General features: G+C 73.2%; 101 protein-coding genes, 1 tRNA gene, 1 rRNA gene, 2 pseudogenes and 2 riboswitches. Of the genes and pseudogenes, 68 read left to right on the forward strand and 37 right to left on the reverse strand.

What is annotated here, in order from left to right; translation table 11 throughout:
• From rrf to ACIOJE_RS24460, 12 genes are all read left to right on the forward strand, one after another.
• Positions 1 to 91, forward strand: a 5S ribosomal RNA gene (gene rrf / locus ACIOJE_RS24405); the annotation flags it as partial.
• Positions 92 to 189: 98 nt separating this feature from the next.
• Positions 190 to 810, forward strand: a complete 621-nt coding sequence (locus ACIOJE_RS24410; RefSeq protein WP_280684773.1) for a CDP-alcohol phosphatidyltransferase family protein — start codon at positions 190 to 192, stop codon at positions 808 to 810.
• A gap of 124 nt (positions 811 to 934) precedes the next feature.
• Entirely contained in the window at positions 935 to 3,430 is a 2,496-nt protein-coding gene (locus tag ACIOJE_RS24415) for a sugar phosphate nucleotidyltransferase (RefSeq protein WP_400778801.1), read from the forward strand.
• Positions 3,431 to 3,614: 184 nt separating this feature from the next.
• Positions 3,615 to 4,712, forward strand: coding sequence for a DUF881 domain-containing protein (locus tag ACIOJE_RS24420; RefSeq protein ID WP_400778803.1), 1,098 nt, complete (start codon positions 3,615 to 3,617; stop codon positions 4,710 to 4,712).
• Positions 4,709 to 5,041, forward strand: coding sequence for a small basic family protein (locus tag ACIOJE_RS24425; protein WP_280684771.1), 333 nt, complete (start codon positions 4,709 to 4,711; stop codon positions 5,039 to 5,041). The genes ACIOJE_RS24420 and ACIOJE_RS24425 overlap by 4 nt, the downstream gene beginning before the upstream one ends.
• Entirely contained in the window at positions 5,025 to 6,092 is a 1,068-nt protein-coding gene (locus tag ACIOJE_RS24430) for a DUF881 domain-containing protein (RefSeq protein ID WP_400778805.1), read from the forward strand. Before ACIOJE_RS24425 ends, ACIOJE_RS24430 begins: the two co-directional genes overlap by 17 nt.
• A gap of 226 nt (positions 6,093 to 6,318) precedes the next feature.
• A complete protein-coding gene (locus tag ACIOJE_RS24435; protein WP_400778807.1) occupies positions 6,319 to 7,200 on the forward strand; it encodes an FHA domain-containing protein in 882 nt (293 codons plus the stop codon).
• A gap of 179 nt (positions 7,201 to 7,379) precedes the next feature.
• Positions 7,380 to 8,075 (forward strand): MerR family transcriptional regulator, encoded by a 696-nt coding sequence (locus tag ACIOJE_RS24440; RefSeq protein WP_280684776.1) that lies wholly within the window; start codon positions 7,380 to 7,382, stop codon positions 8,073 to 8,075.
• Between the two features lie 109 nt (positions 8,076 to 8,184).
• Positions 8,185 to 8,661, forward strand: a complete 477-nt coding sequence (locus tag ACIOJE_RS24445) for a bifunctional nuclease family protein (RefSeq protein WP_030303568.1) — start codon at positions 8,185 to 8,187, stop codon at positions 8,659 to 8,661.
• Positions 8,662 to 8,897: 236 nt separating this feature from the next.
• Positions 8,898 to 9,542: a MerR family transcriptional regulator gene (locus tag ACIOJE_RS24450; protein WP_400778809.1), complete on the forward strand. Its 645-nt coding sequence runs from the start codon at positions 8,898 to 8,900 to the stop codon at positions 9,540 to 9,542.
• A gap of 92 nt (positions 9,543 to 9,634) precedes the next feature.
• Positions 9,635 to 10,357, forward strand: a complete 723-nt coding sequence (locus tag ACIOJE_RS24455) for a vancomycin high temperature exclusion protein (RefSeq protein WP_280684768.1) — start codon at positions 9,635 to 9,637, stop codon at positions 10,355 to 10,357.
• A gap of 72 nt (positions 10,358 to 10,429) precedes the next feature.
• Entirely contained in the window at positions 10,430 to 11,812 is a 1,383-nt protein-coding gene (locus ACIOJE_RS24460) for a DNA polymerase IV (protein ID WP_400778812.1), read from the forward strand.
• Positions 11,813 to 11,981: 169 nt separating this feature from the next.
• On the opposite strand, the gene ACIOJE_RS24465 is transcribed toward ACIOJE_RS24460, so the two are convergent.
• Together ACIOJE_RS24465 and ACIOJE_RS24470 are read right to left on the reverse strand one after the other, a co-directional pair.
• Positions 11,982 to 13,475, reverse strand: a complete 1,494-nt coding sequence (locus ACIOJE_RS24465; protein ID WP_400778814.1) for an MFS transporter — start codon at positions 13,473 to 13,475, stop codon at positions 11,982 to 11,984.
• 228 nt (positions 13,476 to 13,703) lie between these two features.
• Positions 13,704 to 14,819, reverse strand: a complete 1,116-nt coding sequence (locus tag ACIOJE_RS24470; RefSeq protein ID WP_400778816.1) for a PRC and DUF2382 domain-containing protein — start codon at positions 14,817 to 14,819, stop codon at positions 13,704 to 13,706.
• 234 nt (positions 14,820 to 15,053) lie between these two features.
• Positions 15,054 to 15,157: riboswitch (glycine riboswitch) on the forward strand.
• Positions 15,158 to 15,395: 238 nt separating this feature from the next.
• On the opposite strand from ACIOJE_RS24470, the gene gcvP reads away from it, so the two are divergent.
• Positions 15,396 to 18,296 carry an aminomethyl-transferring glycine dehydrogenase gene (gene gcvP, locus ACIOJE_RS24475; RefSeq protein ID WP_400778818.1) on the forward strand — a complete coding sequence of 967 codons (2,901 nt, stop codon included), beginning with the start codon at positions 15,396 to 15,398 and terminating at the stop codon, positions 18,294 to 18,296.
• Positions 18,297 to 18,387: 91 nt separating this feature from the next.
• Here gcvP and ACIOJE_RS24480 read toward each other — a convergent pair whose 3' ends face one another.
• Entirely contained in the window at positions 18,388 to 18,579 is a 192-nt protein-coding gene (locus tag ACIOJE_RS24480; protein ID WP_280684763.1) for a DUF5999 family protein, read from the reverse strand.
• 409 nt (positions 18,580 to 18,988) lie between these two features.
• Entirely contained in the window at positions 18,989 to 19,561 is a 573-nt protein-coding gene (locus tag ACIOJE_RS24485; protein ID WP_280684762.1) for a hypothetical protein, read from the reverse strand.
• Positions 19,562 to 19,928: 367 nt separating this feature from the next.
• On the opposite strand from ACIOJE_RS24485, the gene ACIOJE_RS24490 reads away from it, so the two are divergent.
• Together ACIOJE_RS24490 and ACIOJE_RS24495 are read left to right on the forward strand one after the other, a co-directional pair.
• Positions 19,929 to 21,434: a glutamate--cysteine ligase gene (locus tag ACIOJE_RS24490; RefSeq protein WP_400778820.1), complete on the forward strand. Its 1,506-nt coding sequence runs from the start codon at positions 19,929 to 19,931 to the stop codon at positions 21,432 to 21,434.
• A 77-nt stretch (positions 21,435 to 21,511) separates the two neighbouring features.
• The gene (locus tag ACIOJE_RS24495; protein ID WP_400778822.1) at positions 21,512 to 22,300 is read left to right on the forward strand and encodes a CPBP family intramembrane glutamic endopeptidase; all 789 of its coding nucleotides are present in this window, start codon (positions 21,512 to 21,514) and stop codon (positions 22,298 to 22,300) included.
• Here the strand turns inward: ACIOJE_RS24495 and ACIOJE_RS24500 are convergent.
• The 5 genes from ACIOJE_RS24500 to ACIOJE_RS24520 all read right to left on the reverse strand — a co-directional run bounded on the left by ACIOJE_RS24500 (position 22,278) and on the right by ACIOJE_RS24520 (position 26,666).
• Entirely contained in the window at positions 22,278 to 22,811 is a 534-nt protein-coding gene (locus tag ACIOJE_RS24500) for an HAD domain-containing protein (RefSeq protein ID WP_400778824.1), read from the reverse strand. The genes ACIOJE_RS24495 and ACIOJE_RS24500 overlap by 23 nt on opposite strands.
• A gap of 177 nt (positions 22,812 to 22,988) precedes the next feature.
• On the reverse strand, positions 22,989 to 23,690 hold the full coding sequence (locus ACIOJE_RS24505) for a dienelactone hydrolase family protein (RefSeq protein WP_400778826.1): 702 nt from the start codon (positions 23,688 to 23,690) through the stop codon (positions 22,989 to 22,991).
• A 56-nt stretch (positions 23,691 to 23,746) separates the two neighbouring features.
• Positions 23,747 to 25,156, reverse strand: a complete 1,410-nt coding sequence (locus ACIOJE_RS24510) for a sugar porter family MFS transporter (protein ID WP_280684757.1) — start codon at positions 25,154 to 25,156, stop codon at positions 23,747 to 23,749.
• Between the two features lie 171 nt (positions 25,157 to 25,327).
• Positions 25,328 to 25,981, reverse strand: a complete 654-nt coding sequence (locus tag ACIOJE_RS24515; protein WP_400778829.1) for an FMN-binding negative transcriptional regulator — start codon at positions 25,979 to 25,981, stop codon at positions 25,328 to 25,330.
• Between the two features lie 13 nt (positions 25,982 to 25,994).
• Positions 25,995 to 26,666 (reverse strand): pyridoxamine 5'-phosphate oxidase family protein, encoded by a 672-nt coding sequence (locus ACIOJE_RS24520; protein ID WP_280684755.1) that lies wholly within the window; start codon positions 26,664 to 26,666, stop codon positions 25,995 to 25,997.
• 34 nt (positions 26,667 to 26,700) lie between these two features.
• Between ACIOJE_RS24520 and ACIOJE_RS24525 the strand changes: the two genes are divergently transcribed.
• Both ACIOJE_RS24525 and ACIOJE_RS24530 read left to right on the forward strand, forming a co-directional pair.
• A complete protein-coding gene (locus ACIOJE_RS24525) occupies positions 26,701 to 28,038 on the forward strand; it encodes an aminotransferase class I/II-fold pyridoxal phosphate-dependent enzyme (RefSeq protein WP_400778831.1) in 1,338 nt (445 codons plus the stop codon).
• Between the two features lie 226 nt (positions 28,039 to 28,264).
• Positions 28,265 to 29,479: a GDSL-type esterase/lipase family protein gene (locus tag ACIOJE_RS24530; RefSeq protein ID WP_280684753.1), complete on the forward strand. Its 1,215-nt coding sequence runs from the start codon at positions 28,265 to 28,267 to the stop codon at positions 29,477 to 29,479.
• 75 nt (positions 29,480 to 29,554) lie between these two features.
• On the opposite strand, the gene ACIOJE_RS24535 is transcribed toward ACIOJE_RS24530, so the two are convergent.
• Positions 29,555 to 30,913 (reverse strand): NAD(P)/FAD-dependent oxidoreductase, encoded by a 1,359-nt coding sequence (locus tag ACIOJE_RS24535; protein ID WP_280684752.1) that lies wholly within the window; start codon positions 30,911 to 30,913, stop codon positions 29,555 to 29,557.
• 170 nt (positions 30,914 to 31,083) lie between these two features.
• On the opposite strand from ACIOJE_RS24535, the gene ACIOJE_RS24540 reads away from it, so the two are divergent.
• The 3 genes from ACIOJE_RS24540 (at position 31,084) to ACIOJE_RS24550 (ending at position 32,844) form a co-directional block, all read left to right on the forward strand.
• Positions 31,084 to 31,839 carry a HipA family kinase gene (locus ACIOJE_RS24540; protein ID WP_280684751.1) on the forward strand — a complete coding sequence of 252 codons (756 nt, stop codon included), beginning with the start codon at positions 31,084 to 31,086 and terminating at the stop codon, positions 31,837 to 31,839.
• Between the two features lie 41 nt (positions 31,840 to 31,880).
• Positions 31,881 to 32,267 carry a DUF3037 domain-containing protein gene (locus tag ACIOJE_RS24545; protein WP_400779046.1) on the forward strand — a complete coding sequence of 129 codons (387 nt, stop codon included), beginning with the start codon at positions 31,881 to 31,883 and terminating at the stop codon, positions 32,265 to 32,267.
• Between the two features lie 121 nt (positions 32,268 to 32,388).
• Positions 32,389 to 32,844, forward strand: coding sequence for a MarR family winged helix-turn-helix transcriptional regulator (locus ACIOJE_RS24550; protein WP_280684750.1), 456 nt, complete (start codon positions 32,389 to 32,391; stop codon positions 32,842 to 32,844).
• A gap of 29 nt (positions 32,845 to 32,873) precedes the next feature.
• On the opposite strand, the gene ACIOJE_RS24555 is transcribed toward ACIOJE_RS24550, so the two are convergent.
• Entirely contained in the window at positions 32,874 to 35,003 is a 2,130-nt protein-coding gene (locus ACIOJE_RS24555; RefSeq protein ID WP_400778834.1) for a HelD family protein, read from the reverse strand.
• Between the two features lie 109 nt (positions 35,004 to 35,112).
• Between ACIOJE_RS24555 and purB the strand changes: the two genes are divergently transcribed.
• Positions 35,113 to 36,552, forward strand: a complete 1,440-nt coding sequence (gene purB / locus ACIOJE_RS24560; RefSeq protein WP_400778836.1) for an adenylosuccinate lyase — start codon at positions 35,113 to 35,115, stop codon at positions 36,550 to 36,552.
• Between the two features lie 31 nt (positions 36,553 to 36,583).
• On the opposite strand, the gene ACIOJE_RS24565 is transcribed toward purB, so the two are convergent.
• Complete coding sequence (locus tag ACIOJE_RS24565) at positions 36,584 to 38,116, reverse strand: MFS transporter (protein ID WP_280684747.1); 1,533 nt, start codon at positions 38,114 to 38,116, stop codon at positions 36,584 to 36,586.
• A gap of 312 nt (positions 38,117 to 38,428) precedes the next feature.
• A riboswitch (cyclic di-AMP (ydaO/yuaA leader) is annotated at positions 38,429 to 38,610 on the forward strand.
• A 2-nt stretch (positions 38,611 to 38,612) separates the two neighbouring features.
• Between ACIOJE_RS24565 and ACIOJE_RS24570 the strand changes: the two genes are divergently transcribed.
• Both ACIOJE_RS24570 and ACIOJE_RS24575 read left to right on the forward strand, forming a co-directional pair.
• Positions 38,613 to 39,578, forward strand: coding sequence for a LysM peptidoglycan-binding domain-containing M23 family metallopeptidase (locus ACIOJE_RS24570; RefSeq protein ID WP_280684746.1), 966 nt, complete (start codon positions 38,613 to 38,615; stop codon positions 39,576 to 39,578).
• 396 nt (positions 39,579 to 39,974) lie between these two features.
• Positions 39,975 to 41,516 carry an APC family permease gene (locus ACIOJE_RS24575; RefSeq protein WP_400778839.1) on the forward strand — a complete coding sequence of 514 codons (1,542 nt, stop codon included), beginning with the start codon at positions 39,975 to 39,977 and terminating at the stop codon, positions 41,514 to 41,516.
• 28 nt (positions 41,517 to 41,544) lie between these two features.
• On the opposite strand, the gene ACIOJE_RS24580 is transcribed toward ACIOJE_RS24575, so the two are convergent.
• Positions 41,545 to 42,264 carry a DUF2470 domain-containing protein gene (locus ACIOJE_RS24580; protein ID WP_400778841.1) on the reverse strand — a complete coding sequence of 240 codons (720 nt, stop codon included), beginning with the start codon at positions 42,262 to 42,264 and terminating at the stop codon, positions 41,545 to 41,547.
• A gap of 189 nt (positions 42,265 to 42,453) precedes the next feature.
• Between ACIOJE_RS24580 and ACIOJE_RS24585 the strand changes: the two genes are divergently transcribed.
• Complete coding sequence (locus ACIOJE_RS24585; RefSeq protein ID WP_280684743.1) at positions 42,454 to 43,671, forward strand: MFS transporter; 1,218 nt, start codon at positions 42,454 to 42,456, stop codon at positions 43,669 to 43,671.
• Positions 43,672 to 43,818: 147 nt separating this feature from the next.
• Here the strand turns inward: ACIOJE_RS24585 and ACIOJE_RS24590 are convergent, their stop codons facing one another.
• Genes ACIOJE_RS24590 through ACIOJE_RS24600 form a run of 3 tightly spaced genes read right to left on the reverse strand, consistent with a single transcriptional unit; the run spans position 43,819 to position 46,083 of the window.
• Complete coding sequence (locus tag ACIOJE_RS24590; RefSeq protein ID WP_280684742.1) at positions 43,819 to 44,226, reverse strand: RidA family protein; 408 nt, start codon at positions 44,224 to 44,226, stop codon at positions 43,819 to 43,821.
• A 26-nt stretch (positions 44,227 to 44,252) separates the two neighbouring features.
• Positions 44,253 to 45,002, reverse strand: a complete 750-nt coding sequence (locus ACIOJE_RS24595) for an IclR family transcriptional regulator (RefSeq protein WP_400778844.1) — start codon at positions 45,000 to 45,002, stop codon at positions 44,253 to 44,255.
• A 37-nt stretch (positions 45,003 to 45,039) separates the two neighbouring features.
• Positions 45,040 to 46,083 carry a sugar kinase gene (locus tag ACIOJE_RS24600; protein ID WP_400778846.1) on the reverse strand — a complete coding sequence of 348 codons (1,044 nt, stop codon included), beginning with the start codon at positions 46,081 to 46,083 and terminating at the stop codon, positions 45,040 to 45,042.
• 185 nt (positions 46,084 to 46,268) lie between these two features.
• Here ACIOJE_RS24600 and ACIOJE_RS24605 point away from each other — a divergent pair, with 185 nt between their 5' ends.
• The 5 genes from ACIOJE_RS24605 (at position 46,269) to ACIOJE_RS24625 (ending at position 52,925) form a co-directional block, all read left to right on the forward strand.
• The gene (locus ACIOJE_RS24605; protein WP_280684739.1) at positions 46,269 to 47,600 is read left to right on the forward strand and encodes an alanine racemase; all 1,332 of its coding nucleotides are present in this window, start codon (positions 46,269 to 46,271) and stop codon (positions 47,598 to 47,600) included.
• Positions 47,600 to 49,264, forward strand: coding sequence for an amidohydrolase family protein (locus tag ACIOJE_RS24610; RefSeq protein WP_400778849.1), 1,665 nt, complete (start codon positions 47,600 to 47,602; stop codon positions 49,262 to 49,264). Before ACIOJE_RS24605 ends, ACIOJE_RS24610 begins: the two co-directional genes overlap by 1 nt.
• Positions 49,261 to 49,917, forward strand: a complete 657-nt coding sequence (locus ACIOJE_RS24615) for a bifunctional 4-hydroxy-2-oxoglutarate aldolase/2-dehydro-3-deoxy-phosphogluconate aldolase (RefSeq protein WP_400778851.1) — start codon at positions 49,261 to 49,263, stop codon at positions 49,915 to 49,917. Before ACIOJE_RS24610 ends, ACIOJE_RS24615 begins: the two co-directional genes overlap by 4 nt.
• A gap of 164 nt (positions 49,918 to 50,081) precedes the next feature.
• Positions 50,082 to 51,662 (forward strand): alpha-amylase family glycosyl hydrolase, encoded by a 1,581-nt coding sequence (locus ACIOJE_RS24620; RefSeq protein WP_400778853.1) that lies wholly within the window; start codon positions 50,082 to 50,084, stop codon positions 51,660 to 51,662.
• A 210-nt stretch (positions 51,663 to 51,872) separates the two neighbouring features.
• Positions 51,873 to 52,925, forward strand: coding sequence for a hypothetical protein (locus ACIOJE_RS24625; RefSeq protein ID WP_400778855.1), 1,053 nt, complete (start codon positions 51,873 to 51,875; stop codon positions 52,923 to 52,925).
• Between the two features lie 193 nt (positions 52,926 to 53,118).
• On the opposite strand, the pseudogene ACIOJE_RS24630 reads toward ACIOJE_RS24625, so the two are convergent.
• The 3 genes and pseudogenes from ACIOJE_RS24630 to ACIOJE_RS24640 all read right to left on the reverse strand — a co-directional run.
• Positions 53,119 to 53,526: pseudogene (locus tag ACIOJE_RS24630) on the reverse strand (acyl-CoA dehydrogenase family protein); the annotation flags it as partial.
• Positions 53,523 to 54,713, reverse strand: a complete 1,191-nt coding sequence (locus tag ACIOJE_RS24635; RefSeq protein WP_400779048.1) for a CaiB/BaiF CoA transferase family protein — start codon at positions 54,711 to 54,713, stop codon at positions 53,523 to 53,525. The gene ACIOJE_RS24635 and the pseudogene ACIOJE_RS24630, both read right to left, overlap by 4 nt.
• A gap of 68 nt (positions 54,714 to 54,781) precedes the next feature.
• Complete coding sequence (locus tag ACIOJE_RS24640; protein WP_400778857.1) at positions 54,782 to 56,314, reverse strand: APC family permease; 1,533 nt, start codon at positions 56,312 to 56,314, stop codon at positions 54,782 to 54,784.
• A 222-nt stretch (positions 56,315 to 56,536) separates the two neighbouring features.
• On the opposite strand from ACIOJE_RS24640, the gene ACIOJE_RS24645 reads away from it, so the two are divergent.
• Together ACIOJE_RS24645 and ACIOJE_RS24650 are read left to right on the forward strand one after the other, a co-directional pair.
• Positions 56,537 to 57,289: a FadR/GntR family transcriptional regulator gene (locus tag ACIOJE_RS24645; protein WP_400778859.1), complete on the forward strand. Its 753-nt coding sequence runs from the start codon at positions 56,537 to 56,539 to the stop codon at positions 57,287 to 57,289.
• A 53-nt stretch (positions 57,290 to 57,342) separates the two neighbouring features.
• Positions 57,343 to 58,068, forward strand: a complete 726-nt coding sequence (locus ACIOJE_RS24650; protein ID WP_400778861.1) for a hypothetical protein — start codon at positions 57,343 to 57,345, stop codon at positions 58,066 to 58,068.
• A gap of 60 nt (positions 58,069 to 58,128) precedes the next feature.
• On the opposite strand, the gene ACIOJE_RS24655 is transcribed toward ACIOJE_RS24650, so the two are convergent.
• Positions 58,129 to 58,935, reverse strand: a complete 807-nt coding sequence (locus ACIOJE_RS24655; RefSeq protein WP_400778863.1) for a (2Fe-2S)-binding protein — start codon at positions 58,933 to 58,935, stop codon at positions 58,129 to 58,131.
• A 164-nt stretch (positions 58,936 to 59,099) separates the two neighbouring features.
• Entirely contained in the window at positions 59,100 to 59,651 is a 552-nt protein-coding gene (locus tag ACIOJE_RS24660; RefSeq protein WP_280684730.1) for a hypothetical protein, read from the reverse strand.
• Between the two features lie 199 nt (positions 59,652 to 59,850).
• Between ACIOJE_RS24660 and ACIOJE_RS24665 the strand changes: the two genes are divergently transcribed.
• Positions 59,851 to 61,050 (forward strand): sensor histidine kinase, encoded by a 1,200-nt coding sequence (locus ACIOJE_RS24665; protein WP_400778866.1) that lies wholly within the window; start codon positions 59,851 to 59,853, stop codon positions 61,048 to 61,050.
• A 76-nt stretch (positions 61,051 to 61,126) separates the two neighbouring features.
• On the opposite strand, the gene ACIOJE_RS24670 is transcribed toward ACIOJE_RS24665, so the two are convergent.
• Complete coding sequence (locus ACIOJE_RS24670) at positions 61,127 to 62,710, reverse strand: purple acid phosphatase family protein (protein ID WP_400778868.1); 1,584 nt, start codon at positions 62,708 to 62,710, stop codon at positions 61,127 to 61,129.
• 160 nt (positions 62,711 to 62,870) lie between these two features.
• Between ACIOJE_RS24670 and ACIOJE_RS24675 the strand changes: the two genes are divergently transcribed.
• Entirely contained in the window at positions 62,871 to 63,557 is a 687-nt protein-coding gene (locus ACIOJE_RS24675; protein WP_400778870.1) for a response regulator, read from the forward strand.
• A 296-nt stretch (positions 63,558 to 63,853) separates the two neighbouring features.
• Here ACIOJE_RS24675 and ACIOJE_RS24680 read toward each other — a convergent pair whose 3' ends face one another.
• Together ACIOJE_RS24680 and ACIOJE_RS24685 are read right to left on the reverse strand one after the other, a co-directional pair.
• Positions 63,854 to 65,518 carry a peptide-N4-asparagine amidase gene (locus ACIOJE_RS24680; RefSeq protein ID WP_400778872.1) on the reverse strand — a complete coding sequence of 555 codons (1,665 nt, stop codon included), beginning with the start codon at positions 65,516 to 65,518 and terminating at the stop codon, positions 63,854 to 63,856.
• Between the two features lie 138 nt (positions 65,519 to 65,656).
• The gene (locus tag ACIOJE_RS24685; RefSeq protein WP_280684725.1) at positions 65,657 to 66,559 is read right to left on the reverse strand and encodes a LysR substrate-binding domain-containing protein; all 903 of its coding nucleotides are present in this window, start codon (positions 66,557 to 66,559) and stop codon (positions 65,657 to 65,659) included.
• Positions 66,560 to 66,696: 137 nt separating this feature from the next.
• Between ACIOJE_RS24685 and ACIOJE_RS24690 the strand changes: the two genes are divergently transcribed.
• Both ACIOJE_RS24690 and ACIOJE_RS24695 read left to right on the forward strand, forming a co-directional pair.
• Positions 66,697 to 67,716 carry a pseudouridine-5'-phosphate glycosidase gene (locus ACIOJE_RS24690; RefSeq protein ID WP_400778875.1) on the forward strand — a complete coding sequence of 340 codons (1,020 nt, stop codon included), beginning with the start codon at positions 66,697 to 66,699 and terminating at the stop codon, positions 67,714 to 67,716.
• A gap of 11 nt (positions 67,717 to 67,727) precedes the next feature.
• A complete protein-coding gene (locus ACIOJE_RS24695) occupies positions 67,728 to 68,597 on the forward strand; it encodes a carbohydrate kinase family protein (protein WP_280684723.1) in 870 nt (289 codons plus the stop codon).
• A 152-nt stretch (positions 68,598 to 68,749) separates the two neighbouring features.
• Here the strand turns inward: ACIOJE_RS24695 and polX are convergent, their stop codons facing one another.
• Positions 68,750 to 70,477 carry a DNA polymerase/3'-5' exonuclease PolX gene (gene polX, locus ACIOJE_RS24700; RefSeq protein WP_400778877.1) on the reverse strand — a complete coding sequence of 576 codons (1,728 nt, stop codon included), beginning with the start codon at positions 70,475 to 70,477 and terminating at the stop codon, positions 68,750 to 68,752.
• A 247-nt stretch (positions 70,478 to 70,724) separates the two neighbouring features.
• Here polX and ACIOJE_RS24705 point away from each other — a divergent pair, with 247 nt between their 5' ends.
• The 3 genes from ACIOJE_RS24705 (at position 70,725) to ACIOJE_RS24715 (ending at position 73,469) form a co-directional block, all read left to right on the forward strand.
• Positions 70,725 to 71,411 carry a hypothetical protein gene (locus tag ACIOJE_RS24705; RefSeq protein ID WP_280684721.1) on the forward strand — a complete coding sequence of 229 codons (687 nt, stop codon included), beginning with the start codon at positions 70,725 to 70,727 and terminating at the stop codon, positions 71,409 to 71,411.
• Positions 71,412 to 71,529: 118 nt separating this feature from the next.
• The gene (locus ACIOJE_RS24710; protein ID WP_280684720.1) at positions 71,530 to 72,147 is read left to right on the forward strand and encodes a helix-turn-helix domain-containing protein; all 618 of its coding nucleotides are present in this window, start codon (positions 71,530 to 71,532) and stop codon (positions 72,145 to 72,147) included.
• Entirely contained in the window at positions 72,144 to 73,469 is a 1,326-nt protein-coding gene (locus ACIOJE_RS24715) for an MFS transporter (protein ID WP_280684719.1), read from the forward strand. The genes ACIOJE_RS24710 and ACIOJE_RS24715 overlap by 4 nt, the downstream gene beginning before the upstream one ends.
• 246 nt (positions 73,470 to 73,715) lie before the next feature.
• On the opposite strand, the gene ACIOJE_RS24720 is transcribed toward ACIOJE_RS24715, so the two are convergent.
• Complete coding sequence (locus ACIOJE_RS24720) at positions 73,716 to 74,693, reverse strand: DMT family transporter (protein WP_280684718.1); 978 nt, start codon at positions 74,691 to 74,693, stop codon at positions 73,716 to 73,718.
• Positions 74,694 to 75,001: 308 nt separating this feature from the next.
• On the opposite strand from ACIOJE_RS24720, the gene ACIOJE_RS24725 reads away from it, so the two are divergent.
• Positions 75,002 to 75,265 (forward strand): dsRBD fold-containing protein, encoded by a 264-nt coding sequence (locus tag ACIOJE_RS24725; RefSeq protein WP_280684717.1) that lies wholly within the window; start codon positions 75,002 to 75,004, stop codon positions 75,263 to 75,265.
• Between the two features lie 513 nt (positions 75,266 to 75,778).
• Here the strand turns inward: ACIOJE_RS24725 and ACIOJE_RS24730 are convergent.
• Complete coding sequence (locus ACIOJE_RS24730) at positions 75,779 to 76,666, reverse strand: alpha/beta fold hydrolase (RefSeq protein WP_400778880.1); 888 nt, start codon at positions 76,664 to 76,666, stop codon at positions 75,779 to 75,781.
• 97 nt (positions 76,667 to 76,763) lie between these two features.
• Here ACIOJE_RS24730 and ACIOJE_RS24735 point away from each other — a divergent pair, with 97 nt between their 5' ends.
• Positions 76,764 to 77,219 carry a MarR family winged helix-turn-helix transcriptional regulator gene (locus ACIOJE_RS24735; protein WP_280684715.1) on the forward strand — a complete coding sequence of 152 codons (456 nt, stop codon included), beginning with the start codon at positions 76,764 to 76,766 and terminating at the stop codon, positions 77,217 to 77,219.
• A 109-nt stretch (positions 77,220 to 77,328) separates the two neighbouring features.
• Here ACIOJE_RS24735 and ACIOJE_RS24740 read toward each other — a convergent pair whose 3' ends face one another.
• Positions 77,329 to 78,318, reverse strand: coding sequence for a YafY family protein (locus ACIOJE_RS24740; protein WP_280684714.1), 990 nt, complete (start codon positions 78,316 to 78,318; stop codon positions 77,329 to 77,331).
• A gap of 92 nt (positions 78,319 to 78,410) precedes the next feature.
• On the opposite strand from ACIOJE_RS24740, the gene ACIOJE_RS24745 reads away from it, so the two are divergent.
• Together ACIOJE_RS24745 and ACIOJE_RS24750 are read left to right on the forward strand one after the other, a co-directional pair.
• The gene (locus ACIOJE_RS24745; protein WP_400778883.1) at positions 78,411 to 78,809 is read left to right on the forward strand and encodes a VOC family protein; all 399 of its coding nucleotides are present in this window, start codon (positions 78,411 to 78,413) and stop codon (positions 78,807 to 78,809) included.
• A gap of 105 nt (positions 78,810 to 78,914) precedes the next feature.
• A pseudogene (locus tag ACIOJE_RS24750) lies at positions 78,915 to 79,022 on the forward strand (IS481 family transposase); the annotation flags it as partial.
• Between the two features lie 75 nt (positions 79,023 to 79,097).
• Here the strand turns inward: ACIOJE_RS24750 and ACIOJE_RS24755 are convergent.
• Positions 79,098 to 80,021: an AEC family transporter gene (locus tag ACIOJE_RS24755; protein WP_400778885.1), complete on the reverse strand. Its 924-nt coding sequence runs from the start codon at positions 80,019 to 80,021 to the stop codon at positions 79,098 to 79,100.
• 196 nt (positions 80,022 to 80,217) lie between these two features.
• Here ACIOJE_RS24755 and ACIOJE_RS24760 point away from each other — a divergent pair, with 196 nt between their 5' ends.
• Positions 80,218 to 80,676 (forward strand): HD domain-containing protein, encoded by a 459-nt coding sequence (locus tag ACIOJE_RS24760; RefSeq protein ID WP_280684711.1) that lies wholly within the window; start codon positions 80,218 to 80,220, stop codon positions 80,674 to 80,676.
• Between the two features lie 226 nt (positions 80,677 to 80,902).
• Here the strand turns inward: ACIOJE_RS24760 and ACIOJE_RS24765 are convergent, their stop codons facing one another.
• Both ACIOJE_RS24765 and ACIOJE_RS24770 read right to left on the reverse strand, forming a co-directional pair.
• A complete protein-coding gene (locus ACIOJE_RS24765) occupies positions 80,903 to 81,277 on the reverse strand; it encodes a transglycosylase SLT domain-containing protein (RefSeq protein WP_280684710.1) in 375 nt (124 codons plus the stop codon).
• A 574-nt stretch (positions 81,278 to 81,851) separates the two neighbouring features.
• Complete coding sequence (locus ACIOJE_RS24770; protein ID WP_400778887.1) at positions 81,852 to 83,441, reverse strand: carboxyl transferase domain-containing protein; 1,590 nt, start codon at positions 83,439 to 83,441, stop codon at positions 81,852 to 81,854.
• 313 nt (positions 83,442 to 83,754) lie between these two features.
• On the opposite strand from ACIOJE_RS24770, the gene ACIOJE_RS24775 reads away from it, so the two are divergent.
• Positions 83,755 to 84,147 (forward strand): ribonuclease, encoded by a 393-nt coding sequence (locus tag ACIOJE_RS24775; RefSeq protein ID WP_400778889.1) that lies wholly within the window; start codon positions 83,755 to 83,757, stop codon positions 84,145 to 84,147.
• 104 nt (positions 84,148 to 84,251) lie between these two features.
• Here ACIOJE_RS24775 and ACIOJE_RS24780 read toward each other — a convergent pair whose 3' ends face one another.
• Positions 84,252 to 85,070, reverse strand: a complete 819-nt coding sequence (locus tag ACIOJE_RS24780) for an MOSC domain-containing protein (RefSeq protein ID WP_280684708.1) — start codon at positions 85,068 to 85,070, stop codon at positions 84,252 to 84,254.
• 139 nt (positions 85,071 to 85,209) lie between these two features.
• On the opposite strand from ACIOJE_RS24780, the gene ACIOJE_RS24785 reads away from it, so the two are divergent.
• A complete protein-coding gene (locus ACIOJE_RS24785) occupies positions 85,210 to 85,881 on the forward strand; it encodes a TetR/AcrR family transcriptional regulator (protein ID WP_400778892.1) in 672 nt (223 codons plus the stop codon).
• Between the two features lie 424 nt (positions 85,882 to 86,305).
• Entirely contained in the window at positions 86,306 to 87,928 is a 1,623-nt protein-coding gene (locus ACIOJE_RS24790) for a carboxylesterase/lipase family protein (protein ID WP_280684706.1), read from the forward strand.
• 73 nt (positions 87,929 to 88,001) lie between these two features.
• On the opposite strand, the gene ACIOJE_RS24795 is transcribed toward ACIOJE_RS24790, so the two are convergent.
• A complete protein-coding gene (locus ACIOJE_RS24795) occupies positions 88,002 to 89,090 on the reverse strand; it encodes a glycosyl hydrolase family 18 protein (RefSeq protein WP_400778894.1) in 1,089 nt (362 codons plus the stop codon).
• A gap of 274 nt (positions 89,091 to 89,364) precedes the next feature.
• On the opposite strand from ACIOJE_RS24795, the gene ACIOJE_RS24800 reads away from it, so the two are divergent.
• On the forward strand, positions 89,365 to 89,907 hold the full coding sequence (locus ACIOJE_RS24800) for a universal stress protein (RefSeq protein ID WP_280684704.1): 543 nt from the start codon (positions 89,365 to 89,367) through the stop codon (positions 89,905 to 89,907).
• Between the two features lie 22 nt (positions 89,908 to 89,929).
• Here ACIOJE_RS24800 and ACIOJE_RS24805 read toward each other — a convergent pair whose 3' ends face one another.
• Positions 89,930 to 90,094, reverse strand: coding sequence for a hypothetical protein (locus tag ACIOJE_RS24805; RefSeq protein ID WP_400778896.1), 165 nt, complete (start codon positions 90,092 to 90,094; stop codon positions 89,930 to 89,932).
• Positions 90,095 to 90,343: 249 nt separating this feature from the next.
• Between ACIOJE_RS24805 and ACIOJE_RS24810 the strand changes: the two genes are divergently transcribed.
• Positions 90,344 to 90,778 (forward strand): GntR family transcriptional regulator, encoded by a 435-nt coding sequence (locus tag ACIOJE_RS24810; protein ID WP_400778898.1) that lies wholly within the window; start codon positions 90,344 to 90,346, stop codon positions 90,776 to 90,778.
• A 28-nt stretch (positions 90,779 to 90,806) separates the two neighbouring features.
• Complete coding sequence (locus ACIOJE_RS24815) at positions 90,807 to 91,352, forward strand: HD domain-containing protein (RefSeq protein ID WP_400778900.1); 546 nt, start codon at positions 90,807 to 90,809, stop codon at positions 91,350 to 91,352.
• On the opposite strand, the gene ACIOJE_RS24820 is transcribed toward ACIOJE_RS24815, so the two are convergent.
• Both ACIOJE_RS24820 and ACIOJE_RS24825 read right to left on the reverse strand, forming a co-directional pair.
• Entirely contained in the window at positions 91,349 to 91,822 is a 474-nt protein-coding gene (locus ACIOJE_RS24820) for an NUDIX domain-containing protein (RefSeq protein WP_400778902.1), read from the reverse strand. The two genes, ACIOJE_RS24815 and ACIOJE_RS24820, sit on opposite strands and share 4 nt — an antisense overlap.
• The gene (locus tag ACIOJE_RS24825; RefSeq protein ID WP_400778904.1) at positions 91,819 to 92,589 is read right to left on the reverse strand and encodes a helix-turn-helix domain-containing protein; all 771 of its coding nucleotides are present in this window, start codon (positions 92,587 to 92,589) and stop codon (positions 91,819 to 91,821) included. The genes ACIOJE_RS24820 and ACIOJE_RS24825 overlap by 4 nt, the downstream gene beginning before the upstream one ends.
• A gap of 703 nt (positions 92,590 to 93,292) precedes the next feature.
• Between ACIOJE_RS24825 and ACIOJE_RS24830 the strand changes: the two genes are divergently transcribed.
• From ACIOJE_RS24830 to xerC, 19 genes are all read left to right on the forward strand, one after another.
• A complete protein-coding gene (locus ACIOJE_RS24830) occupies positions 93,293 to 93,541 on the forward strand; it encodes a hypothetical protein (RefSeq protein ID WP_400778906.1) in 249 nt (82 codons plus the stop codon).
• Positions 93,541 to 93,915 (forward strand): WhiB family transcriptional regulator, encoded by a 375-nt coding sequence (locus tag ACIOJE_RS24835; RefSeq protein WP_400778908.1) that lies wholly within the window; start codon positions 93,541 to 93,543, stop codon positions 93,913 to 93,915. Before ACIOJE_RS24830 ends, ACIOJE_RS24835 begins: the two co-directional genes overlap by 1 nt.
• Complete coding sequence (locus tag ACIOJE_RS24840) at positions 93,912 to 94,952, forward strand: hypothetical protein (protein WP_400778910.1); 1,041 nt, start codon at positions 93,912 to 93,914, stop codon at positions 94,950 to 94,952. Before ACIOJE_RS24835 ends, ACIOJE_RS24840 begins: the two co-directional genes overlap by 4 nt.
• Positions 94,953 to 94,971: 19 nt before the next feature.
• Positions 94,972 to 95,181, forward strand: coding sequence for a hypothetical protein (locus tag ACIOJE_RS24845; RefSeq protein ID WP_400778912.1), 210 nt, complete (start codon positions 94,972 to 94,974; stop codon positions 95,179 to 95,181).
• A gap of 14 nt (positions 95,182 to 95,195) precedes the next feature.
• Entirely contained in the window at positions 95,196 to 95,621 is a 426-nt protein-coding gene (locus tag ACIOJE_RS24850) for an ATPase (RefSeq protein WP_400778914.1), read from the forward strand.
• 14 nt (positions 95,622 to 95,635) lie between these two features.
• On the forward strand, positions 95,636 to 95,875 hold the full coding sequence (locus tag ACIOJE_RS24855; protein WP_400778916.1) for a hypothetical protein: 240 nt from the start codon (positions 95,636 to 95,638) through the stop codon (positions 95,873 to 95,875).
• A gap of 19 nt (positions 95,876 to 95,894) precedes the next feature.
• Positions 95,895 to 96,434: a hypothetical protein gene (locus ACIOJE_RS24860; RefSeq protein WP_400778918.1), complete on the forward strand. Its 540-nt coding sequence runs from the start codon at positions 95,895 to 95,897 to the stop codon at positions 96,432 to 96,434.
• A gap of 22 nt (positions 96,435 to 96,456) precedes the next feature.
• Positions 96,457 to 97,008 (forward strand): plasmid transfer protein TraA, encoded by a 552-nt coding sequence (gene traA / locus ACIOJE_RS24865; RefSeq protein ID WP_400778920.1) that lies wholly within the window; start codon positions 96,457 to 96,459, stop codon positions 97,006 to 97,008.
• A 130-nt stretch (positions 97,009 to 97,138) separates the two neighbouring features.
• The gene (gene traB, locus ACIOJE_RS24870) at positions 97,139 to 99,193 is read left to right on the forward strand and encodes a plasmid transfer protein TraB (protein ID WP_400778922.1); all 2,055 of its coding nucleotides are present in this window, start codon (positions 97,139 to 97,141) and stop codon (positions 99,191 to 99,193) included.
• Between the two features lie 232 nt (positions 99,194 to 99,425).
• Positions 99,426 to 99,617, forward strand: coding sequence for a hypothetical protein (locus ACIOJE_RS24875; protein WP_400778924.1), 192 nt, complete (start codon positions 99,426 to 99,428; stop codon positions 99,615 to 99,617).
• 32 nt (positions 99,618 to 99,649) lie between these two features.
• Positions 99,650 to 100,087 (forward strand): hypothetical protein, encoded by a 438-nt coding sequence (locus ACIOJE_RS24880; RefSeq protein WP_400778926.1) that lies wholly within the window; start codon positions 99,650 to 99,652, stop codon positions 100,085 to 100,087.
• A gap of 165 nt (positions 100,088 to 100,252) precedes the next feature.
• Positions 100,253 to 100,540 (forward strand): hypothetical protein, encoded by a 288-nt coding sequence (locus ACIOJE_RS24885; protein ID WP_400778928.1) that lies wholly within the window; start codon positions 100,253 to 100,255, stop codon positions 100,538 to 100,540.
• A complete protein-coding gene (locus ACIOJE_RS24890) occupies positions 100,537 to 101,367 on the forward strand; it encodes a phosphoadenosine phosphosulfate reductase (RefSeq protein ID WP_400778930.1) in 831 nt (276 codons plus the stop codon). The genes ACIOJE_RS24885 and ACIOJE_RS24890 overlap by 4 nt, the downstream gene beginning before the upstream one ends.
• Positions 101,364 to 101,723 carry a hypothetical protein gene (locus ACIOJE_RS24895; RefSeq protein ID WP_400778932.1) on the forward strand — a complete coding sequence of 120 codons (360 nt, stop codon included), beginning with the start codon at positions 101,364 to 101,366 and terminating at the stop codon, positions 101,721 to 101,723. Before ACIOJE_RS24890 ends, ACIOJE_RS24895 begins: the two co-directional genes overlap by 4 nt.
• 16 nt (positions 101,724 to 101,739) lie before the next feature.
• Positions 101,740 to 102,027: a hypothetical protein gene (locus ACIOJE_RS24900; protein ID WP_400778934.1), complete on the forward strand. Its 288-nt coding sequence runs from the start codon at positions 101,740 to 101,742 to the stop codon at positions 102,025 to 102,027.
• 62 nt (positions 102,028 to 102,089) lie between these two features.
• Positions 102,090 to 103,028 carry a bifunctional DNA primase/polymerase gene (locus ACIOJE_RS24905; protein ID WP_400778936.1) on the forward strand — a complete coding sequence of 313 codons (939 nt, stop codon included), beginning with the start codon at positions 102,090 to 102,092 and terminating at the stop codon, positions 103,026 to 103,028.
• The gene (locus ACIOJE_RS24910) at positions 103,025 to 104,305 is read left to right on the forward strand and encodes a DUF3631 domain-containing protein (protein ID WP_400778938.1); all 1,281 of its coding nucleotides are present in this window, start codon (positions 103,025 to 103,027) and stop codon (positions 104,303 to 104,305) included. Before ACIOJE_RS24905 ends, ACIOJE_RS24910 begins: the two co-directional genes overlap by 4 nt.
• A gap of 193 nt (positions 104,306 to 104,498) precedes the next feature.
• Complete coding sequence (locus ACIOJE_RS24915) at positions 104,499 to 104,687, forward strand: helix-turn-helix domain-containing protein (RefSeq protein WP_400778940.1); 189 nt, start codon at positions 104,499 to 104,501, stop codon at positions 104,685 to 104,687.
• Complete coding sequence (gene xerC, locus ACIOJE_RS24920; protein WP_400778942.1) at positions 104,687 to 105,820, forward strand: tyrosine recombinase XerC; 1,134 nt, start codon at positions 104,687 to 104,689, stop codon at positions 105,818 to 105,820. Before ACIOJE_RS24915 ends, xerC begins: the two co-directional genes overlap by 1 nt.
• Before the next feature lie 55 nt (positions 105,821 to 105,875).
• Here the strand turns inward: xerC and ACIOJE_RS24925 are convergent.
• Positions 105,876 to 105,954, reverse strand: a tRNA-Val gene (locus ACIOJE_RS24925).
• Positions 105,955 to 106,846: the final 892 nt, after the last annotated feature.

Consider the following 106,846-nt stretch of genomic DNA (forward strand, 5'->3'; position numbering starts at 1 on the left):
GCCCGGTTACATTCCGAACCCGGAAGCTAAGCCTTACAGCGCCGATGGTACTGCAGGGGGGACCCTGTGGGAGAGTAGGACGCCGCCGAACAATTCTTCGAGAGAAGCCCCCGCCGGGTGACCCTGGCGGGGGCTTCTCTGTTGTAGGGTCAACGTGCATTGTCATCACACGGGACAGGAGGCCCCCGGGTGGAGGTCCAGGAGACGCGGGTCCAGACCGATCGCGTCCTCACCATCCCCAACCTGCTCAGCATGGGCCGGCTGGTCGGTGTTCCGCTTTTTCTCTGGCTGATTCTCTGGCCGGTTTTCGACGGCCCCAACAACGACGGTTGGGCGCTGCTGATCCTGGCGCTGAGCGGTGTCAGCGACTACCTCGACGGAAAGCTCGCGCGGCGGTGGGGGCAGATCAGCCGGGTGGGGCAGCTGCTCGATCCGCTGGCCGACCGGCTCTATGTGCTGTCCACGCTGGTCGGTCTGACCTGGCGTGAGATTCTGCCGTGGTGGGTCACGGCGATTCTGCTAGCCCGGGAACTTTTTATCGCCGCGCTGCTGCCGATTCTGAACCGGCACGGCTACGGGCCGCTCCAGGTGAGTTTTCTGGGGAAGGCCGCGACCTTCAATCTGATGTACGCGTTCCCGCTTCTGCTGCTCGGCAGTGTGGACAGCTGGATCGCGCGGCCGGCCGAGGTCGTGAGCTGGGCCTTCATCTGGTGGGGGACCACGTTGTACTGGTGGGCCGGTATTCTTTACGCGGTTCAGGCCCGGCGGATCATCAGGGCGGGCTCGGCGGGCTCCGCGTCCGCAGTCTGAGACGTGATCTGAGAGAAGTCCCACGCCGTATCGGTGCGTCGGACGATACCTTCCGGGTAGGGATCCCTCTGGAACGGTTTGATGGACCTGCAGGTCCAACACCGCGAAGGAGGACGCACCCGTAATGAAAGCCGTTGTAATGGCAGGGGGCGAAGGCACCCGACTCCGCCCGATGACCTCCAGCATGCCGAAGCCGCTGCTTCCGGTCGCCAACAGGCCGATCATGGAGCACGTGCTTCGGCTGCTGAAGCGGCACGGCCTCTCCGACACCGTCGTCACCGTCCAGTTCCTGGCGTCTCTGGTCAAGAACTACTTCGGTGACGGCGAGGACCTGGGCATGCATCTGACGTACGCCCACGAGGAGACGCCACTAGGCACCGCGGGGAGTGTCAAGAACGCCGAGGACGCCCTGAAGGACGACTCCTTTCTGGTGATCTCCGGTGACGCGTTGACCGACTTCGATCTCTCGGAATTGATCGACTTTCACCGCAGCAAGAACGCACTGGTCACGGTCTGTCTCACCAGGGTGCCGAATCCCCTGGAGTTCGGAATCACGATCACGGACGACGACGGACGGGTCGAGCGCTTCCTGGAGAAACCGACCTGGGGGCAGGTCTTCTCCGACACTGTGAACACCGGTATCTACGTGATGGAACCCGAGGTCTTCGACTATGTCGCGGCGGGTGAGTCCGTCGACTGGTCGAGTGACGTCTTCCCGCAATTGCTGAAGGAGGGCAAGCGGGTCTACGGCTACGTCGCCGAGGGCTACTGGGAGGACGTGGGCACCCACGAGAGCTATGGCAAGGCCCAGGCGGACGTCCTGGAGGGCAAGGTCGACGTCGAGATCGACGGCTTCGAGATCTCGCCCGGAGTCTGGGTGGCCGAGGGTGCGGAGGTGGACCCGGAGGCGGTGTTGCGCGGGCCGCTGTACATCGGGGACTACGCCAAGGTCGAGGCCGGCGTCGAGATCCGTGAGCACACCGTGCTCGGCAGCAACGTGGTGGTGAAGCGCGGCGCCTTCCTCCACAAGGCCGTCGTGCACGACAACGTCTACATCGGGCCGCAGAGCAACCTGCGCGGCTGCGTGGTCGGCAAGAACACCGACGTGATGCGGGCCGCCCGGATCGAGGACGGCGCGGTGATCGGGGACGAGTGCCTGATCGGCGAGGAGTCGATCATCGGGGCGAACGTCCGGGTCTACCCGTTCAAGACCATCGAGGCCGGCGCCGTGGTCAACACCTCGGTGATCTGGGAGTCCCGCGGTCAGGAGCACCTGTTCGGCCTCCGCGGGGTCTCGGGGATCCTGAACGTCGAGATCACCCCGGAGCTGGCCGTGCGGCTGGCCGGCGCGTACGCCACGACCCTGAAGAAGGGGGCGACCGTCACCATTGCGCGTGACCACTCGCGTGGTGCGCGTGCGCTCAAACGGGCGATGATCTCGGCACTCCAGACGTCCGCCATAGACGTCCGTGACCTGGAGAACGTGCCGATGCCGGTGGCCCGGCAGCACACCGCGCGGGGGAGCGCGGGCGGGATCTTCCTGCGGACCACGCCGGGGGTGCCGGACTCGCTGGACATCCTCTTCTTCGACGAGCGCGGGGCCGACCTCTCGCAGGCCGGGCAGCGCAAGCTGGACCGCGTGTACGCGCGCCAGGAGTACCGGCGCGCCTTCCCCGGCGAGATCGGGGACCTGACCTTCCCGTCCAGCGTCTTCGACTCCTACGCGGGCAACCTGCTGCGGGCCATCGACACCACCGGGGTCCGGGAGGCCGGGCTGAAGGTGGTCGTGGACACCGCGCACGGCAGCGCCGGCCTGGTTCTGCCGAGCATCCTCGGGCGGCTCGGGGTGGAGGCGCTGACCGTCTCCAGCGGGCTGGACGAGGCGCGGCCGACGGAGGACGCGGAGGAGCGGCGGGCCGGGCTGGCCAGGCTCGGCGAGCTGGTGGCCTCCTCCCGGGCGGCCTTCGGCGTCCGCTTCGACCCGGTCGGTGAGCGGGTCGCCTTCGTCGACGAACTGGGCCGGGTGATCGACGACGACCGGGCGCTGCTGGTGCTGCTGGACCTGGTCGCGGCCGAGCGGCGCAGCGGGCAGGTGGCGCTGCCGGTGACCACGACCCGGATCGCCGAGCAGGTCGCCGCGTACCACGGCACCCAGGTCATCTGGACCACGACGACGCCGGACGACCTGGCGAAGGCCGCCGCCGCCGAGGGTACGGTGTTCGGCGGGGACGGGCGCGGCGGGTTCGTGGTGCCGGAGTTCAGCGGGGTGCTGGACGGCGCCGCGGCCTTCGTGCGGCTGGTCGGCCTGGTGGCCCGCACCCAGCTCACGCTGAGCCAGATCGACGCGCGCATCCCGCAGGCGCACATCCGTCGCCGGGACCTCGCGACGCCGTGGGCGGCCAAGGGGATGGTGATGCGCTCGGTGGTGGAGGCGGCCGGCAGCCGGCGGCTGGACACCACGGACGGCGTCCGGGTCGTCGAGGCGGACGGGCGCTGGACGCTGGTGCTGCCGGACCCGGCCGAGGCGACCACCCACCTGTGGGCGGAGGGCCCGGACGACGAGGCGACCGAGGCGCTGCTGGACGAGTGGGCGGCGGTGGTCGACGGGGCCGGACGGTGACGGCACCGGCCTGATCGCCCGACGGTCCTGGCGACAGACGGTCCTGATGGTCGGGGCGCGCGGCATGTTCCGCGCGCCCCACTGTCCGTTTTCGCACCGTTCGGAACGATCCGTCACTTTGTGTCGTGTGTGCAGCTCAGGGGGTGTGCACGGGGCCCTTCGCCGACGTGGGACGATGGTCGGCATGCCAGCGACGCCGACGCCGAGTGCCCCGAACGGACGGTACAACCGCCCGGACGCCTCGATGTCCCTGCTGACCAACGTGATGGACCACAGCCTGGACGAGGGCTACGCGGAGGCGGCGGCCGCACGGGGCGGCGACCACGACAGCCGGATACCCAGGACGGCTCGCGGCCTGCTGACGCTGGGCGCCGGGCTGGCCCTGGCCGCAGCCGTGGTGACGGTCGGCGCGGTGAACGCGCACAAGGCGGAGCCGACGCTGGCCAAGGAACGGGACGCGCTGATCCACCGGATCAACGACAGCAACGGCTCGGCCGACCACCTCCAGCAGCAGGTCCAGGAGCTGCGGCGGAAGGTCGAGAGCACGCAGCAGCAGGCGCTCGCGACGGGCGACGGCGACCAGGGTGGTCTGACCGGTGCGGTGGGCCTGGGGGAGGTCACGGGACCGGGCGTCAAGCTGGTCCTGGAGGACGCGACCGGCACCGGCAGCGGGGGGAACGTCGATCCGCGGGCCGGGCAGGGCTTCTCCAACAGCGGCCGACTGCGGGACCGGGACCTGCAGCTGGTGGTGAACGGCCTGTGGGGATCCGGTGCGGAGGCCCTGGCGATCAACGGCCAGCGGCTGACCGCGCTCTCCGCGATCCGGGCCGCGGGCGAGGCGGTGCTGGTGGACAACCGGCCGCTCGTGCCGCCGTACACCATCCAGGCGATCGGGGACGGGCCGAAGCTCCTTGGGACCTTCGAGAACGCCATGGCCGGGCAGTACCTGCGGCTGCTCCAGGAGAAGTACGGCATCAAGTCGACGATGTCCACGCAGAAGAGCCTGACGCTGCCGGCGGCGGTGGGAGTGACGCTGCGGATCGCCCAGCCGGTCACGCCCGAGGCCTCGCCCTCGGCGTCTCCCTCGGCGGCCCCGACCACCCCCGCCGCGACGTCGTCGTCCACCGCCGGAACCTCCGAGAGCCCGGGAGCGTCCGTCTCACCGTCCGGGAGCACCGGGCGGCGCACGCCGAGCGGATCCGCGAAGCCCTCGACAGCCCACTCGTCCACGACGACCTCGACCAGGTCGTCGTCCGCAGGGACAGGAGCAGCTAGACCGTGATTGCCGTACTGGGTCTCGTGATCGGGGTGGTCGTCGGACTCTTCGTCCAGCCCGAGTTGCCGGACGCCGTCGTGCCGTACCTGCCGATCGCGGTGGTGGCGGCGCTGGACGCCGTGTTCGGCGGTGTCCGGGCGATGCTGGACGGGATCTTCAACGACAAGGTGTTCATCGTCTCGTTCCTGTCGAACGTGGTGGTCGCGGCACTGATCGTCTTCCTCGGTGACCAGCTGGGCGTCGGCTCGCAGCTGTCCACGGGTGTGGTCGTCGTCCTCGGCATCCGCATCTTCTCCAACGCGGCCGCGATTCGGCGCCATGTCTTCCGCGCCTGAGCCCGGCCGCGAGACGGCGGCGGAGAACGTGGACGGCGAGGGGAAGGCGGCCAAGAAGGCTGCCGAGACGGGCCCGGTCGAGCCGGTGGGCGAGGCCGAGCACGGCGAGTCCGTCGAGCACGTCGAGGAGCCCGCGAAGAAGGACGGGGCCGAGGAGCCCGCGGCGGCGCTGGTGAAGTCTGACGCTAAGCCTGAGCTTGAGCCCGCGGCGGCGCCCGAGCCCGTGGTGCGGCTCGCGAAGGCCGTGGAGCCCGAGCCCGAGGCTGCGTCAGGGGTCGAGTCCGTGGTGGAGCCGGCCGACGTGCAGCCGCCCGACGTCGACCGCAACGCCGGGCGGCGGCGCCTCAAGGCGGCTTTGTGGCCGCCGAGGCTGTCGCGCGGGCAGCTGGTGGTGGCGTTGCTGCTGTTCTCGCTCGGCCTGGCGCTGGCGATCCAGGTGCGGTCGACCAACGACCACCACAGCCAGCTGCGTGGGGCCCGCCAGGAGGACCTGGTGCGCATCCTCGACGAACTGGACAGCCGCCAGCAGCGTCTGCAGCAGGAGAAGGCGGAGTTGGAGCAGTCCCTGGCCAAGTTGGAGAACAGCTCCAACCAGGCCAAGGAGGCCCAGGAACAGACCAGGAAGAAGGCGACGGAGCTCGGCGTGCTCGCCGGTACCGTCAAAGCCACTGGTCCGGGCATCGTACTCACGGTCGATGATCCCCAAGGGCAGGTGAAGGCAGATATGCTGCTGGACACCCTGCAGGAACTTCGAGCGGCGGGGGCGGAGGCGATTCAGATCAACGATGTGCGCGTGGTGGTCAACACCTACTTCACCGACGTGTCGGGCGGCGGGGTGCAGATCGACGGGAAGAAGGTCTCGCAGCCCTATCGGTTCACCGTCGTGGGGAACCCGCAGGATCTGACGCCCGCGCTGAACATCCCGGGGGGTGTCGTGCGCACCCTGGAGAGCAACCAGGCGCGGGCGACGATCACCCAGCAGCAGAAGGTGGTCGTCGACGCCCTCGTGGATCTGAAGACGCCGCAGTACGCCAAGCCGGCTTCGAAGTGACGGGGCGCCCGACGAACGGCCCGTCACCTGCGGGCCGCACCCGGTGCGGGACGCAGCCGTCGCGTGGGCGAGACTGGGTCGTACCAGTACGCACCGGAGTAACAACCGCAGTACCAGCCGTCGGAGTACCACTCCAGCAGGCCCGGTCCGCAATCGGGACCGCAGCCTGTCCGAGGTTCTCACCCTGCCCCGCGGGCGGGTCTGTCACACGCAAGGGGATTCGCCCGTGAGTTTCTTCTCGAAGTTGTTCGGTCGTAACAAGGGCCGTGGCGCGGCCTCGGTCGAGGCGCCCACCGCGCGGCACCGCCGGCCCGAGGACGAGCCCTCCGTGCCGGGCATGCGCTCCGCCCCCGAGGCGGCGGCGTACGCCGAGCAGCCGCTGTTCCGGGACGGCGGCGCCGCCCAGTACGTCGGGAATCCGGCGGGTTACGGCGCGTCGGTTGACCCTTCCGGCGACCCGCGCATAGGTTTCCAGTCAGGACCCTCAACCTCTGGTGGAGGGTTTGCCCCCGACCCGTACGCCGGGCACAACCCGTCGGGTGTGCCGCGCCAGGAGGCTGTGAACATGGCTGGCCCCACTCCGTGCCCCAGGTGCGGTAACCAGAACCCGGCGTCGGCCCGGTTCTGCTCGAACTGCGGCACGGCGCTGCGCGGTGGTCTGCTCCCGGAGGGGGCGGCGGAGACCACGTCGACCATCTCGATCTCCGGTCTGGAGTCGTACGACCCCAACACCACGACCGGCACCGGTGCCACGCCGGCCCTGTCGGCCGAGGTGCTGTCGGCGATCGACGCGCTGCCGCCGGGCTCGGCCCTGCTGATTGTCCAGCGCGGCCCGAACTCGGGCAGCCGGTTCCTGCTGGACTCGGACGTCACCACGGCCGGCCGTCACCCGCAGGGTGACATCTTCCTGGACGACGTCACGGTGTCGCGCCGCCACGTGGAGTTCCGCCGCACGCCCTCCGGGTTCAGCGTCGCGGACGTCGGCAGCCTCAACGGCACGTACGTCAACCGGGAGCGGATCGACGAGGTCTCGCTGAACAACGGTGACGAGGTGCAGATCGGGAAGTACCGGCTGGTGTTCTTCGCCGGCCACAACCGGGGGTACTGAACCCAACGTCGGCAGGAGCCCGAGTGAGTACGAATACCCCTTCATCTTCTCTCGGGGCGGCCATCCCCGCATCGTCCGGTCCGCAGGCGGACCGCGTCGGCCGCGGGGTGGTCGCGGGCCCCAGGCAGCCGCTCCGCCCGGATCGGCCGGTCGGGCGGCGACGCGGTGGCGACGAGCTGCTGAGCATCGGTGCGGTGCTGGCCTTCCTGCGCGACGACTTCCCCGAGGTCACCATCTCCAAGATCAGGTTCCTGGAGGCGGAGGGGCTGGTCGAGCCGCAGCGCACGCCCTCGGGGTACCGCAAGTTCAGCCCGGCCGACGTCGAGCGGTTGGCCTACGTCCTGCGGATGCAGCGGGACCACTACCTGCCGCTGCGGGTGATCCGCGAGCACCTGGACGCGATCGAGCGCGGTGAGGCCCCGCCCGCGCTGCCGCCCTCCGCCGACGCCAGGCCCGGGCCGCTGGAGGAGGCGGACCGGGAGCTGGTCGCCTCCGCCGACGTTCCGTCCGGAGTCCGGCTGGGGCGCGCCGAACTGCTGGCCGCCGCCGAGGCCGGGGAGCAGGAGCTGGCCGAGTGGGAGGCCTACGGGCTGGTCGTGTCCGGCCCGGACGGCGGATACGACGGCGAGGCCCTGCAGGTGGCCCGGTTGGTCGCGGAACTCGGCCGGTACGGGCTGGAGCCGCGACACCTGCGGGCCATGAAGGCGGCGGCCGACCGCGAGATCGGGTTGGTGGAGCAGGTGGTGGCGCCACTGCGCCGGCACCGGAACCCGCAGACCAGGGCCCATGCCGAGGCCACCGCCAGGGAGCTCGCGATGCTGTCCGTGCGGCTGCACGCGGCGATGGTCCAGGCCGGTCTGCGGGCCCGCGGGTAGCGTCGGTGCGGGCGTTTGTCCAGGCCCGGGCTGCTGGAGAGCACCGCGCTGACCAGCGGCGTCGGCTCTGCGCTTTCATATCCGGGGTTGGAGCCATAGGGTTGCCTGTGTGAATGAGCTCGACGTCGTGGGTGTCCGAGTGGAGATGCCTTCCAACCAGCCGATCGTGCTGCTTCGGGAGGTCGGGGGCGATCGGTACCTGCCGATCTGGATCGGTCCCGGCGAGGCGACCGCGATCGCCTTCGCCCAGCAGGGCATGACGCCGGTGCGCCCGCTGACGCACGACCTGTTCAAGGACGTCCTGGAGGCGCTCGGACAGCAGCTCACCGAGGTCCGGATCACCGACCTGCGGGAGGGCGTCTTCTACGCCGAGCTGGTCTTCGCCGGCGGGGTCGAGGTGAGCGCCCGGCCGTCCGACGCGATAGCGCTGGCCCTGCGCACCGGCACGCCGATCTACGGGAGCGAGGAGGTGCTCGCCGAGGCGGGCATCGCGATTCCGGACGAGCAGGAGGACGAGGTCGAGAAGTTCCGCGAGTTCCTCGACCAGGTGTCGCCCGAGGACTTCGGGGGCAGCGGTCCGCAGTAGCGCGGACGGGACGGCGTACCGGTTCGGGCGCTGTTTGGCTTGCCGTTTTGCCAAAAACCGTCGACCTACCCACACTAGGGGCACGAAAAACCACTCTCCTGAGTGATGTGGTTTGTCTGGCCCGGCGTGGCGATCGTTGACGGGTCATAGGGGACTGCCTACCGTCAGGAGTGGCTGTCCGGGTGCCCGATGCCCGCAGTTCGGGTTGCCCGCAGCACAAGTGGACGGAGGTAGGCATGAGCAGCACCGGCGATGACACGGCCGTGGGAGGCCTGTGCGCCGTGCACCTGCCGCGCACCGCTCGCACCGTGGCGGACCTGCCCCGGGTGGGCAGGTTCCCGGCCGTGCAGCCGGGTCAGCCCGCCATCGAGCGGCTGGCCCCGACGTCCGAACTGATCGGCTATCGCGGGCCGACGGCCTGCGCGGCGGCCGGCATCACGTACCGCCAGCTGGACTACTGGGCCCGGACCGGACTGCTGGAGCCCAGCGTCCGTTCGGCGTACCCGGCCACCAGCCAGCGGCTCTACAGCTTCCGCGACATCCTGCTGCTCAAGATCGTGAAGCGGCTGCTCGACGCGGGTGTCTCGCTGCAGAACATCCGGGTGGCGGTCGCCCATCTGCAGGCCGCCGAGCAGGGCGACCTGGCCGGGATGACGCTGATGTGCGACGGCGCGACGGTGTACGAGTGCACCACGCCGCAGCAGGTGGTGGACCTGTTGAAGGGTGGTCAGGGGGTGTTCGGCATCGCGGTGGGAGCGGTCTGGCAGGAGCTGGAGCTGGTGCTCGGACGGCTGCACGCCGAGCGGACCGACACCGGCGAGACGCTGGTCGGCCACGACCCGGCGGACGAACTGGCCCAGCGGCGCATCCGGGCGGTCTGAGCGCGGAACTGACGAGGCCGCGGGCCCGGACGGGGAACCGTCCGGGCCCGCGGCCTCGTCTTGCGCCCGGTGGAGCGATCGAGGGAGGGCATGTGAGGCTCGGCACCGGGATAACGGACCTGCTGCGGCGTCGGGGCGGGCTGCTGAAGGTGCGGCTGCGGCAGCGGGCCACGCAGCGCCGGATCTTCCAAGTGGGGACGGTGCTCTGCTCGCTGGCGCTGGCGCCGAGCGCCTGGCTGTGGGTCTCGGCGGGGGACCGGGTCGGCACGGTGGCCAGCGTGCCGTCCGCGCCGGTCGCGGTGGTCTTCGGCGCCGGGCTGGACCAGGGCAAGCCGTCGCCGTACCTGGAGCACCGGCTGGTCGCGGCGCTGGACCTGTACCGGGAGGGGAAGGTGCAGGCGATCCTCGTCACCGGCGACAACGGGCGGGACGACTACGACGAGCCGGACGCGATGCGGCGCTACCTGATCGAGCACGGGGTGCCGGAGGTCCGGGTGGTGGGCGACTACGCGGGCTTCGACACCTGGGACTCCTGCACCCGGGCGCGCCGGGTCTTCGGGGTGGAGCGGGCGGTGCTGGTCAGCCAGGACTTCCACGTGCGCCGGGCGCTGGCGCTCTGCCAGGCGGCGGGCATCGACGCGTACGCGGTCGGGGTGCCGGAGCCGCACGACAGCACCTGGCTGTACGGCGGGCTGCGGGAGATCCCCGGGGCGGGCAAGGCGGCGGTCAACGCCTGGCTGCGGCCGGACCCGGTGTTCCTCGGGCCCACCGAGGAGGGCATCCCGAAGGCCCTGGCGGACGCCGCGAAGCGGTAGCAGGGCGGTGGCCGACCCGGGGCGTCGGCCGGGTTCGTACGTACTGTCGGACCCGTACGGGATGATCGGCGGGTGCGATCACTGCCGAGCATCATCCACCTCGACATGGACGCCTTCTTCGCGGCGGTGGAGCAGGCGGCCAAGCCGAGCCTGCGCGGCAAACCGGTGATCGTCGGCGGGCTCGGCGGGCGCGGGGTGGTCTCCACGGCCTCGTACGAGGCGCGGAAGTTCGGGGTGCACTCGGCGATGCCGATGGCGCAGGCGCGCCGGCTCTGCCCCAACGCGGCCTTCCTGTCCGGCCGCTTCGAGGCCTACCGGCAGGTCAGCGACACCGTGATGGGCCTGCTGCGCGAGCTGTCGCCGCTGGTGCAGCCGCTCAGCCTGGACGAGGCCTTCGTCGACCTGGAGGCCGGCCCGTACGGCCCGGCGCTGGCCGAGGCCGACCACGAGACCGGGGAGCGGCTGGTGCTCGCGCTGGCGGAGGACCTGCGGGCGGACATCCAGCGGCGCACCGGGCTGACCGGGTCGGTCGGGGCGGCCGGGTCCAAGCTGATGGCGAAGATCGCCTCCGAACAGGCCAAGCCGGACGGGCTGGTGATGATCGAGCCCGGGCAGGAGCGGGACGTACTCGGCCCGATGCCGGTCCGGGCACTGCCCGGGATCGGGCCGGCCACCGAGCAGGTGCTGCGGCGGGCCGGGCTGAACACGGTGGCCGACCTCGCCGAGACCGGGGAGAGCGAACTGGTCCAGTTGCTCGGGCGGGCGCACGGCGCCGGCGTGTACCAGATGTCGATAGGGCTGGACGACCGGCCCGTGGTGGCCGACCAGGACGCCAAGTCGGTCTCGGTGGAGGACACCTTCGAGGTGGACCTCGCCGACCGGGAGCGGGTGCTGCGCGAGGTGGAGGTGCTGGCCGCCCGGTGCGTGCGGCGGCTGCGTGCGGCCGGGCGGTCGGGGCGGACGGTGGTGCTCAAGGTCCGGCGGTTCGACTTCTCGACGCTGACCCGCTCGGAGACGTTGCGGGGGCCCACGGACGACGACGCGGTGATCATCGAGACGGCGCGCCGGCTGGCGGCCCAGGTGGACATCACCGGTGGGGTCCGGTTGCTCGGGGTCGGCGTCGCCCAACTGGCCGACTACACCCAGGAGGACCTGTTCGCGCAGGCCCTGCGGGAGGAGGCGGCCGAGCACGCGGAGACGGAGGACGAGGAGGCCGAGGAGGAGCCGGAGGCGGCCGGGCCGCGGCGCTGGATGCCCGGGCAGGACGTCCACCACGCCGAGCTCGGGCCCGGGTGGGTGCAGGGCAGCGGCGTCGGGCGGGTCACCGTACGGTTCGAGACGCCGTGGAGCGGGCCGGGGCGGATCCGGACCTTCGCGGTGGACGACCGGGCGTTGGAACCGGCCCGGCCGTTGCCGCTGCGCGGGGACGCGGGGCCGGAGGAGGCGGAGGCATGAGAGGTCCGGCGGAAGCGGGGGCGTGACACGCGAAGTGGCCCCAACCGGTGGGGGAGTACCGGTTGGGGCCGTATACCGGGCCGGACTTCATTCGGTCGTGATGCCCTCACGACCGTCCGAAGACCGGGGCGCCGCGCCCTGTCCCTGAGCGCGGCGGCCGGACGCCTGGTCAGACGTCGGACTTCACCAGCTCGGGGCTGGAGTTCTGGTCGGCCGCGCCGCCGGAGGCGGTGGTGACGGCCGGCTTGATGCCGCGGATCAGGAACGGGACGGCGCCGGCGATGATGCAGACGACGGCCGCGGTCCAGAACGCGTGCTTGTAGGCGTCCAGGGTGGGCAGCAGCACCGGGATCTGGGGCGGCAGCTTCATGGTGTCGCCGGTCAGGATGGCGGCCATCACGGCGGTGCCGATCGCGCCGCCGACGGTGCGGAGCACGGCGTTCATGCCGTTGGCGATGCCGCTCTGCTCCACCGGGACGGCGCCGTTGATGTAGGCCGGCATGGCGGAGAACGCCAGGCCGATGCCCAGACCGAAGATCGCCGAGGAGGTGTAGATGTCGGCCTCGTGGCTGTGCCGCATGGCCAGGTAGGCCATCGCGACGGCACCCAGGACGCCACCGAGGACCAGCGGCAGGCGCGGGCCGCGGCGGGCGATCAGGACCGCGCCGAGCGGGGCCGCCACCATCGAGCCGATCGCGGAGGGCAGCAGCATCACACCGGCGTGCAGGACGGTCGCCGTGAAGCCGTAGTGGGCGAGCTTCTCCGGGGTCTGGGCGAAGTTGCTGATCACCATGAACGAGCCGTACATGCCGAAGCCGATCAGCAGGCCGGCCAGGTTGGTGAAGGCGACGGCCGGACGGGACATCATCTTCATGTCCACCAGCGGGTGCGCGACCTTGGTCTCGATGACCCCCCAGATCAGGGCGACGACGGCGGCCACGGCGAACAGGCCGAGGGTCTTGGTCGAGGTCCAGCCCCAGTGGTTGCCCTGGCTGACCGCGACCAGCAGGGCGGAGAGCCAGCCGGCCAGGGTGAGGGCGCCGAGCGGGTCGGCGCCGCCCTCCTTGTCGGTGACCGGGTCGGACGGGACGCGGAACGCGACCAGGGCGACCGCGATCAGGCCGAAGACCAGGCCCATCCAGAAGATCGACTTGTAGCTCCAGTGCTCCAGCAGGAGACCGGTCGCCACCAGGCCGAGGCCGGAGCCGACGCCCATCGAGGCGCTGATGGCGGCGACGCCGCCGGTCACCTTCTGCTTGGGCAGCTCGTCGCGGACGATGCTGATCGCCAGCGGGAGCACGCCACCGCCGGCGCCCTGCAGGACGCGGGCGACGACCAGCCAGGTGAAGGAGTGGGTGCTGACCGCCAGCGCCGAACCGGCGACCAGGCCCGCCAGCGAGATCAGCAGCATCGGCTTACGACCCCGGAGGTCGCCGAAGCGGCCCAGCAGGGGAGTCAGCACGGCTGCGGAGAGCAGGTTGGCGGTCATCAGCCAGGTGACGCTGGACGCGGAGACGTTCAGTTCCTTGGCCAGCGAGGGCAGGATCGGAACGACCGCGGTCTGCACCACGCTGAACGACAGCATCGCCAGGATGAGGGCCGGCAGGACCCGGGCGCTGCTCTGCTTCTCGGCCGCGGTGGTGGGCTGTGGTGCCTCACTCACGGTTGCTTCCTCCCGTACATAGTGAATGAACTGAAGTAACCATGCCGGGAGATGCTTCAGAGTGTCAAATATCAATTGGCGAAGCTTTGGCAAAGTCGAAGGATTTCGGGCGTCTGTGGCGGGGCCGGGATGGATGGGAGGGGGTTTGGTGATGCTCAGGTGGAGGTGGATGGCCGGGGCGTGCCAAGGACCCCGGACCGTGGCGGTCCGGGGACCTCGCGGCGGGTGTCAGGAGAGCGGGCGCAATGCGGCCGGGCGGGCGCCGTCGACGGCCGGGGTGGAGGTGGCCGGGGTGGAGGTGGCGGGGGTGTTGTCGTGGACCTCGACGTGTTCGCGGCGCAGTTCGTCCCGGATCACCTCCTCGGTGGTGTAGCGCTCGACCACCAGGCGGACCCGCTCGATCGGGGCGAGGTACTTGCGGACCACCGGGCGCTCCTCGCGCAGGGTGACCTCCTGCACCGCCTCGGCGATCTCCTTCTCGGTCAGCGAGGCGCGCTCGGCATCGCTCACCGGCATCCGCTCCACCCGGACGCGCTCGCGGACCATCGGGACGCGGCGCTCGACCTGCTCGCTCGTCACGTACTTGCGCAGCCTCGCGGTGCCCACGACGTGCCACTCGGTGGTGATGTCCAGCCGCTCCTCGCGGCAGGTGATCTCCACCGGGCCGCTGGGGGGAGCGGAGGTCGGGCCGGTCGAGGGCTCGCGGCCGGTGGCGGTGGGCGTCGGGGCCGGGGTCGCGGTCGGGGCGGGGTGCGGCTTGGTCGCGGTCGCCGGCGGGGCGGGGTGCGGCTTGGTCGCGGTCGCCGGCGGGGCGGCTGCGGGTGCGGGTGCGGGGGTGTTGAGGGTCCGCACGTTGGCCTCCGTGGCGGTGCCGGTGGTGCCGGCCGGGGTGGTGGGCGGGACGGATTCGAGGGAGTGGAAGGCGAGGGACTTCACGGGCTCGGCCGCCGGGGTGGTGCCGAAGCCGAGGTCGGGCTGCGCCGGCCGGTCGCCGTCGCCATCGCCGTTGCCGCTGGCCGGCCGTCCGTCCACCGGGGCGTCGAGGCCGTAGTAGCGGTAGAGCTGGAGCTCCTGGGCGGGTGACAGGTGCTGGCCGACGCCGAAGTCCGGCGACTCCTTGACCAGCGACTTGTCGTACGGCACCCGGAGTTCGTCGCCGGAGAACTCGCTCGTGGTGAGGGGGACGAAGGCGTCCCGGCCGAAGATGCCGGTCCGGACGGCGGCCCACTCCGGCTGGCCGGTGGCGTCGTCCAGGTACACCTCGTCGACCGTGCCGATCTTGTCTCCGTTGCGGTCGACCGCCTTGTGGCCGATGAGGTCCCGGGGGTCGATATCGGTTTGCACTCTTTCCTCCAGTGCGCTGCGCCTGCGGAACTCCCGCAGGACGGTGGCCGGAGCGCCCGTTCCGTACGCCACTTCACACCAAAAGCCATGAATCGGACGGGCGCGACCGGGGTGGGGCCGGACGGGCCGCGGGCTGGGCCGTCCGGGTCACGCGGCGGTCACGGTCGAATCGGGCGAGTGACCCGGCGCACCCGTGATCGGGCGGCCTCCCGCTGGTACCCTGGGCCCGACCGCCGAGCCCGCTCGGGAGAGTCCCCGACCGCGGAAAACGCTGGTCGGGGCGCCGAAGGAGCAACTCCTCCCCGGAATCTCTCAGGCATCCGTACCGTGTGGGGTAGGTCACTCTGGAAAGCAGGGTAGGACCGTCGGCGAGGGAGCCGACGGCCACCACCCTCACCGACGGTGCAAGCCGGCGGCGCGCCCACAGCGCACCGCGCGGGTGAAGCTCTCAGGTCCCGATGACAGAGGGGGAGGCCTGTCGGGTTCGCCCGCCCGGGTCGAACCGCTGTCCGCAGCGGCGAAGGCCGGCCGGCGTGCGTACCCCCGCCGGTCCGTGACCAGGAGGCCTCGACCACCATGAACGCCCAGCCGAACGCGGGACGCCCCACCGGCGCCTCGACCCTCACCGAGCTTGAGCTGGCCAGTCCCTTCGAGAACCGCCACATCGGCCCCGACGCCGCCGCGCAGGACAAGATGCTGGCGTCCGTCGGCTACGGCTCGCTGGACGAGCTCGCCGCCACCGCCGTTCCCGAGGCGATCCGTTCCATCACCGCCCTGGACCTGCCCGGCGGCCGCAGCGAGGCCCAGGTCCTCGCCGAGCTGCGCGAGCTGGCCGGCCGCAACCAGGTGCTCCAGCCGATGATCGGTCTGGGCTACTACGGCACCTTCACCCCGCCGGTGATCCTGCGCAACGTCATGGAGAACCCGGCCTGGTACACCGCCTACACGCCGTACCAGCCGGAGATCTCCCAGGGCCGCCTGGAGGCGCTGCTCAACTTCCAGACCCTGGTCTCCGACCTGACCGGCCTGCCGACCTCCGGCTCCTCGCTGCTCGACGAGGGCACCGCGGCGGCCGAGGCGATGGCGCTCGCCCGCCGCGTCACCAAGGTCAAGGGCGGCGTCTTCCTGATCGACGCCGAGACCCTGCCGCAGACCATCGCGGTGATCAACACCCGCGCGGTGCCGACCGGTGTCGAGGTCGTCGTCGCCGACCTGTCCGAGGGCATCCCGGCCGAGATCGCCGAGCGCGGCGTCTTCGGCGTGCTGCTCCAGTACCCGGGTGCCACCGGCGTGGTCCGCGACCTCGCCCCGGTCATCGAGCAGGCGCACGGCCTCGGCGCGATCGTCGCGGTCGCCGCCGACCTGCTGGCGCTGACCCTGCTCGCGTCGCCGGGCTCGCTCGGCGCCGACATCGCCTGCGGCACCTCGCAGCGCTTCGGCGTGCCGATGGGCTTCGGCGGCCCGCACGCCGGCTACCTGTCGGTGCGCGCCGAGTACGCCCGCTCGCTGCCCGGCCGCCTGGTCGGCGTCTCGGTCGACTCCGACGGCAACCGCGCCTACCGCCTGGCGCTGCAGACCCGCGAGCAGCACATCCGCCGCGAGAAGGCCACCAGCAACATCTGCACCGCCCAGGTGCTGCTCGCCGTCATGGCCTCGATGTACGCCGTGTACCACGGCCCGGACGGCCTGGCCGACATCGCCCGCCGCACCCACCGCTACGCCGCCGCCCTCGCCGAGGGCCTGCGGGCCGGCGGCGTCGAGCTGCTGCACGGCGAGTTCTTCGACACCGTCACCGCCGTCGTGCCGGGCCGCGCCGCCGGGATCGCTGACGCCGCCCGGGCGAACGGCGTCAACGTCTACCAGGACGGCGCGGACCGGATCTCGGTCTCCACCGACGAGACCACCACCCGCGAGCACCTGGCCGCCGTCTGGGCCGCGTTCGGCGTCCCCGCGGTCGAGGTCGCCGAGGCCGCCGACGCGCTGCCCGGCGCGCTGCTGCGCCAGGACGAGTACCTGACCCACCCGGTCTTCCACAGCCACCGCTCGGAGACCGCCATGCTGCGCTACCTGCGTCGCCTGTCGGACCGGGACTACGCGCTGGACCGGGGCATGATCCCGCTGGGCTCCTGCACCATGAAGCTCAACGCGACCACCGAGATGGAGGCCGTCACCTGGCCGGAGTTCGGCCAGCTGCACCCCTTCGCGCCGATCGAGCAGGTCCAGGGCTTCCTCACCCTGATCCGCCAGCTGGAGCAGCAACTGGTCGAGGTGACCGGCTACGACGCCGTCTCGATCCAGCCGAACGCGGGCTCGCAGGGCGAGCTGGCCGGCCTGCTGGCCGTCCGCGCCTACCACCACGCCAACGGCGACACCCAGCGCGACGTCTGCCTGATCCCGTCCTCCGCGCACGGCACCAACGCGGCCTCCGCCGTGATGGCCGGGATGCGGGTGGTCGTGGTGAAGACCCTGGTCGACGGTGACGTGGACGTCGAGGACCTGAAGGCCAAGATCGAGCAGCACCGCGACAGCCTCGCCGTGCTGATGGTCACCTACCCGTCCACCCACGGCGTGTACGAGACCCAGATCACCGACATCTGCGCCCTGGTGCACGAGGCCGGCGGCCAGGTGTACGTGGACGGCGCCAACCTGAACGCGCTGGTCGGCCTGGCCAAGCCGGGCAAGTTCGGCGCGGACGTCTCGCACCTGAACCTGCACAAGACCTTCTGCATCCCGCACGGCGGCGGCGGCCCGGGCGTCGGCCCGGTCGCGGTGCGCGCCCACCTGGCGCCGTACCTGCCGAACCACCCGCTGCAGCCGGAGGCCGGCCCGTCCACCGGCGTCGGCCCGATCTCGGCGGCGCCGTGGGGCTCGGCGGCCATCCTGCCGATCTCCTGGGCGTACGTCCGGCTGATGGGCGGCGAGGGCCTCAAGCACGCGACCCAGGTCGCGGTGCTGAACGCCAACTACATCGCCAAGCGGCTGGCGCCGCACTTCCCTGTGCTCTACACCGGCCCCGGCGGGCTGGTCGCGCACGAGTGCATCATCGACCTGCGCCCGCTGACCAAGGAGACGGGCGTGACGGTGGACGACATCGCCAAGCGCCTGATCGACTACGGTTTCCACGCGCCGACGATGTCCTTCCCGGTGGCCGGCACGCTGATGATCGAGCCGACCGAGTCCGAGGACCTGTACGAGATCGACCGGTTCTGCGACGCGATGATCGAGATCCGGGCCGAGATCGACAAGGTCGGCTCGGGCGAGTGGGCGGCCGAGGACAACCCGCTGCGCAACGCCCCGCACACCGCCGCCGCGCTGGCCGGCGACTGGGCGCACGGCTACTCGCGGCAGGAGGCGGTCTTCCCGGCGGGGGTGAACCCGGCGGACAAGTACTGGCCGCCGGTCAGCCGGATCGACGGCGCGTACGGCGACCGCAACCTGGTCTGCTCCTGCCCGCCGCTGGACGAGTACGGCGTCTGATCCGGACCGGACGTACGGCAGGGCCCCGGCGGGTTGTTCCGCCGGGGCCCTGCCCGTTGTCGTCGTGCGGCGGCTGCCCCCGCCGGCGCGGTCAGGCCGCGCGGGCGACGCGGCGGCGCGGCGCGATCACCCGGCCGTCGGGCAGCAGCTCTCCGGTGTCCTCGAACAGCACGACGCCGTTGCAGAGCAGGCTCCAACCCTGCTCCGGGTGGCAGGCCACCGTGGCGGCGGCTTCGCGGTCCTCGGACTCGGCCGACGGGCACTCAGGACGGTGCTGGCACATACGCGTACCCTCGCTTCGCTCGGCGATCCTCCCCCGTGGTGCGGCCGCCGGCGAAGCCGTCGGGAGCCGCCGCGGTAGCCGGATCCTGTCCGCGCGCCGACCAGGTGTGGACCGGCGCTCAAGTGGGTAGGACAGGTGGTCCTTCCACGCTGGTTCCCAGTGTCGGCATCTGCGGACGCGCGCGCAGGGATTTCGTGACATGCGCCACAACTCCCGGGCAGAGATCACCCGTTCAGGTGGGTCCAGCGGGAAACGGCGCACCGGTGGGTCAGCTGCGGCATGGCCCGAGGAGGCCATGGCGAATGGCCCGTCCGGGTGGTTCGGACGAGTGAGGGAGACGTGCGGCGCCGCCGCGCACGCGGACGGGCCGCCGGGTGGTGGCCCGGTGGCCCGTCGGCGTGGGGCCGGCTCAGGAGGAGCCGAGCAGCAGCGGCTTGGCGAGCGGTGCCCGGGCCAGCAGCGGCAGCAGCTCGCCGGCCGGGTAGGCGCGGTGCGCGGTGACGCCGAGCGGGGCCGGGGCGAGCGGGATCAGCTGGTCGGCGGCCGGGCCGGCGTCGGGGCTGTGCAGCCACAGTGCCGTCGCGTACTGCCCGGGGAAGGTCAGCAGCCGGGGCTGCTGGCGGGCCCGGGAGCCCTGGGCGATCTGCCAGGCCTGGCGCAGCGCCCGGACGGTCGAGTCGAGGTAGGGGCCGGCGGTGAAGTGGGAGAAGGTGTGGCCCTCGACGCCTTGGACCACCTCCGCGGCAGCGGCGACCTCGGCGCCGTCCTTGATCAGGAAGCGCCAGCCCGTCCGGCGGGCGGCGGGGAGCTCCGGGCGCGGCCCGTCCAGGACGTGGACGGCGAGCGGGTGCGCGGGGAGCAGCGGGCCGACCGGATGGCGCAGCGCTGCGGCGGCGGGCTGGCGCAGCGCGGTCTCGGAGTCGAGTGCGGCCAGGACGGCGCGCAGGGCGCTCGGTGGGGGCTGGGGGGTCTGCAGAGTCATGGCGGGGTCCGCCTCTCCGTGCGAGATCGGCGTGCGAGTGCGGCATACCGGCGTGGCGCGGTGTGTCATCGGTGACGGGACCTGGCCGTGTCCGGTTGTGCATGATCGCGGTGCCGGCGCGGTCGCCGCCGTCGACGAGGGTTTCGAGGCGGAGCGGGCCGGCCGGAGCGCAGTGCGAATTCTATCGAACAGGTGCGCAGGGTGACCTGTTTATCACAGGCGGTGGCGCCGGGCAAGTCGGCAGATGCGCTGAATCATCGTCAGTTTCCTTGCATTGCAAGCCAGTACAAGCATTCGGGTATCGATCTTCGAGGTGGGCATGATGCTTGCACGGTCGGGTCGGCCGGTGTCTCAGGAGGAGGGGACCGTGGGCGAGAAGGTCGTGGCGACTCGGGCCGATCTGGCGGACCGGCAGCTGTACCGGCGCAAGCTCCAGGCCTGCCTCGACGTGCTGGGGCGGATGCTGCGCGAGGACCGCTTCGACCGGCCGCGGGCGGTGATGGGGCTGGAGATCGAGCTCAACCTGGCCGACGAGGACGGCCTGCCGGCCCTGCGCAACGCGCAGGTGCTGAGCGCGATCGGCTCCAGCGACTTCCAGACCGAACTGGGCCAGTTCAACGTCGAGGTGAACATCGTGCCGCACCGGCTGTGCGGGCACGTCTTCGAGGACCTGCGCGAGGAGATCGACACCGGGCTGCGCTACGCCGACCGGCGGGCGGCCGAGGTCGGCGCCCGGATCGTCATGGTGGGCATCCTGCCGACCCTGGAGCACGGCCACACCGGCCTGGACGCGATCTCCCACAACCCGCGCTACAGCCTGCTCAGCGACCAGATCCTGGCCGCCCGCGGCGAGGACATCGCGTTGGACATCGAGGGGGTCGAGCACCTCCAGCTGGAGACGATCACCATGGTGGCCGAGGCCGCCGCGACCTCCCTGCAACTGCACCTGCAGGTCACCCCGGAGCGCTTCTCCTCGGTGTGGAACGCGGCCCAGGCGATCTGCGGGGCGCAGCTGGCGCTCGGCGCGAACTCGCCGTTCCTGTTCGGACGGGAGCTGTGGCGGGAGACCCGGCCGGTGCTGTTCCAGCAGGCCTGTGACACCCGTACGGCGGAACTCAAGGCGCAGGGCGTGCGGCCGATCACCTGGTTCGGCGAGCGCTGGGTGGACTCGGCGTACGACCTGTTCGAGGAGAACCTGCGCTACTTCCCCGCGCTGCTGCCGATCTGCGACGACGAGGACCCGCTGAAGGTGCTCTCCTCCGGCGGCGCGCCCCGGCTCGCCGAGATGCGGCTGCACAACGGCACGATCTACCGCTGGAACCGGCCGGTCTACGACGTCGCGGGCGGGGTGGCGCACCTGCGGGTGGAGAACCGGGCGCTGCCGGCCGGGCCGACGGTGGCTGACACGCTGGCGAACGCCGCCTTCTACTACGGGCTGGTGCGGGTGCTCGCCGAGCAGTCCCGGCCGATCTGGACCCGCCTGCCGTTCGAGCGGGCGGACGAGAACTTCCGGCAGGGCGCCCGGTACGGCATCGACGCGGTGTTCCAGTGGCCGCGCCAGGGCCGGGCCGGCCGCGGCGGCGGGCTGACCACGGTGTCCGCCGTCGACCTGGTGCTGAACGAACTGCTGCCGATGGCCCACCAGGGTCTGGACGAGTGGGGCGTGGAGCCCGCCGACCGGGACCGCTACCTGGGGATCATCGAGCAGCGCTGCCTGCGCCGCACCAACGGCGCGGCCTGGCAGAGCGCCACCTTCCACCGGCTGCGTGAGCAGTACGGGATGGCGCGCCCGGCCGCGCTCGCCGCGATGACCAGGCGTTACATCGAGCACATGCGCACCGGCGAGCCGGTGCACACCTGGCCGGTCGGGTAGCCGGGCGGCTGTGTCAGGATGATCGCTCCGGCGGTCGGCCGACGGCCGGAGCGACGCCCGCCCCGCTGGAGCCCCCCGTGACCACCGTCCCGACCGCACCGGAGACCGCGAAGTCCACGCGCCGGCTGCTCGGCGTGGAACTGCTGATCGTCCTCGGCCTCTCCCTGGGCGCCAGCGGGGTCAGCGCGCTGATCAGCTTCGCGGGCTCGCTCACCGAACCGCTCCACCTCGGCCAGCAGGTCGCCACGCTGAACGGCTCGCGCGCGCCCGGGCGGCCCTGGCTGGACCTGGTCTGGCAGCTGTACTCCATCGGGCGCGGCCTGATGCCGGTGGTGCTGGTCGGGTACCTGCTGGTGCGCGAGGGCGCCGCGCTGCGGGTGCTGGGCTTCGACCTCGGGCAGAAGCTGCGCGACCTCGGCCGGGGCGCCGCCGTGGCGGCCGCGATCGGCGGGTCCGGGCTGGTGCTGTACCTGGCCTCGCAGGCGGCCGGCTACAACCTGACGGTCGCGCCGTCCGGGCTGCCGGACGTGTGGTGGCGGGTCCCGGTGCTGGTGCTCTCCGCGTGGCAGAACGCGATCCTGGAGGAGGTCGTCGTCCTCGGCTACCTGCTGCGCCGGCTGGGGCAGTCGGGCTGGTCGTGGCCGGCGGCGGTGGTGGCGAGTTCGGTCCTGCGCGGCTCGTACCACCTGTACCAGGGGGTCGGCGGGCTGGTCGGCAACATGGTGATGGGGGCGGTGTTCTGCCAGCTGTACCGGCGCTGGGGGCGGGTGATGCCGCTGGTCGTGGCGCACGCGCTGATCGACACGGTGGCCTTCGTCGGGTACGCGCTGCTCGCCGGGCACGTCAGCTGGCTGCCGACCCCCTGACCGGTTGGCGGCCGGCCGGGGTGCGGGGCGGCCGGCCGAGCAGGCGGTCGACGTGCCGGCGTTCCAGGCCCTGGCCGGGGTCGATCGGCACCAGCAGGCGGTCCGGGCGCCAGAGGGAGCGCCGGACCAGCCGCGGCGGGATGACGTCGTCCACCCAGGCGAACGGACGGCCTGCGGCGTAACGCAGCAGCGGGGCCCACTTGCGGGCGGAGAGCAACTCCATCAGCGGGACGCGCGGGTCGTCCGGCTGCGGGACGTAGCCGGTGAAGCGGACCAGCGGGAGCGTGGGCAGGCCGATCGCCGGGGCGATGTGGGTATTGGCGTGTTCTTCCCAGGTGGTCGCCCAGACGAGTTCGTAGGTGCCGGCCAGCTCGCGCAGCCACACGCCGTGCCGGGCGGAGAGCAGCACCGAGTAGCCGAGCAGGGTGTGGGCGTCGAACCCGGCGTCCGGGTGTGGGCAGACCGGGTTCAGTACCCCGTCGACGTCCAGGAACAGCAGCGGCTTCGGCACCAGTGGCCCCTCAAAGACGGTGGTGTGACTTACCTGGTCGGACGAACCGGGCGTACTGGTGGTTGCGTACCGGCGGGCGCACGCGGGGCGCACGGGGCGCGCACGGCGTGGCCGCCGGCTCGGCGGCGGCCACCGGTGCGTCGGAGGTGCTCCTGCGGGCCGGCTGGGGGGAGGAGGCTAACCGAGGTGGCCCCAGAGGAAGGTGAGGGTGCGCCGCCAGGCCGTCGCGGCCTGGAGCGGGTCGTAGGTGCCGAGCGGGTTCTCGTCGTTCATGAAGGCGTGCCCGGCCGGGTAGAAGTGGATCTCGGGGCGGACGTCGGTGGCCTCGCCGATCCGGATCGCGGCCTCGTCGACGGCGGCCATCGGGATCGAGCGGTCGAGTTCGCCGAAGTGCCCCAGGACGTGGGCGGTCAGGCCCCGGTAGTCGAAGTCCGGGTCGGGCGGGAGGCCGTAGAAGGGCACCGCGGCGGCGACCCGGTCGCCGGCCCGGGCGGCCAGCAGCAGGGCGAAGCCGCCGCCCATGCAGAAGCCGACCACGCCGACCGCGTCGCCGACCACGCCGTCCAGGGCGAGCAGGTGGTCGACGGCCCCGGAGAGGTCCTCGACGGCCCGCTCGACCGGGAGTTCGCGGCTGAGCCGGGCCGCCTCGGCGCTGTCGTGCGTGGTGGCGCCGCCGAACAGGTCGGGGGCGAGGACGGTGAAGCCCTCGGTGGCGAAGCGGTCGGCCATCGTCGCGATGTGCGAGGTGAGTCCCCACCACTCCTGCACCACCACCAGGCCCGGCCCGACGCCCTGCGGCGGGCGGGCCAGATAGCCGTGCGCGGTACGGCCGTTGCTGGGGAAGGTGATGTTCTGCCGGGAGCCGCCCGGGTCAGGCATGGGTTCCTCGCGATGGGTCGGGCCGAATGGGGTGGGGACTCGACGGGGGTGCGGGCTCAGCCCATCTCCTCCAGGGCGCGGCCCTTGGTCTCCTTGATGCAGAAGGCCACGAAGGGGATGGAGAGCAACGCGAAGGCCGCGTAGATGACGTAAGTCGCCGACAGGTTCCAGTCGGCGAGGTCGGGGAAGCTGACGGTGATCGCCCAGTTGGCGATCCACTGGGCCGAGGCGGCGACGGACAGCGCGAGTGCGCGGATCCGGTTGGGGAACATCTCGCCGAGCAGGACCCAGACCACCACGCCCCAGGAGAAGGCGAAACAGAGCACGAAGACGTGCGCCGCGACGAGGGCGACGGTGGCGTGCGTGTTGTCGAGGGTGGCGGTGCCGCCGCTGCCGTGCCGGTAGGAGAACGCCCAGGCGGCGGTGGCCAGCGCGAGTGCCATGCCGATCGAGCCGGCGAGGGCGAGCGGCTTGCGGCCGATCCGGTCCACCAGCGCCATCGCGATCACCGTGCCGATCACGTTGATGATCGAGGTGGAGAGGCTGATCAGCAGCGAGTTGGACTCGTTGATGCCGACCGACTGCCAGAGGAAGGACGAGTAGTAGAAGATCACGTTGATGCCGACGAACTGCTGGAACACCGAGGCTCCGATGCCGACCCAGACGATCGGCAGCAGGCCGAACCGTCCGCCCAGCAGGTCCTTGATCCGGGGCTTGTGCGCGGACTCCAGCACCGCGCGGATCTCCGCGACCCGGGCGTCCAGGTCGACGTCCTCGCCCTCCACCTCGCGCAGCACCTTGCGGGCCTGCGCCTCCCGGTGGTCGGCGATCAGGTAGCGCGGTGACTCCGGGATGGCGAGCGCCATCAGCCCGTACACCAGGGCGGGGATGGCCTCCACGCCGAGCATCCACTGCCAGGCCTGGATGCCGCCCAGGTGGCCGGTGGACTCGCCGCCCGCGGCCTGGTTGAGCGCCCAGTTGGCGAGCTGGGAGACGGTGATGCCGAGCACGATCGCCATCTGCTGGAACGAGGCGAGCCGGCCGCGGTAGGCGGTCGGCGCGACCTCGGCGATGTAGGTGGGCGCGATCACCGAGGCGATGCCGATCGCGATGCCGCCGACCACCCGCCAGGTGGCGAGGACCTGGATGCTCGGCGGGAACATCGAGCCGAGGCCGCTGATCGCGAACAGGGTGGCGGCCAGCAGCATGGTGCGGACCCGGCCGAGGTGGTCGGCGAGCCGCCCGGCGGCCACCGCGCCGGCCGCCGAGCCGAGCAGCGCGATGGCCACCACGAAGGCCGTCTCGCCGTTGCCCACCCCGAAGTGCTTCTGGATGCCCGTCACCGCGCCGTTGATCACCGCGCTGTCGTAGCCGAACAGGAAGCCGCCCATCGCGGCGGCGGCGGAGATGAAGACGACGTGGCCGAGATGGGCCTCGCCGGCCCGGTGGCTGTTGAGTGTGGACAAGCGCGCTCCCCGGCGTGGACGGGCCCGCTCTGACGGCCGAGTGGGCAGGACTCGTCTCACATTCGAGCAGTGCCGGCGCCGCCCTGCCCGAATTGGCGCCCGATCGGGTGACCGGGTGTCAGATCCGCGGGCGTCGGTGGCCCTGCGTCAGCTGCCGGGGGCGGCTCGGGGTCAGTCGGTGCGGCGCTGGTGGCGGCGGAGCAGCTGGGTGCGGGCGGCGGCGTCCTGGTCGCGCCGGGGGTGCCGGGCGTCCGGACGGTGGGCCGCGCGCTCGGCCAGCCGGTCGGCGATCGCGTACTGCGCGTCGGCCGGCTTCTTGTCGTCGTACTTGAACTTGGCGCGTACCTCGTGGACCGTCAGGCGGAGCCCGCGCAGGCCGGGGAGCAGCCGGGCGAACTCGCCCTCGCCGGGCACCACCCGGGTGTCCGGGGTCTCCGGCTGGAAGTGCGCCAGCTGGCGGTTGAGGATCTCCGCCTTGCCCGCCGCGGACTCGACGAGTTCGGCGGTGCAGTGGAAGTGGACGGACGCGTAGTAGCTGGTGGGCGTGCCCGGCTCGCCGCGCCAGTGGCCCGGTGCGAAGGCGTAGCCGTCGGTGACCGCGAGGGTGACCCGGGGGTCGGCCCGGACGGCGGCCAGCAGGGGGTTGGGCGCGGCGAGGTGGAGCAGGATCTCGCCGCGCTCGGCGTCCAGCAGGAAGTGCGTCGGGACGAGCACCGGGCCCTCGCCCGGTCCGCCGTTGGCGGCGAGCAGGCCGAAGTCGCGGCCCTCGGCCAGCCAGGCGCGCCACTCCTGCTCGTCGCCGCGGTCCCATGACCTGATCAGCATCGGCGGGCCTCCGTCAGCAGGGGTAGCGGCGCAGGTGCGCGGGCAGCGGGACGGTGGTGGAGGCGTCCGGCTGGGGGGTGCCGTGCACGGTGGTGACCGGTATCAGTCCGGCCCAGTAGGGCAGGCCGAGGTCCTCCGGGTCGTCGTCGGCGCCGTCCTCCCGGGTCTTGGCCGAGACCTCGTCCAGGTCCAGCCGGATGACGGCGGTGGCGGCGAGTTCCTTGGCGTTGGCCGGGCGGACCTCGGCGGAGCGGCCGGGGATCGCGTGGTCGACCAGTGCGGCCAGCGCGACGTCCAGCTCCTCGGGGTCGGTGACCTGGTGGGCGGTGCCGTGCGCCACCACCGAGCGGAAGTTGACCGAGTGGTTGAACGCGGACTTGGTCAGCACCAGCGCGTCGACCAGGGTGACGGTGACGCAGACCGGCAGGCCCTGGTCGCCGGAGGCGCCGCGCAGCGGACGGCTGCCGGTGGAGCCGTGGACGTACAGGCGGCTGCCGACGCGGGCGTAGATGGTCGGCAGGACGACCGGCGCACCGTCGGCGATGAAGCCGAGGTGGCAGAGGTACGCGCGGTCGAGGATGTCGTGGATCGCCTCCTGCTCCCAGGTGGCGCGGTCCTTGTAGCGGGTGGGGGTGGTGCGGGCGGTGCGGGAGTAGCTGGCGGAGCCGTCTGCAGGGGCCGACATGACAACCTCTATGTACTAGTGCATACTTTGCTTTGTGCTAGGAGACTATCCGCTGAAGGGGCGACGCGCCAGCGAAATCGCGTCCCACATCGAACAGGGCGTCAGCACCGGGCGCCTCGCCCCCGGGACCGCGCTGCCCCCGCTGCGCGACCTCGCCGCCGAGCTCGGCGTCAACCCCAACACCGTCGCCGCCGCCTACCGGCTGCTCCGCGACCGCGGGGTGATCGAGACCGCCGGCCGCAAGGGCAGCCGGATCCTCCCCAGGCCCGCGCTCACCCCGCGCGACCAGATCCGCGTCCCCGTCCCGCCGCACGCCCGCGACCTGTCCGCCGGCAACCCCGACCCGGCCCTGCTGCCCGACCTCGGGCCGGCCCTCGCGGCCGCCGCCGAGGCGGCCCGGAGCGGACCCGTCCTGTACGGGCACCCGGCGGTCGATCCCGGGCTGCTCGCGCTCGCCCGCGCCTCCTTCGAGGCCGACGGCCTGCCCGGCGGCCCGATCGCCGTGGCCTCCGGCTCGCTCGACACCATCGAGCGCATCCTCGTCACCCGGCTGCGGGCAGGCGACGCGGTCGCCGTCGAGGACCCGGGCTGGGGCAGCCTGCTCGACCTGCTGCCCGCGCTTGGCCTGCGGCCCGCGCCCGTCCGGCTGGACGACGAGGGCCCGCTGCCCGACTCGCTCGCCGCCGCGCTGGCCGAGGGCGCCCGCGCGGTGGTGGTCACCAGCCGGGCGCAGAACCCGACCGGCGCCGCGCTCACCCCCCGCCGGGCCGAGGCGCTGCGGGCCGTCCTGGCCGAGCACCCCGGGGTGCTGCTGATCGAGGACGACCACGGGCACGGGATGGTCGACCAGCCGTACCACCCGCTGGCGGGCGCCGGCTCGCAGCACTGGGCGGTGGTGCGCTCGGCGGCCAAGGCGTACGGGCCGGACCTGCGGCTCTCGGTGGCGGTCGGCGACCAGGACACCATCGGGCGGGTCACCGGACGGCTGCGGCTGGGCGCCGGCTGGGTCAGCCACCTGCTCCAGCGCACCGTCGCCGAACTGTGGCGCACCGACGCGGCGCCGGTCGACCGGGTGGCCGGCGTCTACCGGGCCCGCCGGGACGCGCTGCTCGGCGAACTCGCCGCGCGCGGCATCGAGGCGCACGGCGCGAGCGGGCTGAACGTCTGGGTACCGGTGCCGGACGAGACCTCCGCGCTGGCGGCGCTGGTGCAGCGGGGCTGGGTCGCGGCGCCCGGCGCGCGCTACCGCATCCAGTCCCCGTCGGGGCTGCGGATCACCACGGCCGGGCTGGACCCGGCGGACGCGCGGCGGCTCGCTGAGGACCTGGCGGCCGTGCTGGGGACGGGCGGTGACGGTTCGCGGCTGGTGTGAACCCGGGGCTTGACCCGCGGCTCGATCCAGGGCTTGGCCCGGGGCTTAACCCGGCGCTCCGCTGGTCTGAACCCGGCGGTAACAAAGCGGGAAACCTGCTGCAGATACCTAGCGGTAACCAGTGCGGGCGTGTCATGTTCATCGCGCCACCGGCCGGCGGCCCACCCTCACCTACGCGTCTTCCCGTCCCCACCGCACGGGGAGACCGAGCCGCAGGAGTTCCGTCGTGCCCGAAAACGGTTCGAGCATCACCCGCAGCGCCCCCCGACTCCACCGACGGCTGTTCACCGCGGCCCTCGCCCTCCCACTCGCCGCGAGCGGTCTCGCCGTGGCCGCGCCCGCCTTTGCCGCGCCTGCCACCCCGGCCGCCGTCCGCCTGGCCGCGCCGGGCGGCCCCACCGCCAGCGTCACGCTCGGCGACAGCTACATCTCCGGCGAAGCCGGCCGCTGGAAGGGCAACTCGGCCGGGACCAGCGGCAGCCGGAACGGCACCGACCGTGCCTGGAACGGCAGTTCGTACGACCCCTCGCTGGTCTACGGCGCCACGGCCGGCAGCGGCTGCGACCGCTCGGACGTCGCCGAGGTGGTCAGCGCCTCGACCGGCGCCCAGAACGAGATCAACCTGGCCTGCTCCGGTGCCGTCACCGCGAACATCTTCCGTGCCGCCAACGGCGGCCAGACGCTCAAGGGCGAGGCCCCGCAGGCCGACCAACTCGCCACCGTGGCACGGCAGAACAACGTCAAGCTGATCACGCTGTCGATCGGCGGCAACGACCTGGGCTTCGGCGGGATCATCTCCAACTGCGTGCAGGACTACCTCATCTGGTACTCCTACTGCCACGACTCGGCGCAGTCCTCGATCGACTCGAAGATGCCCACGGCGATGGCCGGGGTCGGCAAGGCGATCGACGAGGTCCGCGCGGTGATGGCCGACGCGGGCTACGCGCAGTCGGACTACCGCCTGGTGCTGCAGTCCTACCCCTCGCCGATCCCGCGCAGCGCCGAGATGCGCTACCCGGAGAGCGGCTGGACCCGCTCCAACACCGGCGGCTGCCCGTTCTGGGACGGTGACGCCGACTGGGCACGGGACACCCTGGTGCCGCAGATCTCCCAGTCGCTGGCGGGCGTCGCCGCGTCCAAGGGCGCGCAGTTCCTGGACCTGTCGGACATGCTGCAGGGCCGCGAGGTCTGCTCGACGGCCACCAAGCAGCCGACCACGAGCTCCGGCCCGACCGCGACCACCAGCGAGTGGGCCCGCTTCCTGGACGGCGGGCTCAACTCCACGCAGGGCGTGCTGCAGGAGTCGATGCACCCCAACTACTACGGGCAGCAGGCGGTCGGGCGCTGCCTGACGCTGCTGTGGGGTCGTCCGACCGGTGACTACTCGTGCCACAACACGGCCGGGCAGGACGCGAGCGGGATGTACCTGACCGCGCGATGACCGTGCGCTGATCGTGTGCTTCGGTGCCCCCGCGGCCGGTCCTGACCGCGGGGGCACCGACGTTCCGTGCGCCGGTCAGCCCTTGGCGAGCAGCGCCTGGGCGTGCGCCCGGACCTGATCCTTCGTCAGGTAGGCGTCGGTGTACTCGAAGTCGCGCAGGCGGGCGGGTTGGCGGGCGAGGAAGCCGGTCCGGACGAAGTCGTCCCCGGCGGTCGCGTTGAGCAGCCAGTTGGCGCCCACCCGGAACTTGGCCGCGTTGGTGCGCATCGCCATCAGGTGGTAGCCGCGGGCCACCACCTGGGCCGGCACCCCGTGCAGCTCCACGCCGAGCGGCCTGGACACGGCGTCCTTGCCGCCGAGGTCGACCACCAGGCCCAAGTCCTTGTGGTAGTACGGCTCCAGGGGCTGGCTGCGGAGCACGGAGATCACGTTGTTCGCCGCCACACGGCCCTGCCGGGCGGCGTGCTGGGCGGTCGGCGGGCAGACCGCGCCGTCGCCCTTCGCGAGGTCCGGCACGGCGGCCGCGTCGCCCAGTGCGAACACGCCCTCGAACTGCGGCACCCGAAGCTCCGCCGTCACCGCGACCCGGCCGCGGACCGTCTCCGTGTCGAGCGTGGCGATCAGCGGGCTCGCCGCCACCCCGGCCGTCCAGATCAGCGTGCGGCAGGGCAGCACCCGGCCGTCGGTGAACTTGACCGACTCGGCGCCGACTTCGGCCACCGAGACGCCGAGCGACACCTCGATGCCGCGGCGGCGCAGTACCTCCAGGGCGGCCGTGCCCAGCGCGTCGCCCAGCTCCGGCATCAGCTTCGGGGCGATGTCGATCAGGTGCCACTTGATCTGCCGGGCGTCCAGGCGCGGGTAGCGGCGGGCCGCGGCGGTGGTCAGGCGCTGCAGGCAGGCGGCCGTCTCGGTGCCCGCGTAGCCGCCGCCGACCACCACGAACTGCAGTCGGGACTCGCGCTCCCGCTGGTCCAAGGTGGCGGAGGCGAGGTCGAGTTGGGCGATCACGTGGTCGCGGACGTAGGCCGCCTCGGCGAGCGACTTCATCCCGCGGGCGTAGTCGGTGAGGCCGGGGATGTCGAAGGTACGGGTGACGCTGCCGGGGGCGAGCACCAGGTAGTCGTACCTCAGCGCCACCACCTCGTCGGTGATCTTGCGGACCACGCACACCTTGGAGGCCGGGTCGACGCCGATCGCGCCGCCCGGGACGATGTGGGTGCGGCGCAGCGAGCGACGCAGGGAGACCGCCACCGACTGCGGGGTCAGTACGCCGGCCGCGACGTGCGGCAGCAGGGGCAGGTAGAGCTGATAGCTGAACGGTGTGACCAGCGAGATCTCGGCCTCCGACGGCGCGAGCTTGTGTTCGAGGCGGCGGGCGCACTCCAGGCCGGCGAAGCCACCGCCCACGATCAGGATCCGAGGTCGTTCCATCGCTCATCCCTTTGCCGTGCAGGTCGTAACCGTGAAGGTCCCCGTGACTGCGTGAAGGTCCCCATTACTGTCCGCCACACTCGCACGGAGCAGCGGGGGCTGCCACCGGGATGGGGCGGATGGCGGAGGAGTGAAGGAGGTGGCGGGTCGGCACCGATAGGCTGTCGGCCGTGCTCCCCGAGGTGACGGCGATCCGTTATGTGACGCCACTGCGAGAAGGCGGCTCGATGCCGGGCCTGGTCGAGGCCGACGACCGGCGGCTGTACGCGCTGAAATGGGTCGGCGCGGCGCAGGGCCGCAAGGCCTTGGTGGCGGAGGTGCTGGCCGGGGAGCTGGGCCGGCGGCTCGGTCTGCCGGTGCCGGAGCTGGTGACGATCGACCTGGATCCGGTGCTGGCCCGTAGCGAGCCGGACCAGCAGATCCAGGACCAGATGCGGGCCAGCGGCGGCACCAATCTCGGGATGGCGTTCGTCAGCGGTGCGCTCAACTTCGACCCGCTCTGCTTCGAGGTGGACCCGGAGTCGGCCGGCCGGGTGCTCTGGTTCGACGCGCTGATCGGCAACGTCGACCGCTCCTGGCGCAACCCCAACCTGCTGGTGGCGACCGGCGGGCTGCGGCTGATCGACCACGGCGCGAGCCTGATCTTCCACCACCACTGGGCGGGCGCCGCCGCCTGGGTGCGCCGCCCGTACGACGCCTCCGACCACGCGCTGCTGCGGGCCCAGCCCGACCTGGCGGCCGCGGACAAGGCGCTCGCGCCGCTCGCGGAGGCGGCGATCGAGGGGGCGGTGGCGCGGATCCCGGAGGTCTGGCTGGTGGACGAGCCCGGCTTCGACTCGCCCGAGGCGGTGCGCGCCGCGTACCGCGCCCAGCTGACCGGGCGCCTGGCCGGTCCGCGCGACTGGCTGCCGGAGGTGCCCGCATGACCGAGCCGAGGACGCCCGAGCCGAGGATGCCTGAGCTGTCGATGGCTGGTGGGCTGCACGACTACGAGTACGCCGTGATCCGCGCGGTGCCGCGGGTCGAGCGCGGTGAGTGCGTCAACGTCGGGGTGCTGCTGTACTGCCGGCAGAACGCGCACCTGGCCGCCCGGACGCACCTGGACCAGGCCCGGCTGCTGGCGCTGGATCCGGTGGCGGACGTGCACGGGGTGCGGCGGGCGCTGTACGGGATCGAGGCGGTGTGCGCGGGGGGCCCGCAGGCCGGTCCGGCGGCGGGGGACAGCCCCGGGCAGCGGTTCCGCTGGCTGACCGCGCCGCGCAGCGCGATCGTCCAGCCGGGGCCGGTGCACACCGGGCTGACCGCCGACCCGGAGGCGGAGCTGCGGCGGCTGTTCGATCAGCTGGTGCTCTAGTCTTGCCCCACCTTCTGCCCCACCTTCTGCCTCGCCTGCTGGCCCGCCTCTTCGCCCCGCCGCGGACGGTTGCCGTGGTCAAAGCTTGAGTTGCTGAAGCACTCCGCCGTACGCTGACCCCATGGGTTCGACAGCGACGACGACCGTACCGACCAACGCCGAGTTGATGGAGGCGTTGGCCGCCGTCGGCGCCGCGTATTTCCAGGACTTCGCGGCGGCCGCCGCCCGGCACGGGCTCTCCTCCTCCCAGGCCAAGGCGCTGGGCGCGGTGCAGGAGCCGGTGCCGATGCGGGCGCTGGCCGGACGGCTGGGCTGCGACGCCTCGAACGTCACCGGGATCGTGGACCGGCTGGAGTCGCTGCGCCTCGCCCACCGGGAGGCGGCGGCCGGTGACCGCCGGGTGAAGATCGTGGTGATCACCGACGAGGGCCGGGAGATCCTGAACCGCATCCGCGGCGAGATGGCCCGTACCCACCAGGCCTTCGAGGCGATGACCGACGAGCAGCGGATCGCCCTGCACTCGATCTGTGCGCAGGTGCTGCCGGTGCTGGCCGGCCGGGCGGGCACCGCCCAGTAGCGCGCCGCGCCACGCCCGGTCGGCCGGGGTCAGAGCACCTCGGCGATCGCCGGTGGCAGTGGGCGGTGGTGGAGCAGGGTGAGCGTGCGGGTGGCGCGGGTGAGCGCGACGTAGAGGTCCCGCGCGGACTGCGCCTGGATGGCGGCCGGCTCGACCACCACGACGGCGTCGAACTCCAGGCCCTTGCACGCCGAGACGGTGAGCGCGCCGAGGTCGCCCGCCAGGTCGTCCGGCGCGATCACGCCCAAGGTGCCGGCGGGGGCGGGCAGTTCGGCGAGGGCGGCGGCGAACCCGGCGTCCGGGACATGGACGGCGGACGGACGCTCGGCGCCCGGGCGGACCGACTCGGGCGGCTGCCGGTCGGGTGCGGCGGTGCGCAGGACGGCGGCGGCGAGTGCCATGATCGGTTCCGGCGTACGGTAGTTGACGGTCAGGCGGGTCTCGCGCCAGCGGCCGGGCAGGTGCGGGTCGAGCATCTCGGCCCAGCTGCGGGCGCCGGCGGGCGAGCCGGTCTGGGCGAGGTCGCCGACGACGGTGAGCGAACGGGTCGGGACGCGCCGCAGGACGGTGCGCCAGGCCATCGCGGAGAGTTCCTGCGCCTCGTCCACGACGACGTGGCCGTACGCCCAGGTGCGGTCGGCGGCGGCGCGTTCGGCCGTCGAGCGGTGGGGACCGTCGTGGTGGAAACGCCCGGCCAGCAGGGCCGGGTCGAGCAGGGCGTCGCCGGTCTGGCCGGTGATGGTCAACACACCCTGGGCGAAGGAGAGTTCGGCTTCGTCGGGGTCGTCCTCGGGGCGGTCGGCGGGCCGGGTGTCGCCGAGCAGTTCGGCGGCCTCGTCGAGCAGCGGGACGTCCTCGACCGTCCAGGGGCCGCCGGGCGGGCGGAGCAGCGTGTCGTGGTGGTCGGGCGCCGCCGAGGCGAGCAGGCCCGGGTCGGTGAGCAGCCGTTCCACCAGCTGCTCCGGGGTGAGTCGAGGCCAGAGCGGGTCGAGCGCGGCGCGGACGTCCTCGCGGGCCCACAGCTCGCGCGGGGCGTAGTGCGCCTCCTCGTCGTCGTACGGGCGGCCGAGCGCGAGCGCCTGGGCGACGGCGAGCGCGTCGAGCAGGGTGCGCAGGTAGTACGCGCGGGCCCGGTTGTGCGGCAGGCGCAGGCCGCGGGCGGCGTCCCGGGCCTCGGCGCAGGCGCGGGCGGACAACCGCAGGCCCTCGCCGAGGTCGAGGCCGCCGGCGGGGGCCGACTGGTGGGCCGCGACGGCCCGGCGCAGCACCCCGGCCATCCAGCGGCCGCCCTTGGCGACGGTGGTGGCGGCGGTGTCGCTGCGGGTCGCGGTGACGCCCGGGAAGAGCTCGCCGACGGTGCGCAGCACCACTTCGGTCTCGCCGAGGGCGGGCAGCACCTCGTCGATGTAGCGCAGGAAGCCGGGGTGGGGGCCGAGGACCAGGACGCCGCGGCGCTCCAGCGCGGCGCGGTGGGTGAACAGCAGGTAGGCGGCGCGGTGCAGGGCGGCGACGGTCTTGCCGGTGCCGGGGCCGCCCTGGACGACCAGGGCGCCGGGCAGCGGGGCGCGGATCACCCGGTCCTGCTCGGCCTGGATGGTGGCGACCGCGGTGCCCATCCGGCCGGTCCGCTCGCGGGCGAGGGCGGCGAGCAGGGCGGCCTCGCCGACCAGGGTGCGGCGGCCGGACTCGTCGAGCCGGTCGAGGTCGAGCGCCTCGTCGTCCAGGCCGGTGAGGGTGCGGCCACGGGTGTGCAGGTGGCGGCGGCGCACGACGGGGCCGGGGCGGGCGGGGGTGGCGGTGTAGAACGGCCGGGCGGCGGGGGCGCGCCAGTCGAGGAGGAGCGGCTCGTACGCGTCGTCGCTCAGGCCGGTGCGGCCGATGTACTGGACGGTGCCGTCGCGCTGGTCGAGGCGGCCGAAGCAGAGGCCGCGTTCGACGGCGTCGAGCCGGGCGGCGCGGCGGGTGGCCTCGCGGGCGCGCACCTCGCGTTCCAGCCGGGCCTGGTGGGTGCCGCCGGCGCCGGCCCCGTCGAGGGCGCCGTCGCGGGTGCGGCGGGCCTCCGCGCGGGTGCTGTCCAACCGGGCGTAGAGCCGGGTGAGGTGGGCCTGTTCGGCGCGCAGCGCCGCGGCGAGGGGCGGTTCCGCTGGAAGTCCATGCATCGGTGTGGTATCCTCGCGGTGAGAAGTTTGTCGAGCGTCACCTGACGGTCGCTCAATTGACCCAGCCTACCCGATGCGCCGACGTTCCGGCTGACCTCGGCTGTTAGGCTTGCGAAGCGTGAGCGCGAAGTCCCAGATCCCCAATGTCCTGGCCTCCCGGTACGCCTCGGCGACCCTGGCCCAGCTGTGGTCCCCCGAGCACAAGGTGGTCCTTGAGCGCCACCTGTGGCTCGCCGTCCTGAAGGCCCAGCAGGACCTCGGTGTCGAGGTGCCGGCGAACGCCGTCGCCGACTACGAGCGGGTGATCGACCAGGTCGACCTCGGCTCGATCGCCGCCCGTGAGCGAGTCACCCGCCACGACGTGAAGGCCCGGATCGAGGAGTTCAGCGAACTCGCCGGCCACGAGCAGATCCACAAGGGCATGACCTCCCGGGATCTGACCGAGAACGTCGAGCAGCTGCAGATCCGTCAGTCGCTGGAGCACGTGCGCGACCGTACGGTGGCCGTGCTGGTCCGGCTGGCCAGCCTGGCCGCCCAGCACTCCGAGCTGGTCATGGCCGGCCGCTCGCACAACGTGGCCGCGCAGGCCACCACCCTGGGCAAGCGCTTCGCGTCGATCGCCGACGAGCTGCTGGTCGCCTTCCGCCGCCTGGAGGAGCTGATCGCCCGCTACCCGCTGCGCGGGATCAAGGGCCCGGTCGGCACCGCCCAGGACATGCTGGACCTGCTCGGCGGCGACACCGACAAGCTCGCCGAGCTGGAGCGCCGGGTCGCCGGGCACCTCGGCTTCGAGAACGTGCTGACCAGCGTCGGCCAGGTCTACCCGCGCTCGCTGGACTTCGAGGTGCTCACCGCCCTCGTCCAGCTGGCCGCCGCGCCGTCCAGCCTGGCCAAGACCATCCGCCTGATGGCCGGCCACGAGCTGGTCACGGAGGGCTTCAAGGAGGGCCAGGTCGGCTCCTCGGCGATGCCGCACAAGATGAACACCCGCTCCTGCGAGCGCGTCAACGGCCTGGCCGTCATCCTGCGCGGTTACGCCTCGATGACCGGCGAGCTGGCCGGCGACCAGTGGAACGAGGGCGACGTCTCCTGCTCGGTGGTGCGCCGGGTCGCGCTGCCGGACGCCTTCTTCGCCTTCGACGGCCTGCTGGAGACCTTCCTGACCGTCCTCGACGAGTTCGGGGCCTTCCCCGCCGTGGTCGAGGCCGAGCTGGACCGTTACCTGCCGTTCCTCGCCACCACCAAGGTGCTGATGGGCGCGGTGCGCGCGGGCGTCGGCCGGGAGACCGGGCACGAGGTCATCAAGGAGCACGCCGTCGCCTCCGCCCTGGCGATGCGTGCGGGCGCCCGGGAGAACGAGCTGCTGGACCGGCTGGCCGCCGACGAGCGGATCCCGCTGGACCGGGCCGCGCTGGACGCGCTGCTGGCCGACCGGCTGTCCTTCACCGGCGCGGCCGGTGCCCAGGTCGCCGAGGTGGTCCGCCAGGTGGAGGCCGTCGCGGCCGCCTACCCGGAGGCCGCCAAGTACGCGCCGGGCGACATTCTCTGACGGTCTTTCAGCCAGCACTCCAGCCGGTGCCTCAGCCGGCCGAGGGCCCTGCCGCCGATCCGGTGGTGGGGCCCTCTTCCGTGCGCACATGGCCCGGGTCGAGCGGCGGGGTGGTGCCGCAGGACCACTCGCAGTCCGGCTCGGCTACGGGGTGGTCCGCCGGCGCGAGGACGTTGCCGCGGACGGTGGCGAAGGCGGTCAGCCCGCCGGTGACCAGCAGCCCGGCGCAGATCAGCATCGCGGTGTGGAAGGCGGAGTCCACCGCGGACGGCACCCGGTAGGCGTCGCCGCTCAGCCCGGCGAACGCGGGCAGGGCGGCGACCGCGAGCAGCCCGGCCGCGCGGGCGGCGGCGTTGTTGACGCCGCTGGCGATGCCCGCGTGCCGGACCTCGACGGCGGCCAGCACGGTGGCGGTCAGCGGCGCGACCAGCAGCACCATCCCGCAGCCCATCACCGCGACGGCGGGCAGCACGTCCGCCCAGTAGGAGGAGTGGGGGCCGGTGCGCAGCATCAGCAGCACCCCGGCGGCGCACAGCAGCGGGCCGACGGTGAGCGGGATCCGGGGGCCGATCCGCTTGCCGAGCCGCCCGGCGCGCGCCGACAGCGTCAGCATCAGCACGGTGATCGGGATCAGCGCGAGGCCGGAGACCAGCGGGGAGAAGCCCGCGACGATCTGCAGCTGCACCACCAGCAGGAAGAACACCCCGCTGAACGCCGCGTAGACGCACAGGGTGACCAGGTTCACGGCGGTGAACAGCCGGGAGGAGAAGAGGCCGAGCGGCAGCATCGGCTCGGCGGTGCGGCGCTCGACCGTGAGGAAGGCCGCGCCGAACAGCAGGCCGAGGGCGCCGCTGATCCAGACGGCGGGGGACAGGCCCTCCCCGGCAGCGGTGAGCGCGTAGGTGATCGCCCCGAGGGAGAGCGCGGCGAGCAGCGCGCCGGGGACGTCGAAGCGGCCGACGGCGCTCTCGTCCCGGCTCTCGGGGACGAAGCGGGAGGTGACCGCGACCACGGCGGCCGCGAGCGGCAGGTTCAGCAGGAAGATCCACCGCCAGCCCGGGCCGTCCACCAGCCAGCCGCCGACGAAGGGGCCGACCGCGGCCGCCACCCCGCCGAGGCCCGACCACAGACCCACCGCCGCCGAGCGGTCGTCCGGGTGGAAGACGGCCTGCAGCATGGCGAGCGAACCGGGGGTGAGCAGCGCCCCGCCGATGCCCTGGACGGCGCGGGCGGCGATCAGAACCTGGATGTCCGGGGCGGCGGCGCAGGCCGCGGAGGCGGCGGCGAACCAGACCACGCCGATCAGGAACACCCGGCGCCGGCCGTACCGGTCCCCGAGCGCGCCGCCGAGCAGGATCAGCCCGGCCAGGGTGAGCAGGTACGCGTTCAGCGTCCACTGCAGGGAGGCGAGCGTGGCGCCGAGATCGGCGCCGATCCGGGGCAGCGCGACGTTCACCACGGTGCTGTCGAGCAGCGCCATGCTGGAGCCGAGCACCGTCGCCAGAAGTACCCAGCGGCCCTGCGCGGTGCCCAGACGCAGGTTGCCGGCCTCAGAGGTGGTCACGGCCTGATCCTGCGCCCAGTGGGGTGTACGTGACAAGGGTCACCGGGGGGTGTGTTGATGGTGGGCGGTGCGTGAGCGGCCGGGTGCGCTGTGCTGGCGGGATGGGCGCAGCGTCGTGGATCAGTGGCGCCGGGTGAATGGATTGTGCACGTACAGTGCGGCGGATCATGCGGAGGGTCACCGTGGTCCGCGCAGTGGTTGCCGGTTCAAGTGATCGACATTGCTTCACTCGAATGGATGGGTTTTAGTTCAGCGACCGCCCGGCCAGCCCGGACGGATCCTCCGGGCGGAACGCCGAGTCCTGCCGCTGTCCGGTGGTTCGAACTGAACTCTGTACGGCAGGAGCGGGGGACCCACAGGTAAGTCGCCGGACCGGAACGGCACGCTCTCGCGTGACCGGATCCAGGGCCGGCTAGGGGTGAAGCCGCGCATGCGGCCGGGCAACTCCAGCCCGAACCCGACAGCTCACCTCGCAGGCGTCGGAGAGGAAAATCCCATGCCTGCTCAGGCTCGTCGTATCGCCCTGCCCCGCGCCGCCCGCATCGGCATCGCCACCGCCGTCACCGGTGCCTCCTTCGCCCTCCCGCTCGTCACCGCGATGAGCGCCCAGGCCTACACCGTCCCGGCCGCCCCGGTCGCGCAGAGCACCACCTCGACCAGTGCCGCTCCCGCCACCCAGGCCCCCGCGCAGGCGAGCTACCGCGTCGTCAGCGGCGACACCCTGTCGAAGATCGCCGACGCCAAGCACGTCGACGGTGGCTGGGAGGCGCTGTACGCGCACAACCGCACGGTCGTCGGTGGCAACCCGAACCTGATCTTCCCGGGCCAGCAGCTCGCGATCGCCGGCCAGGCCGCCGCTGCCGCGCCGTCCTCGGACGCCGCTGCGACCGCCCCGGCCAAGCCGGCCGCTCCGGCCGCCTCGGACACCGCCGCCAAGCCGAAGGCCCAGCTGGAGGTCCGGACCGAGGCCGCGAAGCCGTCCGCCCAGCTCCAGACCCAGGTGCAGACCGCCGCGCCGGTCGCCGCGGTCACCGCCACCCCGGTCGCCGCCACGTCCGGCTTCGTCGCGCCGTTGGCCAACCCGAAGCTGGGCACCGCCTACGGCGTGGCCGGCTCGATGTGGGCCTCCGGCCACCACACCGGCCAGGACTTCGTCGCCTCCACCGGCACCCCGCTGCGCGCCGTCGCCAACGGTGTCGTGGTGAAGGCCGGCAACGGCGGCGCCTACGGCAACGAGGTCGAGATCAAGCTCTCCGACGGCCACTACGCCGAGTACGCGCACCTCTCCTCGATCGGTGTGAAGATCGGTCAGACCGTCACCGTGGGCCAGCAGATCGGCCTCTCCGGCGCGACCGGCAACGTGACCGGCCCGCACCTGCACTTCGAGATCCGCAACGGCTCGGAGTACGGCTCGGACATCAACCCGGTCACCTACCTGCGGGCCCACGGCGTCGCGCTCTGACCCGTACCGCTTGAGAAGCCACCGCTGCTACGGGCGGAACGACCTCCCGGGATGGTCATGTCGGGTGACCGCTCGACCGGGTGATCGCCGCGGCAGCGGACATGGGCGCGGGACACGCCCAGGCCGGCCCGGCACACGAGACCTCTCTCGTGTGCCGGGCCGGCCAGCGCCTTTTCCGGCCGACGCCCTTTCCGATCAACGCCTTTTTCGGCCGACGCCCTTTCCGGGCAGGCTCGTTCGAGCGCGGGTGAGTGGAACCGAACAGGGCGTCAACCTGCCCGCGACCGGTCCGACGATCTGTTCTTGCGAGGCCTCTCGCCGCGCCCCGATGCTGTCGGGCAGTCGGCGCCCGGCGGTTCGGCGGGCGGTGGAGCCATGGCGCGCGGAGGAGGACGGATGGCCGTCCGGAGCGGGGAAACGGTCGACGGGCAGACCGGGGGAGGCGGGGTCGACCGGCTGAAGGCGGACTCGGTCGGCCTGGTGGGCGTGGTGTTCATGGCGATCGCCACCGCCGCCCCGATCACCGCGATGACCGGCAACCTGCCGATCGTCGTCGGGCAGGGCAACGGCGTCGGCGCGCCCGCCGCGTACGTCCTGGCGACCGTGGTGCTCACGGTGTTCTCGGTCGGGTACGTGGCGATGGCCCGGCACATCACCGCGGCCGGGGCGTTCTACGGGTACATCTCGCACGGGCTCGGCCGGGTCGCCGGGATGGCCTCGGGGCTGCTCGCGGTGCTCGCGTACATCGTGTTCGAGGCCTCGGTCATCGGCTTCTTCGCCTACTCGCTGCGCGGACTGGTCCGTTCGCAGCTCGGGGTGGACCTGGGGTGGGGCTGGTACGCGCTGTTCGGGCTGGTGGTGATCGGGGTGATGGCCTGGTTCGACCTGCATCTGACGGCGGGGCTGCTCGGGGTCGCGCTGGTGCTGGAGATCGGGGTGCTGGGCGCGGTCGCGCTGGCCGTGCTGGTGGGCGGCGGCGGGCCGGACGGCATCGTCGGCGAGGCGGTGAACCCGCTGAACGCGCTGACGGGGGTGGGGGGTTCGGGCGCTGCGGCGGCGGGCCTCGGCCTGTTCTTCGCGTTCTGCTCCTGGGTGGGCTTCGAGTCGACCGCGATGTACGGCGAGGAGTCCCGGGACCCGAAGCGGGTGGTGCCGCGGGCGACCCTGGTCTCGGTGGTCGGGGTCGGGCTGTTCTACGTGTTCGTGTCCTGGATGATCGTGTCCGGCAACGGGGTTCGGCACGCGATCGACGTGGCGAGCGGCGCGGTGCCGGGCAAGGACGGGAACAGCCTGTTCCTCGACCCGCTGGGCGCGTACCTCGGGGCCTGGGCGGTGAAGGTGTTCCAATGGCTGGTCGTCACCGGTTCGTTCGCCTGCGCGATGGCCTTCCACCAGTGTGCGGCCCGCTACCTGTACGCGATCGGGCGGGAGGGGTTCCTGCTCCCGGCGCTCGGCCGCACCCACCCGAGGTACGGCTCGCCGCACGTCGCCTCGGTGGTGCAGTCGGGGATCGCGGGCGCGCTGGTGGCGGCGTTCCTGGTGGCGGGGATGGATCCGTACGCGCACCTGTACACGCTGCTCGCGCTGCTCGGCACGATGGCGATCCTGATCGTGCAGACGCTCTGCTCCTTCGCCGTGGTGGGGTACTTCCACGTGCAGGGCAGGCACCCGGAGACCAAGCACTGGTTCCGCACGCTGGTGGCACCGCTGCTGGGCGGGGTGGCGATGGCCGGGGTGGTGGCGCTGCTCGTGCTCAACAAGGACACCGCGGCCGGGGCGGCCGCCGGGACGCTGCTGTTCCGGCTGATCCCGTACCTGGTGATCGGGGCCTTCGTGGGCGGGATCGTGCTGGCGCTCACCATGCGTCGGCGCAGCCCCGAGCGGTACGCGCGGATGGGGCGGGTGATCCTGGAGGAGGCCGCCGTCGAGCGGAATTGACGGTACGTCAGAATGTCGGTCTGCTGGTTCAGATCCGGTGGGCGGGCAGGCCGTGCTGGGTGGCGGTCAGCAGCTGGTGCATCCGGTGGCCGAAGTCCTCGGTGTCGGCGGCCGGTTCGGGGAAGACCAGGCGGACGTCGCGGTGGCCGTGCGGGTGGTCCAGGCGCAGCACCAGGCCGTGGCGGTCCAGGGCGAGCGGGCGGACGTCCGGGTGCTGGGCGAGCAGGTCCGGGTCGAGCAGGCGGGTGAGGACGGCGAGGGCGTCGGCGTGGTCGTCGGCGAGGTGGGTGAGCATGGCGGCCTCGTAGCGGGCCAGCGGGTCGGGCGTGGCGAGGGCGAGGTCGTCGGCGGTGAGCGCGCCGGTGCCGTACGGGGTGGCGAGGACGGCGTGGGCGACGTCCACGCGCAGGTGGACGCTCAGGCCGTCGTCGGCGAGGTGGGCCAGGTGCAGCCGGCCGGCCAGTGTGAGGCGGGCGCGGACCCGGTCGCGGACGGCGACGGGGGCGATGTCGGTGACGTCCAGGACGACCGCGAGCCCCTCGGTGGCGCCGGCGGCGGCGGTGGTGAGCGGGGTGCCCAGTGGGGCGCGCAGGCGCAGTCGGGAGTCGTGGACGGAGACCGGGCTCTCCAGGTCGTGGTGCTCGCCGCAGGCGCGGACGGTGAGCGAGGAGGTCGCGCTGAGCAGGCTGTGGACCCGTTCGGCGGTGGTGGGCTCGGGCACCTCGGCGTCGCGGGCGGACGGGCTCATGATGGACCTCCATTAGGTTAGGTGAGCCTAACCTAATGTCTGCCGAGGGGTGTGGCAAGTGGCGTGTCGGGGCCGTCGTCGGGTTGCTGTCGCTGGAGATAGGCAGCGCTTGCAAGCATCTGTGAACCTCCGTATTGTCGACGCTGGTAGTTGCACGCGCAAAGATATCTCTACGGAAAGCGGTCCCTCATGCCCCTCGCGCTCCTGGCACTGGCGATCAGCGCCTTCGGCATCGGCACCACCGAGTTCGTGATCATGGGCCTGCTGCCCGAGGTCGCCGGCGACTTCTCGGTCTCCATCCCCACCGCCGGCCTGCTCATCTCGGGCTACGCGCTCGGCGTCGTGATCGGCGGACCGCTGCTCACCATCCTCGGCACCCGGGCACCCCGCAAGGGCATGCTGCTGACGTTGATGGGCCTGTTCGTGGTGGGCAACCTGATCGCGGCCGTAGCGCCCGCCTTCGGGCTGCTGATGGTCGGGCGGATCGTCAGCGCCTTCGCGCACGGCGCGTTCTTCGGCATCGGCTCGGTGGTCGCCGCCGACCTGGTCGCCCCGCACAAGCGGGCCGGTGCGATCGCCCTGATGTTCACCGGCCTCACCGCCGCCAACGTGCTCGGCGTCCCGATGGGCACGCTGCTCGGCCAGCACTTCGGCTGGCGCTCCACCTTCTACGTCGTCGCCGGGCTCGGCCTGGTCGGCCTCGCCGGGATCGCGGCGCTGGTGCCCGTCCAGCCACGGGCCGAGGCCGCCCGGCTCGGCGCCGAGCTGGCCGCCTTCCGGACCCTGCGGCTCTGGTCGGCGCTCGCCATGACCGTGCTCGGCTGGGGCGGCATCTTCGCGATGTTCACCTACATCACGCCGATGATGACCGAACTGGCCGGCTTCGCCCCGAGCAGCGTCACCTGGCTGCTCTTCCTGTTCGGCGTCGGACTGTTCGTCGGCAACCTGCTGGGCGGCTGGTTCGCCGACCGCGCGCTGATGCGCAGCCTCACCGTGATCCTCGCGGTGCTCGCGGCGCTGCTGTTCGCCTTCACCTTCGCCGCGCACAGCAAGGTGGCCGCGATCGTCACCATCCCGCTGATCGGGCTGTTCGGCTTCGCGACCGTCGCGCCGCTGCAGAAGCGGGTCATGGACCAGGCGGCCGGCGCGCCGACGCTGGCCTCGGCCGCCAACATCGCCGCGTTCAACCTGGGCAACGCGCTGGCCGCCTGGCTCGGCGGGCTGGTCATCTCGGCCGGCCTCGGCTACGCCGCGCCGAACTGGGTGGGCGGGCTGCTGACCGTCGTCGCCCTCGGCGTGACGGTGTTCTCCGCGGCGCTGGACCGGCGCGGCGGCGCGGCGGGCGAGGGGCGGATCGTGGCGCACTCGGGCGCGGCGGTCGAGCAGGGCGTGCCCGTGGGGCGGTGAGCGCGGGGCACGGCGAAGGGCCCGGACGTCGGGGGTGCGTCCGGGCCCTTGCGTCGGTCATGCGGTTCAGGCGCCTTGCCGGCCGTGGGACTCGTGCGACCGTTCGTCGGTCGCGGGGCGAGTGCGACTGCCCGTCGGTCGCGGGGCTCAGGCGACGACGGCCTGGGCGTCGATCTCGACCAGCATCGGCTCCTGCGGCAGCTCGACGAAGATCGTGGTGCGGCAGGGCTTCACACCGCCGGGCTTGACGTTCTCCTCGATGAACTCGGCGTACACCTCGTTCATCAGCGGGAAGTCGGCCCGCTTGGTGAGGTAGACGCGGAACATCACCACGTCCTCGATGGTGGCGCCGCCGGCCTCGACGATCGCCTTGACGTTCTCCAGCGTGCGCCGGGTCTGCGCCTTCACGTCGCCGTGGTGGAGGTACTCGCCGGTCGCCGGGTCCTGCGGGCCCTGGCCGGAGACCTGCAGGATCGGGCCCTTGCGGACGCCCTGGGAGAACATCCAGGCGGGGGCGGGAGCGCCGTCGGTGCGGATCTCGGTCTTGTCGCTCATGAGCTTCCTTACGTTCTGACGGTGGATCAGTTCTGTTCCGGGCAACCGCAGTCGGCGGAGATGCTGCGGGTGGTGGCGAGCAGCTGCGGGAGGAGGTCCAGCACCTGCTCGTAGGGGAGGACGACGTCCGGGACGGAGATGGACGCGGCGGCGACCACCCGGCCGCTGCTGTCCCGGATCGGCGCGGCCACGCAGTTGATGAACGCCTCGTGCTCGGCGTGGTCCTGCGCCCAGCCCTGGGCGGCGACCTTCTCCAACTCGGCGAGCAGCGCCTCGGGCGAACTGAGGGTGCGCGGGGTGTGCGGGGTGAAGTCGATCCCGGCCACCACCCGGCGGCGTTCGGGCAGCGGCAGGTCGGCGAGCAGCACCTTGGAGACGGCGGCGCTGTGCAGGGCGGCGCGCAGGCCGATCCGGGAGTACATCCTGACCGGGTGCCGGGAGTCGAACTTGTCGATGTAGACGACCTCGCCGCCCTCGTACGCGGCCAGGTGCACGGTCTGGCCGGTGGCGGCGTTCAGCTCGGCCAGGTGCGGGGCGGCGATCCGTCGCACGCCGCGCTGCTCCAGGGCGAGGCCGGACAGGGCGAACAGGCCGGCGCCCAGGTGGTAGCGGTAGGCGGCGTCGCGGTAGACGAACCGTTCCTCCTCCAGGCTCTGGAGCAGTCGGAGCACGGTCGTCTTGTGGACGCCGAGCACCTCGGCCAGCTGGTCGAGGGAGCGCTCTCCTCCGCCGAGCTCGGCGAGGATGCGCAGGGCGCGGGTGACGGTCTGGCTCATCGTGCTCCGCCGGGGTCGTTCGGGCTCGGGTTCGTGCTCATTGTGCCCGGGCCCGCAGGGCGTCGTGGGACCGCTCCGCGGGGACGGCCGGGCCGGTGATGCCCGTCGCCGAGACCCGGGTGGCGGCCCAGTCGGCGGGCGAGGCGTCGAGCAGCGCGGCCACCACGGCGGCGGACGGCAGCTCGGCCTGGTCGCCGTGGGCGGTCAGCGCGCAGGCGGCGCTCAGGTGGCCGAGCCGCAGCCGGCGGCGCTGGTCCAGGCCGTGGACGGTGCCGGCCAGGTACCCGGCGGCGAAGGCGTCGCCCGCGCCGGTGGCCTCGACCACGTCGACGGCCAGGGCGGGCTCGGCCACCGCCGTACCGTCCCGCTCCAGGGCGGTGACCAGCCGGGCGGCGTCCTTGACCACCACGGTGGCGGGGCTGGGGAAGCGGCGGCGCAGCGCGGCCGGGTCCCCGGTGCCGAAGGCGGCCTCGGCCTCGTCGGCGCCGAGCAGCAGCAGGTCGGCGGCGTCCAGCAGTGGCGGCAGGACGGCCGGGTCGCGGTCGTGCCAGAGTGCGGGGCGCCAGTTGAGGTCGAAGCTGACGATCCGCCCCGGGCGGCGCTCGGCGAGCAGGGCGCGCAGCAGGGCCAGGCAGTCGTCGGAGAGCGCGGCGGTGATGCCGGACAGGTGCAGGAGGCGGGCGTCGGCCAGCAGTCGGGCGGCGGCCGGGTCGGCCAGCAGGGCGGGGGAGAGCGCGGCGGCCGCGGAGCCGCGCCGGTGGTAGTGCAGCCGGCTCCGGCCGGGGCCGAGGTCGTGGCGGTGGCCGGTGGCGCCGCCGACCTCCTTGAGGTAGACGCCGGTGGGGCGGTGCGGGTCGACGGCGACCGCCGAGACGTCCACACCGCGGGCGGCGACCTCGTCGAGCAGCCGGCGGCCGAAGCCGTCGTCGCCGACCCGGCTGATCCAGGCGGTCGGCACGCCGAGTGCGGCCAGCGCGACGGCCACGTTGGACTCCGCACCGCCGACCGACAGCCGGAAGTTCTCCACCGCCTCCAGCGGGCCCGGCCGGTCCGGCAGCAGCACCGCCATGGACTCGCCCACGCACACGGCCGTCGGGGAAGGACCGGGTCGGGTCGGGCCCGGGGTGTCCTGTCGCGGCATCTGCTGGGCTCCTCGTCTGCGGCGGCCGTTCCGTTGACCGTGATCCGGCGCCGATGCTAGAACCGTGATGCCAACATGTGCAACCCTCATTGCACATGTTGCAATATGGCAGATGGAGGAAGACGGTGGAGCAGACCTTCGCAAGCATCGGCACCGGGCCGGGCATCGACGGCGGCGCGGTGGCGGGCCTCGCCGACGAGACGCTCGACTGGCGGTTCAAGGCCGTCCCGCCGGACGCCTCCTCGGTGGGGCGCCCGGACGGCGCCACGCAGGGGCGCTCGGTCCGGGACTGGCTGGCCACCGGGCCCACCCTCGCCGGGCTGAGCACCCCGCTGCTCACCCTGGACGGCGCCGCGCTCGACCACAACATCCGCACCATGGCCGACTGGTGCGCCAAGGCCGGGGTCGCGCTCGTGCCGCACGGCAAGACCACCATGGCGCCCGCCCTGTGGCAGGCGCAGCTCGTCGCCGGCAGCCACGGCATCACCCTCGCCAACCTGCCGCAGGTGCGGGTCGCCCGGGCCTTCGGGGTCGAGCGGATCCTGCTCGCCAACACCCTGCTCGACCCGGCCGGACTGGCCTGGCTCGCCGCCGAGCTGGCCGCCGACCCGGCCTTCGCCTTCGTCTCCTGGGTGGACTCCACCGAGAGCGTCCGGCTGATGGACGAGGCGCTGCGCGCCGCCGGGGCCGAGCGACCGGTCGAGGTCCTGATCGAACTCGGCGGCCCCGGCGGGCGGACCGGTGCCCGCGGGGTGGACGCGGCCGTCGAGGTCGCCGCCGCCGTCCTGCGCGCCCCCACCCTGCGCCTCGCGGGCGTCGGCGGGTACGAGGGCGCACTCGCCCACGACGCGTCCGTCGGCGGGCTGGACACCGTCCGCGGCTACCTGAGGACGCTCGCCGAACTGCACGGCCGGCTCGCCCGCGCCTACCCGGGCGACGCCCAGCCGGTGGTGACGGCCGGCGGCAGCGCCTACTTCGACCTGGTCGTCGAGGAACTGACAGGACTGCCGGAGGCGTTCGTGGTCCTGCGCTCGGGCGCGTACATCGCCCACGACGACGGCTTCTACCGGGGCATCTCCCCGCTGGTCCGGGGCGCCGGCGACGCGCCGTTCCGCAGTGCGCTGCACGGCTGGGCGCGGGTGGTGTCCCGGCCCGAGCCGCAGCTGGCGCTGCTGGACGCCGGCAAGCGCGACCTGCCCTTCGACGAGGGCCTGCCCGAGCCGCAACGCGTGCGCGGTGGCGCGGAGTTGACCGGGACGGCGGCCCGGATCACCGCGCTCAACGACCAGCACGCCTTCCTGCGCGACGCGGGCGACCTCGCCCCGGTCGGCGCGGTGGTGCGGGTCGGCGTCTCGCACCCGTGCACGGCCTTCGACAAGTGGACGGCGATCCCGGTGCTGGACTCCGCCGACGCGGCCGAGCCGAAGGTCACCGGGCTGGTCAGGACGTTCTTCTGATGGCGGGCGGCAGGGCGGGGCGAGTGGGCGTCGGGGGCGCTGGAGGCCTTGAGGGTGCCGGGGACGCCGTGGTCTTCCGGGGCGCCACGGTGGTCGACGGCACCGGCGCGGACCGCTACCGGGCGGACGTGCGGATCGCCGACGGCCTGATCACCGAGATCGGCCGGGGCCTCGGCGCACCCCGGGTGGTGGACGCGGACGGTCTGGTCCTCACCCCCGGCTTCATCGACATGCACGCCCACTCCGACCTCGCCCTGCTGCTCGAACCCGAGCACCCGGCCAAGGTCACCCAGGGCGTCACCTGCGAGGTCCTCGGCCAGGACGGCCTGTCCTACGCCCCGGTCGACGACACCACGCTGCTCGCGCTGCGCCGCCAACTGGCCGGCTGGAACGGGGATCCGGAGGGCTTCGACTGGGACTGGCGCGGCGTCGCCGGCTACCTGGACCGGATCGACCGCACCGGCGTCGCCGTCAACGCCTGCTACCTCGTCCCGCACGGCTCGCTGCGGATGCTCGCCATGGGCTGGGCGAACCGGCCGCCCGCCCCGGCCGAACTCGATCGGATGCGCCAGCAGTTGGCGCAGGGCCTGCTGGACGGCGCGGTCGGCATGTCCAGCGGCCTCAGCTACACCCCCGGGATGTACGCGGACACCGCCGAGCTGGTCGAGCTGTGCACCGTGGTCGCGGCCTACGGCGGCTTCCACGCACCGCACCAACGCTCCTACGGCGCCGGCGCGTTGGAGGGATACGCGGAGATGGTGGAGATCGCCCGGCGGACCGGCTGCGCGCTGCACCTGACCCACGCCACGATGAACTTCGGCGTCAACCGGGGCCGCGCCGGCGAACTGCTGGAGCTGGTCGACGAGGCGCTCGCCGACGGCGTCGACCTCACCCTGGACAGCTACCCCTACCTGCCCGGCTCCACCACCCTGGCCGCCCTGCTGCCGAGTTGGGCCACCGAGGGCGGCCCGGCGGCGACGCTCACCCGGCTCGCCGACCCGGCGGCCCGCGAGCGGATCCGCTACGACGTGGAGGAGCAGGGCAGCGACGGCTGCCACGGCGTGGTCACCGACTGGGCGACGATCCAGATCTCGGGCGTCCGCGCGGCGGAGCTGGCGGCGACGGTCGGCCGGACCGTCGCCGAACTCGCCGCCGAGCGGGGGCGAAGCGGGACGGAGGTCTTCCTCGACCTGCTGCGCCGCGACGAACTGGCCACCACGATCCTCCAGCACGTCGGGCACGAGGAGAACGTCCGGGCGATCATGCGCCACCCGGCGCACACCGTCGGCAGCGACGGACTGCTGGTCGGAGCCCGGCCGCACCCGCGTGCCTGGGGCACCTTCCCCCGCTATCTCGGCCACTACAGCCGGGATTTGGGCGTGCTGACGCTGGAGGAGACGGTCGCCCGAATGACCGGCAGGCCCGCCGCCCGGCTCGGACTGCACCGGCGCGGCCGGATCGCCCCCGGCCACCACGCCGACCTGGTGCTCCTCGACCCCGGACAGGTCCGGGACGCCGCCACCTTCGAGCACCCCCGGCTGCCCGCCGAGGGCATCGAGCACGTGTACGTCAACGGCACCGCCGTCGTCCGGCAGGGCCGCACCACGGGCGCCCGGCCCGGGCGCGCCCTGCGCCGCACCGACCGAGGAACCCGAGCCCTGTGAATCCCGCCGCCGTGCATCCGCCCGCCGAGAACCCGCTTTCCGCCCTGACCGATGACCCGGTGATCGCCGTGGTCCGCGCGCCCCGGATCCCGGACGCGGCCGCGCTGTGCGCCGCGCTCGCCGAGGGTGGCATCAACTGGACCGAATTCACCTACACCACACCAGATGTGACGCACCATCTGCTACGCGCCGCCGAGGCGGGCTGGCGGGTCGGCGTCGGTACCGTGCTGACCGCCGAGCAGGCCGGGCGCGGGATCGCCGCCGGGGCCTCCTTCCTGGTCACCCCCGGTTGCCGGCCCGAGGTCGCGGAGGCCGCCCGGGCCGCCGACGTGCCGGTGGTGCTCGGGGCGCTCACCCCGACCGAGGTGGCCCGGGCGGTGGACCTCGGCGCCGCCGCCGTGAAGATCTTCCCGGCCCGGGCGTTCGGCCCCGGCTACTTCAGGGATCTGCGCGGCCCGTACCCGGACGTCCCGCTGGTGGCGTCCGGCGGCGTGAACGCGGGCAACGCCGCGGAGTTCCTGGCGCACGGCGCGCTCGCGGTCTGCGCGGGGACGGACGTGGTGCCGCCGGACGCGGTCGCGGCGGGGGACTGGGCGGAGATCACCCGGCGGGCCCGGGCGTTCACCGAGGCGTGCGCCGCCGCCCGGGTCTGAGGCGGTCGCTGCGGTCGGGATCGGGGTCGCGACAGCTGGTAGCGGCAGTGGGCAGTGGGCAGTGGGCAGTGGGCAGTGGGCAGTGGGCGGTGGGCTGTCGGGATGGCCGGGGATGGGCGAGAATCGTGCTCCCCGGCCCCGGATCCGGCAGGAGGACCCACCCCATGACCTCGACCCGCCCCGGCCCCGACTGGCTGGCCGACGCCGTCCTGTACCAGATCTACCCGCAGACCTTCGCGGACTCCGACGGCGACGGCATCGGCGACTTCGCGGGCATCGCCGAGCACCTCGACCACCTCGCCTGGCTCGGCGTCGACACCGTCTGGCTCAACCCCTGTTTCGCCTCGCCGTTCCGCGACGCGGGCTACGACGTCACCGACTACCTCGCCCCCGCCCCGCGCTACGGCACCACCGAGGACCTGGTCGCGCTGGTCGAGGCCGCCCGCCGCAAGGGCATCCGGATCCTGCTCGACCTGGTCGCCGGCCACACCTCCGACCGCCACCCCTGGTTCCTGGCCGCCGCCGAGGATCCGGCCGACCACCGGTACATCTGGTCCGAGCGCCCGGTGGAGGGCTTCGTCGCCTCGCCCGGCAGCCGCCCCGGCTGCTACCGGCCGAACTTCTTCGACTGCCAGCCGGCGCTCAACTTCGGCTACGCACGTGGCAGTTCCGAGGAGCCCTGGCGCCAGCCGGTGGACGCCGAGGGCCCGCGCGCCAACCGGGCGGCGCTGCGCGAGATCATGGCGCACTGGCTCGGCCTCGGGCTGGCCGGCTTCCGGGTGGACATGGCGTCCTCGCTGGTCAAGGACGACCCGGGCCTGGTGGAGACCGCCAAGCTGTGGACCGGCCTGCGGGACTGGCTGGACCGCGCCCACCCGCAGGCCGCCCTGTTCGCCGAGTGGGGCGATCCGGCGGCCGCCGTCGCGGCGGGCTTCCACGCGGACTTCTTCCTGCAGTTCGGCGGCGCCGACCACGGCCTGCCGCTGCGCTCGCTCTGGAACAACGGCGGCGGCACCGTCGAGGAGTTCTGGCACCAGGGCCCGTGCTACTTCGAGGCCGAGGGGCGCGGTACCCCGCAGGTGTTCCTGGACGCCTGGCGCTCCGCCGCCGAACTGACCGAGGGCAGCGGCCACATCGCCCTCCCGACCGCCAACCACGACTTCTCCCGGCTGGCCACCGGCCCGCGCACCGCCGAACAGCTGGCCGCCGCCTTCGCGTTCCAGCTCACCTGGCCCACCCTGCCGGCCGTCTACTACGGCGACGAGATCGGCATGCGCTACCTGCCCGGGCTGCCCGACGTCGAGGGCAGCGTGCTCGGCCCGCGGTACAACCGGGCCGGCTCGCGGACCCCGATGCAGTGGGAGCCCGGACCGACGGCGGGTTTCTCCAGTGCGCCGCCCGAGCGCCTCTACCTGCCCGTGGACCCGGACCCGCGGCGGCCGGACGTGCTCTCCCAGCGGGCCGACCCGACCTCGCTGCTGCACACCGTCCGGCGGCTGATCGTGCTGCGCCGCGCGCACCCGGGACTGGGCGCGACCGGCGGGGTCGAGGTCCGCAACGCCGGGTACCCGCTGGTGTACACCCGGGCCGGGCGGTACCTGGTGGCGGTCAACCCGCGCCGGGAGCCGGGGTCGGTGCGGCTGGAGTGGGGCGGTGTGCGCCCGCTGGAGGTGCAGGGCGTGCGGGTGGCGGACGGGGAACTGCGGGCGGAGGGCTTCGGGTACGGGGTGTTCGAGCTGTCCTGAGGCCCGGGCTGCGGGTGCCGGGCTCGGGCTGCCTGCTCCGGTCCGCTCCGGGGGTTCGGACTGCTCGCTCTGGGCCCCGGCCACGGGGACCGGCTTTCGATCGGCGTCGGATGGTTGTAAGCTGCATCCATAGATGGTTGCATTTACCACCCACAATGGTTGTATATGACACCCGATCTACTGATGCCACCGGAGGACCGTACGAACGCCATGAGCACACCCCAGACTTCCGCCGCAGCGCCCATCCTGGGGCACTCGCTCAAGCACCTCGCCATCCACCTGATCACCCCGCTGCTGATGTGCCTCGGCATGGCGCTCGCCTACCAGGGTGCCTTCCACCAGCCCGAGCCGCACCACCTGAAGGTCGCCGTCGTCGGCACGACCCCGCAGGCGCACGGCCTGGCGGAGGCGATCCGGGCCAAGGCCGGGGACGCGCTCGACGTCCGCACCCTGCCCGACCGGACGGCCGCCGAGCGGCAGCTGCGCGACCGCGACCTGGTCGGGGCCTTCGTCCCGGACGCCAGGAGCCCTGAACTGCTCGTCGCCAAGGGGAACTCGGACACCTCGGTGGTGGCCGCCACGGCGGTGTTCACCGACGTCACCGACCGGCAGGGCGTCCCGCTGCACGTCACCGACCTCACCACGCCGGCCGAGGGTGACCCGACCGGTCAGGGCCTGTTCTTCCTGCTGGTCGCGCTGAGCATCGGCTCCTACGCGAGCGTCGCCGCGATCGGCGCGGCCGGCGCCGGGCTGAGCCTGCGGATCCGGGCGCTGGTGGGTGTGGCGGTGTCGCTGGTGGTGAGTGTGATCGGGGCTGTCACCGCCGGGCCGGTCTTCCACGTGGTCGACCACGACCTGGCCGCGGTGTGGGCGCTCGGCTGGCTCTACTCGGCGGGCGTGGTCCTGATCGGCATCGGCCTGCACACCTTCCTGAAGAAGTGGACCACGCTGGCCCTGATGGTGCTGTTCGTGATGCTGAACTTCACCAGCTCCGGCGGCGTCTTCCGGCCCGAGCTGCAGAATGGCTTCTTCGGCGCCCTGCACGGCTTCTGGACCGGCGCCGGCTTCCTGGAAGGCGCGCGCAGCATCCTGTACTTCGGCGGCGGCGCGGGCCTCGGCGGGCACGTCCTGACGCTGGTGGTCTGGTTGCTGCTGGGCGGCGCCGCGCTGGTGGCCGCCGCGCTGTACGAGGGGCGCGGGCGCCGGCCGGTGGAGGCCCCGGCGGAGGCCGAGGAGGAGCTGGAGGAGGCGGTCGCGGTCTGACCGCACCGCACGGGCAGCTTCACCCGGGCCGAGGGCATCGGCGCCGGGTGGGGATCGGCGGCCCGCGCCCGGCTCTGGACAAGCCGGGCGCGGGCCCGTTCGCGTCTACCGGTACGCCGCCTGCCCGGTGAGCGCCTGGCCGATCACCAGGGTGTGGATCTCGCTGGTGCCCTCGTAGGTCAGCACCGACTCAGCCGATCGCGGTGCCGGCGGCGAGCCGGGGCAGCCACTCCTGCTTCTGATCCTCCGAGCCCCACCGGTGGATCGAGTACATCGCGAGCGAGCCCTGGACGGAGACGAAGCTGCGGAAGCCGGAGTCGGCGGCCTCCAGTTCGAGGCAGGCCAGGCCGTAGGAGACGGCGTTGGTGCCGGCGCAGCCGTAGCCGTCCAGATGCATGCCGATCAGGCCCAACGCGCCCAGTTCGGGGGCGAGTTCGCGGGCGAAGTGGGCGTTCTCGAACCACTCGGCCAGGTGCGGGCGGACCCGGTCGGCCAGGAACGTGGCCACGGTGGCCTGGATGTCGCGCTCCTCGTCGGTCAGTACGGCGGCGAGGTCGATCAGGTCGAGCGGGTCGGCGAGGGGAGTGGTGCGGGTGCTCATGGGTGGTCCTCGGGGTGCCGGTCGGGGCGTGTGGGCTGCCCGCCGGGGCGGTCGGGCCGTGCGGCCGGGGTCCCGGGCCGTGCGGCGGGGCCGCCGGGGCGCCGGCCGGGGTCCTCGGTGTCGAGCCAGGCGGTCAGTTCGGCGGTGTGCTCGCCGAGCCGGGGCGGGGGCAGGTGGTAGCGGGGCGGAGTGCGGGAGAGGCCGATGGGGTTGGCGACCAGGGCGAGCGGGCGGCCGTCGGGGCCGGGCAGGGTGGCCCGGGGAGCGAGGCCGAGGGAGTCGGCGAGGGCGAAGGCGCCGGCCAGGTCGTTGACCGGGCCGCAGGGCACGCCGAGCGGGGTGAGCACGGCGAACCACTCGGCGGCGGTGCGGCGTTCGAGCCGGGCGGTGAGTTCGGTGCGGAGCGCGTCGACGTGCTCGACCCGGTCGCTGTTGGTGGCGAACCGGGGGTCGGTGGCGAGGGCGGGGGCGTCCAGGCCCCGGCAGAGGGCGGCGAACTGCCGGTCGTTGCCGACCGCGACGACCAGCGGGCGGTCGGCGGCGGTGAACACCTCGTACGGGGCGATGGAGGGGTGGCGGTTGCCGAGGATGCCGGGCACCGTGCCGGCCAGGATGTACCCGGCGGACTGGTTGACCAGGCCGGACAGCAGGGTGGAGAGCAGGTTCAGCTCCACCAGCTGGCCCTGCCCGGTGGCCTCCCGTTCGCGCAGCGCGGCCAGGACGCCGACCGCCGCGTGCAGCCCGGTCAGCACGTCCACCAGTGCGACGCCCGTCTTCACCGGCTCGCCCGGGGCCGGGCCGGTCACCGACATCAGGCCGCCGACCGCCTGCACCAGCAGGTCGTAGCCGGGCAGCGCGGCGCCCGGTCCGGCGCCGAAACCGGTGATCGAGCAGTAGACGAGCCCGGGGTTGAGCACCCGGGCCCGTTCGTGTCCGAGGCCGTGGCGGTCCATCGTGCCGGGGCGGAAGTTCTCCACCAGGACGTCGGCGCGGCGCACCAGTTCGACGGCGCGGGCGTGGTCGGCCGGGTCGCGCAGGTCGAGGGTGAGGGAGCGCTTGTTGCGGTTCACCGAGAGGAAGTAGGTGGCCTCGCCCTGGGCGTGCGGCGGGCCCCAGGAGCGGGTGTCGTCCCCGGTGCCCGGCTGCTCGACCTTGATCACGTCGGCGCCGAGGTCGGCGAGCAGCATGGTCAGGTACGGCGCGGCGAGGACGCGGCCGAAGTCGGCGACCAGGATGCCGGCGAGGGGGAGGCCCGTCACGCGTCCTCCACCGCGCCGGTGGCGGCGACCGCGTCGCCGGACGGGGCGTCGCTGCGCAGGTGCGGGCGGGCCAGCAGCAGGTAGAGCCCGCCGGCCGCGAGCACCACCACCGCCGAGAGCAGCACGAGGTAGTTGTCGTACCAGGCGGCGTCCGGGGTGCGGCCCCAGCAGATGTTGATGATCGCGGCCACGCCGTACACCAGTGCGCCGATGTTCACCGCCAGGCCCCAGCGGCCCAGCCGGAAGTCCCCGCTCGGGCGCCAGCCGCGCAGCCGGGCCCGCAGCGCGGCCAGCACCACCATCTGGAAGGCGAGGTAGATGCCGATGCTGGAGAAGGAGATGATCTTCGTCAGGGCGCCCTCGGAGAGCGCCGAGGCGCCGACGATGATCACACCGGGCAGCGCCGCCGCGAGCAGCAGGGCGTACGGCGGCACCCGCAGCCGGTCCGAGACGGTGGCGAGCAGCCGGCTGCCCACGATCATCCGGTCCCGGGCGAAGGAGTACGTCAGCCGGCTCGCCGCGGCCTGGAGGCTCAGCACACAGGACAGGAAGGAGATCAGCACCACGCCGATCACCACCCGGGCGCCGGTGGGGCCGAACGCGTCGTGCAGCACGGCGGCCACCGGGTCCTTGTCGTCGCCGGACACGACCGCGCCGATGTCCCGGATCGACATGACCAGCGCCAGGCTGACGCCGATCGCCGCCGCGCCGCCGACGTAGATGGTGCGCCGCATCGACTTGGGGATCTGTCGACCTGGGTTCGGCACCTCCTCGGCGACGTCGCCGCAGGCCTCGAAGCCGAAGAAGAGGAAGACCGCGATCAGCCCGGCGGCCAGGAAGGCATCGGTGTACGAGCCGCCCTCGCCCGCGCCGAAGCGGTCGAAGACCACGCCGAGCCCGTGGTAACGGTGGGTCAGCATCAGCCAGGCGCCGACCGCGAGGGCGCCCAGCAGCTCGGCGGCGAAGCCGAACACGGCCGCCGCCGACAGCACCTTGGTGCCGCCCAGGTTGATCACGGTGGCGAGCAGCAGCAGGCCGAGCGCGCACCAGACGGTCGTCGCGGTGCTCGGCTCGACGCCCAGCAGCGCGGCCACGTACGGGCCGGCGCCGTAGGAGACCGCCGCGATGGTGGACATCAGCGCGAGCAGGTACACCCAGCCGGTCAGCCAGCCCCAGGTGCGGCCCCAGAGCCGGCGCGACCACGGGTACACCCCGCCCGCCACCGGGAACTGGGCGACCACCTCGCTGAACACCAGCGCCACCAGCAGCTGGCCGACGCCGGCGATCAGGAAGCTCCACACCATCGGCGGGCCGGCGGTCGCGAGGGAGGAGGCGAAGAGTGTGTACACCCCCACGACCGGGGAGAGATAGGTGAAGCCGAGGGAGAAGTTCGCCCAGAGGCTCATGTCGCGTTTGAACTCGGAGGTGTAGCCGAGGGCGGCCAGATGGTCCGCGTCGGCGTCGGGGCCGGGGCCCTGCCGGGGGAGGGGGCCGGTCGGGGAGGTGGCACGTGCACTGGCATCGGTCATGACCTGCTCCTGGGAACGTGGCGTGACGCGCGAGGATTCTCGGGTGATGCTCGGGTTTCGGGTGATGCGTGGGTCTCGGTGGCGCTCGGGTCTCGGGTGATGCGCGGGCCGAGGTTGCGGGAAAACATACGAGATTGAGTTTCTAGCGGCAAGGGTGCGCGTCCGACCAAGGGGTACCCTGCCGGAAACACCCAGTCCCAAGGCGATCGAGGAGGGCCCGGCGTGGCGACCATCGGGAGCGCGACCCCGCTGCTCAGCGCCGTCCTCGCGCCGCTGACCGACCTCGGCCGCGCCGACGCCGTGGCCCGCCGGATCACTGAGGCGATCGCTCTCGGCCTGGTCGCCGACGGGGACCAACTGCCCAGCGAGAACGACCTCGCCGACCAACTCGGCGTCGCCAACGGCACCGTCCGCGAGGCGCTCGCCCTGCTCCGCGAGGCCGACCTGATCGAGACCCGGCGCGGCCGAAACGGCGGCAGCTTCGTCCGCACCCCCGCCGAGGGCTCCGAACGCCTCCAACTCGACCGGCTGCGCGACCTCGCCACCGTCGACCTGCGCGACCTCGGCGACGAGGAGCTGGCCGTCTCCGGCACCGCCGCCCGGCTCGCCGCCGAACGCGCCCCCGCCGACCTCGGCCCCCGGCTCACCCGGCTGGTGCACGACCTGCGCGACGCCGCCGGGCCCGCCGAGCAGCGCCGCGCCGACGCCCGCTTCCACATCGAACTCGCCGTCGCGGCCCAGTCGGTGCGCCTCACCCAGCTCGCCGTCCGGCTCCAGGCCGAACTCGGCCCGCTGCTCTGGCTGCCCGCCCCGCACGGCCCCGACCAGGAACGGTTCGCCGAGCAGCACCGGGAGATCCTGGTCGCGGTCCTGGCCGGCGACGCGACCGGCGCCCGGGCCGCCGCCGAGGCGCACACCGTCGCGTGCGTGCACCACCTCGTCCGGGGGCACCTCCAGCTGGCGGACGACGGCTGACCGCGGCCGCCCGTGCCGCCGCCCCCGGAACCCCCATCCCCGCCGGAGCCGTCATGACCACCACGCTCGCCCCGCCCGCCACCGTCGGCGCCGGCGCCCGTCGCGTCGCCGCCGCCGTCGAGTCGGTGCTCGCCGAACTGGACGGCCTGCGGGCGGCCGCCGCAGACTGCTGGACCCGGGCCGCGGCCGACGGGCGCCGGCCCGCCGCCGCCGAACTCGCCGCCCTGCAGGGGCCGGTGCGGGACCTGCTGCACCGGCCCGGCTCGCCCTACTTCGGTTGCGGCGCGGTCGCCGCCCCGGGCGCGCTCGCCGACGCCGACCTGCACGTGGAGTGGTGGTACCGCGGCGCGCGCGGCACCGGCGAGCGGCGGCTGCGCCTCGTACTCGACCCGACGGACGCCGAGTTCTACGACTACCGGGTGCTGCCCTGGTTCGCCGCGCCCCGGGACGAGCGGCGGGCGGCGGTGGCCGGGCCGCAGGTCGACCTGCTCTGCGCGGACCGGTACGTGCTGTGCTGCGCCCGGCCGGTGACGGCCCCGGGCTTCGTCGGGGTGGTGGCGGGGGACGTCCCGCTGGCCGCGCTGGAGCGGCTGCTGGTGCCGCCGCTGCGGGCGCTGCCCGGCGAGGCCGTGCTGGTCACCGGGGAGGGGCGGGTGCTGGCGGCCTCGACCCCGGCCTTCCCGGTGGGCTCGCTGGCCCGCGCGCTGCTCGCCGATCCGGCGGTGGAGCGGGCGGCGGTGCCGTCGTCGGCGGCGGACTGGCAGGTGGTTCGGCTATGACCTTCAATCATGAAGGTCATAGCCGGTCGGTCCGCTCCGCTTCGGTCGGCGCTGCTTCGGTCAGCCCCGCTTCGGCGCGGGCGGCCGGCTGAAACAGCAGTCGCCGCAGACCCCGGCACCCGGCCCCACCCGGTAGTACAGGCAGCAGCTGGTCCGCCGGAAGGCGGCGCCGCGCGGCCCGGCCGACAGGGTCCCGGTGCCGGCCAGCGGCGGACGGGCGAGCAGCTCCGCCACCAACGCCCGGGCGGGCCCCGGCGCGTGCGCGTCCAGGACCCGGAGGGTGCCGGCCAGCGCGGAGGCGGCGTTCCCGGCCAGCAGCCGTGCGGAGAGCGGGACGGCGGACCGCACCGCCGCCGCCAGCGGCTCCAACTGTCCCACCAGGACGGCCTCGTACAGCCGGTCGGCGAGCGAGCCCTGGTCGGCGGGCGTTCCCGGCACGGGGAGCGGCCGCTGGGCGGGCGGCACCGGCTCGGGCGGCGTCCAGAGGTCGAGCGGCCCCTGGTCCGGGATCCGCACCCAGGCGCGCTCCAGCGTCGGAACCGTCCCCAGCAGGACCGCCGCGCCGAGGCCCACCGACCAGAAGCGGGCGGCCAGTCCGAGGTGCAGGATCGACGCGGCCACCCGGGGCTCGGTGGTGCCGAGCCGCCGCGCCACCACCCGGATCCGCCGGGCCAGTGGCCCGTCCGGCCCGGTGCCGTACAGCTCGGACAGCGGCCGGAAGCCCGGGGGCGGGGCCTCGCCGGGCGTGGCGGGGGTGTCGAGCGCGAAGTACGGGCCGATGGCGGCGAGTCGGCCGTGGTCGGTGTGGTTGCTGCCGTCCGTGCGCCCGGTGCCGTGGGCGTGGCGACGGTCGGGCGCGGGGTTCACCGGCCCTCCCCGGTACGGTCGGTGGACCCCGCGCCCCGTTCGGATGGCCCGGGTGCCGCGGGGCGGGGCGCGGTCGGGCGGTCGACGGGCATCGGGCGGGCCTCCAGGGGCGGTCGGGCGGTGGTGGCGCCGGACGGCGTGGGGAGGCCCCTGGTCGGGCGGGGTCAGCCGCGCACGGTGAAGTCGCCACTGGTCGTGCGGATGAACGGTACCGTGCCCTGGCAGTCCGAGACGGGCGCGCCGAACATGCCCCAGATCCAGCCCAGCCGGTCCCCGCGCCTCCCGTTGTCCTCCACCGAGATCGTGACCTTCTGCCCGACCAGCGGCCGGCCCGGGAACCACGGCGCCTCGCCCCTGGTGACCACACCGGTCGCGATCGCCTCCCGGCCGCCCACGGCCAGGCAGCTGACGTCCCCCTCGAAGTCGGCCACCGGCCGGCCGTCGGTGTGCACGTGGGTGACGTGGAAGTGCCCGCTGGTCGTCCTCGGGTCGGTGTTGACGCCCGCCCGGGCGTCCAGTTCGAAGCGGACCGGATCGCCCGCGAACTCGCCGAAGGCAGCGGTCAGGACCGTCCCACCGGCGCCGTGCACCCGCACCGGCCCGGCAGCGCCGCCGGCGGGGTCGGCGGCCGGGCCGGCGGCGGAGGCGGGCGTGGCGGCGGCGACGGTCGCCAGCAGGCAGAGGGCGGCTGCGGCGACGGCGGTGCGACGGTTCATGGCGGGCTCGTCCTTCTCAGCGGGGGGAATCTCCGGTGCCACCACTCTCGCCCTGGACGCCGCGCCAGACCTCCCGCTGCGGAGGGGAGTCGGGCGCCTCCGGACTCCACCCTGGGGAGGATCCCGCCTCCCCCGGGAGAGCTGCCCCGGTGGCGGGCCCAGGGCCGGGACGCCGTGGACGGACCGTAGGCTCGGCCGGGTGCGTACCGAATTCCCGTCCCCGGCCGGCGCCGCCCGGTTCGGCCGTCCGCTCGCCGTCGTCGCCGTTCCGGTCCTGCTGGCGCCCGTCGTGCTCGCGCACCCGGGTGCCCGTGGCGCGGCCCTGCTGGTCGCCGCGACGGCGGCGTTCACCGTGGTGGCGGCGCTGTCGCCCGGGCGGGGCCGACGGGTCACGCCGGGGTCGGCGGCCCTGGCGGCGGCCGGGCTCTCGATGCTGGTCGACCTGTTCTACCCGGGCCCGTACCGGCTGCCCGCGTTCTGGCTGCCCTTCGAATGGCTCGCCCTGCTCGGACTGCTCTTCCGGGGCGTTCGCCGACTGCCCGACCGCTGGGCCGGCCCGGTCGGCGCCCTGGTCGGCCTCGCGGCGGTGCTGCTGCCGCTGCGCTTCGCCCTCCGGACGCCGCAGGGTGGCCTGGCCGGCCCGGTGACCGTCGTGCTGGTCTCCCTGCTGCCGACGCTCGGCGTCGCCGGGGCGAGCCTCTACCTGCGCGTCCTCGACGCCCGCCGGGAGCGGGCGGTGGACCGCGCGCGGCGCGAGCAGCGCCTCGAAGTGGCCCGGGGCCTGCACGACTTCGTCGCCCACGAGATCACCGGCATCGTGCTGGAGGCGCAGGCCGGCCAGTTGCCGGGCCAGGAGTCGGAGGAGACCACCGCACTGCTGCGCCGCCTGGAGGAGGCGGGCCTGCGGGCACTCGACTCGATGGACGAGATGGTCGGCGCGCTGCGCGACCCGCGGTCCGACCCGGGCGCGGCCGGCGCCACCGGCCGCCGCGGCCTGACCGAACTCCCGGACCTGGTGGCCAGGTTCGGCGCGACCGGCGGCCCGCGCAGCACCATCGACCTCGCCCCCGGCACGGCCGACCTGCTCACCGCCGAGGCCCAGGCGACCGCGTACGCCGTCGTCCTGGAGGCCCTCACCAACATCCGCCGCCACGCCCCGGGCACGACCGAGGTCGCCGTCCGGGTGGCCCCCGGGCCCGGGCGCTCGGTCGAGGTGACGGTCACGGACACGGGCGACCCGTCCCGCGGCCGTGGGCCCCTGCTGCGCCGCCGCCCGGGCTCCGGCGGGACCGGCCTGGCCGGCCTCACCGCCCGTGCCGCCGCCCACGGCGGCACCCTCGCCGCCGGGCCGCGGGCCCCGTCGGGTTGGCGGGTGGTCTGCACGCTGCCGGGGCGGTAACCCCCGTCCGGCGGACCCCCGTGGGCGCGTGGCGCGGGTGTGAACCGCACCGGCCGCGCGCCCACGGGGGTGCGGGTCAGGGCCGGCGGCCTCGGCCGCGGGCGCCGCGCGGACGGGTCAGGGTGAAGCGGTCGACGGGGACGAGGTCGCCGTAGGGGCCGCTGACGGAGTAGTAGGTGACGTCGATGGTGGTCTGACCGCCGCGCTCGCCCGGGTCGACCTCGAAGGCGGCGAAGCCGTACGGGTTGTCGGCGTCGCGGAAGGCGGACCAGGGCGCGTCCTCGATCACGTACACCGGCGGCCGCTTGCCGGTGGCCGGGTCGACGGGGCCGACGCCGGTGATGACGCGGGCCTTGGCGGGGCTGAAGAAGAGGTGGTTGGAGGGGGCGGAGGTGCCGCCGCCGCCGATCACCATGTGGACGGTGCCCCGGGTGGTGTCGATGGTCTCGGTGTCGGTGGCGACCGGGATGGGGGTGCGGGTGTCGGTGTGCTGCTGGCCGCGGATCGGGTGCGAGCGCTCGTAGTGGTGCTCGTGGCCGCAGACCACCAGGTCGACGCCGTACTTGTCGAACAGCGGCACCCAGGTCTCGCGGATGCCGAGGTCGGCGCCGTTGAACTTGTCGGCGGTGGAGATGACGACCTGGTGCATGCAGACCACGATCCAGTCGATCTCCGGGTCCGCGTCGGCGGCCGCCAACTCCCGTTCCAGCCAGCGCTGCTGGGCTCCACCGGAGTAGCCGTGCACGTAGGAGTTGCCGGCGTCCTGGTAGGCGACGTCGTCGTTGTTGAGGCTGATGACGCGGACCGCGCCGGCGGTGAACGCGTACCAGAGGCCGCGCAGTTCGTCGTCGGCGCCGGAGGACGGCAGGTCGAAGTAGGCCTGGTAGGCGCCGTAGCCGATCGGGCCGTTGCCGCGCTCGTTCTCGTGGTTGCCGGCGGCGGGCATCCAGGGGCGGTGACGGGCGGAGCGGGTGTTGTTCTCGAACCAGTCGGACCAGGTGCGGACCCGGTCGGTGGCGAGGTTGGCGTAGCAGAGGTCCCCGTTGACGAGGTGGAACAGCGGGGCGATGCGCTCGACTCCGGCGGTGGTGTCGCCGGCGGCGGGGCTGCCCAGGTTGTCGTTGGCGTAGCCGTTCGCGGTCTGCTTGCCGAGGGTGGGGGTGCCCTGGTCGCCGAAGCTGGTGAAGGTGAAGGCGGCCCGGCCGCGCGGGGCGGTGCGGACGGTGCCGAGTTCCGGGGTGGCGCCGTCGTGGACCGCCGCGTAGACGTAGTCCGTGTCGGGGTGCAGGCCGGTCAGCCGGGCGTGGTGGGTCTGGACCTCGGTGCCGGACGCGGCGTCGCGGTAGGTGGTGGTGTCGGCCGGTACCGACCGTCCGAAGCCGCCGTGCGAAGTGCCGTACATGACGCGGGGGTTGCCGACGGAGGCGGTGGTGTGCCAGGAGACCACGACCTCGCGCGAGGCGTCCGAGCCGAACTGGAGGTGCAGGCCGGCGACGCGCGGGGCGCCGGAGCGGTCCGGCCGCTCCAGGAGCAGTGGGGAGGCGGCGGCGGGCGTGGCCGCGAGGCCGGAGAGGGAGACGGCACCGCCGAGACCGAGGCCGGTGGCGCCGGCCAGGATCCCGCGCCGGCTGACGGGGAGACGTCCACTGGAAGCGTTCATGGCCGCCAGTCTCACCGCGCGCAGGTGAACCGCGCCGGACCTCCGGCGTGAACTTCCCTCCCGGCGGGGCGCGCTGGTGGCGGGCGGGCCCCGGCGGCTCGGGCGGCGGCTCGCCCGGTGGTCCGGACCGTGGCCCGGACGGGCGTGGCAGACTGCCTGCGTGACGAGTACGAACGGTGAGCATCCGCGGATCATCCGTACGTTGATCGCGGACGACCAGGAGGCCGTCCGGCGCGGTGTCCGGCGGATCCTGGCGGCGCAGCCGGACATCGAGGTGGTGGGGGAGGCCGCCGACGGGGTGGCTGCGCTGGCGCTCGCGGCCGAACTGCGGCCCGACGTCGCGCTGGTGGACATCCGGATGCCGCGGATGGACGGGCTGGAGCTGACCCGGCGGCTGGCCGGGCCGGGGGTGGCGGAGCCGGTGCGGGTGGTCGTGCTGACCACCTTCGACCTGGACGAGTACGTGTACCCGGCGTTGCGGCACGGTGCGTCGGGGTTCCTGCTGAAGCGCTCGGGGCCGGCGCTGCTCGCCGAGGCGGTGCGGGCGGCGGCGGACGGGGAGAGCCTGATCAGCCCGGCGGTCACGGTCCGGCTGCTGCGGCAGGTGACGGCGCCGCGCCGCCCGGAGCCGCGGTCGGCGCCGGTGGTGCCACTGACCGAGCGGGAGGTGGAGATCGCCGGTCAGGTGGCGGCGGGCCGGACGAACGCCGACATCGCCGCCGACCTGTTCATCTCGCCGGGGACGGTGAAGACGCACGTCGCGAGCATCCAGCGCAAGCTCGGGGTGGCGAACCGGGTCGGGATCGCGGTCCACGCCTGGGAGATGGGCTATCCGGTGCCGCGGTGACGGGTGCGTCCACGGAGCCGAGGGGGTGCTCCGTGGACGCGAGAACCTGCGAGGTGGGGGTGGCCTCCGGACATGACGTCCTCCGGCCGGTAGTTCGATCGTCGACCGAGGTAGTACCAGCGGCAGACCCTGATCCGTCTCGATCTGTCGCCACTGCCTCCTGCGGTCGAACTCCTTCAGCTACCTCGCAGGTCCACTCCCATCATGCGCCTCCCACGCCGTGTGCACCAGGGGGCAACCGCTCGAAATCGGGTGGATTTCGCAAAACGTGATCTTTCCGCTGCTATCGGGCGCCGCTACGGCTTCGGCCACCCGTCGACGAAGGAGAGCGTGCGGTGGTACGGCCCGTCGGGCCCAGTGCTCCGGTAGTCCTCGGTGCTGGTGCCGGTGCGGACGGTGGAGTCGCCGTCATGGCGGCGGGCGGTGGGGCGGAGGGTGTGGTCGACGGTCGAGCGCTCGGTGACGTGGCCGCCGGTGGCCGCGGTGGCCTCGCGGTGGTAGCCGAGGTCCATGGCGGTCAGCTGGTCGGTGTTCCCGGCCGCGTCGTGGGTGACCCGGTAGGTGACGTCCAGCGGTTCGTCCTCGTGCACGGTCGTGGTGCGGTGCGGGCCGCCGCCCCAGGTGGCGGTGGTGCGGGTGAGGTCGGTGCCGTTGTGCAGGGTCACGTCGTTGCCGCTGTCGCGCAGCTGCTGGGCGGAGCGGAAGGCGAGGTCGTCGCGGACCTCGGTGGTGATCCGGCCGTGCGAGGTCTGGACCCAGCCGCGGGCGAGGTCGTGCCGGCCCGCGGTGACCGTCCAGTCGCCGCTGCCGCCGCCGTGGTCGGCGAGCTGGGTGTCGACGCGGGCCTCGGGGGCGACCCGGTGCTCGGCGAGCTGCCCGGTGGTGCGGGCGGAGCCGTGGTCGACGTCGGCGAAGAGGTTGATCTGGCCGGTCCAGACGTCGTTGTTCTGCGCCTCAGTGGCGTTCACCGCGATGCCGACGGTGTGCGGGCGGCCGTCGAGCAGCAGGCCGACGTAGGGGGTGAGGTCGAGCCGGTAGGCGGGCAGGTCGAAGGCGAAGATGCCGGGGACGGGCCGCCAGAGCAGTGGATCCCACCCGCCGGTGTAGATGACGGGGTAGGGCCAGACCGCGCCGGCCGTCCGTCCGTCGACGGTGAGGCGCAGTTCGCGGAACGGGCCCTTGCCGCAGGCGCCGAGGCTCGGGTTGGCGGTGACGAAGGCGTCGGGCGCGGAGGCGTAGGCGAACTCCTCGCAGGCGCCGCCGCCCCGGGTGTAGACCTCGGCGGTGAGGCGTTCCAGGTTCTGCGGGAAGGTGAGGTCGCGGGTGGCGGCGGGGGCGGTCTGGGTGAGGGCGAACGGCCCGGTGGTGAACAGGTGGTCGGCGGTGCGGGCGGCGGGCCGGTGACCGTCCGCGGTGTAGAAGGTGACGCTGGCGCTGATGGTGAAGACGCCGGTGTAGGTGGCGTCGGTGACGTTGGCGAGGTCGAAGGAGAACGGCTGCGGGCCGGCGGTGAACAGCGGGGCGTAGCGGGTGAGATCGTGTTCGAGGTTCCACTCGATGCCGTCCTTGGACGGCTCGGGGGTGGAGGAGAGCAGCACCTGGACGCCGCCGATGCGGGCGCTGAAGATGCGGTCGAACTGCCGCCCGGCGACCTGCCCGTGGAGGTCCAGGATCACCGCCGACCAGGGCCCGGCGCAGTCGGCGGGCGGGGTGAGGGTGGCGGTGTACGGGGTGTCGGGCGGGTTGCCGTAGCCGTTGCGGAACTGCTGGTCGTGCATCACCTCGACGGTGCAGGAGCGGGTGTCGGGGCGGGTGAGCGGCTTGGTGGCGGTGACCGGGTCGTGGTAGTCGGTGCCGAAGTCGGCGTGGGCGGGGGCGGCGGCGGTGAGGGTGCCGGCGAGGGTCAGGACGGCGGCGCCGAGTAAGCGGGCGGCGCGGCGGAACAGCGGGCGGACGGCCAAGGCGGGTCCCCGGGGTCGGGCGGCCGGCGGGCGCTGCCGCGGGCCGGGTGGACGATCCGGGCATCCTTTCGGCGGTGGCATGCCAGCGTCAAGGCTCCTCCGGGCCAGGACCGGGCGTCGCCGCGCGCAGGACGCGTGTCAGTCGCTCTCCAGGGCCGCCGCCTCCTGCCGGACCAGGTCGCGCAGGGCGGCCAGCCGGGGGCGGCGGTCGTCCAGCCGCCACTGCATCTCCAGGGGCAGGGTGGCCCGGCCGTCCAGCCGCACGGTGGCCACGTCCTCGGTGAGGTGGCCGGTCATCGAGCCGGGCACCAGCGAGAACGCGCGATTGCGGGCGAGCAGGTAGAGCCGGGAGCCGACGATCCGTGGCGGGCTGACCAGCACCGGCGGGTCGACGCCGTGGTCCGCGCACAGGCCGAGCACGTGGTCGTAGTAGCGCGGGTGCTGCTCGCGCGGCCACAGCAGGAGCGGCAGATCGCGCAGTTCGCGCAGGCTGACGGCGGTCCGGCCGGCCAGCGGGTGGTCCCGGCCGAGGGCGACCCGCACCGGCTCGTCGGCGATCCGCTCCAGCCGGTAGCCGGGCACCTCGTCGAGGAAGCGGCCGAGGCCGATGTCGGCCAGTTCGGCGGCCAGGGCGGCGGAGACCTGTCCGGTGTCGACGGCGACCTCGGCGGTGGTGAGCGCGGGCAGTTCCTGTTCGGCGCGGCTGACCACGGCGGGCAGCAGCCGGTTCGCCACGCTCGGGGAGGCGACGATCCGGGCCGTGCCCAGCCGGGACTCCTCGTGCAGCCGTACCCGGGCCAGCAGCGTCTCGGCCTGCCCGAGCAGCCGGGTGCTCTCGGCGGCCATCACCTCGCCGGCCTCGGTCAGGGCGACCGAGCGGCGGCTGCGGTCGAACAGCTCGACGCCGACGGTCCGCTCCAGCCGGGCGACCTCCTGACTGACCGTCGGCTGGGAGATGTGCAGCCGTTCCGCGGCCCGCCCGAAGTGCAGTGTCTCGGCGACGGTGAGGAAGACCTCGAGTTGACGCAAGGTGAAACCCATGGTCCGAAGCCTAGGCGAACCGATAGTCTGGAGCCTATCGGAAGCCCCAGGACTCATTCTGGATTCCGATGCGAACGGTCCATACGCTGAGCGACACGTTGCCCCATCGCAGTGGCATCTCACAGAGAGCTCGGATCATGACCGGACTGCCCACCAGCACCCCCGAGGCCACCAGCTCCGCGCCGGCCGCCCGTTCCGCGCGGGCCACTCGTTCCGCACCGTCCGCCCGCTCCGCACGGGCCATCCGCGTCTCCGAGGAGGTCGCGCAGGCCGTCGCCGACGGCCGGCCCGTCGTCGCGCTCGAGTCGACCATCTTCACCCACGGCCTGCCGCGCCCCCGCAACCTGGCCGTCGCGCTGGAGGCCGAGAAGCAGCTGCGCGAGGCGGGCGTCGTCCCGGCGACCATCGGCGTGCACGCCGGGGTGCCCACGGTCGGTCTGAGCACCGAGCAGATCACCGAACTGTCCGCGACGGACGGCCTGGACAAGGTGAGCCTGCGCGACCTGCCGGTGGTCGCCGCGCTCGGCCGCCACGGCGGCACCACCGTCGCCGCCACCGCCTTCCTCGCCCACCGGGCGGGCATCCGGGTGTTCTCCACCGGCGGCCTCGGGGGCGTCCACTTCGGCGCCTCCGAGAGCTTCGACGAGTCGGCCGACATGACCACCCTGGCCGCCACGCCCGTCACCGTGATCAGCGCGGGCGTGAAGTCGATCCTCGACATCCGGGCCACCCTGGAGCGCTTCGAGACCTTCAACATCCCGGTCATCGGCTACCGCACCCGCAGGTACCCCGGCTTCTACGTCACCGACTCCGGCCACGAGATCGCCTACAGCGTCGAGTCGCCCGAGGAGGCCGCGCGGCTCATCGAAGCGCGGGACGGCCTCGACCTGCCGCAGGCCGTCCTGATCGCCAACCCGGTGGACCCGGCGAAGCAGCTGCCGCCGGAGGAGCTCGACGGCATCCTCGCCCGCGCCTGGGCGGAGGCCGAGCGCCAGGGCGTCACCGGCAACGCCTCGACGCCGTTCCTGCTCGACTTCATCCAGCGCGACACCCACGGCCGCAGCCTGGAGGTCAACGTCGAGGTCTACCGGGGCAACGTCCGGCTCGGCGGACAGATCGCGACCGCGCTGGCGGCCGCCGCCGGTAGCGAGGCCTGACCGTGCTGGGGGTGCTCGGCGACCTCGTCGAGGACATCGTGGTCTGGGTCGACGGCCCGCTGCGGCACGGCACCGACTCCAGCGCCCAGGTGTTCCGGCGGCGCGGCGGCAGCGCCGCGAACGTCGCGAGCTTCGCCGCCGGTCAGTACCCGGCCCGGTTCATCGGCTGCGTCGGCGCCGACGCGGTCGGGGACGGCATCGTCGCCGAACTGACCGGCCACGGCGTCGACGTACGGGTGGCCCGGCGCGGCCAGACCGGCAGCATCGTGGTCCTCATCGACCAGGTCGGCGAGCGGACCATGCTGCCCGACCGCGGTGCGGCCAAGCTGCTGGAGCGGGTGCCGGACGAGTGGCTGGCCGGCCTGACCCACCTGCACGTGCCCGCCTACTCCTTCGACGGCGAACCGGTCGGCCGCTCGGCGGTGGACGCGCTGGCGCGGGTCCGGCAGACGGGTGGCACCACCTCGGTGGACGCCTCCTCGACGGGCATGCTGGAGCAGTTCGGGCGGGAGCGGTTCCTGGCGCTGCTGGCCGAGTTGGCGCCGACCTTGGTGTTCGCCAACCGGTCCGAGGCGGAGTTCCTGGGCCTGCTGGTGGGCGGGCTGCCGGGGCCGGAGCGGGCCAGGCTGGCGGCCACCACGGTGGTCACCAAGGCGGGCGCCGAGGCGACCACCGTCGACGTGCCCGGGGCGGCGCGGTTCACCGTGCCGGTGCCGCCGGTCAGCGAGGTGCGCGACCTCACCGGCGCGGGGGACGCGTTCGCCGCGGGGTTCCTCGCCGGGTTCCTGGAGACCGGCGACCTGCACCTGGCGGCCGGCCTCGGGCACCGCAGCGCGGCCCGGGTGCTGGCCACGCCGGGGGCCTCGTTCGCGGAGCGGTGACGCGGGTGGGCGGCCCCCGGGCGAGGGGCCGCCCACGGCGGGTGCTGGGCGCGGCGGGGGCTGTCCACGGCGGGTGCTGGGCGTGGCGAGGGCTGTCCACGGCGGGGCCGGCCATGGCGCGGGGTGCTCCCGGCGAGGGCCGCCCAGGGTGCTCAGCGCAGCGCGTCCTTGCGGAGGAAACGCTTCAGTCGCTGCCACGGCCAGGTGTTGACCACGTCCTCGGCGGTGAGCCAGCCGCGCTGCGCCGTGCCGATGCCGAAGCGCGGGTAGCCGAGGTGCCCGGTGGCATGGGCGTCGCTGTCGATCGCGAAGCGGACGCCGTGCCGCTTCGCCCGCAGGACGTCCTCGTCGCGCAGGTCGAGCCGCTGCGGGGAGCTGTTGATCTCGATCGCGGTCCCGGTGCGCCCGGCGGCCGCGAACACCGCGTCCAGGTCGACGTCGATCGGGCCGCGGCGGCCGATCCTCCGGGTGGTGAGATGGCCGATGACGTGCACGTACGGGTTCTCGCAGGCGCGGATCAGACGGCGGGTCTGGGCGGCGCGGTCGGCGGTGAAGTGCGAGTGCACGGAGGCCACGCAGACGTCGAAGCCGGCCAGGAACTCGGGCGGCCAGTCCACGCCGCCGTCCGGGCCGATGTTCAGCTCGGTGCCGTGCAGCAGGCGCAACCTCTTGTGCCGGTCGGCGAGTTGGCGCAGCTTCTCGCGTTGGGCGAGCATCTTCTCGTCGGTCATCCGCTGCATCACCAGGTCCGGCGCGTGGTCGGTGACGGCGTAGTAGGAGTAGCCGCGGGCGGCTGCGGTGTCGATCATCTCCTCCAGGGTGGCCAGCCCGTCGGTCAGGTCGGTGTGCGTGTGCAGGTCGCCGCGGAGGTCCGACTCCTGGACCAGGTCCGGGAGTTCACCGCGCAGGGCGGCCTCGATCTCGCCCCGGTCCTCGCGCAGCGGCGGCGCGATCCACGGCAGGCCGAGCGCCGCGTACACCTCGCCCTCGGTGGCGGACACCACCTTGGCGCCGCCGTCGACCTCGAACAGCCCGTACTCCGACAGCTTCAGCCCGGCCCGGACGGCCATCGTGCGCAGCCTGATGTTGTGCGCCTTCGACCCGGTGAAGTAGACGAGCGCCGCGCCCCAGTCCTCCTCCGGGACGACCCGCAGGTCCACCTGCACGCCCCCGGTGGTGCGCACCGAGGTCTTGGTCGGCCCGCTCGCGATCACCTCGGCCACGTACGGGAGTTCGGTGAGCGCGGCCATCAGCGGGGCGGAGTCGGCGGCGGTCGCCAGCACGTCGACGTCGCCCACCGTCTCGCGCATCCGGCGCAGCGAACCCGCGTACGTGCAGCGGGTGCAGCCGGGGACGGCGGACAGCGCGGCGACCAGCTGCTCGGCCAGTTCGGTGGCCGCGTCGAGCAGCGTCCGGCCGCCGGACTGCCGCATCAACTCGATGCCGTGCAGGATCTTCTCGCCGCTGCGCTCGCCGAAGCCGGTCACGTCGGACAGCGTGTCGGAGCGTACCGCCTCGGCCAGGTCGTCGACGGAGGCGATGCCGAGGTCGCGGTAGAGGGCGAGGGCGCGCTTGGGGCCGACGCTGGGCACGGCCATCATCTCCCGGACCCCGGACGGGATCATCGCGCGCAGGGACTCCAGGGCGGTGATCCGCCCGGTGGCGAGGTACTCGGCGACCTTCTCGGCGGTGGACCTGCCCACGCCGGGGATCTGCCGCAGGCCCTTGACGTCCAGGCCGGCGAGGTCCTCGGAGTGGCCGCCCACCGCCCGGGCGGCCTTCTCGTAGGCGCGGGCCCGGAAGGCGTCCCCGCCGGTGATGTTGATCAGGTCGGCGTACTCCTGGAGCAGCTCCCGCACCTGGTCGTTGAGCCGGGGCATGGGGTCAGTCTAGGTTCGGCGGTCCGGCCCTGCTCGTCCCGGCCCGCCCCGCTCGCGGGGCCTGCCCCGCCGGTCGGCGGGTGCGGGACCGGCCGCTCGGCGGGGGGCGGCGTCCGGTTCGTGTCCCGGAGCCGGATTGTCATCGGGGCGGGTGGGGTTCAGGCTGGCGGGAGGGCCTGGGAAGCGGCCCGCGCGGGTCGGCCGCAGTACTGATGACGGCCGCCGGCGATGCACGAGGGGCAGGGCGATGGCACGCGGGAAGCTCTGGGGCTATGTCGCGTCGGGGGCCAGGGCGCTGGGCGCCCTCGGCGGGTCGGGCGGGCCCGGTGGCAGGGCGGTGGGCGAGGAGGCCGGGCCGTTCCATCCGGGTGCGATGGCCACGCCCCGGACGCTGTCCCGGCCGGAACTGGAACGCGTTCGGTGGACCGGCCGACTGGCCGGCTGCGAGCCGCAGGCGCGGCACGTCCAGGTGGCCGAGCTGGTGCGCCGGGTGGTGCGCGGCGGCGGCCGGGCGGCGGCGGTGACGGTCCAGGTGGCGCCCGGGCTGCCGGTGGTGGCCGGGGACGCGCGGCGGCTGGAGGCCGCGCTCGCCGGGCTGGTCGACCACGCGATCCGGCGCGATCCGCTCGGCGGGCGGGTGCTGGTCCGCGCCGGGATGGCGGGCGGGTCGGGCGCGGCCGCGGCGGCGCTGCGGTCGGCGGGGCTGAGCGGCGCGGCGCTGCCGCGCGGGCGGGTGGAGATACGGGTGTCCGACCGGGGGTCGTCCGAGCTGCCCGGGGCACGCGAGTGGCTGCTCGCGGGCGTGCGCGCCGACGGGCCGGTCGGGCCCGCCCTGCACAGTCTGGTGCTGGCGGCGGGCGGGCGGCTGGCGGTCGAGACGACGCCGGGCGGCGGGCTGACCGTGGTGCTGCTGCTGGTGGTCGCGCACGACTGACCGTTCCCGTTCCCTTCGGGGCCTCCGGCGGGGCCGTCGGACGACCCCCGTTCGAACCGCAAAGACTTCTTCGCAAAAACCCTTTGCAAAGAACCCTTTGCGGTCCTACGCTCCTGCCATGACCGATGAACGCGGCTGGATGCACAGTGACGACCCGCAGATCGTCCTCACGGCCAAGGGCATGAAGGCGATGGCCCACCCCGTGCGGATGCAGCTGGTCGGGCTGCTGCGCAAGCGCGGCCCCTCCACGGCGACCAGACTCGCCGAGCAGCTGGGGCTCAACTCCGGGGCCACCAGCTACCACCTCCGTCAGCTCGCCGCCGCGGGCTTCGTCGAGGAGGATCCGGAGCGCGGCAACGCCCGCGAGCGGTGGTGGCGTTCGGCGCACACGCTCACCGTCTGGACGGGGGACGACCTGGCCGACGAGGAGCCGGAGACGGCCGTCGGCTTCCTGCGGTCCGTCCTCACCGCGCACGCCCTGGCCGCCCAGCGCACGATCGACGCCTTCGAGACGATGCCGCGGGAGTGGCGCAAGGCGGTCGACCTCGGCGACATGGTGCTCCGCCTCACGCCCGAGGAGTCCGAGCAGTTGGCCGGCGAGCTCTCCGCCGTGGTACGGCGCTACCGCCGGCTGGACGCGCAGGGGCCGGTCCCGGAGGGCGCCGAGCAGGTGTCCGTGGTGGTCCACGTGCTGCCCGACCCGACCACGGACACCGCGGAGGGGGAGTCCCGGTGACCACCGCCGTCGACGCGCCCGCGCGCAGCCTCCGTCCGCTGGCCGGGGTGCTCGCCGCCACGGCCGTCTCCCTGACCGGGACACGGGTCTCGGCCATCGCCCTGCCCTGGTTCGTCCTGGCCACCACCGGCAGCGCCACCATGACGGGCCTGGTCGCCTTCGCCGAGATGGCGCCGTACGTGCTGGTCAAGGCGCTGACCGGGCCGCTGGTCGATCGGCTCGGGCCGCGCGTGGTGTCCTGGACGACGGACGCGGTGAGCGCGGTCGCGGCCGGGCTGGTCCCGCTGTTGCACGCGCAGGGGCTGCTGCCGTTCGGGGTGCTGCTGGCGGTGGTCGCGGTGATCGGCGCGATGCGCGGGCCCGGAGACCTGGCCAAGTCGGTGATGGTCCCGGAGGCGGCCGACCACGCCCGGGTGCCGATGGAGCGCGCCACCGGCCTCTCCGGCGTCACCGAACGGCTGGCCTCCACGGTCGGCCCGGCGATCGGCGGAGGGCTGGTCGCGGTGACCGGCCCGATGGCCGGGCTGGTGGTCAACGCCGCCACTTTCGCCCTGGGATCCCTCGTCATCGCCTTCGCCCTGCCGCGCGGCATGGGGCGCTCGGCGGCGCCGACCGCCGCCGGCGCGCAGGGGGCCTCGGCCGAGGCCGAACCGGCCGGCTACTGGCGGATGTTCCGCGAGGGCTTCACCTTCCTGCGCTCCGAGCCGCTGCTGCTCACCGTGATCGTGATGATCGGCATCACCAACCTGCTCGACGCCGGGTTCATGACCGTCCTGACCCCGGTCTGGGCGCGGGAGTCCGGCAACGGCCCGGCCGCCATCGGCCTGACCGCCAGCGCCTTCGGTGTCACCGCCGTCGTCGGCAGTCTGACCGCGGCCGCCGTCGCCCACCGGCTGCCCCGGCGGACGGTGTTCTTCGCCGGGTTCCTGCTCGCCGGGGCGCCGCGCTACCTGGTGCTCGCGTTCGACGCGCCGCTGTGGGTGGTGCTCACGGTGTTCGCGGTCGGCGGCCTCGGCTCCGGCTTCCTCAACCCGATCCTCGGCGCGGTGCTCTTCGAACGGGTGCCCCGCCCCCTCCTCGGGCGCGTCCACGCCCTCAGCGACTCCCTCGCCTGGGCAGGCATCCCCCTCGGCGGCGTCCTCGCCGGCGCGGCGGTCGCCCTGGTCGGGCTGATACCCACCCTGCTCGCCGGCGGCGTCCTGTACTTCGCCACCACCAGCCTGGCCGGGCTGCGGCCGGAGTGGCGCGAGATGGACCGCCTGCGCGGCCGCCCGGGCAGCGCCGTCGAGCCCCGGCCGGAGCCGGTCCCGGCGCGCTCGTAAGGCGGCCGCCGTTCGTCGGCAGACCGCCGCTGTTCGGTCGAAGGAGGCTGTGCGGCGACGGCCACGGCGAGCGGGGCGGCGACCGCCGTACCGAGTACGGTCAGCGCGGCGGGCAACCGGCGGCGGGCAGGCCCGGCTGGCGGGCGCGGACCAGCCGGCGGGCGCGGACCAGACAGAGCACGCCGACGCCCGAGACCACCCCGCCGGCCACGGCGTCCGCCTGGGCGCTCCAGCACGTCCGTCCGCCTAGTCGCCGTTTCGGGGGCTGTTCCCGGTGCCGGTCCCTGGCCCGTCGCCGGTGCTGTCGCCGGTGCCGGTGCCGTCCTCGGGCCGTTCGTCCTCCGGCGAAGCCCCGATCGTTTCCAGGGTGTCGCCGGCGCTGCCCGGCATCGCCGGGTGGCGGCCGATCACGACCACCCCGATCACGATGGCCAGCAGTCCGACCGACTCCCAGGCCAGCGCGCCCGGTGTCACCCGCAGCCGGTCGCCGAGGAAACCGACCGCACAGGCGATCCCGGACAGCGGCTGGGCGGCGGTCAGCGCTGGCAGGGACATCCGCAGCGGCGCGGCCTCGAAGGCGCTCTGCACCAGCAGCAGCCCGACCACGCCCGCCGCCACCACCGCGTACGGCTGCCAGCTGCGCAGGACCGCATCCAGCCCGCTGTGGTCCAGGCGCTGGGTGGTGGTGCGGGTCAGCGCGTCCTGAAGGCCGTAGAGCAGACCGGCGGCGAGGGCCAGCAGCGTGGCCTCCTCGAACAGCGGCAGCCGCCGGGCCAGTGAGACCAGCAGCAGGGTCAGCCCGACCACCGTGCCGACCACCAGCCAGTGCCGCAGTTCCCCGGCCGGCGCTCCGCCGCCGGTGGGCTGACCCGCCACGATGAACGCCGTCACCCCGAGGCCGAGCAGCAGCACGCCGATCCAGCCCGAGCGGCCGAGGGTCTGACGGGTCAGCACCCGGGAGAGCGCCATGGCGAACAGCAGATTGGTCGCGAGCAGCGGCTCGACGAGCGAGACCTCGCCCTGGTTGAGGGCGAGTGCGGAGAGGATCAGTCCGCTCACCATGAACCCGGTGCCGAGCAGCCACTCGGGCATCCGCATCAGGTCCAGGAGCAGCCGCCAGCGCAGCAGGTCGGCACGGGGCGCCCGCTGCGCCGCGTGCTGCTGGAGGACGAATCCGAGGCCCAGGCAGCAGGCGGCGCCGAGGGCGAGGAGGAAGACCGCCACGGAGGGACCACCCGGTTGTCACTGCCCGCGCCGCGCCGGCGGGTCCGGGCTTGGTCGGCGGTCGCGGCGCGTTTCCGTCAGCGTACCGCCGGGGCGGTGGCGAGGCCCGGTTGGCGGCGCCGGAAGCCGGGGCGGGTCGGCGGAGTCACGGCGGGTCGGCGGAGTCACGGGGGGCCGAGGCGGGCCCGGGGCGGCCGCGCTTGCCGCCCCGGGTGCCACAGGCGCACGCTGGTGTGAGCGGCCGACACCGCTCACCGCCCGTGCCGGTCCGGACAGGTGCGACGGGGGCCGTTGCCAGGAGGTGTGGCATGCACAACCAGTGGGACGTGGAGCTGAGCTTCGAGGAAGACGGTGTACACACGGCCTGCGAGGCCAGACTCACCGGAGCCAGGGCGCCGGGCCTGAGCGCGCACGGCGAGTCCGTGAAGAGCACGGAGGACCGCCCGCTCGCCCGGATCGGCGAGGAGGTCGCGGCCTCCCGAGCCCTGGAGGCACTGTCCCGCAAGCTGCGGGCCCAGGCCACTGGGGAGATCGACGACGAAGGACACCGTCCGGGATACCTGATCTACTGACCGCCGCCGCCCGGCGGGTGACCGAGTTCGGCAGAGCCAACTCGCTCTCGGCGCTGGGTACTCGACGCCCCTGTCCGAGTTGACGGACAGGGGCGCCGTCATGCCGCAGGCCCGGTGGGTGGGAGGGATCTGTCTCCGGATGGATCCGTCCCGGGGAGGAAGTCTCCTCTTTCGGAGGCCCGTGGGGCGTGTGAGCGTGTGGTGTGCCCCGCAGGACCGGTGGCGCATCACCCAGACCCTGCCCCGCTGACCGGCAGACCTCCCAGGGCAGACCTCCCAGGGCGGACCCGCAGGCCGACCATCGCGGCGTACCGCCAGTCGGCCCGATCCGGCACCTCACGGCGAGGCTCGGCACGATCGGTCAGGGTTCGCCCTGCGCAGAGCAGCGCCGGCTCCCGGTCCCGTCGCCCGGATGGCTCTTGTCCACCGGCATGTTCGACAGAGCGAAGCCACCGCCGCTTCGTTGGCGGCTCCGCCGATGCACCACCGGCACTGGTCGGCCGCGTCAGGGGGTCAGGTGCGTGTGGCGGCGAGGAATGCGGTCAGCCGGGGGTTGACCTCCGGCGCGCCCGCCATGGGGAGGTTGTGGTGGGAGAGACCCGGGAGGACGGCGACCGTCGCCTCGGGCAGGGCCCGGCGTGCGGCCTCGGCGACCTGGGCGGCGCGGTGGGTGCGGCTGTGCTCGGCGAACAGGGCGAGGGTCGGGGTGGTGAGGGTGCGCAGGCGGTCGGGGCCGGGGCGGGGCCCGGTGATGACGCGAGCGGCGGGGAAGTCGGCGTACCCGAGGGCGTAGACCTCCCGCCAGTCGGCGTCCAGGCGGGGGCCGCCGCCGGTTTCCCAGTCGAGGTAGGAGCGGGCCCGGGAGGCGTCGCGGCGGGGGAGGAAGAGCGGCAGCGCGCGCAGCAGGTAGCCGGGGCGGAAGCCGGCGAAGCACTGGGTGGGGTCGAGGAGGGCGAGCCGGCCGACCCGCTCGGGCGCGTGCAGGGCGTACTCCAGGGCGATCCAGCCGCCGTAGGAGTGGCCGCAGAAGTCGGCCCGGGGGACGCCGAGTCGGTCGAGGACGGCGTCCAGCCAGCCGAGCAGTCCGGGGACGTCGGTGAGCGCGACGCCGTCGTGGACGCTGCGGCCGGGGTCGCTGATCAGGTCGAGGGCGAGGACGCGGTGCCCGGCGGCCGTCCACGCGGCGACGTTGGCGAACCACATGGTGGAGGTGGCGCCGCCGCCGTGCAGGAGGACGAGGGGGCGGCCGTCGCGCGGGCCGCAGGCGTTGATCCGGGTGGTGCCGTGGGGGGTTCGGACGGTGTGCGGCTCGACCGGGACGGGCCAGCGGGCCAGCAGTGCGTCGTAGGCGGTGAGGAAGGCGGCGGTGCGGGTGGGGGAGCCGGCGGTGCGGGCGGACATGATGGGCCTCCGCGGGGATGATGGAATCACTCGCTGCACAAGTATCTCGCTCAACGAGAGAATATTGGCACATGCGTGCCGGAGGAAGGACGAGAGGGTGTCCGAGGCTGAGGATCCGCTGCGACTGGTCCACCTGCTGCGCGGCCTGACCGTCGAACTCGACCTGTTCGGAGCCGAGTTCGCGGCCCGCAACGGTCTGCATCCGACCGATCTGCGGGCGCTGATCCACCTGCTGGACGCCGCCCGGGCCGGCCGGGTGGTCACCCCGGGCCGGCTCGGGGAGGCGCTGCGGTTGAACTCGGCGGGCACCACCAGCCTGGTGGACCGGCTGGAGCGGCTCGGGCTGATCCGCCGCGAGCGGGACCCGCAGGACCGGCGGAAGGTGCGGCTGGTGGTCGAGGAGCGGGCGATGGCGTTGGGCCAGGGCTTCTTCGGCGGGCTGATCGGCGATCTGGTCGCGGAGATGGGGCGGTTCGACCCGGTGGAGCTGGCGACGGCCCGGCGCTTCCTGGAGGCCATGACCGAGGTGGTGGCCGCCGCCAGACGGGAGTGACCGGCGGGGTGTCAGAACCAGGACTCGCCGTAGTGCGGCCCTGGGTGCTCCTCGCGCAGCAGGCAGATGCTGGGGTCGCGCGGAGGCTCCGGCCCTTGGTTCCTCGCTGTCAGGCTTGGCGGGCGGAGGACGCGAGGCGATCGGCGAGCGCGATGACGAGGTCGCGCAGTTCATCGGGGCGCTCGATGACGAACGGCCGGTCGAGTGAGGCGAGTGCCGGAGGCAACCAGTCGAGCCGCTCCGCCCGTAGTTCGACGCGCAGCCAGCGCTCGGTCGCCCGGTCCTTGCCCGCCGTGGGCGCCTGCTCCTCCAGGCTCGCGACGCTGGCGGGAAGGTGGGCGCGGATCTGCTCGACGGTCCCGTGGATCCGCAAGGTCACCTCATGCCGGTACTCAGCCGTGGCGAACCCTGACAACACGCGCTGGGCCGGATCGGGACCCACGGGCGCCTCGAATGAGCCGGGCAGGGTCCTCGCGTCTGCGATGCGATCGAGCCGGAAGGTTCGGTCCTTGCCGATCTCGGGGTCCGCGCCCGTGACGTACCACCGGCCCGCATGGGCGACGATCCCGTACGCGTGCAGAGTGCGTTCGCTGCGCCGGCCGTCGCGGTCGGTGTATCTGATCGAGACCGGTCGGCGGTGGCGTACCGCATCGGCGATGGTGAGCAGGACCCCGGCGTCCGGGGTGGCGAACTCACCGGGCTGATCCGTGAAGGCGAGAGATTCCAGGAGTGTGTCGAGCCGGCGGGCGACGTGCTTGGGCAGCACCCGCCGGATCTTGGCCGACACCGTCTCGCTCGCCGTGCGCTCCGCCGTCATCAACCCTGTTCGGCGGCCGGCGACCAAGCCGAGCAGCACGGCCAGCGCCTCGTCATCGCTGAGCATGAGCGGAGGCAAACGGTACCCGGGGGCGAGCCGGTACCCGCCGTAGCGGCCGCGCACCGACTCCACGGGCACGTCAAGGTCGATCAGATGATCCACATACCGCCGCACGGTGCGCCCATCAACGCCGAGACGGTCGGCGAGTTCGGCCACCGTCCGGGTGCCGCCCGACTGCAGCAGCTCCAGGAGTGTCAGCACGCGGCCGGTGGGTCGAGGCATGTGCACAGCCTAAGGCGAATACAGGACCGATTCTGTCCACTATTTCTCCTAGCCTGCGATGTGCAGCGACCCCATCAGCTAAGGAGATCACCATGGACTTCGTCTCGATCCGCATCATTACCGGCGACGTCGCGCGCCTCGTCGAGTTCTACGAGCGAGCCACGGGGGTGCAGGCGATGTGGGCCACCACGGACTTCGCCGAACTCAAGACCCCCAACGCCACCCTCGCGATCGCCGGCACCCGCACCGTACCGCTGTTCGCCCCGGGCTCCGCACGCCCGGCGGCCAACCACAGCGTGATCACCGAGTTCCGCGTCGACGACGTGGACCGCGTTCACCAGAACCTGACCGGCTTCGTCACCGACTTCGTCAACGAGCCCACCACGATGCCCTGGGGCAACCGGTCGCTGCTGTTCCGCGACCCCGACGGCAACCTCGTCAACTTCTTCACCCCCGTCACCCCGGAGGCCATCGAGAAGTTCGCACGTTGACGCCAGGCACAGCCGCTCACGCGGGAGCCTTGAGATCTCAGGGTTCCCGATGAGCGCGTCCGCCGAGTCCAGGAGCGCCGACCGCAGGGGCACCGGAACGCACCGCTGACCCCCGAGGGGCGTCTGCGGTTGTGCCTGCGGATCGACGCTGGCCGGCCGAGCGCGCACGTCGCTGCCGAGGCCGGGCTATCGCGCCGCTGCCTGGCCACGTGGTACGGCTTGCGGGGGACAACTGTCGTGCCCGGTACGGGTGGCGGTCACCTGCCGGGCGGAACCGCCGGACAAGTCCTACGGCGCGAGGGACCAGCTGATCACCGAGAGGGTCGCCATCGACAGCAGGGTCGACCAGAGCACCACGTCCCGGGCGAGCCCGGCGCTCTGCCCGTACTCGCGGGCGTAGACGTAGACGTTCTGTGCGGTGGGCAGGGCGGAGAAGAGCACCACGGTGAGCAGTTGGTGGGCGGGCAGGTGGAGCAGCGGGCCGGCCACCGCGAAGGCGGCCAGCGGCTGTATCAGGGTCTTGATCAGGACCGTCAGTCCGACCTCGGCGTGGCGTGAACGCCCGGTGGCCGGCGGGCGGTTGTGCAGCGACATGCCGAGGGCGACCAGGGCGGTCGGCACGCCGGCGCCGCCGAGCAGTTCGCAGGAGCGGTTCAGTTCGGCGGGCAGGTGCAGGCCGGCGGCGGAGGCGGCGGCGCCGAGCGCGGTGGCCAGCAGGATGGGGTTGCGCAGCGGCAGGGTGAGCAGGGCCCGGCGCCCGGCCGCGCCGCTGTCGAGGACGGCCAGGACGGCGGGCGTGACCACCAGGATCTGGAACAGCACCACCGGCGCGACGAAGGAGGCGTCGCCGAGGACCTGCATGGCCACCGGGATGCCGAGGTTGGCCGAGTTGACGTACCCGGAGGCCATCGCGCCGATCGCCAGCTCGCCGGACTCGCGCCGGAACAGCAGGCGCCCGGCGAGCAGTCCGAGGCTGATCGCGAGGGCGGTGCCGCCGGCGAAGGCGAGTATCGACGGGTTGGCGAACCGTTCCAGCGGGGTGCGGACGATCATCAGGAACAGCGCGGCCGGCATCGCCACGTGGAAGACGAACCGGTTGAGCACCGGCTCCGCGTGCGGCCCGAGCAGCCCGGTCCGGCCGACCAGGTAACCGACACCGGTGAGCGCCCAGATCGGGGCGAATCCGGACAGCAGGGGGTGCAGGGAGGGCATGGTTCCTCGGATCACTCGGACGGTCTGCCGGGTGGCGCGGGGATCGCCCGCCCCGGGGCAGTAAACCAGCGGGCGCGAACGGGCCGACCACGGCCCTGGGGCTCGTCCCACACTTCGCGTCGCATCAGCGCGCGGCGGGAATCGTGAGACGAGCTCTGGGCCGAACCGATGCCGACCACGGGCCTACGATGAACCGATGGAGCCCGAATACCTGAGTCTGGCCGAGGTGGAGGCGATCGCCCGCCGTGCGCACGAGGGGCAGGTCGACAAGAACGGCCACCCGTACGGCGAGCACATCGCGGCGGTCGCGCACGGGACGGCCGCGCGCGGCGGCAGCGACGCCCAGATCGCGGCGGGGTGGCTGCACGACACCGTCGAGGACGACCGGCTGAGCCGGGAGTGGCTGGCGGGGGCCGCGCTGCCCGAGGCCGCCAAGTCGATCGTGGATGCGCTCACCCGGCGCCGCGACGAGCCGGTCGAGGCGTACACCGCGCGCATCCTGGCCACGCCCGGCGCGCTGCTGGTCAAGCGCGCCGACCTCGCGCACAACTCGGACCCGGCGCGGCTGGCCACGCTGGACGCCGCGACCGCCGAGCGGCTGGCCGCCAAGTACGCACGGATGCGGGAACTGCTCGGGCTCACCGGCGAGCTCTGAGCGCGGGGGGCGGAGCGAGCCGGGTCGGCGCGCCCCGGCTGGGTCGGCCGGACGGGCCGGGGAAGAAACCAGGAGAGGGCCCGGGAGAACCACGAGAGGGCCCGGGCCACGCGGATCGCGCGGGCCCGGGCCCTCTGGGGTCACCCCGGTGATCCCTGTCCGACCCCCGGGGTGAGGGGGGAGTGGTCAGGATGCGGGTGGAGTCAGGTGAGCCGAGTCGGTCGGCTTAGTACCAGTGGTGGGTCTGCCAGAAGTTCCAGGCGGCGTTCGGGCTGCCGTAGCGGGAGTTCATGTAGTCCAGCGCCCACTTGATCTGGGTGACCGGGTTGGTCCTCCAGTCGGAGCCGTGCGTGGCCATCTTGGAGCCCGGCAGTGCCTGGGCCAGGCCGTACGCGCCCGAGCTGGGGTTGGTCGCGGTCACGTTCCAGCTGGACTCGTGGGCGATGATCTGGCTGAACGAGGCCAGCTGGTTGGCCGGGACGATCTGGGCGGCCAGGGCCTTCGGGGAGGCGGTGGCGGCGTTCGCCGTGGCGGGCAGCACGCCCGCACCCAGTGCGGTCAGACCGGCGGTGCCGGCCAGAACAGCGGCGGAAGTGCGCATACGGAGCTTGAAAGTGGGCATGAAGAACAAGACCTCAATCAGGTTGGGCCGGGTCACGCCCCGCTTGGACCGTGGCCGGGCAGGGGCCGATAAGGTCGCGGGGCGTGATGTGGCAGTTAGCCGCTGACCGGCGGGACAGGTGTCCGGGGCGGCTGGCGATGGAGTAATTGTTGCCAGACGGAATCGGCCGCTGCCAAGACCCCCTTGGTACGACGCGCCGTCGTACCGGGTGTGGCCGCCTTGGATTCGAAGGCTCGGTTGCGGGTGGCGCGCCGACCGCGCCGACCGTGGTGACCTGCGCACCTGCCCGCCCCGTGAGCGGCGCGGCCGTCCGGATCGGGCCACTATCGCCCGTCGTTGACCACAAGTCGATGTGAGCGCACTCACCGGTTAGGTCGATTTGTCCGTTACTCGACGATTTGCCGGCGGCACTTTGCGTGCAGATGACCTTGCATTCGGTGAGACCGGCGCCACACCCGCCTCGCCCATTTCCATCGCCATATCCGTCATATCCGATATGTCATCGGTGAAGGCGGTGCAGGAGGCGAAGTCCTCGGTGGAGGCCGCCGGGCGTTCAGCGAAGGTCGCCGAGCCGGCGGTGACGCAGGGCACGCGCCGCGAGGCGGTCCGGCTCCGGCCGTGTCGCCAGCCCGTCGAGCGCCGTACCGACCGCCAGCCCGAGCCGGGCGCAGAACGCGGCGGGCTCGTCGGCCGCGTCCGGCCGTTCCTCGACCACCTCGTCCACCAGCCCGACCTCCGCCAGGTGGCGGGCTCCGATGCCCTGGGTGCGGGCCAGCTCGGCGGCGTGCCCGCCGTCGCGGTGGACGATCGCGGAGGCGCCCTCCGGCGGCAGTGGTGCGAGCCAGGCGTGCCCGGCGGCGATCACCCGGTCTGCCGGGAGCAGTGCCAGCGCGCCGCCGCCGGAACCCTGGCCGAGCAGCACCGCCAGGACGGGCGTGCGCAGCGCGAGCAGGGTGGTCAGGCAGTGCGCGATCTCGACCGCGATCCCGTCCAGCTCGGCCTGGGCGGACAGCTCGGCCCCTGCCGTGTCCACCACCGTGACCAGCGGCAGCCCCAGCTGCTCCGCCACCCGCGCGGTGCGCCGGACGGCCCGCAGGTCGGCGGCGGTGAACGGGCGCTCGTGCTCCGGGGTCTGCCGCTGCTGGCCGACGACCAGCACCGGCCGGCCTCCGAGGACGGCGAGCGCGCGGACCAGCGCGCCGTCCCGCCCGCCGGGGGCGTCCAGCAGCACCAGCTCCTCGGCGGTGCGGCGCAGCAGCTCGCGGGTACCCGGGCGGTCGGGGCGTCGGGTGCGGTGGACGGAGTCCCAGGCGTCGGGGCGCTCGGTGGGGGCGGCCTCGGGCGCGGGTTCGGGCTCGGGCCTCCCGGCGGTGTCCGTGGGTTCAGCGGTAGTCCCGGCGGGGGCGGCAGGCCCGGCGGTGGCCAGGATGGCGAGCGTGCGGCGGACCAGCTCGCGCAGCTCCTGCGGCGGCACGACGGCGTCCACCAGGCCGCGCCCGGCCAGTGTCTCCGCCCGCTGCACGTCCGGGGGCAGCTCCACGCCGCGCAGTTCCTCGTACACGCGCGGGCCGAGGAAGCCGAGCCGGGCGCCGGGCTCGGCGAACACCAGCTGGCCGAGCGTGCCCCAGGAGGCGAAGACCCCGCCCATGGTCGGGTTCCGTAGATAGGTGAGATAGGGGAGTCCGGCCGCGCGGTGTGCCTGGACGGCGGCGGTGATCCGCAGCATGCACAGGAAGGCCGCCGAACCCTCCTGCATGCGCGTCCCGCCGGAGACGGGCAGGGCGAGCAGCGGCAGCCGTTCTGCGGTGGCGCGCTCGACGGCGCGGGTGATGCGCTCGGCGGTGGCGACACCGATCGAGCCGCCGAGGAAGCCGAACTCGGAGGCGACCAGCGCCACCGGTCGCCCGCCGACCAGTCCGGCGCCGGTGAGGACGGCCTCGTCCAGGCCGGTGCGTTCGCGGGCCCGGTGGAGGGAGGCGCGGTAGCCGGGGTCGGCGGGCGGGTCGGCCGGCGGCTCGTCCCAGCCCTGGAAGCTGCCCGGGTCGACCAGCAGTCCGATCAGCTGCCGCGCCGTCAGCGGAGTGCCCGCGCCCGTGGCCGACCTCGCCTCCGTGCCCGCACCCGCCCCGGCGCCCGTGTTCATTCCCGTTCCCGTACCCATGCCCACCCCGTCAGCGGTCGTTCCGGCCCGACATGATCCGTCGCCGACTCTATGCGGCGCGACTGGAGCGGGAAGCGAACGTGGGGAAGGTGTGAGGATGCCGACAGCGGCGGCGGCGCTAGTTCGACGGCGGTCGACCCATGGGGTGTCGGGGCGGTTCGTGAACGGTTCCGGCGGGGCTCGACGTGGGGCCGGAATACGAGTCAAGTCGCTCGTCGGACACGGGAGTTACCCGCCGGTTAACACTTCGTCGGAGGGCTTCCGGAGTTGTCGGTGGCTCGCCACACTGATGGACATGACTCGCACTCTACGCGCGTGGAAGACCCGCGCTGCCGCCGTCACCGCCGTCGCCCTGATGACCCTCGCGCCCGTCGCCGTCGCCACCGAGGCGCACGCCGACGTGAGCGGCACGGTGTGTCTGTCCGCCCTCCCGGCCGAGGCGACCGACACCCTCAACCTGATCGCCAGTGACGGGCCGTTCCCGTACTCGCAGGACGGTGTGGTGTTCCAGAACCGGGAGCACGTCCTGCCCAGCCAGTCCTACGGCTACTACCACGAGTACACCGTCATCACGCCCGGCGCCCCGACCCGTGGCACCCGCCGGATCATCACCGGCCAGGAGACCCAGGAGGACTACTACACCGGCGACCACTACGCCACGTTCTCGCTGATCGACCAGGGCTGCTGAAGCGCGCCCCCCGCTCCACCCTTCCCGGCCCCGGCGCACTTCCCCGCCGGGGCCGCCGGGGCGCCCGGCGGGGCCGTCGGTCCGGACACGGCCCTGGTGCGGACTCAGAGCTCGGACGGCCCCCAGGCGTTCACCGCCAGCTCGTCCCCGACCCGCAGCGTGCCGGGTCGTAGGACGGCGAACTTGCTGCCGAACGCGACCCCGCCGGCCGCCGCCCGGCGGTAGCGGGCCAGCGTCCGCAGCGGCTCCGGACCGGCCTTCGCGCCGGTCGACTGGTCGACCAGCGTCACCGCGCAGCGGATCGCGAGCTTGGCGTAGCCCAACTCGGCGCCGCCCACGGTGATCCGGCGGGCCAGATCCTCGGTGTGCGGCTCGGCCCAGCCGTCCACCACCAGGTTCGGGCGGAACCGGTCCACCGACAGCGGGCTTCCACCGCTCAGCGCGTTGAAGCGCTCCAGCGAGGCACGGGACAGCACGTGCACCGCGCAGCTGTCGGCGTAGCCGGAGGTGCCCGGAGTCAGCCCGTCGGTCACCCGGTCGTGCTCCGGCGGCACCCGGACCAGCCGGCTGCGCACACCCAGTACCTCGGCCAGCCAGTCGGCGACCTCCTTGCCCTGGTCGATCCCGAAGAACGGGGCGCCGAACAGCTGCACCGCCCGGCGTGGGCCCTCGGTGTCCACGGCGACGCTCACGGGTGCGACGCCCGGCGCGGCGAGGGTCAGCCGGCGGCCGTCCTCCCCGACCGTCGGGCGGACGGCGGCCAGCAGGCGGTCCCGGCGCTGGGAGCGGAACACGCCGTCCTCGTCCACCACCATGAACGCCCGGTCGTGGGCCAGGCCCGCGAAGGTCAGCTCCGCGCTGGCCGCCTGGACCCCGGCGCACCCCTTCACCGGGTAGTACCGCAACTCCACCACGTCGGCCATGGCCGCCCCCTCGTCTCCTCGTGGCCCCTTGCGGGCCCGGGCCCGTGGGCCCTGCCGCCGGCTCTCGCGGGCCCGGTGCCTTCGTACGGTAGTCGGTCGCCGCCCGGCCGCCCGCCTCCGGGATTGCTAGGGTCGGGGCATGGCACCGAGCAGCGCGAACCCCCCGGGACGGCTCCGGCGCGACGCGCAGCGCAACCGCGATCTGCTGCTCGCCGCCGCCCGCGACATGTTCTCCCGGAACGGCCTCGACGTCCCGCTGGACCAGATCGCCAAGGAGGCCGGGGTCGGCAACGCCACCCTCTACCGTCACTTCCCGACCCGCGAGGCGCTGATCGGCGAGGTGTTCGCCGACGCCGCCGCCACCCTGACCGGGGCGGGTGAGGAAGCCCTCGCCACCGAGGACGCCTGGACCGCCCTGGAACGCTACTACGAGCGGATCTTCGAACTCGTCGCCGCCGACCGGGGCATCAACGACCTGGTCACCCAGGCCATCCCCACCATCCCCGGCATGATCGAGATCGGCCGCCGCAACGCCGCCACCGTCGGCGCCCTCATCGCCCGCGCCCAGGAGCAGGGCACCATGCGGCGCGACGTGGTCACCATGGACCTGCTGTTCATGCTCGGCCCGCTCTGCCGCGCCCTGCCCGCCACCACCGAACTGCGCCCCGACCTCTGGCGCCGTTACCTCGCCCTGCTGCTCGACGGCTTCCGTGCCCAGGCCACCCACCCGCTGCCCGTTCCCCCGATCGGCGAAGAGCACCTGGACCGGATGTTCGCCGACCTCTGGGAGGCCGCACCGCCCGACGCCTGAGCGGCCGCCGGTCCCCCTGGTCCCGCTGCTCCCGGTGCTCCCGGTGGTCTTGCTGGTCCCGTGCGGTGTCCGTCGGGCGGGATGATCCGATGGTGAGCAAGTGCGCTGGTGGAACGACCAGTTGAGGCGTGAGGTGGCGGCGGGTCGCGCCGTGGCGTCCGGCGCGGACACCGGGGGTCGGGGCCACGAGAACCTGATGCGACGACAGTTCACCTCGGCGGCAGCCGAGTTATTGGTGCCGCTCGGCGTGCGTGACACCGCGCAGAACATCCGCGGTGCGGCTGGTCTCCACCCTCTCCATCCCGGGGTGGAGACCCGGAAAGTCCACCCCGGCGGCCAGGACAGCGCACCGGGCACCCGAGCACGCTTGAGCCGGCATCACGTCCCGGCCCCGCCGGGGCGTCCACGTCGGAGGGAGCGCAGGGTGGCACGGGTGCGCACGGTGAAGCGGTGGGGCAGGGTGGTGACGGCCGCGGCGGCACTGCTGCTGACGGTGTCGGCGGCGGCCGTTCCGGCCGAGGCCCAGGGGGCGGCGGAGGGGGTGACGCGGGGGTGCCGGGCCACCACCTCGGCCGGCCGGGTCCAGGGCGTGGCGCAGGACGGCCGCTGCGCCTTCCTCGGAGTGCCGTACGCGGCGCCCCCGACCGGGGATCGCCGGTTCCGCCCGCCGCAGCCGGCCGCGGCCTGGCGGGGCACGCTCCCGGCCACCGCCGCCAAGCCCGGCTGCCCACAGGACCTGAGCGCGGGTGGCGAGGGGGTCGAGGACTGCCTGTACCTGAACGTGTGGGCACCGCGGGCCCGAGGCGCGGACAAGCCGGTGATGGTGTTCCTGCACGGCGGTGCGGACGAGCTCGGCTCGGCCGGCCAGGCGGTCTTCGACGGCGGCCGGCTGGCCGCGCGGGGCGACACGGTGGTGGTGAACCTCGACTACCGGCTCGGCATCCTGGGCTGGACGGAACTCGGCTCGCTCGACCCGGCCTACGCCGGCTCGGGCAACAACGGCCTGCGCGACGAGAGGGCCGCGCTGGCCTGGGTCCGTCAGCACGTCGCAGCCTTCGGCGGGAACCCGGACGACGTCACCGTCTTCGGACAGTCGGCGGGCGCGATCTCGATCAGCGCGATGCTGGCCGGCGACCACCCCGAGCGGCTCTTCCGCCACGCCATCGTCCAGAGCGGGCCCGGGTACCTGGTGCACACGGCGGACGCCGCGCAGAACACCGCCCGGCACATCCTCGCCACCGGGGGCATCCGGTCGGTCGCCGACCTCGACCGGCTGACCACCCAGCAGGTCCTGCAACTCCAGGAGCAGGCGCAGAGCGGGCTGTCCGGGCTCTCCTCCGCCGTCTTCTTCGGGCCCTCCATCGACGGCTCGCTGGTGCCGGGACCCGTGGTCGAGCGGGTCGCGGCCGGAAGCGCCCGTCACGTCGACGTGATGACCGGCACCACGGAGAACGAGACCGACTACTGGGCGCTGTTCAACCCCAAGATCCTGGACTACCCGCTGAGCGCCTACCGGAGCCTGCCCGCGGTCCTCGCCGACCGCAAGCAGCAGATGTACGACCACTACGCCGCGAACCGCCCGGGGCTGGCCGAGGGCCGGGTGGTGAACGCGATGATCACCGACCAGGTGGAGCGGGTGCCCACCCTGCGCCTCGCCGAGGCCCAGTCCCGCTGGCGGCCCACCTACGTCTACCAGTTCGACTGGCACGTGCCCTACGTCCCCGGGCTGCCGGCCGCGCAGAACCTGGGCGCCATGCACACCCTGGAACTGCCCTTCGTCTTCGGCGGCCTGGACCTCGGCCCGCTCCCGCGCGGCGCGCAGACCGTCGCCGAGCAGCGGCCCCTGCTCACCCGCCTGTCCGACCGGATGATGGCGGCCTGGACCTCCTTCGCCCGCCGGGGCGAGCCGGGCTGGCCCAGCTACACACCGGACAGCCGGGCGACCCGGATCTGGGACCTCGACCCGAGCGTCCGGTACGCGCCGCACGACGACGAACGCGCCCTGTGGGACGACTACGACTTCCCCGCCTGGGACTTCCGGTCCTAGGGTCCGACGGCCGCAGTACGGGCGGCTCCGCCCCACCTGCCGGCAGGACGCACCGGGCGCTCCGTGCTGCGGGCTACTGCTGCGCGAGTGCCTGCCACAGCCCTGGGTCCTCGAACCCCAGGGCCCACAGGCCGCTGTTGCGCACGCCGTACTTCCCCATCACCGCCAGGTGGGCGGCGCTGCCGTGCGCGTCCTGGTGCCAGACCTCGTGCCGCCTGCCACCGTCGGTGTAGGTGAAGTGCGGTGTGCCGGAGGCCTCGTCGAAGACGTACGCGGCCTGCCTGTCCCGGCGCAGCGCCTCAGCCTCGGTGGACGTCACGTGCTTGGCGCGGTCGGTGGAGCCGACGGTCCAGTCCCAGCCGTAGGCGGGCAGCGCGACCTCCAGCTTCTCGCGGGGGACGACGCCGGTGGCGTAGCCGAGGAACTCCTCGTACCAGGCGAGCGAGGACAGCGGGCCGGGCCGGCCCAGTGCGTCGTGGAGGTTGTAGCCCATGATGCGCACCCGGTCGGCGACCCTGCCCAGGTGCGCGTAGTCGTAGGCCTGCCCCGAGTCGCGGGTGCGGGGCATGACCGTGACGACGCACTGTTTGTCGCCGGCGTGCAGGCGGGCGCACAGCTCGCCGGTCAGGGCGTCGTAGCCGACGCGGACCCGCTCGCGCAGCTGCTCGTCGTCGGTCTCGGCCATGCGTTCGTAGTCGAGGTCGAGGCCGTCGTACGCGGCGCTCGCGGCGACCGCCATGAGGGCGTCGGCGTGGGCGGTGCGGCGTACCGGGTCGCCCAGGAGCTCCGCCATGGCCTCGGCACCGGGGGTCTCGATGACGGTGGGCACGACCTTGATCCCCTTGCCGTGCAGCTGGTCGACGATCCGCTGATCGCCGGCGCCCGGGTAGCCGTCGACGGTGGTGTCGGACGTGGCCTCGTACCAGAACGGACTGACGGTGTGGAGCTGCGAGGCGTGCTGCAGGGCGTCGTCCAGCGCGCCGTCTCCACCCCACCAGGGCAACCAGGCGGACGTCGTACGGGCGGGGCGGCCCTCGCCGACCGAGGTCCCGACTTCGGTCCCGGCCGCGCTCGGGGAGGCTGCGCTCGGGGAGGCCGCAAGGGAGAGGGCGGTGAGGAGGACGCCGACGCCGCGGACGGGGATGGGGAGTGCGCTCTTCATGGCCGCCATCCTGCACACCCGGTGGGCTGGGGACGCTCGCCCCGCCGACCGGGCGCGGCCGGCAGCCGAACGGCGCACGGCGGCGCCGTCAAGCGGGACACGGCCTGACCGAGGGTCCGTAGCCGCATCAGGGACGCGTACGGAACGCCCGGCCGCGCGTCAGAGCCGCGTCAACGGACGCGGGGCGCGCGGCACCCGCCCGCTTTGCTGGGAGACGACAGCACGGCACGGCGGGACGGACCGAGAGGCGGGGCGAACCATGGCGGAAAGCGGCATGGCCGGCACGGACGAGGCGGCGGAGCGGCCCGACCGTGAGGGCCGGATCGTCGTCGGCGTCAGCGGCTCGCTCGGCAGCATCGCCGCCCTCCACCACGCCGTCGCCGAAGCCCGCCGCACCGACGTCGAGGTGCTCGCCGTCCTCTGCTGGACCTCGGCCGGCGAGGAACTCGGCTACCGCCGTACCCCCTGCCCGGCCGCCATCACCGCCGGCCGCGACGCCGCCGTCGCGCGACTGCGCCAAGCCCTCGACGAGGCGTTCGCCGGCCGCTACGCCGGAGCCCGGCTGCGCTGCCAGGCGGTCCGCGGCGACACCGGACACAGTCTGGTCCGCTGCGCCGACCACGCCGACGACCTGCTGATCCTCGGCGCCGGCAGCAGCCGCGGACGCCTCTCCCGCGCGCTGCGCCCGTCCGTCACCGCCTACTGCGTCCGCCACGCGGCCTGCCCGGTCCTGGCCGTCCCCCGGCCGCCGCTGCAACGAGACCTGGAGGCCATGGAACGCGGCCACGGCCTGCGCGCCCTCGTCGTGGGGCGATAGCCGGTCCGGCCGCGCTGACGGCTCAGGAGAGCCCGGCCGCCTCGGCGAGGGCGGCGGCGGTGCGGCGCCCGGCGCGCAGCACGGCTTCGGCGGTGGTGGGGAGGCAGCGGTGGGCCTCGGCGTCGTACACGGTCATCACGACGCCCGCGTGGTCGGTGGCGAGTTCGAGGACGCGCACCGGTGACATCTGCTTTGTCAGTTCGATCGGGCGGTGTCCGTAGCTGCACACGCCCGTGATCGCGGCTCGGCAATGATCCACCTGAATGCCGGTGGGGTTGCCGGTGTCCGCTGTCGTTGATGTCAGAAGCTGATGTCGCAGTCGGGTGAGATCACCCCAGCTCACCGCAGGTTAGGGACAGGCTGCCGCCGAGGCTGGCAACCTGCCCCTGGGATCGTCCATCCTGTCTAGGTATCCACCTACGGAAGGAGCGGCCCAGTGCCTGAGCGGAGCCCGCGCGGTACGTACTTGCGGATTGCCGACGCATTGCGCGCCAAGATCAGCGGAGACTCCACCATGGCGTCGCTTCCATCGGAAGCCGACCTGATGAAGGAGCACGACGTCGCCCGCACCACGGTGAAGCGCGCCCTCGACGTCCTCGCGGCCGAGGGCTTGATCCGATCGCAACCAGGCGTCGGGTGGCTCATTGTCGGATCCGTGCCCAAGATCCCGGTGTTCGACCAGCTCGCCGCCCTGGTTCACGAACTCGGCGTCGACGCCGAGTTCCCGTCCGAGAAGGAACTCACCAGGACAACAGGCGCTGCGCGGGGCACCGTCCGACGCGCCCTCGCTCAGCTGGAAGGGGCTGGCGTTCTCGAAGTCCGCCATGGGAAGGGGCGGCACGTCCGCGCCCTTCCCGCCAATCACTCCTGACCGCAGCCACCTAGGAACGGATGCCATCGTGTGGGCATACGAGCTTGCCGAATCCCTTCTGTCCGCCGACCTGCCGCGCCGCTGGGACCACTCCAAGGGGGTGGCCAGCAAGGCGCGCACCCTGGCCGGCATCCTCGGCCCGGATGCTGAGCTGCTGGAGTCCGCAGCAGTCCTGCACGACGTCGGCTACTCTCCGCGGATCGTCGACACGGGCTTCCACCCGCTCGACGGCGCGCGGTTCCTCCGCGCGGAGAACGTGGACGAGCGCGTCGTGCGCCTGGTCGCCCACCACTCCTGTGCCCTGCTCGAAGCCGAGGAACGGGGCCTTCGCCGGGAGTTGGAGGCGGAGTTCCCGCTGGAGGAACCCAACTTGGTCGACGCACTGATCTACTGCGACATGACCACCACTCCGGACGGCAAGCCGACGACGACGCCCGACCGGATCGCCGAGATCGTGGGGCGATACGGCCCCGACAGCGTCGTCGGCCGGTTCATCCGCCGCGCCCAGCCGGAGATCGATGCGGCCTCGCGACGCATCGAGGGCCGGCTGCTCCAGATCGGTACGTCGGCCTAGCCGATGTACGGCTCGGTGCGGTCCGATGCCAAGCCGTGCTTGATCCGCAGCCGCATGGACGGGTGAATGTCCAGGTCGTCGAGGTCCGCTGGGTTCACCCAGCGGACCTCCTTCGACTCCGAACTCGTCCGCAGGTCGCCACCGACAGGGCGTGCCCGGAAGCAGATGGAGAACTGCTGCCGGACCTCCCCGTCGTCGTAGGCCATGACGTGACCAGGGTCCGTGTAGAGGCCGACGACCGCAGCCACCTCGACGTCGATCCCCGTTTCCTCCCGGACCTCACGAACCACGGTGTCCGCCACGGACTCCCCGATGTCGTGCCCGCCGCCGGGGAGGGCCCACAGGTTGTTGTCCGTCTTGTGGATCAGCAGCAGCCGCCCATCGGTGTCCGTCACGACGGCGGTAACGGAGGGCACAACGGAGTTCGCCGGCGGGGCGGCCGGGTCATGGAAGTAGTCGATGCGGCTCATGCGGCCTCACTTTCAAGATGTGGCGAGGTGATGGCCCGGGAGCTCTCCCAGATCCGCTCGATGCTCGCCGCGTACGTGCTGAACAGCTCTCCGCCGGGCACCTGGGAAAGGTGCATCACCGGCGCCAGATAGGCGCCGACACCGTAGACGTGTCCGTTGACGAGCAGGTCGTCATCGGCTCGGTAGAGCGAGTTGTAGAGCGTCGTTGAGTGGAGCCGGAACTCGACTCCGGGGACGCCGAATAGCGGCGCGTAGTTGGCGAGCGCGTTGCGAATCTTGCCCGCCATCGCCGGGCCGATCCCCTCATCCTCGCCCCGCTGAGCCACGCCCACGCAGTCGGGGTCACCCAGCATGAGCCGTACCGGCACGCCGGCCTGCGCCTTCTCTCGGACGAGGCGGAAGAACAGCGGGTCCTCCGAGAGCCAGAATCCGGCGTACACCACCAGGTCGAAGTGTCGCGCGGCCTTCGCGTAGAGCGATGTCCACAGTTCCTTCGGCACAACCGCGCGGTGCGGGTACAGCTTCACCAGCTCGGCCCGTCCGGCTTCCGCCGCCGCGCTGCTGGTCTGCTCGTCCGACCAGAGTTCCGACAGGTCTCGCTGCAAGAGGTTGGCGAGCGCGTACTGGAAGCGCCGGTACGGCCGGCGCTCGCCCTTGGCCTCCACCCATCGCTCGACGGTTCGCGAGCTCACGCCGAGCCGCTCCGCGATCTGCTCAATCGTCAAATTGCTGGCGAGGATTGCCCCTCGCAGCCTCTCATTGGCCATCTCGCCCTCCCCTGGACGATGGTGCGGCGCTTGGACGATCCGGGACGACTTCGACCGTAGCGAAGTCGGACCGTAGCCGTCCAGACGCGCCGTGTTCCGACAGGGCCGGAGGGCCGAATCTATTGATGCGCGGCCGGAACTCACCGGCCAGACCAAGCGAAGGACTTGACGAAGCGTCGGCTTCTCGGCATCGTAAGAGACATGTTCAACATGTCTCGCATCGCGAGGCTGACGAACTGACAGCCCTTCTTTGGGCTGCTCTGAACTGCGCAAACGCGCCTGCCGGAGTGGTGCAACAGCCCCTCCAAAGGGGCGTCTGCGAGCTGAGGCGGAGGACGCTGCAATCTCCGCAAAGGCCAGGGGACAGGGGCTTCGGCCCCGACTGGCGAGGTGGCCCGGTGACCGCGAGCAACGGCCGGAGAGTGGGGGCGTGGCCCCCCTTGCAGTGCGTTTCCCTTGCCCGCTCAACCGAAGGAGGTGTCCCGATGAAACCGATCGACCGCAAGAGACATAGGTCGCCTCACCGCGCCACTGGCCGGTGAGGCGTCGACCAGCGGTCACGGTTCCCGGCGTCCCGCCGCCTCGGCGGAGGTACGTCGGGTCCGCGCGGACGCTCGTCGATCGTCCGACCCCAACACGGCTGCGGTCCCGGTGCGGGAACACCGGGACCGCTCAGGGCCGTCCGAGTGAAGGAACACGACCCATGAAACTGATTGTCGCAGGCCAGGATGCCGCGACGCCGGACGAGTTCGCAGAACTCGCACTCGGCTTCGGCATCGACGCCGAGTTGTTCACCGGCACCGAGGACGAGACCCCCGAGGACCGGCGGGCCCGGCTCGATGTCGCGCAGGCCGTTCTGCGGGACCTGGACGGGCCGGCGGCCCGGTTCGCGTCCTCGCTGATGCACACCGCCGGACGCTGCCGGGTGCGGACCTGGAAGGCGGCGGCCTGATGACGCTCAAGGGCAGGCGGTTCATGGCCGCCATCCGCAATCCGCACCGGGCCGCCCGCCCGGCCGCCACGGTGCTCGCCGAGTACCGCCCGAACGGAGACGGCGACCTGCGCGGCGCCGCCTGCGCCGACGCCGACACCGGCCTGTTCTACCCGGACCCGGACGAGATCGGGCCGGAGGCCGCCGAGTGGGCCGAACGTCGCGCGAAAATGATCTGCGCCGGGTGCCCGGTCCAGCTGCTGTGCCTCGACGACGCGTTGGAGCGTCGGGAGCCGCACGGCATCTTCGGCGGTCTGAACGAGCGCGAGCGCGCCGGCCTGCTGCGTAGGGCGACCCGCTCCCGGGCCCGGGTGAACACCGGGAGCCCGGGGTGAACGTTCACCGCTCCGGCGGGGGTACTCACCCGGTGCTCACCGAGGTCCCCACCAAGGCCCAGATCCGCCGGACCTCCCGGGTGATCAGCGCCGGAACGTGGGTGCTGACGGGGGCGGTCGTCGCGGTGAGCATGTCCACCGCCGCCCCGTTCATCGACGCCCATTCACCCGGCTACGGCACCGGCCCGATCATGGCCGTCGCCGGCGACGGGTGCTTCATCCTGAGCCTGCAAGCGGACAGCACCCTGGCCCGCTACGGCGTGAGCGCCGGGCGCTGGCCGGCCGCCTTCCGGTGGGTCACCGGCCTGGCGACCGTGTGGCTCAACATCGGGGCCGCCGCGCTGGCGAAAGACCTGGTCGGCGTCGTGATCCACCTCATCCCGCCGCTGTTGCTGCTGCTCGTCGCCGAGGCCGGACCCGCCTACCGCCGCGCCATGGCCCGCCTCGCCCAGCGGCCCGGTCCGCCGCTCCGCACCCGGCCGGCCGCGATCCCGCAGGCCGCCCGGCAGGTGGTGAACGCCCCGCTGTTCACCCTCCCGCTCACCCCGTTCACCGCCGCCCCGCAACCGGCCGAACCCCTGCCGCCCAAGCCCGGCACGAGCACCCCGGAAGCACTCCCGGCCGCTCCGGCGGTCGTGGTGAATGCCGAGCCCGTTCACCCGGCGCTCACCCCCATTCACCCCGCCCCGGTCGACCCCGTCGAATCCGTCGACGGCCCGGCCCCGGCCGGCGCCGAGGACGTGATCGACGGACCGGTGTACCCGGCCGAACCGGCTCCGGTGAACACTCCGGAGCCCGAGGTATTCACCGCCGACGACGAGGTGAACACCGACGCCGAGGACGACGACCCGGCTGAGTCGGCCGCGGCCCGTCTCGACCAGAGCGAGGCCGCCCGCGTGATCGAGCAGTGCTGGCGCGAGGGCGTCTCCCAGAACGAGGCCGCCCGCCGCTCCACCCGCGCCCCCTCTTACGTCAACCGCCTCTACAAGCGCTTCAACGAGCAGCACGGCGCCGTCGACGCGCCGGCCGCCGCCTGAGACCTCCCAGGAGCCCGCCATGAACACCGACCACATCCCGACCCCGCCGCCGGCGTTCGCCCAGACCCGCGTCGTGGACGTCTTCCCGCTCCACGGCTTCACCTGCGCCCACACCAGCAACGACGACGGCACCGCCCACTGGTGGCACCTGTTCACCACCGCCGGCCGCTCGCTCGGCGCCACCAACCGCCCGGAGCTGCTCGGCTCCCTCATCCAGCAGACCCGCTGACGAAAGGGCCAGTCATGTCCGTGACCGACATTCGCCTGGTCAGTTTCGGCTACCTGCACGGTGCCCCGCCCGCGTTCGCCACCCTCGTCATCGACCTGCGGCGCCATTTTCGCGACCCGCACGTCGACCCGGCCCTGCGCCATATGACCGCCCTCGACGTGCCGGTGCGCCGGGCGGTGCTCAACACCTCCGGCATTCGGGAGCTGATCGGCGCGACCGCGCTGCTGGCCGAGGCGTTCGACGCCGGCCCGGCCGAGGCACCGCTGAACATCGTGATCGGCTGCGCCGGCGGCCGCCACCGCGCCCCCACCGTGGCCATGGCCCTGGCCAAGCGCCTCGGCAAGGCCGGCATCACCGTCCACCTCGGCCACCGCGACCTCGACAAGCCCGTCGTCGAGCGCACCGCGGCCGGCGACGCCGTCGCCACCACCCGCTCCTGAGAACCGGAGGCACCGTGTCCGACACCGCCACCGCCGCCCCGGCCGCCGAGCCCACCCACACCTGGCTGATCACCCTCCAGTACCCGGTGACCAATGGCTACGCCGTCGTCACCCACAACGGCACCCTGACCGTCGCGCCCGGCGGCACCCGCGAGCGCGCATACCTGGACATCCTGGAGTGGCTGACCCAACAGCGGCCCGAGCTGGGCCGCGGCAACGTCCTGTTCTTCTCGCTGGAGTCCTACCGACTCTGACCCGCCCCGGAGGTCCGTCATGGCCCGCATCCGCACCACCAAGTTGCAGATACCCGCACAGCGCGGCCGGCGGGGAGCGTCCGCCGCGCACGTGGTCAACCTCGGCCGGGGCACCGCCCCGGTCGTCCTCGTGGTCCCCCAACAGCCCTCCCTCGCCGGGCGGTTGGCGCTGGCGACCGGCCGCGTGCTGTGGCGCCGGCGTGTCGCCTGGGCGCCGACCTGGTTCGGGATCGGCGTCTTCGCGGCGGCCGGCGTGCTGTCCGCCGTTCCGGCCGCCGCGCTCGCGCTCGCCGTCCCGGCGGTGCTGCTGCCGGGCGGGTGGGCGCTGATCGTCCACCGGCACCCGCGCTCGGCCGTTCGCCGCAAGGCCCGCGCCCACACCCGCGCCGTCGCCGCCTGGTCGGTCGGACTCGCCTGGTCGGCGCTCGCGATTTGGTTCGGCCCCGCGAACGGCCTGCTCGCCGCCGCGTGGCTGGCCGGCATCGCCACCGCCCAGACGCTCTGGTGGCGCCACCGCCGCACCCTGGCCGTAACACCGCTCACCGCCCACACGGACTGAACTCCCCCAGGAGGAAGCGCAGATGAGCTCCACCTCGTACAGCAGCCCGTTCCCGCCCCCGCGTCGCTCCGGTAGCACCGGTGGAGGCGGAAAGACCCCGCCCCCGCGCGGCGGCTCCGGCTACCACTTCTCCTACGACCGCAGCACCGGCGCCGGCCGCGGTCCCGGCCCGGCCGGGGACAGGATCGGCACCCCGTCCGGCGGCGGCCAGGCCGGCGGTGGACGGGGGTACTCGCCGCTGGGCGACCCGGAGTTCTTCACCAACGCCGACGTGCGGGAGTTCTGCGAGCGCGGCCGCGCCACGTTCGCCCAGCTCTCCTTCGACCTCGCCATGGCCCACGAGATCCTCCAGGCCGTCCTCAAGGAGGTCCCGGACCCCGACGGCCGGCCGTTCGGCGGCATGGCCCGCGCCCGCCGCGTGGCCAAGCACCTGAAGAAGGCCGCCGACGACGCGAAGGACTGCGCCGCCGAGGTCGCCCGCACCTACGCCGCGTTCCAGCGCGAGTACGACCCCGAGATCTCGCGCGTCGCCCGCCCGCGCCAGCCCCGCCGCCGCTTCGACTTCGGCGGCTAGCCCTTCCACCCGGCCGGGGGCAGGGCGCACGCAGCCCTCGCCCCACCTGGTCGGGTGAGCTGTGCCGTGCGTCTGCCCCGGCCGGGCCCTCCTCGCTCCCCACACCCCATGCAGCCCAGGGAGGCCGCCCGTGCGCCGCCACCAGTACCAGACCCCTGCCCACTTCGACGCCGGCCAGCCCGGCTACCTGCACCTCGACCCCAACCAGCACATGGGCGGCGTCAGCGAGTACCTGCTCCACCGCGCCAAGCCCTACCTGCCGCCGTGGATCGTCGCCGCCGGCACCGGCATCCTCTCCCTCCCGGCCAACTACATGTGGAACGAGTCCGCGGCCGCCGCGGTCGGACTCACCCTCGCCTCCCTCGGCCTCACCGCCGCCACCTGGTGGGCCGGCAAGCCCACCAGCCACCAGCGCCGACTCCACTCCGCCATCACCGTGGCCGCGTCCACGTCCTGGTTCACCGCCGCCGCGCTCGCCGGTCCCGCCGCCGGGCCCCTGCCGAGCCTCTACCTGATAGGGGCGCCGGCCCTCGCGGCGACGTGGAACATCCGCCAGCTGCTGCGGGTCAACCCCGAGGGCGCCGGCGAGAGCGCCGACAAGGGGCTGCTGGAGAAGGTCGGACTCGCCAAGACCCTGGTCACCTCCGCGAAGGTCCAGCCCAACAAGGCCGAGTTCGAACTCCAGCTTCCTGGCGGTGAGTTGACGCCCGACGACGTGTCCAAGGCGCTACCCAAGCTCGCTGGCGCGCTGCGGGTCGCCAAGAACGCCCTGCGCACGACTCCCGACCCGGACGACTCGTCCCGCACGACTCTCACCGTGGTGCCCAACGACCTGCTCAAGGCCGGTGTGCCCTACCCGGGCCCCTCGCACCCGGGCGGCTCCATCGCCGACCCGATCCACGTCGGGATCTACGAGGACGGCGCCGACATGGCGATGTTCTTCCCCGGCGACCCGGACGCCCACCGTAACGCGATGCATCTGCTGGTCATGGGGATGACCGGCTCCGGGAAGTCCGAGCTTGGCATCACCACGCTGGACGAGGTCATCACCCGCCGCGACGTCATCATCTGGGCGTCCGATCCGGCCAAAGCGGAGCAGACCCTCGGTCCGCTGCTGCCCGCGCTCGACTGGGCGGCGCTCACCGTGGACGACACGAAGGCCATGATCACCGCCTTGCGCGCAGCCATCCCGGCCCGCACGTCCTGGCTGGCCAAGTACGGCTACAAGCAGTGGGTGCCGGAGTGTGCCGAGATCCAGGCCGACGGTTCCCCGGGCATGCCCTACCTCATCGGCTGGTTCGAAGAGGCCGCCAAGACCGTCCGCGAGACCGACGACGACGTCTTCACCGGCATCGGCCAGGAAGCACGCTCCGCCGGAATCTCCCTGGTCGTCTCCATGCAGCGCGCCTCCCACACCCAGATGAGCACCGACACCCGTGCCTCCCTCGGCTCCAGCGCCGTGTGCGGGGTCCGCGACGAACGTGACGCCCAGTTCGCCCTTCCTGACGAGGCCCTGGACGCTGGCGCCGCGCCGCACGTCTGGAAGGACAAGAAGCCCGGCTACCTCTACCTGGTCGCCAACGGCATCCCGGAGACGTTCTGGGCCACCCCCGGCCGTGCCTACCTCACCCCGGTGGAGGCCATCACCTGGGCCGTCGTCGAGTTCGCCGACGTCCGGGCTCAGTGCGACCCGGTCACGGCCAAGGCCGCCGCCAACGCGGTTGGCCCCGCCTTCACTCAGCGCACCCGCTACCCCCTCCCCGCCCTGCCCGCCGAGGACGGCGACGACGGCGAGATCTACGACCAGGAGAACGCCCCGATGCGCTACGACTACGACCGCGACCCGGCAGACGACGCCGACGACGAGGACGGTTGGATCGATCCGGACGCCGAACTCCCGCCCGTCGAGCAGGTGGTGGAGATCGCCCCGCCCGAGATCCCGCCGCGTACCCGGGTCGGCAAGGCCGAGGCCAAGAAGATCATGACCGAGCTGCTGGCCGACTTCGAGGCCGAGGGCCGCACTGTGGTGGGGCCGATCGACTTTATGGAGTTCTGCGACCGCTTCCACCGGGGCCGCGGCTGGGTGTCCGGACAGGTCGCCGAGATGGTGGGCACCGGCCGCCTGCGGGAGACCGACGAGGTCGGCCGCTACGAGATCGTCCCGCTTCAGCCGGTCGCTGCCTGAACCACCGTCCTGCCGGTTTCTGACGGCCCTGACGCGTTTGACGCGTCAGACGGCCCTGACGCAGAACGGGCCGATTTCCCCAGGTAACGCGTGCGCGCGAGGGGTGTCAGACGCGTCTGACACCCACTCCTGACGCTTCTGACACCCCCACCCCACGCGCCCCTGACACTCCTCCCCACTGACCGACTCACCGCGCACTGGGCGCCGCTCCGGGCGCCCGGAAGGACCTTCCGTGATCGTCACCGTCTCCTCCGCCGTCCTGTTCGCGATCATCACCGTCGTCCTCGTCCGCTCCCAACGCGTCGGCGCCGGAAGCGCCGTCCTCATCTGGCTGTCCGGCTTCACCGTCGCCGGTACCGGACTTGCCGGCCCCGTCAACAGCGCTCTCACCGCCCTCGCCCACTACGTCGCCACCATCCACTGACCACCCGACAGACCATCGACGGGAGAAGCACCGTGAACACCACCAACCCGCAGGCCTACGCCGCCCCGGTGCTCTACACCCCGGACGGCACCCCCTACTACGCCACCGCGCCCGCCGCGGCGCCGCTCGCCCTCTACCAGCCGCCCGCACCCCTCCCGGTGCCCTTGCAGCACCCCGGGCCCGCCCTCGCCTACCTGCCCGCCCAGCACACCCCCGTGCCGCTGCCGACGCCGGTCCCGGTGCGCGACCCTTGGCCCGCCCGTCTGCTCGCCGGCGGCATCGGCGTCGGCGCCGGAGGGCTCGGCCTCGGCTTCCTGCTCCAGACCCTCGCCGCCGCCACCACCGGCCTCGGTCTGCTCGTCGCCGCCCTCGGCGTCCTCTACCTGCTCAAGAACAGCGGTGGCGCGGGCGGCCGGGCTGGGCAGGGCGCCGTGAACGTGAGCGTCAACGTCACCAACCGCAACCGCTGACCGGCCCACCACCGTCGCCGAAAGCTCCTATCGCTCGTGCTGTCGTCGGCGCCAAGACGGCCAGCCCGAACAGCACGAACCCCCGCAGCAGCCGCCGAATCTTGGCAGAGAGACGGCCACCGCGGGGCCCATCCGATCACCTCACGGAGACCAGAGGACCCCAGTATGTCCGGAAGCACCCCCGGCCCGCAGCCTCGCTGCGAGGCCGCCCACCTCGGCGACGCCAGCCCCTGCGAGGGCCCGCACGACGCCGTAACCGTCCTCGACCGCCACGGCGACGCCGCCAAGGCCTGCGTGCACCACGGCACCCGCCTGTACGCCAGCCTCATCGACCCCCGCGTGCACCCCGGCAGCGTCCCCGGCGCCGCCCTCCAGGTCTACTACCGCGCGCAGACCACCTCGGCGTTTGCCTGGCTCGACCACCACCAGAGCGAGGACGGGGGCGAGCAGTGACCACCACCCTCGTCCCCTCCGGGCTCAGGTCATTCTCTTTCGGCGGCGGAGTTCAGTCCACGGCCGCCCTGGTCCTCGCCGCGCAGGGCCTCATCGACTATCAGGTGTTCCTGTTCGCCAACGTCGGCGACGACTCCGAGAACCCCGCCACCATGGTCTACGTCGACAAGGTCGCCAGGCCGTTCGCGAAGGCGCACGGCATCGAACTGACCACCCTTGAGCGGGTGATGGTCCGCTCGAAGGAGATCCGCACCCTCTACGGGGAGCTGACCCGCGAGGGCTCGAAGTCCCTGAAGATCCCGGTGCGGATGTCCAACGGGGCCCCGGGCACCCGCTCCTGCACGGCCGACTACAAGATCAAGGTGATCGGCAGGGAGCTGAAGCGCCGCGGCGCCACCAAGCAGGCCCCCGCCACGGTTGGAATCGGCATCAGCGTGGACGAGATCGCCCGCGCCAACAACCGCAGGTGCGAGCCGCACGAGGTCATCGACTACCCGCTGCTGCGGCTCGGCCTGCGCCGCGCGGACTGCATGCGCGTCATCCGCGACGCCGGCCTGCCCGTCCCGCCCAAGTCGTCGTGCTGGTTCTGCCCGTTCAAGCGTCCCGAGACCTGGCACGAGATGCGTCGCTCCGAGCCGGAGCAGTTCGAGAAGGCCTGCCAGCTCGAAGACCTCCTGAACCGGCGTCGTGACGAGCTGGGCAAGGATCACGTCTACCTGACCCGGTTCGGTAGGTCCCTGCGCCAGGCCATCCCGGACGGCGTCGACACCCTCTTCGACCTCGACGACGGTGACGGGCTGTGCGACTCCGGGTGGTGCATGACATGACCCGCCGCACGCCGCCCCTCGGCGACCAGCAAGGCCTGTGGCAGGCCGTCATGGCGGCCGCCGCGGGCCGCTGCCAGTGCCGCGGCACCTGCGGCAAGAACCACGACAAGGACGGCGGACGCTGCCCGGCCCAACACGGCGCCTACGTCCGCCACGGCACCGGCCCCGTACACCTGCTCGCCGCCCCCGCCGAAGCGGATGCCCTGCTGCTGCCCCCGCACAAGGCCGCCGCCCTCCCGAAGGCTGCGCTCGCGGCGTGGTGCCCGGCCTGCCACAGCGCCACCCGCCGCGCTGTCGACAAGGCCCGGCTGGCGAGTGCCCCGGCCGCCGGGCCTGACTGCCTGTTCGACTTCTGACTTGTCGGGAGAATCCGTGTCCATCAAGCCCGTGATCTGCCACGTCGCCGTGTGCGACGTCTGCGGTACCGCCTACGGCTCCGACCGCGCCGACGAGTGCGTGATCCACTCCACCACCGGCGAGGCCGCCGTCGACCTCGTCCACGCCGACCCCGAGTGGCTCGTCACCGCCGACAGGCGCGTGATCTGCCTCGTCGGCGACCCGGCCCACCAGGCCGCCCTCGACGCAATGCTGCCGCCCGCCCCGGCGGCCATGTACGACGGCCAGCTCCCCCTCGCCCTCGACCTCGGCCAGAGCGACTGACACTCCTCCGCCCGGGGCCGACCGCCCCCGGCCCCGGGCCCGATCTGCCGAAGGGATTCGCCGTGACCGGCAACCCCCTGCTCACCGCCGCCCTTGCCGCCGTCGAACGCGGCTGGCACGTCTTCCCCCTGCTGCCCCGCAGCAAGCGCCCCGCCCTCCACGCCGCCACCGCCTGCCCCCGCACCGGCCCCTGCACCACCGGCCACCAGGGCTGGGAGCAGCGCGCCACCCTCGATCCCGACACGGTGCGCCGCACCTGGTCGCACGGGCCGTACGGGATCGGCCTGGCGACCGGCCCGTCCGGGCTGGTCGTCGTCGATCTCGACACCCCCAAGCCCGGCGCTGCCCCGCCTGCGGAGTGGGCCGACGAGCGGGTGACGGACGGGGCCGACGTGCTGGCCGCGCTGTGCGAGCGCAACGGCCGGCCGTTCCCGGCCGACACCTACACCGTCGCCACCCCCAGCGGCGGCACCCACCTCTACTTCACCGCCCCCGCCGGGACCGCTCTGCGCAACACAGCCGGTCAGCACGGGTCCGGGCTGGGGTGGCTGATCGACACCCGGGCCGGTGGCGGCTACGTCGTCGCCGCGGGCAGCAACGTCGCCGACCGTCGCTACGAGGTCGTCAACGACACCGATCCGGCGCCCCTGCCCGACTGGATCGCCCGCCTCCTCACCCCGCCGCCGAGGCCCGTCACCCCGGTCTTCCGGCCCGGACGCCGTACCACGGGCACCCGGCCCGCGTACGTCGACGCCGCCCTGCGCAACGAGACGGCGAACGTCGCCGACGCCACCGAGGGCAGCCGCAACTGGACCCTCACCCGGGCCGCCCGCGCGCTGGGCCGCTTCGTCGCCAACGGCAAGCTCAGCCGGGGTGAGGTCGAACAGGCTCTTAAGGGGGCAGCCGAGCGGACCGGCCTCACTGCGCGCGAGGCCGACGCGACCATCACCAACGCCCTGAACTGGTCCATCGCACACAACCCGGCCGGAGACGCCGCATGAGCCTCCCGAACTCCCCCCTTAAGAGCACCAAGACCCCGGACCGGCCGGGCCCCGAGGACGGTGCCGCCCTGCTGGACGCCGTCGAGGCGTTCCACCGCCGCTTCAACGTCTTCCCCAGCGAAGCCGCGTACACCGCGGTCGTGCTGTGGGACGCGCACACCCACCTGCTCGACTGCTTCGAGTCCACCCCGCGCATCGCCTTCCTGAGCCCCGAACCCGGATCCGGAAAGACCCGCGCGCTGGAGATCATGGAGACGATCACCCCCCGCCCGGTGCTGACCACCGACGTCAGCCCGGCCGCGTTGTTCCGCACCGTCTCCGACTCCGACGCCCGCCCGACCGTCCTGTTCGACGAGATCGACACCGTCTTCGGCCCCAGGGCCGCCGGCAACGAAGACCTGCGCGGCCTCATCAACTCCGGCCACCGCCGCTCCGGCGTCGTCCTGCGCTGCGTCGGCGACGGCGGCACCCAGACCGTGCAGCCCTTCCCCGTCTACGCCGCCCTCGCCACTGCCGGGCTCGGCGACCTGCCCGACACCATCATGAGCCGCTCCGTCGTCATCCGGATGCGCCGCCGCGCACCCAACGAGAAGGTCGAGCCCTACCGCGAGCGCATCCACCGGGCGGAGGGCCACAAGCTGCGCGACCGACTCGCCGACTGGGCCAGCAGCGTCCGCGACCAGCTCGAAGGCGCGTGGCCCGAACTGCCCGAGGGCATCAGCGACCGCCCGGCCGACGTGTGGGAGCCCCTGCTCGCCGTCGCCGACGCCGCCGGCGGCGACTGGCCCGAACGTGCCCGCACCGCCTGCGTCCAGCTCGTCACCGCCTCCAAGGCCAACGACAAGGGCAGCGTCGGCATCCGCCTCCTCGCCGACCTGCGGGACATCTTCGACGGCGCCGAACGGATGCTCAGCGCCGAACTGCTCAGCAAGCTCGCCGAGTTGGACGACGCCCCGTGGGCCGACCTCGACGGCAAGCCCATCACCGCCCGCGCCCTCGCCAAGATGCTCGGCGACTACGTCAACGCCGACAACGACCCCATCAAGCCCCGCAACATCAAGACCGGCCCCAAGAGCAGCGCCAAGGGCTACTACGCCGCCGACCTCGCCGACGCCTGGCTGCGGTACTGCCCGCCCCGCCCGCCTCGTCCCCAGGAAGCCGCTACCGCCGCTACCGCCGCTACCGCGCAGGTCAGGACCCTGTATCCGGTAGCGGATACGCCCCAGGTAGCGGATACCGATCCGCTACCCGACACCCCGGCCGCCGCCGCGCCGTAGGCCGCCCGCCGCTCCCGCCCACCCGGCGAGAGCGGCACCAATCCGCTACCGCTACCCAATCCGCTACCAAAAACATGCCCCTGACCAGGGAGGTAGCGGCAGTAGCGGCAGTAGCGGATCCCAGAGCACGAAGGGGCGGAGCCAGCACCGGCTCCGCCCCTTCGTTCTGCCTCGAACCACCGGGAGTCGCCTCATGGCCACCGCTGTTCCCGAGGTCCTGACCGTCGAGGAAGTCATGGCTGCGCTCCGCATGAGCCGCAGCAAGGTCTACGACCTCATCCGCTCCAAGAAGCTCCGCACCATCACCGAGGGTCGGTCCCGCCGCATCCCGGTCGAGTGCCTTGCTTCATACATCCGCTCCAAGATCGAGGAGAACGCCTAATGACCAAGCGAAACCCCAACGGCGCCGGCACCGTCACGAAGCGCAAGGACGGCCGGTACCAGGCCGCCGTCTACGTCCCGCAGCCGGACGGCACGTGGGCCCGCAAGTTCGTCTACGGCAAGACCTGGGACGAGTGCGACGGCAAGCGCAAGGAGTTGGTGGAGCGCGCCAAGCAGGGCATCGCCACCCCCACCAAGTCGGCGAAGCTCTCCGAGTGGCTGCCGTACTGGCTGGAGCACTTCATCAAGCCCCAGCGGAAGAAGACCACGCAGGCCAAGTACGAGACGCACGTGCGCCTCTACCTGGTGCCCCTGCTCGGCTCCAAGGGTCTGGAGTCGCTGAGCCCGCGCGACGTGCGGACGTTCTTGGCGAAGGTCGCCAAGCAGTCCAGCGCCGCCACCGCGAAGGAGTCGCACCGGGTGCTCCGGTCGGCCCTGAGCGCCGCGTGCCGAGACGAGCTGATCGTGCGGAACGTCGCGATGCTGGTCCCGCCGCCCCGGGTGACGAGCCGTGAGATCAAGCCGTGGACGCTCGACCAGACGCTCACCTTCCTCTCGGCTGCCCGCACCGACCCGCTGTACGCCGCCTTCGTGCTCGCCATCGCGCTCGGCATGCGGCGTGGTGAGATCGTCGGGCTCCGCTGGTCGGAAGTCGACCTCGACCACCGGGTCCTGGTCGTCCGCGAGCAGGTGCAGCGCGTCCGCGGCGAGTTGTACGCGGACACCACGAAGAGCGGGAAGCGCCGACCGGTGCCGCTCCCCCGGATCTGCGTGGCGGCCCTGCGCTGGCACCGGATGCGGCAGGACGAGGCCCGGCGCACTGCCGGAGACAAGTGGGAGGAGACCGGCTACATCTTCACGACCCGAACCGGCCGGCCGATCGAGCCGACCAACCTCTACCGCTCGTTCGTCCGGGTGTCCAAGGCTGCCGAGGTCCCGGCCATCCGGCTGCACGACACCCGGCACGGGTGCGCGACGCTGCTCGTCGCGTGCGGGGTGCCGCCGCGGGTGGTGATGGAGATCCTCGGCCACAGCCAGATCGGGCTGACGATGAACGTCTATACCCACGTGGCCCAGGACACCCAGCGGGAGGCCCTCGGCAACATGGACCGGCTGCTCAAGCGGCGCCACTGATGTCAGGCTGAGATGTCAAATGCCCCGGACCATGATCGGTCCGGGGCATTTTGGCTGGTGGGCGCGGACGGTTTCGAACCGCCGACATCTGCTTTGTCAGAGCAGCGCTCAGCTGCCGGGTGTGCTCGATGCCCAGCACGTCGTCCTCCGTGCCGTGCACCAGCCAGAGCGGGACGGGGGAGGGGTGGTCGGCCAGGAGGTCGAGGGGGGCGTCCCCGGTGGTGACCGCCGGGCGGGCATAGCTGGAGGAGATGCCGACGGCGGCGACGGGGCGCAGGTCGGCGGGGGTGTCCGGGTGGGTGGCCACGGCTATCGCCTCCCGGCCGCCCAAGGACCAGCCGGCCAGGACGAAGCGCTCCGGGTCCCCGCCGTACCCGGCGGCGGTGCGGCGGGCGTGGGCGAGGGAGGCGAGCAGTTCGGCGCGGCCGCCGTCCGGCCGGTCGGAGCGCCAGTCCGGGACGAACACCAGCAGCCCGAGCCCGGCGGCCTCCCGGGCGATCGGCCGCAGCACGTCACGCTCGTCGGGGCCCCGCCCGTGCCACAGCAGCACGACGGGTGCGGGCCCGGCGGTGCCGGCGGCCGGGCGGTGGACGTCCGTCAGCCGCCCGTCGGCATAGGAGATGACCTCGGGTTGAGCGCTCGTCATGCGGGGTTCGCCTCCGGTTCGGTGCCAGATCATTCAGCTGGTACTGTACGTCTCGTCGCGAGGGAGATGATCTCTCGTCAGGCGTCAGTGGTGCTACCAGAGCACGTCCTACTTTCAGTAGGAAGAGTCCGTGCGATCCGGGCCTGGCGCTCCAATGGTCGGATGAGGTCCGGTGCCTTTCGGGGTGCCGGGCCTTGTTTGCTTTTCCGGGGTGGATTGGTGGGAATTCGGCATATGGGTGTTGGGCTGGTAATGTTCTGGGTGTCGCGAGGGAGATGATTCCTCGTCAGGCGTCAGTGGTGCTACCAGAGCACGTCCTACTTTCAGTAGGAAGAGTCCGTGCGATCCGGGCCTGGCGCTCCAATGGTCGGATGAGGTCC

Source organism: Kitasatospora sp. NPDC087861 (assembly GCF_044742585.1).
Taxonomy (GTDB): domain Bacteria; phylum Actinomycetota; class Actinomycetes; order Streptomycetales; family Streptomycetaceae; genus Kitasatospora.

What these genes read in the sequence shown, in the direction of transcription:
- ACIOJE_RS24415 (WP_400778801.1), top strand. Translation starts at nt 935, where the DNA reads ATGAAAGCCGTTGTAATGGCAGGGGGCGAAGGCACCCGACTCCGCCCG.
- ACIOJE_RS24420 (WP_400778803.1), top strand. Translation starts at nt 3,615, where the DNA reads ATGCCAGCGACGCCGACGCCGAGTGCCCCGAACGGACGGTACAACCGC.
- ACIOJE_RS24430 (WP_400778805.1), top strand. Translation starts at nt 5,025, where the DNA reads ATGTCTTCCGCGCCTGAGCCCGGCCGCGAGACGGCGGCGGAGAACGTG.
- ACIOJE_RS24450 (WP_400778809.1), top strand. Translation starts at nt 8,898, where the DNA reads ATGAGCAGCACCGGCGATGACACGGCCGTGGGAGGCCTGTGCGCCGTG.
- gcvP (WP_400778818.1), top strand. Translation starts at nt 15,396, where the DNA reads ATGAACGCCCAGCCGAACGCGGGACGCCCCACCGGCGCCTCGACCCTC.
- ACIOJE_RS24480 (WP_280684763.1), bottom strand. Translation starts at nt 18,579, where the DNA reads ATGTGCCAGCACCGTCCTGAGTGCCCGTCGGCCGAGTCCGAGGACCGC.
- ACIOJE_RS24485 (WP_280684762.1), bottom strand. Translation starts at nt 19,561, where the DNA reads ATGACTCTGCAGACCCCCCAGCCCCCACCGAGCGCCCTGCGCGCCGTC.
- ACIOJE_RS24505 (WP_400778826.1), bottom strand. Translation starts at nt 23,690, where the DNA reads ATGCCTGACCCGGGCGGCTCCCGGCAGAACATCACCTTCCCCAGCAAC.
- ACIOJE_RS24515 (WP_400778829.1), bottom strand. Translation starts at nt 25,981, where the DNA reads ATGCTGATCAGGTCATGGGACCGCGGCGACGAGCAGGAGTGGCGCGCC.
- ACIOJE_RS24520 (WP_280684755.1), bottom strand. Translation starts at nt 26,666, where the DNA reads ATGTCGGCCCCTGCAGACGGCTCCGCCAGCTACTCCCGCACCGCCCGC.
- ACIOJE_RS24535 (WP_280684752.1), bottom strand. Translation starts at nt 30,913, where the DNA reads ATGGAACGACCTCGGATCCTGATCGTGGGCGGTGGCTTCGCCGGCCTG.
- ACIOJE_RS24545 (WP_400779046.1), top strand. Translation starts at nt 31,881, where the DNA reads ATGGCTGGTGGGCTGCACGACTACGAGTACGCCGTGATCCGCGCGGTG.
- ACIOJE_RS24550 (WP_280684750.1), top strand. Translation starts at nt 32,389, where the DNA reads ATGGGTTCGACAGCGACGACGACCGTACCGACCAACGCCGAGTTGATG.
- ACIOJE_RS24555 (WP_400778834.1), bottom strand. Translation starts at nt 35,003, where the DNA reads ATGCATGGACTTCCAGCGGAACCGCCCCTCGCCGCGGCGCTGCGCGCC.
- ACIOJE_RS24570 (WP_280684746.1), top strand. Translation starts at nt 38,613, where the DNA reads ATGCCTGCTCAGGCTCGTCGTATCGCCCTGCCCCGCGCCGCCCGCATC.
- ACIOJE_RS24575 (WP_400778839.1), top strand. Translation starts at nt 39,975, where the DNA reads ATGGCCGTCCGGAGCGGGGAAACGGTCGACGGGCAGACCGGGGGAGGC.
- ACIOJE_RS24580 (WP_400778841.1), bottom strand. Translation starts at nt 42,264, where the DNA reads ATGAGCCCGTCCGCCCGCGACGCCGAGGTGCCCGAGCCCACCACCGCC.
- ACIOJE_RS24585 (WP_280684743.1), top strand. Translation starts at nt 42,454, where the DNA reads ATGCCCCTCGCGCTCCTGGCACTGGCGATCAGCGCCTTCGGCATCGGC.
- ACIOJE_RS24590 (WP_280684742.1), bottom strand. Translation starts at nt 44,226, where the DNA reads ATGAGCGACAAGACCGAGATCCGCACCGACGGCGCTCCCGCCCCCGCC.
- ACIOJE_RS24595 (WP_400778844.1), bottom strand. Translation starts at nt 45,002, where the DNA reads ATGAGCCAGACCGTCACCCGCGCCCTGCGCATCCTCGCCGAGCTCGGC.
- ACIOJE_RS24610 (WP_400778849.1), top strand. Translation starts at nt 47,600, where the DNA reads ATGGCGGGCGGCAGGGCGGGGCGAGTGGGCGTCGGGGGCGCTGGAGGC.
- ACIOJE_RS24620 (WP_400778853.1), top strand. Translation starts at nt 50,082, where the DNA reads ATGACCTCGACCCGCCCCGGCCCCGACTGGCTGGCCGACGCCGTCCTG.
- ACIOJE_RS24625 (WP_400778855.1), top strand. Translation starts at nt 51,873, where the DNA reads ATGAGCACACCCCAGACTTCCGCCGCAGCGCCCATCCTGGGGCACTCG.
- ACIOJE_RS24635 (WP_400779048.1), bottom strand. Translation starts at nt 54,713, where the DNA reads ATGCTGCTCGCCGACCTCGGCGCCGACGTGATCAAGGTCGAGCAGCCG.
- ACIOJE_RS24640 (WP_400778857.1), bottom strand. Translation starts at nt 56,314, where the DNA reads ATGACCGATGCCAGTGCACGTGCCACCTCCCCGACCGGCCCCCTCCCC.
- ACIOJE_RS24650 (WP_400778861.1), top strand. Translation starts at nt 57,343, where the DNA reads ATGACCACCACGCTCGCCCCGCCCGCCACCGTCGGCGCCGGCGCCCGT.
- ACIOJE_RS24660 (WP_280684730.1), bottom strand. Translation starts at nt 59,651, where the DNA reads ATGAACCGTCGCACCGCCGTCGCCGCAGCCGCCCTCTGCCTGCTGGCG.
- ACIOJE_RS24670 (WP_400778868.1), bottom strand. Translation starts at nt 62,710, where the DNA reads ATGAACGCTTCCAGTGGACGTCTCCCCGTCAGCCGGCGCGGGATCCTG.
- ACIOJE_RS24685 (WP_280684725.1), bottom strand. Translation starts at nt 66,559, where the DNA reads ATGGGTTTCACCTTGCGTCAACTCGAGGTCTTCCTCACCGTCGCCGAG.
- ACIOJE_RS24690 (WP_400778875.1), top strand. Translation starts at nt 66,697, where the DNA reads ATGACCGGACTGCCCACCAGCACCCCCGAGGCCACCAGCTCCGCGCCG.
- polX (WP_400778877.1), bottom strand. Translation starts at nt 70,477, where the DNA reads ATGCCCCGGCTCAACGACCAGGTGCGGGAGCTGCTCCAGGAGTACGCC.
- ACIOJE_RS24705 (WP_280684721.1), top strand. Translation starts at nt 70,725, where the DNA reads ATGGCACGCGGGAAGCTCTGGGGCTATGTCGCGTCGGGGGCCAGGGCG.
- ACIOJE_RS24710 (WP_280684720.1), top strand. Translation starts at nt 71,530, where the DNA reads ATGACCGATGAACGCGGCTGGATGCACAGTGACGACCCGCAGATCGTC.
- ACIOJE_RS24725 (WP_280684717.1), top strand. Translation starts at nt 75,002, where the DNA reads ATGCACAACCAGTGGGACGTGGAGCTGAGCTTCGAGGAAGACGGTGTA.
- ACIOJE_RS24730 (WP_400778880.1), bottom strand. Translation starts at nt 76,666, where the DNA reads ATGTCCGCCCGCACCGCCGGCTCCCCCACCCGCACCGCCGCCTTCCTC.
- ACIOJE_RS24740 (WP_280684714.1), bottom strand. Translation starts at nt 78,318, where the DNA reads ATGCCTCGACCCACCGGCCGCGTGCTGACACTCCTGGAGCTGCTGCAG.
- ACIOJE_RS24745 (WP_400778883.1), top strand. Translation starts at nt 78,411, where the DNA reads ATGGACTTCGTCTCGATCCGCATCATTACCGGCGACGTCGCGCGCCTC.
- ACIOJE_RS24755 (WP_400778885.1), bottom strand. Translation starts at nt 80,021, where the DNA reads ATGCCCTCCCTGCACCCCCTGCTGTCCGGATTCGCCCCGATCTGGGCG.
- ACIOJE_RS24760 (WP_280684711.1), top strand. Translation starts at nt 80,218, where the DNA reads ATGGAGCCCGAATACCTGAGTCTGGCCGAGGTGGAGGCGATCGCCCGC.
- ACIOJE_RS24765 (WP_280684710.1), bottom strand. Translation starts at nt 81,277, where the DNA reads ATGCGCACTTCCGCCGCTGTTCTGGCCGGCACCGCCGGTCTGACCGCA.
- ACIOJE_RS24770 (WP_400778887.1), bottom strand. Translation starts at nt 83,441, where the DNA reads ATGAACACGGGCGCCGGGGCGGGTGCGGGCACGGAGGCGAGGTCGGCC.
- ACIOJE_RS24775 (WP_400778889.1), top strand. Translation starts at nt 83,755, where the DNA reads ATGACTCGCACTCTACGCGCGTGGAAGACCCGCGCTGCCGCCGTCACC.
- ACIOJE_RS24780 (WP_280684708.1), bottom strand. Translation starts at nt 85,070, where the DNA reads ATGGCCGACGTGGTGGAGTTGCGGTACTACCCGGTGAAGGGGTGCGCC.
- ACIOJE_RS24785 (WP_400778892.1), top strand. Translation starts at nt 85,210, where the DNA reads ATGGCACCGAGCAGCGCGAACCCCCCGGGACGGCTCCGGCGCGACGCG.
- ACIOJE_RS24795 (WP_400778894.1), bottom strand. Translation starts at nt 89,090, where the DNA reads ATGAAGAGCGCACTCCCCATCCCCGTCCGCGGCGTCGGCGTCCTCCTC.
- ACIOJE_RS24800 (WP_280684704.1), top strand. Translation starts at nt 89,365, where the DNA reads ATGGCCGGCACGGACGAGGCGGCGGAGCGGCCCGACCGTGAGGGCCGG.
- ACIOJE_RS24805 (WP_400778896.1), bottom strand. Translation starts at nt 90,094, where the DNA reads ATGTCACCGGTGCGCGTCCTCGAACTCGCCACCGACCACGCGGGCGTC.
- ACIOJE_RS24820 (WP_400778902.1), bottom strand. Translation starts at nt 91,822, where the DNA reads ATGAGCCGCATCGACTACTTCCATGACCCGGCCGCCCCGCCGGCGAAC.
- ACIOJE_RS24825 (WP_400778904.1), bottom strand. Translation starts at nt 92,589, where the DNA reads ATGGCCAATGAGAGGCTGCGAGGGGCAATCCTCGCCAGCAATTTGACG.
- ACIOJE_RS24830 (WP_400778906.1), top strand. Translation starts at nt 93,293, where the DNA reads ATGAAACTGATTGTCGCAGGCCAGGATGCCGCGACGCCGGACGAGTTC.
- ACIOJE_RS24835 (WP_400778908.1), top strand. Translation starts at nt 93,541, where the DNA reads ATGACGCTCAAGGGCAGGCGGTTCATGGCCGCCATCCGCAATCCGCAC.
- ACIOJE_RS24845 (WP_400778912.1), top strand. Translation starts at nt 94,972, where the DNA reads ATGAACACCGACCACATCCCGACCCCGCCGCCGGCGTTCGCCCAGACC.
- ACIOJE_RS24850 (WP_400778914.1), top strand. Translation starts at nt 95,196, where the DNA reads ATGTCCGTGACCGACATTCGCCTGGTCAGTTTCGGCTACCTGCACGGT.
- ACIOJE_RS24860 (WP_400778918.1), top strand. Translation starts at nt 95,895, where the DNA reads ATGGCCCGCATCCGCACCACCAAGTTGCAGATACCCGCACAGCGCGGC.
- traA (WP_400778920.1), top strand. Translation starts at nt 96,457, where the DNA reads ATGAGCTCCACCTCGTACAGCAGCCCGTTCCCGCCCCCGCGTCGCTCC.
- ACIOJE_RS24885 (WP_400778928.1), top strand. Translation starts at nt 100,253, where the DNA reads ATGTCCGGAAGCACCCCCGGCCCGCAGCCTCGCTGCGAGGCCGCCCAC.
- ACIOJE_RS24895 (WP_400778932.1), top strand. Translation starts at nt 101,364, where the DNA reads ATGACCCGCCGCACGCCGCCCCTCGGCGACCAGCAAGGCCTGTGGCAG.
- ACIOJE_RS24910 (WP_400778938.1), top strand. Translation starts at nt 103,025, where the DNA reads ATGAGCCTCCCGAACTCCCCCCTTAAGAGCACCAAGACCCCGGACCGG.
- ACIOJE_RS24915 (WP_400778940.1), top strand. Translation starts at nt 104,499, where the DNA reads ATGGCCACCGCTGTTCCCGAGGTCCTGACCGTCGAGGAAGTCATGGCT.
- xerC (WP_400778942.1), top strand. Translation starts at nt 104,687, where the DNA reads ATGACCAAGCGAAACCCCAACGGCGCCGGCACCGTCACGAAGCGCAAG.